Origin of the sequence: Pantoea sp. Fr+CA_20 (genome assembly GCF_024520835.1) — a bacterium.
Lineage (GTDB): Bacteria > Pseudomonadota > Gammaproteobacteria > Enterobacterales > Enterobacteriaceae > Pantoea > Pantoea allii.
Genome location: NZ_JALNPN010000002.1, coordinates 150678 through 266020 on the forward strand (window position 1 = coordinate 150678; position 115343 = coordinate 266020).

The 115343-nt window shown below is 51.8% G+C and carries 101 protein-coding genes, 1 tRNA gene, 1 other RNA gene and 3 pseudogenes (1 of these 106 only partly in view); 53 read left to right on the forward strand and 53 right to left on the reverse strand.

Features of this window, described 5'->3' with window-relative positions; all coding sequences use genetic code 11:
- Positions 1 to 90 precede the first annotated feature (90 nt).
- Positions 91 to 215, forward strand: a non-coding RNA gene (locus NR177_RS03175) — RtT sRNA.
- Positions 216 to 578: 363 nt separating this feature from the next.
- Positions 579 to 1418, forward strand: a complete 840-nt coding sequence (locus tag NR177_RS03180; protein ID WP_256852280.1) for a class I SAM-dependent methyltransferase — start codon at positions 579 to 581, stop codon at positions 1416 to 1418.
- A 228-nt stretch (positions 1419 to 1646) separates the two neighbouring features.
- Here the strand turns inward: NR177_RS03180 and NR177_RS03185 are convergent, their stop codons facing one another.
- Together NR177_RS03185 and NR177_RS03190 are read right to left on the reverse strand one after the other, a co-directional pair.
- Positions 1647 to 2594 carry a sulfonate ABC transporter substrate-binding protein gene (locus tag NR177_RS03185; protein WP_256852281.1) on the reverse strand — a complete coding sequence of 316 codons (948 nt, stop codon included), beginning with the start codon at positions 2592 to 2594 and terminating at the stop codon, positions 1647 to 1649.
- A gap of 94 nt (positions 2595 to 2688) precedes the next feature.
- Positions 2689 to 4575, reverse strand: a complete 1887-nt coding sequence (locus NR177_RS03190) for an aliphatic sulfonate ABC transporter substrate-binding protein (RefSeq protein WP_256852282.1) — start codon at positions 4573 to 4575, stop codon at positions 2689 to 2691.
- A gap of 274 nt (positions 4576 to 4849) precedes the next feature.
- On the opposite strand from NR177_RS03190, the gene ssuD reads away from it, so the two are divergent.
- The 5 genes from ssuD to NR177_RS03215 all read left to right on the forward strand — a co-directional run bounded on the left by ssuD (position 4850) and on the right by NR177_RS03215 (position 11834).
- Positions 4850 to 6022, forward strand: a complete 1173-nt coding sequence (gene ssuD / locus NR177_RS03195; protein WP_256852283.1) for an FMNH2-dependent alkanesulfonate monooxygenase — start codon at positions 4850 to 4852, stop codon at positions 6020 to 6022.
- A 15-nt stretch (positions 6023 to 6037) separates the two neighbouring features.
- Entirely contained in the window at positions 6038 to 7450 is a 1413-nt protein-coding gene (locus NR177_RS03200) for an FAD/NAD(P)-binding protein (RefSeq protein ID WP_256852284.1), read from the forward strand.
- A gap of 71 nt (positions 7451 to 7521) precedes the next feature.
- Positions 7522 to 8931, forward strand: coding sequence for an LLM class flavin-dependent oxidoreductase (locus tag NR177_RS03205; RefSeq protein WP_256852285.1), 1410 nt, complete (start codon positions 7522 to 7524; stop codon positions 8929 to 8931).
- A gap of 244 nt (positions 8932 to 9175) precedes the next feature.
- Positions 9176 to 10639, forward strand: a complete 1464-nt coding sequence (locus tag NR177_RS03210) for an MFS transporter (protein WP_256852286.1) — start codon at positions 9176 to 9178, stop codon at positions 10637 to 10639.
- Complete coding sequence (locus NR177_RS03215; protein WP_256852287.1) at positions 10632 to 11834, forward strand: acyl-CoA dehydrogenase family protein; 1203 nt, start codon at positions 10632 to 10634, stop codon at positions 11832 to 11834. The genes NR177_RS03210 and NR177_RS03215 overlap by 8 nt, the downstream gene beginning before the upstream one ends.
- Positions 11835 to 11901: 67 nt before the next feature.
- Here NR177_RS03215 and phoH read toward each other — a convergent pair whose 3' ends face one another.
- From phoH to putP, 5 genes are all read right to left on the reverse strand, one after another.
- A complete protein-coding gene (gene phoH, locus NR177_RS03220) occupies positions 11902 to 12690 on the reverse strand; it encodes a phosphate starvation-inducible protein PhoH (protein ID WP_013026125.1) in 789 nt (262 codons plus the stop codon).
- A 578-nt stretch (positions 12691 to 13268) separates the two neighbouring features.
- The gene (gene efeB / locus NR177_RS03225; RefSeq protein WP_256852288.1) at positions 13269 to 14555 is read right to left on the reverse strand and encodes an iron uptake transporter deferrochelatase/peroxidase subunit; all 1287 of its coding nucleotides are present in this window, start codon (positions 14553 to 14555) and stop codon (positions 13269 to 13271) included.
- Positions 14556 to 14557: 2 nt separating this feature from the next.
- Positions 14558 to 15679 (reverse strand): iron uptake system protein EfeO, encoded by a 1122-nt coding sequence (efeO, locus tag NR177_RS03230; protein WP_256852289.1) that lies wholly within the window; start codon positions 15677 to 15679, stop codon positions 14558 to 14560.
- Between the two features lie 49 nt (positions 15680 to 15728).
- Complete coding sequence (efeU, locus tag NR177_RS03235) at positions 15729 to 16556, reverse strand: iron uptake transporter permease EfeU (RefSeq protein ID WP_063879941.1); 828 nt, start codon at positions 16554 to 16556, stop codon at positions 15729 to 15731.
- Positions 16557 to 16748: 192 nt separating this feature from the next.
- On the reverse strand, positions 16749 to 18233 hold the full coding sequence (gene putP, locus NR177_RS03240) for a sodium/proline symporter PutP (RefSeq protein ID WP_256852290.1): 1485 nt from the start codon (positions 18231 to 18233) through the stop codon (positions 16749 to 16751).
- A gap of 442 nt (positions 18234 to 18675) precedes the next feature.
- Here putP and putA point away from each other — a divergent pair, with 442 nt between their 5' ends.
- The 7 genes from putA (at position 18676) to narI (ending at position 31308) form a co-directional block, all read left to right on the forward strand.
- Complete coding sequence (gene putA, locus NR177_RS03245; RefSeq protein WP_256852291.1) at positions 18676 to 22620, forward strand: trifunctional transcriptional regulator/proline dehydrogenase/L-glutamate gamma-semialdehyde dehydrogenase; 3945 nt, start codon at positions 18676 to 18678, stop codon at positions 22618 to 22620.
- A gap of 43 nt (positions 22621 to 22663) precedes the next feature.
- Positions 22664 to 22963, forward strand: coding sequence for a hypothetical protein (locus tag NR177_RS03250; protein WP_256852292.1), 300 nt, complete (start codon positions 22664 to 22666; stop codon positions 22961 to 22963).
- Between the two features lie 269 nt (positions 22964 to 23232).
- Positions 23233 to 24594: a NarK family nitrate/nitrite MFS transporter gene (locus NR177_RS03255; protein ID WP_244181341.1), complete on the forward strand. Its 1362-nt coding sequence runs from the start codon at positions 23233 to 23235 to the stop codon at positions 24592 to 24594.
- 78 nt (positions 24595 to 24672) lie between these two features.
- A complete protein-coding gene (locus NR177_RS03260) occupies positions 24673 to 28410 on the forward strand; it encodes a nitrate reductase subunit alpha (RefSeq protein ID WP_256852293.1) in 3738 nt (1245 codons plus the stop codon).
- Entirely contained in the window at positions 28407 to 29942 is a 1536-nt protein-coding gene (narH, locus tag NR177_RS03265; RefSeq protein WP_145393874.1) for a nitrate reductase subunit beta, read from the forward strand. The genes NR177_RS03260 and narH overlap by 4 nt, the downstream gene beginning before the upstream one ends.
- Positions 29942 to 30631: a nitrate reductase molybdenum cofactor assembly chaperone gene (gene narJ, locus NR177_RS03270; protein WP_218994642.1), complete on the forward strand. Its 690-nt coding sequence runs from the start codon at positions 29942 to 29944 to the stop codon at positions 30629 to 30631. The genes narH and narJ overlap by 1 nt, the downstream gene beginning before the upstream one ends.
- Positions 30631 to 31308 (forward strand): respiratory nitrate reductase subunit gamma, encoded by a 678-nt coding sequence (gene narI, locus NR177_RS03275; protein WP_256852294.1) that lies wholly within the window; start codon positions 30631 to 30633, stop codon positions 31306 to 31308. Before narJ ends, narI begins: the two co-directional genes overlap by 1 nt.
- A gap of 102 nt (positions 31309 to 31410) precedes the next feature.
- On the opposite strand, the gene NR177_RS03280 is transcribed toward narI, so the two are convergent.
- The gene (locus NR177_RS03280; RefSeq protein WP_109716508.1) at positions 31411 to 32490 is read right to left on the reverse strand and encodes an acyltransferase family protein; all 1080 of its coding nucleotides are present in this window, start codon (positions 32488 to 32490) and stop codon (positions 31411 to 31413) included.
- 702 nt (positions 32491 to 33192) lie between these two features.
- Here NR177_RS03280 and NR177_RS03285 point away from each other — a divergent pair.
- Positions 33193 to 33801, forward strand: a complete 609-nt coding sequence (locus NR177_RS03285) for an NUDIX domain-containing protein (protein ID WP_063879950.1) — start codon at positions 33193 to 33195, stop codon at positions 33799 to 33801.
- A 38-nt stretch (positions 33802 to 33839) separates the two neighbouring features.
- On the opposite strand, the gene NR177_RS03290 is transcribed toward NR177_RS03285, so the two are convergent.
- The 8 genes from NR177_RS03290 to NR177_RS03325 form a co-directional block, all read right to left on the reverse strand.
- Positions 33840 to 34925 carry an acyltransferase family protein gene (locus tag NR177_RS03290; RefSeq protein ID WP_109716509.1) on the reverse strand — a complete coding sequence of 362 codons (1086 nt, stop codon included), beginning with the start codon at positions 34923 to 34925 and terminating at the stop codon, positions 33840 to 33842.
- A 236-nt stretch (positions 34926 to 35161) separates the two neighbouring features.
- Positions 35162 to 35914, reverse strand: coding sequence for an L-cystine ABC transporter ATP-binding protein TcyN (gene tcyN, locus NR177_RS03295; RefSeq protein ID WP_063879952.1), 753 nt, complete (start codon positions 35912 to 35914; stop codon positions 35162 to 35164).
- Positions 35911 to 36579 carry a cystine ABC transporter permease gene (gene tcyL, locus NR177_RS03300; RefSeq protein WP_063879953.1) on the reverse strand — a complete coding sequence of 223 codons (669 nt, stop codon included), beginning with the start codon at positions 36577 to 36579 and terminating at the stop codon, positions 35911 to 35913. Before tcyL ends, tcyN begins: the two co-directional genes overlap by 4 nt.
- Positions 36579 to 37379 (reverse strand): cystine ABC transporter substrate-binding protein, encoded by an 801-nt coding sequence (tcyJ, locus tag NR177_RS03305; RefSeq protein ID WP_063879954.1) that lies wholly within the window; start codon positions 37377 to 37379, stop codon positions 36579 to 36581. The genes tcyL and tcyJ overlap by 1 nt, the downstream gene beginning before the upstream one ends.
- A gap of 133 nt (positions 37380 to 37512) precedes the next feature.
- Positions 37513 to 38499: a D-cysteine desulfhydrase gene (locus tag NR177_RS03310; protein WP_063879955.1), complete on the reverse strand. Its 987-nt coding sequence runs from the start codon at positions 38497 to 38499 to the stop codon at positions 37513 to 37515.
- A 221-nt stretch (positions 38500 to 38720) separates the two neighbouring features.
- The gene (gene fliZ, locus NR177_RS03315; RefSeq protein ID WP_063879956.1) at positions 38721 to 39224 is read right to left on the reverse strand and encodes a flagella biosynthesis regulatory protein FliZ; all 504 of its coding nucleotides are present in this window, start codon (positions 39222 to 39224) and stop codon (positions 38721 to 38723) included.
- A 51-nt stretch (positions 39225 to 39275) separates the two neighbouring features.
- On the reverse strand, positions 39276 to 39998 hold the full coding sequence (locus NR177_RS03320; protein WP_063879957.1) for an RNA polymerase sigma factor FliA: 723 nt from the start codon (positions 39996 to 39998) through the stop codon (positions 39276 to 39278).
- Between the two features lie 143 nt (positions 39999 to 40141).
- A complete protein-coding gene (locus NR177_RS03325) occupies positions 40142 to 41107 on the reverse strand; it encodes an HNH endonuclease signature motif containing protein (RefSeq protein ID WP_063879958.1) in 966 nt (321 codons plus the stop codon).
- 585 nt (positions 41108 to 41692) lie between these two features.
- Between NR177_RS03325 and rfbD the strand changes: the two genes are divergently transcribed.
- On the forward strand, positions 41693 to 42541 hold the full coding sequence (gene rfbD, locus NR177_RS03330; RefSeq protein WP_096010996.1) for a dTDP-4-dehydrorhamnose reductase: 849 nt from the start codon (positions 41693 to 41695) through the stop codon (positions 42539 to 42541).
- 503 nt (positions 42542 to 43044) lie between these two features.
- On the opposite strand, the gene NR177_RS03335 is transcribed toward rfbD, so the two are convergent.
- The 6 genes from NR177_RS03335 to NR177_RS03360 all read right to left on the reverse strand — a co-directional run bounded on the left by NR177_RS03335 (position 43045) and on the right by NR177_RS03360 (position 52924).
- Positions 43045 to 43827: a dTDP-4-amino-4,6-dideoxyglucose formyltransferase gene (locus NR177_RS03335; protein ID WP_256852295.1), complete on the reverse strand. Its 783-nt coding sequence runs from the start codon at positions 43825 to 43827 to the stop codon at positions 43045 to 43047.
- A 194-nt stretch (positions 43828 to 44021) separates the two neighbouring features.
- Positions 44022 to 47573: a glycosyltransferase gene (locus NR177_RS03340; RefSeq protein WP_256852296.1), complete on the reverse strand. Its 3552-nt coding sequence runs from the start codon at positions 47571 to 47573 to the stop codon at positions 44022 to 44024.
- A gap of 43 nt (positions 47574 to 47616) precedes the next feature.
- Positions 47617 to 48744, reverse strand: coding sequence for a DegT/DnrJ/EryC1/StrS aminotransferase family protein (locus NR177_RS03345; protein ID WP_096010993.1), 1128 nt, complete (start codon positions 48742 to 48744; stop codon positions 47617 to 47619).
- Positions 48745 to 48926: 182 nt separating this feature from the next.
- Complete coding sequence (locus NR177_RS03350) at positions 48927 to 49832, reverse strand: flagellin (RefSeq protein WP_096010992.1); 906 nt, start codon at positions 49830 to 49832, stop codon at positions 48927 to 48929.
- Positions 49833 to 50694: 862 nt separating this feature from the next.
- A complete protein-coding gene (locus NR177_RS03355) occupies positions 50695 to 51630 on the reverse strand; it encodes a flagellin (protein ID WP_096010991.1) in 936 nt (311 codons plus the stop codon).
- A 355-nt stretch (positions 51631 to 51985) separates the two neighbouring features.
- Complete coding sequence (locus tag NR177_RS03360; protein WP_128604159.1) at positions 51986 to 52924, reverse strand: flagellin; 939 nt, start codon at positions 52922 to 52924, stop codon at positions 51986 to 51988.
- A 253-nt stretch (positions 52925 to 53177) separates the two neighbouring features.
- Between NR177_RS03360 and fliD the strand changes: the two genes are divergently transcribed.
- From fliD to NR177_RS03385, 5 genes are all read left to right on the forward strand, one after another.
- Positions 53178 to 54575, forward strand: coding sequence for a flagellar filament capping protein FliD (gene fliD / locus NR177_RS03365; RefSeq protein WP_172897261.1), 1398 nt, complete (start codon positions 53178 to 53180; stop codon positions 54573 to 54575).
- 14 nt (positions 54576 to 54589) lie between these two features.
- Positions 54590 to 55000 (forward strand): flagellar export chaperone FliS, encoded by a 411-nt coding sequence (fliS, locus tag NR177_RS03370; RefSeq protein WP_096010454.1) that lies wholly within the window; start codon positions 54590 to 54592, stop codon positions 54998 to 55000.
- Positions 55000 to 55359, forward strand: coding sequence for a flagellar protein FliT (gene fliT / locus NR177_RS03375; protein WP_063879966.1), 360 nt, complete (start codon positions 55000 to 55002; stop codon positions 55357 to 55359). The genes fliS and fliT overlap by 1 nt, the downstream gene beginning before the upstream one ends.
- Positions 55360 to 55464: 105 nt before the next feature.
- Entirely contained in the window at positions 55465 to 56946 is a 1482-nt protein-coding gene (amyA, locus tag NR177_RS03380) for an alpha-amylase (protein WP_256852297.1), read from the forward strand.
- Positions 56947 to 57127: 181 nt separating this feature from the next.
- Entirely contained in the window at positions 57128 to 57802 is a 675-nt protein-coding gene (locus NR177_RS03385) for a class I SAM-dependent methyltransferase (protein WP_256852298.1), read from the forward strand.
- A gap of 52 nt (positions 57803 to 57854) precedes the next feature.
- Here NR177_RS03385 and yedD read toward each other — a convergent pair whose 3' ends face one another.
- A complete protein-coding gene (gene yedD, locus NR177_RS03390) occupies positions 57855 to 58313 on the reverse strand; it encodes a lipoprotein YedD (protein WP_256852299.1) in 459 nt (152 codons plus the stop codon).
- A gap of 242 nt (positions 58314 to 58555) precedes the next feature.
- Here yedD and NR177_RS03395 point away from each other — a divergent pair, with 242 nt between their 5' ends.
- The gene (locus NR177_RS03395; RefSeq protein WP_063879969.1) at positions 58556 to 58879 is read left to right on the forward strand and encodes a DUF6388 family protein; all 324 of its coding nucleotides are present in this window, start codon (positions 58556 to 58558) and stop codon (positions 58877 to 58879) included.
- 137 nt (positions 58880 to 59016) lie between these two features.
- On the opposite strand, the gene iraP is transcribed toward NR177_RS03395, so the two are convergent.
- Positions 59017 to 59313 (reverse strand): anti-adapter protein IraP, encoded by a 297-nt coding sequence (gene iraP, locus NR177_RS03400; protein WP_063879970.1) that lies wholly within the window; start codon positions 59311 to 59313, stop codon positions 59017 to 59019.
- Positions 59314 to 59488: 175 nt separating this feature from the next.
- Here iraP and NR177_RS03405 point away from each other — a divergent pair, with 175 nt between their 5' ends.
- The gene (locus tag NR177_RS03405) at positions 59489 to 59728 is read left to right on the forward strand and encodes a DinI-like family protein (RefSeq protein ID WP_063879971.1); all 240 of its coding nucleotides are present in this window, start codon (positions 59489 to 59491) and stop codon (positions 59726 to 59728) included.
- A gap of 38 nt (positions 59729 to 59766) precedes the next feature.
- On the opposite strand, the gene NR177_RS03410 is transcribed toward NR177_RS03405, so the two are convergent.
- Positions 59767 to 60033, reverse strand: coding sequence for a hypothetical protein (locus NR177_RS03410; RefSeq protein WP_063879972.1), 267 nt, complete (start codon positions 60031 to 60033; stop codon positions 59767 to 59769).
- 282 nt (positions 60034 to 60315) lie between these two features.
- Between NR177_RS03410 and NR177_RS03415 the strand changes: the two genes are divergently transcribed.
- From NR177_RS03415 to NR177_RS23950, 5 genes and pseudogenes are all read left to right on the forward strand, one after another.
- A complete protein-coding gene (locus NR177_RS03415) occupies positions 60316 to 60516 on the forward strand; it encodes a hypothetical protein (protein WP_063879973.1) in 201 nt (66 codons plus the stop codon).
- A gap of 345 nt (positions 60517 to 60861) precedes the next feature.
- Positions 60862 to 62151 carry a DUF6056 family protein gene (locus NR177_RS03420; protein ID WP_256852300.1) on the forward strand — a complete coding sequence of 430 codons (1290 nt, stop codon included), beginning with the start codon at positions 60862 to 60864 and terminating at the stop codon, positions 62149 to 62151.
- A 411-nt stretch (positions 62152 to 62562) separates the two neighbouring features.
- Positions 62563 to 63681, forward strand: a pseudogene (locus NR177_RS03425) (IS3 family transposase).
- 212 nt (positions 63682 to 63893) lie between these two features.
- On the forward strand, positions 63894 to 64142 hold the full coding sequence (locus NR177_RS23945; protein ID WP_372340329.1) for a tyrosine-type recombinase/integrase: 249 nt from the start codon (positions 63894 to 63896) through the stop codon (positions 64140 to 64142).
- Between the two features lie 58 nt (positions 64143 to 64200).
- Positions 64201 to 64503: pseudogene (locus tag NR177_RS23950) on the forward strand (tyrosine-type recombinase/integrase); the annotation flags it as partial.
- A gap of 28 nt (positions 64504 to 64531) precedes the next feature.
- On the opposite strand, the gene fliE reads toward NR177_RS23950, so the two are convergent.
- Complete coding sequence (fliE, locus tag NR177_RS03430; protein WP_063879975.1) at positions 64532 to 64843, reverse strand: flagellar hook-basal body complex protein FliE; 312 nt, start codon at positions 64841 to 64843, stop codon at positions 64532 to 64534.
- A 234-nt stretch (positions 64844 to 65077) separates the two neighbouring features.
- Here fliE and fliF point away from each other — a divergent pair, with 234 nt between their 5' ends.
- From fliF to NR177_RS03505, 15 genes are all read left to right on the forward strand, one after another.
- The gene (gene fliF / locus NR177_RS03435; protein WP_096010448.1) at positions 65078 to 66811 is read left to right on the forward strand and encodes a flagellar basal-body MS-ring/collar protein FliF; all 1734 of its coding nucleotides are present in this window, start codon (positions 65078 to 65080) and stop codon (positions 66809 to 66811) included.
- On the forward strand, positions 66808 to 67800 hold the full coding sequence (fliG, locus tag NR177_RS03440) for a flagellar motor switch protein FliG (RefSeq protein WP_063879977.1): 993 nt from the start codon (positions 66808 to 66810) through the stop codon (positions 67798 to 67800). The genes fliF and fliG overlap by 4 nt, the downstream gene beginning before the upstream one ends.
- Positions 67793 to 68491 carry a flagellar assembly protein FliH gene (gene fliH / locus NR177_RS03445; protein ID WP_063879978.1) on the forward strand — a complete coding sequence of 233 codons (699 nt, stop codon included), beginning with the start codon at positions 67793 to 67795 and terminating at the stop codon, positions 68489 to 68491. Before fliG ends, fliH begins: the two co-directional genes overlap by 8 nt.
- Positions 68491 to 69852 (forward strand): flagellar protein export ATPase FliI, encoded by a 1362-nt coding sequence (gene fliI, locus NR177_RS03450; protein ID WP_063879979.1) that lies wholly within the window; start codon positions 68491 to 68493, stop codon positions 69850 to 69852. Before fliH ends, fliI begins: the two co-directional genes overlap by 1 nt.
- 28 nt (positions 69853 to 69880) lie before the next feature.
- Positions 69881 to 70324, forward strand: a complete 444-nt coding sequence (gene fliJ, locus NR177_RS03455) for a flagellar export protein FliJ (RefSeq protein WP_256852301.1) — start codon at positions 69881 to 69883, stop codon at positions 70322 to 70324.
- Positions 70321 to 71595, forward strand: coding sequence for a flagellar hook-length control protein FliK (locus tag NR177_RS03460; protein ID WP_256852302.1), 1275 nt, complete (start codon positions 70321 to 70323; stop codon positions 71593 to 71595). Before fliJ ends, NR177_RS03460 begins: the two co-directional genes overlap by 4 nt.
- Positions 71596 to 71724: 129 nt before the next feature.
- Complete coding sequence (fliL, locus tag NR177_RS03465; RefSeq protein ID WP_063879982.1) at positions 71725 to 72210, forward strand: flagellar basal body-associated protein FliL; 486 nt, start codon at positions 71725 to 71727, stop codon at positions 72208 to 72210.
- Between the two features lie 4 nt (positions 72211 to 72214).
- The gene (gene fliM / locus NR177_RS03470; RefSeq protein ID WP_063879983.1) at positions 72215 to 73222 is read left to right on the forward strand and encodes a flagellar motor switch protein FliM; all 1008 of its coding nucleotides are present in this window, start codon (positions 72215 to 72217) and stop codon (positions 73220 to 73222) included.
- Positions 73215 to 73628 carry a flagellar motor switch protein FliN gene (fliN, locus tag NR177_RS03475; RefSeq protein WP_063879984.1) on the forward strand — a complete coding sequence of 138 codons (414 nt, stop codon included), beginning with the start codon at positions 73215 to 73217 and terminating at the stop codon, positions 73626 to 73628. Before fliM ends, fliN begins: the two co-directional genes overlap by 8 nt.
- A gap of 1 nt (position 73629) precedes the next feature.
- Positions 73630 to 74028, forward strand: a complete 399-nt coding sequence (fliO, locus tag NR177_RS03480) for a flagellar biosynthetic protein FliO (protein ID WP_063879985.1) — start codon at positions 73630 to 73632, stop codon at positions 74026 to 74028.
- Positions 74028 to 74759, forward strand: coding sequence for a flagellar type III secretion system pore protein FliP (fliP, locus tag NR177_RS03485; protein WP_063881197.1), 732 nt, complete (start codon positions 74028 to 74030; stop codon positions 74757 to 74759). Before fliO ends, fliP begins: the two co-directional genes overlap by 1 nt.
- 26 nt (positions 74760 to 74785) lie before the next feature.
- Entirely contained in the window at positions 74786 to 75055 is a 270-nt protein-coding gene (fliQ, locus tag NR177_RS03490) for a flagellar biosynthesis protein FliQ (protein WP_063879986.1), read from the forward strand.
- On the forward strand, positions 75055 to 75840 hold the full coding sequence (gene fliR, locus NR177_RS03495) for a flagellar biosynthetic protein FliR (RefSeq protein ID WP_063879987.1): 786 nt from the start codon (positions 75055 to 75057) through the stop codon (positions 75838 to 75840). Before fliQ ends, fliR begins: the two co-directional genes overlap by 1 nt.
- A gap of 627 nt (positions 75841 to 76467) precedes the next feature.
- Complete coding sequence (rcsA, locus tag NR177_RS03500; RefSeq protein ID WP_014593952.1) at positions 76468 to 77103, forward strand: transcriptional regulator RcsA; 636 nt, start codon at positions 76468 to 76470, stop codon at positions 77101 to 77103.
- Between the two features lie 140 nt (positions 77104 to 77243).
- Positions 77244 to 78950 (forward strand): methyl-accepting chemotaxis protein, encoded by a 1707-nt coding sequence (locus NR177_RS03505; protein ID WP_109718337.1) that lies wholly within the window; start codon positions 77244 to 77246, stop codon positions 78948 to 78950.
- 126 nt (positions 78951 to 79076) lie between these two features.
- Here the strand turns inward: NR177_RS03505 and dsrB are convergent, their stop codons facing one another.
- Both dsrB and NR177_RS03515 read right to left on the reverse strand, forming a co-directional pair.
- Positions 79077 to 79271: a protein DsrB gene (gene dsrB / locus NR177_RS03510; protein WP_096010443.1), complete on the reverse strand. Its 195-nt coding sequence runs from the start codon at positions 79269 to 79271 to the stop codon at positions 79077 to 79079.
- A 63-nt stretch (positions 79272 to 79334) separates the two neighbouring features.
- On the reverse strand, positions 79335 to 79493 hold the full coding sequence (locus NR177_RS03515; protein WP_074181025.1) for a YqaE/Pmp3 family membrane protein: 159 nt from the start codon (positions 79491 to 79493) through the stop codon (positions 79335 to 79337).
- Between the two features lie 308 nt (positions 79494 to 79801).
- Here NR177_RS03515 and NR177_RS03520 point away from each other — a divergent pair, with 308 nt between their 5' ends.
- The 3 genes from NR177_RS03520 (at position 79802) to NR177_RS03530 (ending at position 82452) form a co-directional block, all read left to right on the forward strand.
- Positions 79802 to 80026 carry a DUF2525 domain-containing protein gene (locus NR177_RS03520; protein WP_063879990.1) on the forward strand — a complete coding sequence of 75 codons (225 nt, stop codon included), beginning with the start codon at positions 79802 to 79804 and terminating at the stop codon, positions 80024 to 80026.
- Between the two features lie 376 nt (positions 80027 to 80402).
- Positions 80403 to 81191 (forward strand): mannosyl-3-phosphoglycerate phosphatase-related protein, encoded by a 789-nt coding sequence (locus tag NR177_RS03525; protein WP_256852303.1) that lies wholly within the window; start codon positions 80403 to 80405, stop codon positions 81189 to 81191.
- 40 nt (positions 81192 to 81231) lie between these two features.
- Positions 81232 to 82452, forward strand: a complete 1221-nt coding sequence (locus tag NR177_RS03530) for a hypothetical protein (protein ID WP_063879992.1) — start codon at positions 81232 to 81234, stop codon at positions 82450 to 82452.
- Positions 82453 to 82542: 90 nt separating this feature from the next.
- Here the strand turns inward: NR177_RS03530 and NR177_RS03535 are convergent, their stop codons facing one another.
- The 5 genes from NR177_RS03535 to NR177_RS03555 form a co-directional block, all read right to left on the reverse strand.
- The gene (locus NR177_RS03535) at positions 82543 to 82725 is read right to left on the reverse strand and encodes a YodC family protein (protein ID WP_063879993.1); all 183 of its coding nucleotides are present in this window, start codon (positions 82723 to 82725) and stop codon (positions 82543 to 82545) included.
- Between the two features lie 172 nt (positions 82726 to 82897).
- Positions 82898 to 83029: a hypothetical protein gene (locus NR177_RS03540; RefSeq protein WP_255474456.1), complete on the reverse strand. Its 132-nt coding sequence runs from the start codon at positions 83027 to 83029 to the stop codon at positions 82898 to 82900.
- A 35-nt stretch (positions 83030 to 83064) separates the two neighbouring features.
- Positions 83065 to 83976, reverse strand: coding sequence for a DUF808 domain-containing protein (locus NR177_RS03545; RefSeq protein WP_063879994.1), 912 nt, complete (start codon positions 83974 to 83976; stop codon positions 83065 to 83067).
- 90 nt (positions 83977 to 84066) lie between these two features.
- Positions 84067 to 84354 (reverse strand): hypothetical protein, encoded by a 288-nt coding sequence (locus tag NR177_RS03550; RefSeq protein ID WP_063879995.1) that lies wholly within the window; start codon positions 84352 to 84354, stop codon positions 84067 to 84069.
- 65 nt (positions 84355 to 84419) lie between these two features.
- Positions 84420 to 84899, reverse strand: a complete 480-nt coding sequence (locus NR177_RS03555) for a very short patch repair endonuclease (RefSeq protein ID WP_096010441.1) — start codon at positions 84897 to 84899, stop codon at positions 84420 to 84422.
- Between the two features lie 239 nt (positions 84900 to 85138).
- On the opposite strand from NR177_RS03555, the gene dcm reads away from it, so the two are divergent.
- Positions 85139 to 86518 (forward strand): DNA (cytosine-5-)-methyltransferase, encoded by a 1380-nt coding sequence (gene dcm / locus NR177_RS03560; RefSeq protein ID WP_096010440.1) that lies wholly within the window; start codon positions 85139 to 85141, stop codon positions 86516 to 86518.
- 111 nt (positions 86519 to 86629) lie between these two features.
- On the forward strand, positions 86630 to 88246 hold the full coding sequence (locus tag NR177_RS03565; RefSeq protein ID WP_256852304.1) for a methyl-accepting chemotaxis protein: 1617 nt from the start codon (positions 86630 to 86632) through the stop codon (positions 88244 to 88246).
- An 85-nt stretch (positions 88247 to 88331) separates the two neighbouring features.
- Here NR177_RS03565 and NR177_RS03570 read toward each other — a convergent pair whose 3' ends face one another.
- Positions 88332 to 88583, reverse strand: a complete 252-nt coding sequence (locus tag NR177_RS03570; RefSeq protein WP_241567586.1) for an Arc family DNA-binding protein — start codon at positions 88581 to 88583, stop codon at positions 88332 to 88334.
- A 72-nt stretch (positions 88584 to 88655) separates the two neighbouring features.
- Positions 88656 to 89360, reverse strand: a complete 705-nt coding sequence (locus tag NR177_RS03575; RefSeq protein ID WP_241567587.1) for a phosphohydrolase — start codon at positions 89358 to 89360, stop codon at positions 88656 to 88658.
- A 612-nt stretch (positions 89361 to 89972) separates the two neighbouring features.
- Between NR177_RS03575 and NR177_RS03580 the strand changes: the two genes are divergently transcribed.
- The 4 genes and pseudogenes from NR177_RS03580 to NR177_RS03595 form a co-directional block, all read left to right on the forward strand.
- On the forward strand, positions 89973 to 90650 hold the full coding sequence (locus tag NR177_RS03580; protein ID WP_063880001.1) for a hypothetical protein: 678 nt from the start codon (positions 89973 to 89975) through the stop codon (positions 90648 to 90650).
- Positions 90651 to 90821: 171 nt separating this feature from the next.
- Positions 90822 to 91589, forward strand: a complete 768-nt coding sequence (gene mtfA, locus NR177_RS03585; RefSeq protein WP_172823902.1) for a DgsA anti-repressor MtfA — start codon at positions 90822 to 90824, stop codon at positions 91587 to 91589.
- Between the two features lie 112 nt (positions 91590 to 91701).
- A tRNA-Asn gene (locus NR177_RS03590) sits at positions 91702 to 91777 on the forward strand.
- 167 nt (positions 91778 to 91944) lie between these two features.
- Positions 91945 to 92100: pseudogene (locus NR177_RS03595) on the forward strand (integrase); the annotation flags it as partial.
- Between the two features lie 142 nt (positions 92101 to 92242).
- Here the strand turns inward: NR177_RS03595 and NR177_RS03600 are convergent.
- From NR177_RS03600 to hemH, 6 genes are all read right to left on the reverse strand, one after another.
- Positions 92243 to 92461: a hypothetical protein gene (locus tag NR177_RS03600; RefSeq protein ID WP_256852305.1), complete on the reverse strand. Its 219-nt coding sequence runs from the start codon at positions 92459 to 92461 to the stop codon at positions 92243 to 92245.
- A gap of 87 nt (positions 92462 to 92548) precedes the next feature.
- The gene (locus tag NR177_RS03605; RefSeq protein ID WP_256852306.1) at positions 92549 to 93544 is read right to left on the reverse strand and encodes a phosphoglycerate dehydrogenase; all 996 of its coding nucleotides are present in this window, start codon (positions 93542 to 93544) and stop codon (positions 92549 to 92551) included.
- A complete protein-coding gene (locus NR177_RS03610; RefSeq protein WP_063880005.1) occupies positions 93525 to 94856 on the reverse strand; it encodes an MFS transporter in 1332 nt (443 codons plus the stop codon). Before NR177_RS03610 ends, NR177_RS03605 begins: the two co-directional genes overlap by 20 nt.
- A 67-nt stretch (positions 94857 to 94923) precedes the next feature.
- Positions 94924 to 95844, reverse strand: a complete 921-nt coding sequence (locus NR177_RS03615) for a dihydrodipicolinate synthase family protein (protein ID WP_096010436.1) — start codon at positions 95842 to 95844, stop codon at positions 94924 to 94926.
- A 37-nt stretch (positions 95845 to 95881) separates the two neighbouring features.
- Positions 95882 to 97087 (reverse strand): ribokinase, encoded by a 1206-nt coding sequence (rbsK, locus tag NR177_RS03620; protein WP_256852307.1) that lies wholly within the window; start codon positions 97085 to 97087, stop codon positions 95882 to 95884.
- 458 nt (positions 97088 to 97545) lie between these two features.
- Entirely contained in the window at positions 97546 to 98508 is a 963-nt protein-coding gene (hemH, locus tag NR177_RS03625; RefSeq protein ID WP_063880008.1) for a ferrochelatase, read from the reverse strand.
- Positions 98509 to 99266: 758 nt separating this feature from the next.
- Here hemH and NR177_RS03630 point away from each other — a divergent pair.
- Positions 99267 to 100505: an MFS transporter gene (locus tag NR177_RS03630; RefSeq protein ID WP_256852308.1), complete on the forward strand. Its 1239-nt coding sequence runs from the start codon at positions 99267 to 99269 to the stop codon at positions 100503 to 100505.
- A 454-nt stretch (positions 100506 to 100959) separates the two neighbouring features.
- Here the strand turns inward: NR177_RS03630 and NR177_RS03635 are convergent, their stop codons facing one another.
- From NR177_RS03635 to NR177_RS03690, 12 genes are all read right to left on the reverse strand, one after another.
- Positions 100960 to 101379, reverse strand: coding sequence for a hypothetical protein (locus tag NR177_RS03635; protein WP_241567593.1), 420 nt, complete (start codon positions 101377 to 101379; stop codon positions 100960 to 100962).
- Positions 101380 to 101381: 2 nt separating this feature from the next.
- Positions 101382 to 105482, reverse strand: a complete 4101-nt coding sequence (locus NR177_RS03640) for an RHS repeat-associated core domain-containing protein (protein WP_256852309.1) — start codon at positions 105480 to 105482, stop codon at positions 101382 to 101384.
- A gap of 10 nt (positions 105483 to 105492) precedes the next feature.
- Complete coding sequence (locus NR177_RS03645; RefSeq protein WP_096010432.1) at positions 105493 to 105621, reverse strand: hypothetical protein; 129 nt, start codon at positions 105619 to 105621, stop codon at positions 105493 to 105495.
- Positions 105618 to 107168, reverse strand: coding sequence for a hypothetical protein (locus NR177_RS03650; RefSeq protein WP_145393845.1), 1551 nt, complete (start codon positions 107166 to 107168; stop codon positions 105618 to 105620). The genes NR177_RS03645 and NR177_RS03650 overlap by 4 nt, the downstream gene beginning before the upstream one ends.
- A gap of 12 nt (positions 107169 to 107180) precedes the next feature.
- Positions 107181 to 109394 carry a type VI secretion system Vgr family protein gene (locus NR177_RS03655; protein WP_256852310.1) on the reverse strand — a complete coding sequence of 738 codons (2214 nt, stop codon included), beginning with the start codon at positions 109392 to 109394 and terminating at the stop codon, positions 107181 to 107183.
- A 320-nt stretch (positions 109395 to 109714) separates the two neighbouring features.
- Positions 109715 to 110692 carry an iron ABC transporter permease gene (locus tag NR177_RS03660; protein ID WP_172897288.1) on the reverse strand — a complete coding sequence of 326 codons (978 nt, stop codon included), beginning with the start codon at positions 110690 to 110692 and terminating at the stop codon, positions 109715 to 109717.
- Positions 110693 to 110721: 29 nt separating this feature from the next.
- Entirely contained in the window at positions 110722 to 111654 is a 933-nt protein-coding gene (locus NR177_RS03665; RefSeq protein WP_256852394.1) for an ABC transporter substrate-binding protein, read from the reverse strand.
- A gap of 31 nt (positions 111655 to 111685) precedes the next feature.
- On the reverse strand, positions 111686 to 112486 hold the full coding sequence (locus tag NR177_RS03670; RefSeq protein WP_256852311.1) for an ABC transporter ATP-binding protein: 801 nt from the start codon (positions 112484 to 112486) through the stop codon (positions 111686 to 111688).
- A 257-nt stretch (positions 112487 to 112743) separates the two neighbouring features.
- Positions 112744 to 113040 (reverse strand): hypothetical protein, encoded by a 297-nt coding sequence (locus NR177_RS03675; protein ID WP_013026217.1) that lies wholly within the window; start codon positions 113038 to 113040, stop codon positions 112744 to 112746.
- 79 nt (positions 113041 to 113119) lie between these two features.
- Positions 113120 to 113608 carry an Hsp20 family protein gene (locus tag NR177_RS03680; protein ID WP_063880016.1) on the reverse strand — a complete coding sequence of 163 codons (489 nt, stop codon included), beginning with the start codon at positions 113606 to 113608 and terminating at the stop codon, positions 113120 to 113122.
- A 219-nt stretch (positions 113609 to 113827) separates the two neighbouring features.
- The gene (locus tag NR177_RS03685; RefSeq protein ID WP_218994414.1) at positions 113828 to 115000 is read right to left on the reverse strand and encodes a carbohydrate porin; all 1173 of its coding nucleotides are present in this window, start codon (positions 114998 to 115000) and stop codon (positions 113828 to 113830) included.
- Between the two features lie 42 nt (positions 115001 to 115042).
- Positions 115043 to 115343 carry the 3' end of a PTS sugar transporter subunit IIA gene (locus tag NR177_RS03690; RefSeq protein WP_256852312.1) on the reverse strand. The gene runs 1607 nt beyond the window's last position, so the window shows 301 of its 1908 coding nt (coding positions 1608–1908); its start codon lies beyond the right edge, outside the window; its stop codon occupies positions 115043 to 115045.

Here is a 115343-nt window from a genome sequence, read left to right on the forward strand (position 1 = left end):
AGGCCACCCGCAGGGCGAGCGCAGCGAGTGAATCCCCCTCTCACCGCCATCTTCAAAGAAGAGCCTGAACTCACGTTCAGGCTTTTTTTTACCTATTCTCCGCTGAGGGGGATGAGAAGCCCCGACCGGGGTTCGACAAAACGGCCCGCCGTTTTGCATGGCCGCAAGGCCACCCGCAGGGCGAGCGCAGCGAGTGAATCCCCCTCTCACCGCCACATTTAAAGAAGTGTCCAGACTAACCTCTGGACTTTTTTTTTGCATATTCTGCGCTGAGGGCGATGAGAAGCCCCGACCGGGGTTCGACAAAGCGGCCACGCCGTTTTGCATGGGCGCAGGCCACCCGCAGGGCGAGCGCAGCGAGTGAATCCCCCTCTCACCGCCCAGAGATAAGAGGGTGATCTGCTCTTCAGTGAGTCATGACTTTTTCATTGGAACCCTGTCCGTTCGGCGCAGTCATTATCACGCCGGAATTTTATTTATGAATGGTTCAGGATTTCAGTTCAGGGCCACTCGCTTCAGTTTGCCGTGCCAATATGAAATGTTACACTTTTAGAATTACATTCACTTAAGGAGGGTTTATGCGTTGGCACGTCAGAAGGAAAATAAAAAAGCTGCAAGAATTAGATTGGTCTTCATTGAGCGATATCGAACAGGCTTGGCTCTTTAGGGCCATGATTCAGTCAGGTAAAAATCTTCAATCTGTACAGGGTGTAGTAGGCGATATTAAGTATCTTGTTACGTCCAATGGATACTGTCATTGCTGTCGCAGACAGGTTACGTTTTCTTCGGACGAGGTTTGGCTTCGCGATCATCTTTCATGTTCTGAATGTAATTCAACGCCAAGACAGAGAAATCTTATAAGGGCCCTTGATGAGCTAATACCGGCATGGCAGGAAAAAGATATCCATGAAACATCTCCGGGTAGTGAATACTTTAAGGCTCTGACAGGTTACTCATACTCACAATACATCCCTCAAGTTGCATTTGGCTCATCATTGCCTGATGGAGGTACGAACCAAAATATAGAATCAATGACTTTTGAAAGTAACTCTTTCGATATTTTTATTTCACAGGACGTACTTGAACACGTTTTTGACCCAGAGAAAGCTTGCCGAGAAATTTTACGCGTACTTAAGCCTGGAGGCTGGCATATTTTCACTACGCCTCGCCATATGGATATTGGAAAAAGTATAAAAAGGGCAAAGTTAGTGGGTGACACCATTAAGTATCTTAAAGAGCCTGAATACCATGCAAATCCCGTTGGGGATGGAAAGGCGCTTGTAACCTATGATTGGGGAAAAGATTTTGAAAAGCTTCTTGAAAAGTGGTCTGGCTGCAAGGTATTGACCTTAAATAAGCCAGACATGACAAGAGGGATTGCGGGATCTATGTTTGAAGTTTTTGCCATACAAAAATGATATTTCTACTAAGTCTGCAAGGAGTATTGTGTTGGGTTTATAAGCATAAAACGAGCCATATAATTCAACTTAATCTACAGGATTTTTAACGATACTTTTGAGCCTTTTCGTTTATGCTCTTCATCCACTTAAACTGACAGGTCAATGAGGACAATGCAATTTTGTCCTCTTGACGTTGCACTTGCTGCGCAGTTTCGCTATTAAAATACAGAACGGCACATCCATCCCTTATTTTTTATCCAGCGACCATGTCGCACTGCTGACATCCACCTTCACCGGCAATAATCCAATCTGGGTAAATTTATCCGCCAGTGCCTGCTGCTCTTTAAAGACATCCGGCGTCATTCGCTCGGCCCCTAAAGGCATTCTTGCCAGCGCGCGCTGCCAGACAGGTTGGGGCAGGCCCGTCGAGCCAGACAGAATTTTAGCGGCCTCGCCCTGATTTTTATTGGCCCAGCTGCTCAGCTTTTCAAGTTCTGAAAGAACCTGTTTTGCGGTGTCGGGATGACCGTCAGCAAATTTGCGACTGGCCAGATAAAAAGTGTAGTGCGGCACCAGGCCTTCGGCATTTTTGAGCAGCCGCGCTCCCGCGTTGGTTTCCACTTCCGCCAGGTAAGGGTCCCAGATGACCCATGCATCCACGGCGCCACGCTGAAATGCCGCTCGCGCATCAGCCGGAGGAAGATAAACCGGCGTGATGTCTTTGTAGCTCAGCCCCGCCTGCTCCAGGGCTGATACCAGCAAATAGTTCACATCCGATCCCTTGTTCAGGGCGACGCGCTTGCCTTTTAAATCCTTGACACTTTTTATCGTCGAATCCGCGGGCACCACAATAGCTTCGGTTTGTGGATTCGCCGGTGAGTGACCCAGATAAACCAGGTCAGCCTGTGCGGCCTGCGCAAAGGTTGGCGGCGCATCACCGGTTGCGGCCAGATCGATACTGCCAATGTTAAGCCCTTCCAGCATTTGCGGGCCTGCCGGAAACTCCACCCAGTGCACCGCAATCCCCTGCTTTTTGAATTCGCTGTCCAGCGTGCCACGGTATTTGAGTAAGGCAAAAATATTGGCCTTCTGAAAACCGATATTCACCACGTTGAGCTTTTCTTCTGCCTGTGCCGTCACGATAGTGCCAATGTGCGCGACCGCAAGCAGCGCGCTAAATAAGATTTTTTTCATGTCTCTTTCCTGAGTGGTGTTGTCATCAGCGCAACATAACAAATCAGACGCAAACGGCTTAATGCGTAAAACATCTATCTTTAGTCATAAAACGTCATTGCGGCCATACCCTGTCACGCACGTTAATCGCTCGGGGAAACAGGCCGAGCGCATAAAAGCGATCGGCGATTCTCTGCTGCTCACGAATGATCGCCAGGTTCATTGACTGTGTTTGATGGCTTCGACGGGCTAAGGCACGACGCAGCGCGCTATCGGACATGCCCAGCTCTCCGGCCAGCAGCCCGGCGGCCTCTTGCGGGTACGCATCAATGTAGCGTCCTGTCTGCTCCAGGGCGGTCATCAGTATCTGCAGCAGGTCTGGCGAATGGTTCGCGAAGTGATGGTCCGCAAGGTAGAACTGATGGTTATTCACTCGCCCGACACCGTCGGCAATGACCCGAAGCTGATCCCCGCTTTCCGCCTCGCTCAGCAAAGGGTCCCACATCATCCATGCATCAACGGCATTCAGATCGCTGGGCGTTAACGGATATTTAGGCGGTGCATAAACAATCCGCACTTCCTCCGGCGTCAACCCTGCCTCATCCAGGATTTGCAGTAGCAGAAAATGGACGTTGGAACCTTTATTCACCGCAATACGTCTGCCCTTTAAATCGGCAATCTGGTTTATTGGGCTGTGCTTTGCCACCAGCAGCGCCACGCTTTGCGGCGCGGGCGGTTCCCAGGCAACATAAACCAGTGCGCAGTGACTGGCCTGGGCAAACAAAGGTGGCACTTCACCCGTGGTGCCAAAATCTATTTCCCGGTGGCTCAGCGCGTGTAACAACTGAGGCCCGGCGGGAAACTCGCTCCACAGGACACTAACGTTTTGCCCGGCCAGCTGCTGTTCAAGTTGCTGGCGCGCTTTGAGGATGCCAAGGTTGCCGAACTTTTGATAACCGATGCGCAACTCGCGCTCCTGCGCGACGGCCATTGAAGCGGTGCGGGGGCTTGACGTCAGGCTACGGCGCGGCTTGATGATGCCGAAATGGCCAAGGTGGGTACGCAGGCTGTTACGGCTGATTCCCAGCAGCGCTGCGGCCTGTAACTGGTTGCCCTGGCTCAGTTCATAGGCATTTCTGACCAGCGCCTCAATGACGCGGGGATAAAGTGGCGACTCGCTGCACTGGATCTGCTGGCGAATAAACGCATCAAGCGCATCCTGCTTTTGTACCTGTCCCGCGCCCGTCACCGTGCCCAGCCGCAGCTGCTGGGGTTCTATCTGCGGTGTTTCGCAGAGCAACACCGCGTTGTGCAATGTATTTTCCAGCTCCCGTATGTTCCCCGGCCAGGAATAGGCTTTGAGCGTTTCCATCGCCTCGTCGCTCAGACGCAACTGCGGTCGCCCCAGTCGGCGCGCATACCGTTGCAGAAAATAGTCTGCCAGAACCGGGATATCCTCAGACCGCTGGCGCAGCGGGGGCAAGGCAACGCTGGCGACGTTAAGCCGGTAGTAGAGATCTTCGCGAAACCGCCGCTCGGCTATCGCCGTTGTCAGATCGCGGTTCGTCGCGGCAATAACCCGGACATCAACCTTCACCGCCTGAGAAGAGCCCACGCGGGTAATTTCCCTTTCCTGTAGCACGCGAAGCAGCTTGACCTGAAGGGGCAGACTGAGTTCGCCGATTTCATCCAGCAGTAACGTTCCGCCCTGTGCGGCCTCAAACCAGCCACGATGGCGATCGGTCGCCCCGGTAAACGCCCCCTTTTCATGACCAAAGAGTTCAGACTCGGCCAGGCTCTCCGTCAGTGCACCGCAGTTAACCGCCATAAAGGGCGCATGCCGACGCTGGCTGTGATGATGCAGATAGCGCGCCATCACCTCTTTGCCGGTACCCGTTTCACCGATGATCAAGACGGTGGCGTCCGTGGGTGCCAGCTGATCCAGAATATGCCTGAACGCCAGGGAAGCGGGGTCAATTAAATCGGGGCCAGCGTGCTGCATAGCGCATTCCTGCAGAGTGAGTGAACGCTAAACATATCCCTTGTTGCGGTCAGAAACGAGCCGCTGCCGGTCGTGAATTGCTGCAAACGCAACAACAGCTGTCACACATTGCTGCATTTGCAGCAGTCATTACCACACCGATGAAAATCCATTTCATTGATATTAATAGATAAAAAACAAAACACCGGTTGGCACGCATTCTGCTTAAGGCTATATAACCGAAAATGAATTTTCTAATTATCAATTTCAAATATCGTTATAAAGGAATCTGCTAATGCGTGATGCCGCTGAAAAAAACATTAATCTTTTTTGGTTCTTACCAACCCATGGCGACGGGCGTTATCTGGGGACTACCCAGGGCGGCAGAGCGGTAGATCTGCCCTATCTGCAACAGGTTGCCCTTGCCGCCGATAATCTGGGATTTTACGGCGTACTGATTCCGACCGGTAAAAGCTGTGAGGACGCCTGGCTGGTTGCCTCGGCGCTGGCTCCGATAACCAAACAGCTTCGTTATCTGGTGGCCGTCCGACCGGGTTTACAACCACCGAGCCTGGCCGCGCGCATGGCTGCAACGCTGGATCGTCTGTCTGAAGGACGTTTACTTATTAATGTGGTGACGGGCGGTGACCCGGTTGAAAACAAAGGCGACGGCATTTTTCTCAGCCACGCCGAACGTTATCAGGTCACTCGTGAGTTTCTTGATGTCTATTCTCGCCTGCTTAAAGGGGAAAAGGTGGATTATCACGGGGAACATATTCACGTTGAAGGCGCTGAGATCCTCTTTCCCCCGGTTCAGGCCGAAGGCCCGCCCCTTTATTTTGGCGGCTCCTCGGATGAAGCCGTTGAGGTTGCAGCCAGCCAGGTTGATACCTATTTGACATGGGGCGAGCCGGTAGACCAGGTTGCCGCTAAACTGGAAGTTGTGCGCAAGCGTGCCGAGGAACGTGGCCGGACGCTCTCCTACGGCATTCGTCTGCACGTGATCGTGCGGGAAACCGAGGAAGAGGCCTGGGCCGCAGCCGATAAGTTGATCGCGCATCTGGATGAAGAAACCATTGCCGCAGCACAGAAAATCTTTGCCCGCATGGACTCGACCGGTCAGGCCCGCATGAGCGCCCTGCACGGCGGTTCACGTGATGGACTGCGCATCGGGCCCAACTTATGGGCTGGCGTCGGCCTGGTGCGGGGCGGCGCAGGCACTGCGCTGGTGGGTAATCCGCAACAGGTGGCGGAACGGATACGGGAATATCAGGCGCTGGGCATTGATAACTTTATTCTGTCCGGTTATCCGCATCTTGAAGAAGCACATCGGGTTGCCGATTTACTGATGCCGCTGTTGCCGCTTTCCACCCATGCCGATAAAAAGCAGCGCAGTGTGAATACCGGTCCTTTCGGCGAAACCATCGGGGGCGATCGTCGTCCCGAAAAACAGGCCAGTGCGAGCTAATCAGAGAGGCAGTGTATGTCCGAGCAGCATATTGTCATCGTTGGCGGCGGATTCAGTGGAACGGCGCTGGCCGTTCATTTGGGTCGTCTCGGCAGTTCAGGATTGCGCGTGACGGTTATCGAACCCCGGGCGCAGCTGGCTCAGGGCGTTGCCTACTCGACAACCGATCCGGCCCATCGCATTAATGTGCCCGCCTCGCGTATGCAATTAGCCGGTGATGAAGAAGGCAGTTTTGACCGCTGGTTCCGTGCTTCCAGTGCGTTTATCCGTGATTCGGCTGCCCACTGGCATGACGGCAATGTCTATCCTCAACGCAGGCAGTTTGCACACTGGGTGAATCAGCAGTTTGAGGCGGTAAAGGCGCATTCCCCGGTCGGGCTGGTACATGTGCAGGACCGCGCCGTAGCCTTGCGGCAAGGCACGGTCAGCACCGCATCCGGCAAGCGTATTCAGGCGGATATCGTGGTGCTGGCGATCAGTCATCCCGCGCCCCAGCTTCCCGCAGCCTTAACACCGCTGGCAAATCATCCAGGGCTTATCGCCAATCCCTGGCGGCATCAAGCCCTGTCACAGATTGCGCCTGAAGACCGTGTCGCGATTGTCGGGTCGGGCTTAACCATGTCCGACATGGTTGCTACGCTTGAACGGCAGGGACATCGTGGCCCTGTCACCGTCTTTTCCCGGCGCGGGCAGCTTCCCCGGCCCAATCTGAGCGAGGCGAACCTCAGTTGGCAGTTTGATGGTGATCTTACCGTCCCCTTGAGCACCCGCGCCTGGCTGCGGCGAATAAGGCAGGACATCCGCCAGGCCGAAGCAAAATCGATTCCCTGGCAGGTGGTGTTTGATGAGGTCAGGCGCAAGGGCCAGGCGATTTGGCAGCGCCTGCCGTTGAGTGAACAACGCCGCTTTCTGCGGCATCTGCGGCCATGGTGGGACGTACACCGCTATCGCATCGCGCCTCAGGTCGGACAGGTCTTAGAGGACAGACAACGCCGTGGTGAATTATGTGTGCTCGCCGCGCGGCTGACAGTAGCTGAAGCCCTACCGTCCGCCATTCAGCTTACTCTGCAACCCCGTTCTGGCAATGCAGTGATGCTGGAGGTGGAGCGGGTCATCGTGACCACTGGCCCTGCACATGGTGCTTTAACAGAGCGCGATGCACTGTTAAAACAGCTTTCCGACGACGGCGTTATTCAGCCCGATCCGCTGGCGCTGGGAATACATGTCAACGCGCAGTCACAGACGCTCAACCTTCAGGGCCAGCCTAACCCCCATCTTTATGTGGTCGGCCCCGCGGCGCGCGGGCGTTTTGGCGAACTGATGGGCCTGCCCCAGGTTGCCACACATGCTGAATCCGTCGCCCGCCAGTTGCTGAACCTCACCGCCGAAACGCTAAATGAGCGATGTCCCCTTTCGCTGACTGACTAACTCACCCCTTTTCTTCACCATCCCAATAACGTGGGCGGCCTGACAGTGCCGCATCCGCTCAGGAGTTTGCTATGCCTAAACAACGTGAAATTCGCTTAAATGCGTTTGATATGAACTGTGTTGGTCATCAGTCCCCTGGCCTGTGGGCGCATCCCCGCGACCGCTCATGGCAATACAAAGATCTGGAGTACTGGACGGACTTAGCGGCGCTGCTGGAACGCGGTAAATTCGATGGCCTGTTTATCGCCGACGTACTGGGTATTTATGATGTGTTCAACGGCAATAATGATGCGGCCATTCGCAGTGCGGCCCAGGTGCCGGTGAATGATCCCCTGGCCCTGATTACGCCAATGGCGATGGTCACAAAACACCTCGGTTTTGGCCTGACCGCATCGCTCTCTTTTGAGCACCCCTATCCGTTTGCCCGGCGCATGTCGACGCTGGACCATCTGACCAAAGGTCGGGTCGGCTGGAATATCGTCACCTCCTACCTGGAAAGCGGCGCCCGCAATCTGGGTCAGGCCACGCAAACCAGCCACGATGCCCGCTATGACTACGCCGACGAATATCTGCAGGTGGTTTACAAACTGCTGGAAGGCAGTTGGGAGGATGATGCCGTCATACGCGATCGCCAGCGCCATATTTTCAGCGATCCCAGTAAGGTGCATCCCATCAATCACCAGGGAACCTTTTTCCAGGTGCCTGGCATTCATCTGTGTGAACCTTCGCCGCAGCGCACGCCAGTGCTTTATCAGGCGGGTGCATCCAGCCGCGGTAAAGCCTTCGCCGCGCAGCACGCCGAATGCGTGTTTGTCGCCGCGCCGTCTAAAGTGCTGTTAAAGAAAACGGTGGCCGATATTCGACGTCGCGCAGAGGAAGCCGGTCGCGATCCACGCAGTATTTTGATTTTCAATATGCAAACGGTGATTGTGGGGGAAACCGACAACGTCGCCCGGGCTAAATGGCAGGATTACAAACGCTATGTCAGCCATGAGGGAGCACTGGCGCTGATCTCCGGCTGGACCGGCATCGATTTCAGTCAGTACCAACCCGATCAGGTGTTTAAGCATCTGCATACCGATGCGATTCAGTCCGTTGTGGAGAGCTTTTCCACTGCCGATCCGCAACGGGAATGGACCGTACAAAATATGGCCGAATGGGTCGGCATCGGCGGCTTTGGGCCTCTGCTGGTCGGCAGCACTGAAACCGTTGCCGATGAATTACAAAGCTGGGTAGAGGAAACCGATGTTGATGGCTTTAATCTGGCCTATGCCGTCACGCATGAAACCTTTGCTGATGTCGTCGATTTGCTGGTGCCGGAACTGCAAAAACGGGGCGTTTATAAACAGGATTATCAACCCGGTACGTTGAGAGAGAAGCTCTTTGGCCAGGGCGCGCGCCTTGAGCATCCGCACCCGGGCGCTGGCTATCGACGCACCACGTCGGAATCGGGTCTGATTGTCCCGGCGGAGGCATCATGATGAGGTTTGTCCCGCCGCCTGAGGTCTGTCCATCTGGCCTGTCAGCCTCTGGTCAGGCCTGAATTATTCCCTCTGACGCTCTCTTTTCACCGGATGCGCGATAACGCTTCCGGTGTTTCTCATGCCAAAAATAAATTAAATAACTTATTGAATTTAAAATAATAGTTATGACTTTTTGTTGTTTGTTTACGGCTCAATTCCTTCATATAAAGGCATTACCTGTACAGACAATAACGAGGACAACATGAGCACACTGAATATTGATGAGGATGCGGCGATCCCCGCCTCGCCTCACTCCACGCCTATTCGCTCCGTCAGTGATGTCGCGAAACTGATTAATACCCAAAGTGAGAAAAACAGCTATGCGCGCTGGATAGTGTTTCTGGCGCTGGGCGGTGTATTTCTGGATGCCTACGATCTGACGACCCTGTCTTACGGCATTGATGATGTGGTGAAAGCGTTTAGCTTAACGCCCACGTTAACCGGATTAGTCACGTCATCCATTATGATTGGCACGATTTTGGGCAATCTGATCGGTGGATGGCTGACCGATAAATATGGTCGCTATTCCGTGTTTATGGCTGACATGCTTTTCTTTGTGGTGTCCGCCATTGCAGCCGGTCTGGCACCTAACGTCTGGGTACTGATTGGCGCGCGCTTTCTGATGGGCATTGGTGTGGGCATTGATTTGCCTGTGGCGATGGCTTATCTGGCTGAATTCTCGAAATTCTCCGGCAAAGGCAATAAAGCGTCCCGTCTGGCAGCCTGGTGCCCGATGTGGTACGCCGCCTCCTCGGTATGCTTTCTGATTATCTTCGCCCTTTATTTTCTGTTACCGGCGCAGCACCTTGACTGGTTATGGCGTGCCTCGCTGCTGTTTGGTGCCGTGCCTGCTCTGCTTATCATTGCCGTGCGCAGTAAGTTTATGAACGAATCCCCACTGTGGGCGGCAAACCAGGGTGATTTAAGCGGTGCAGTGCGTATCCTGCGCGATTCGTACGGCATCCGCGCGCATGAAGACACCAGTATTCCTGCGGCAACAAAACCAGCCGCACCGGCGGTCAGTTTTCGCGTGTTATTCCAGAAACCTTATCGGGAGCGCACCGTGGTGGCAGCGGTGATGAACGCCTGTATTTCGTTTGAATACACCGCGATTGCCTTTTTTCTGCCCTCTATTCTGGCACAGTTTCTGGGGGCGGGCATCTTCGAAACCATTTCCGCCTCGCTGGGACTCAACGCGCTGTTTGCCTTTACCGGCGGCCTGCTTGGCATGCGTTTGGCCTGGAAATTTCCGTCACGCCATGTCGCCATTGCCGGATTTGCCCTGCAGTTTATTGCCCTCACCTCACTGGCCTTGATTGGCCATCCCGATGCGACAACCGGCGTGGTGTTTGCCATTTTGATGCTGGGACTGTGGTTGTTTGCTGAGGGCTTTGGACCGGGCGCGCAGTTAATGATCTATCCCGCACTCTCCTATCCCACACATATTCGTGCCACTGGCGTCGGTTTTAGTCGTTCCATCTCGGGCATCGGAAGCGCCCTGGCGCTGTTCATCCTGCCCATCCTGCAGGCGGCTTATGGCACCAACATGTTCTGGATTGTTTCACTGGCCGCCATTATTCCCATCATTTTCTTGTTAGTGGTCCGTTTTGAGCCGACTCGCCACGATATTGATGACCCGTCAACACACGGAGAACACCATGTCTGAACCTGATTACACCTTACTGGCCGCGCGTTTTCGCCCTCTTTTTGCCCGTATCGCCGAAGGCGCCGTCGAGCGTGAACGTGACCGTACGCTGCTGCATGAGCCTTTGCGCTGGCTGAAGGCGGCGGGCTTTGGCACGCTGCGTATTCCTCAGGCACACGGCGGTTTTGGCGCGTCCCTGCCTCAGTTGTTCCGCTTACTGACCGAACTGGCCGAGGCCGATTCCAACCTGCCGCAGGCGCTGCGTGCCCATATGGCCTTTGTCGAGGATCGCCTTAATCAACCCGACAGTGACGATCGCCAACGCTGGTTTCGTCGTTTTATCGACGGCGATATCGTTGGCAGCGGCTGGAGTGAAACAGGCAGCGTCAAATTGGGAGACGTTAACACCTGCGTGTCTCCTACCGACAAAGGCTGGCAGCTCAATGGTGAGAAGTTTTACAGCACCGGCTCGTTGTATGCTGACTGGATCGATGTTTACGCTAAGCGCACTGACAATCAGCGTGATGTGATTGCGGTAGTCAGTACACATCAGGATGCGGTGACGCGGGACGATGACTGGGACGGATTTGGCCAACGCCTGACGGGTAGCGGTACGACCCGCTTTCGCGAGGCCTGGGTTGAGCCTGCGCACGTCTATGATTTCAGTGAGCGCTTTCGCTATCAAACCGCCTTCTATCAGCATGTTTTACTGGCGACGCTGGCCGGTATTGGGCGGGCCATTGTTCGCGATGTGTCACAGGGCGTGGCAAGCAGAAAGCGAATCTACAGCCACGGTAATGCCCGACAGGTTAGCCAGGATGTGCAGGTTTTACAGGTCGTGGGGCAGATAAGCAGTTGGGTGTGGGCAACTGATGCCGCCGTGCAGCAGGCAACGCATGCGCTACAGCTGGCTTTTGATGCGCACATTCAGGGACGGGACGAAAAACAGATTCATGCGACCAACGTGCAGGCCGAAGTGGAGGCGGCTAAGGCTCAGGTGGTGGCTGTTGACTGGATTACGCGCGCAGCAAGCGAGCTGTTTAACGCCCTTGGCGCATCAGATACGCGCGTCAGTAAAGCCCTGGATCGGCACTGGCGCAATGCCCGTACTATTGGTTCGCATAATCCGGTGATCTACAAGAGCCGCAACGTGGGTGACTGGGAGGTAAACCAACGTGATCCGACCTTTATCTGGCAGATTGGTGGCGGCGAATAACGCGCCGGGCGAATATAAAAAACCCGGCCGAAGCCGGGTTTTGGTCGCTACATGGCTCAATCGAACGCTAGCTGTAAGCATGCAAAGTGCGCTGACACAGCGCGGAACGCACGCAATCCTCTTTGCCGAAACGGACAATGCCCACCATCTCGTCCTCTTCGAAACGCGCCAGCGCGTCTGCGAGACCAGAAGGCACCCCAGCGGGCAAATCGCACTGGGTTATATCGCCGTTAACAATCACCGTGACATTTTCGCCAAGGCGGGTCAGAAACATTTTCATCTGCGCAGCTGTCACGTTCTGCGCTTCATCCAGAATCACTACCGCATTTTCAAAAGTACGACCACGCATATAAGCAAAGGGAGCGATTTCGACTTTGCCGATTTCGGGCCGCAGACAATATTGCATAAAGGATGCGCCAAGACGTTTAACCAGAATGTCGTAAACCGGGCGGAAATAAGGGGCGAACTTTTCTGAGATATCCCCGGGAAGGAATCCCAGATCTTCATCCGCCTGCAGCACCGGGCGCGTAACGATAATCCTGTCGATATCCTTATGAATCAGGGCCTCTGCCGCTTTCGCAGCACTAATCCAGGTTTTGCCGCAGCCCGCTTCACCGGTGGCGAAGATAAGCTGTTTTGATTCTATGGCGTTAAGATAGTGCGCCTGAGCTTCATTTCGGGCTTCAATCGGTGCCCGGTCACGCACATCGCGCGCCATGCCAATCGAGTCCAACCCACCCATTTGCACCAGCGAAGTGACCGATTCTTCTTCACGCTGACGATGACTGCGGGAGTCATTACGAAGCACTCGTCTTGCTTCTCGACGCGCTTTGATCACTGCTTTCTGTCTTCCCATAGTGGCACCTTACAGTTGGTTTCATTTCCCGCTCAGGCAACAAGCCCGATGCGATTACGTGAACGCTTTAGAGGTTTCAGTTGGCTTCCTTTAGAGCCGTGACAGGCCATGACGATTGATATCCGGCAGCAAAACAGCCTTGCCGTTTACCGGTAAAAAAGGAATGAGGTTGAAGAGAGAAAACACGTTGAGGTGTAAAAGCGATTGAGGAAGAAACGTCCTCACGGGAAAGTGCGATATTGTTTACTGCTGTACGGCTGTAAAAACATCTATCCATGCGCGAACTCCAGTGTGAGACATCAACACGCCCGATTACGCTTTCATAGTAAAGTGAACCATCTTATTGGTATTTTGCAACAGTATTTTCACTTTAATGAAAAATAAATATTCAACCGACCGTTAACACTGACCTTACTTAAATTAAATTACGCTTGTATTACAGCGTGTTAGTTTATTTGTCGTCAGGTGAACAAACGTTAAAAACGGAGCGCTAAAAAAACAGGCTGGAGAGAAAAACGGACGGGCGGGGAGAGGGCATCCTGTGCTGTCACACACAACATGCCGTGACTAAAATTTAATCAACTCTCGAGTAAGGACTGGCCTAAATAATGTTTTTCACTGATAACGCCAGGTAATACAAAAAAGTACCCTCCGCCAAACGGACGTATATACTCTTCCAGCGCCTCACCGTTCAGACGATTTTGTACGGTAAGAAAGCCTAATTCTAAATCATGCTGATAACAAACAAACAGCAATCCCATTTCCAACTGGCCCGACGCTGAAATACCCGCTGAATAACTGTATCCACGGCGCAGCATCAAACTGCTTTCGGTTGCTGCGGTGCGCGGGTTCGCCAGACGAATATGCGCATCCAGCGCAATAATGTCGCCATCAGGGTCCTTGCGATAATCCGGCACGTCGTGCTCGTTCTGCATGCCCAGCGGTGCGCCACTCAGTTTCTCTCGGCCAAAAATCGTTTGTTGCTCACCTAACGGCGTGCGATCCCACATTTCAACATGGAAGCGGATCAACCTTACGGCCTGATAACTGCCGTGACGCGCCCACTCAGGTTCGGCCTGTTCTTCCGTTACCCACAGCAGCTTATCCATTAACGCCGTGTTATGCGTGTCCGGGTTAGCCGTGCCGTCTTTGAAGCCCAGCAGATTGATCGGCGTTTCTTTGCCCGCGCTGCGTGCGGCGTGATCGGAAATAAACCCCTCCCGACGCCAGCGAATGCCTAACAGATCGGGCGTGTGTTTGACCACATCACGCAGCGCATGAATCACCGTGTCCTGGGTGTTCGCACAGATTTGCAGCAGCAGATCGCCGTGGCACTGATTTGCATCCAACGCGTCATTAGGAAAACGCGTCATTGTCTGCAGTTTCACCGGTTTCAGCGCCGACAGGCCAAACCGCGCATCAAACAGCGAGTGGCCGACCGAAACGGTCATGGTCAGATTATCCGGGGCAATCTCTGCCCCGAGAATGCCTGAGTCGAGCGGCGGCAACTGCGGGTTGGTCACTGCGGGTGCCATGCCGCCCCGGGTCAGAAAGGCGATGCGCTGCGTCAGCAACCGGAACAAACGCTGCAGTTCCTGCTTGTCGCTGGTCAGTACATCGAACGCCACCAGCATCATCGACGCCTGTTGCGGCGTCGTAATGCCAGCCTGGTGCACGCCATAAAACGGCTGCGTCTGCTGGCGCGCGTTCGGCGTCACTGTGCCCGGCGAAAAGCTGTCGGGATTGTCGGCGGCCCCGGCATGAAACGGGCATCCGGCACTGACGGCCGCCGCGCCACCGAGCATCCCCAGGCCTTTCAAGAGACGGCGACGCGATGGCTGGGTCAACTCCTGATCCTTATCCATGATTAATCCAGGCCTAAGGTGCCACGCAGCAGGGAAAGATCTTCAGCCAGGGCGGTGATCGGGCCCTTCAATGCGGTGCGGTCGGCAGGCGTCAGTTTTTCGTAAGATTCATACCCCTGACCGCTGCGGTATTTATCCAGGATCGCGTCAACTTTAGCGAAATTCGCATCCACTTTCGCCAGAAGCTGTGGATTCGCCTGCTTCAGAACAGGACGCAACAGCTCGACAATTTTTTGCGCGCCATCGACGTTAGCCCGGAAATCCCACAAGTCGGTGCGGCTGTACCGATCTTCCTCTCCAGAGATTTTGCTGGAGGCCACTTCTTCGATAAGCCCCGCCGCGCCACCGACCACTTTTGCCGGTGGGAAGGCCAGCTCGCTGACGCGTTTTTGCAGATCGTGCACATCGTTGTTCAACTGTTCGGCATAGCCCGCCATATCTTTGGTGCTGTTATCAGCAAACAGGGCTTTTTCCAGACGGTGGAAACCGGTGAATTTCGGATCTTGCGCTTTTTTCTCATAATCATCTTCACGGGCGTCGATGCGACCATCCAGATCGGAGAATAACTCAGCGATGGGTTCTATACGTTCATAGTGCTGTCGCGTCGGCGCAAACAACGCTTTGGCTTTTTCTACATCGCCGGCTTTCACCGCGTCAGTAAAGGCCTGGGTGCCCGTCACCAGCTGATTCACTTCATCAGTCACATAGGCTTTATAAGCGTTGATCGGGCCGGCCAGTTGCATCAGTTCGCTCTTCCCTTTCTGCGCACTTTTGCCGCCGCTGCCCTGCACAATCAACTTACCTTTCGGGTTGGTCAGCAGGCCACAGGTCATTTCATATTCGCCAGCTTCGAGATTGGCGGTCAGTTTTTGACTGAAACCCGGTGCAATATTTTCGCGCTCCTCAACCACCATCACACCTTTGAGGATTTCCCATTCCAGCGCTTTTTGACTGTTATTTTTGATTAAAAACTGAGTCTTACCCGCCTGAACCGTCAGCGACATAGGCTCGCACTGCTTGTCAGTGACACTCACGCTAACCTGTGGGATCGCGGCGGCCAGCGTAGAACCTGAAACCGCCAGCAGCGAAGCCAGCACCGCATTACGGCGAAAACGCATCATCATATTTTTCCCTATAAAGTCAGAGGCGCGGCTAACGCGCCTGGTAAACGCGTTAGCGCGCAGCGGCTGAGGGTTCAGCGCGTGCAGGCATAACAAACAGTAATAACGCGGGAATCAAATAAAGCAGCCAGACGGCCACCTCACTGATGCTGGGGGCTTCCTGATAGCCCAGAATGCCCTCCAGCAGCGTGCCAAACAGCGAGTGCGTCGATAAGGTATTACTCATATCGAACGCCACCTGCTGAAAATGGTTCCACAGACCAGCCTCATGAAAGGCGCGGATAGCGCCTGCCGCCAGCCCTGCAGCAACGAACAGAATGAAAATACTGGTCCAACGGAAAAAGTGCGCCATGTTGAGGCGCACGCCGCCCCAGTAGATCGCCATGCCCAGCAACACGGCGGTGGCTAACCCAAGCAGAGCACCCAGCGGCGGTGCGTAACCCACATCCTGCGTGAAGGCGGCCAGCAAAAAGAACACCGATTCCAGCCCTTCTCGCGCCACGGCCAGGAAGACCATCAGGACCAGCGCCAGACCGCCCCCGGCGGATTTCTGCAAGGCCTGATCAACCGCCTGCTCCAGTTCCCGTTTGATATTGCGCGCTACCCGGCGCATCCAGAACACCATAGAGGTCAGGATGACGACCGCAACCACCGCCACAATACCTTCAAACAGCTCTTGCTGTTTCTGGGGAAACTCGCCCGTGGTCTGGTTAATAAAGATGCCCAACGCCAGGCAAAGCGCGGCGGCAATAAACACGCCCGCCCACATGGCCGGAAACCATTGTGTGCGCTGCGTCCGTTTCAGGTAGCTGGCGATGAGGCTGACGATAAGTGCCGCCTCCAGACCTTCACGCAGCATGATGAGAAAAGGAACAAACATCGCCAACCTCTTAAATGTTAAGCAGCGTCAATAAGACGTAAATTTACGTAAAAACGAACGATACCGATTATCATTACCACTCAGAAAAAAACAAGTTCCTTGGTGAAATAATTTCGTAACTGTCTGTGCCAAATGCCAGGCAAAAAAAAGCCCGCCCTCAATAAGGCAGGCTTTTTCAACACGTAACGCGTTTTATTTGGTCAGGAATTCAGCCTCGGCAGCCTCAAAGCGTTCGACGGCCTGCGCTGAGGGTTCTCGACTCACCAGGCTAAAGATCACGATGGCGATACTCGCAAAGATAAAGCCCGGAATGATTTCATACAGTCCCAGCCAGCCATACTGTTTCCACACCAGCACCGTTACCGCCCCCACAATCATGCCCGCCAGCGCACCGTTGCGGTTCATGCGTTTCCAGCAGACGCCAAACAGGACCACCGGTCCGAATGCCGCGCCAAATCCGGCCCATGCATAGCTGACCAGGCCTAAAACCCGGTTCTCCGGGTTAGACGCCAGTGCGATTGCAATTAACGCCACCAACAGCACCATCAGACGGCCGACCCATACCAGCTCTTTCTGACTCGCATTTTTGCGTAAAAAGCCTTTGTAGAGATCTTCCGTCAGCGCACTGGAACAGACCAGCAGCTGACAGCTGAGCGTGGACATGACCGCCGCCAGAATCGCAGAAAGTAAGATGCCCGCAATCCAGGGATTAAACAGGATGCGCGCCAGCTCAATAAAGACACGTTCGCCATTCTGCGAAACGCCTGCGGCCTGAGAAGGGTTGTTCTGGAAATAGGCGATACCGAAGAAACCGACGGCTACCGCACCTGCCAGACAGAGAATCATCCAGGTCATACCGATACGGCGCGCGGTGCGAATAGATCGATGTGAGTCCGCCGCCATAAAACGCGCCAGAATATGGGGCTGACCAAAATAGCCCAGGCCCCAGCCCAATAACGACAGCACGGCAACCACATTCAGTCCTTTAAACATATCCAGGTTTTCAGCGCCTTTGGCCTGAATAACCGCCACGGAATCGCTCCAGCCACCCACGGCAATCACCACGAAAACAGGCGTCAGAATCAGCGCGAAAATCATCAGGCTGGCCTGGACCGTATCCGTCCAACTCACGGCCAGGAATCCGCCCACCAGGGTATAGAGAATCGTGGCGGCCGCACCGGCCCACAAAGCCGTGGCGTAATCCATCCCGAAGGTACTTTCAAACAGGCGAGCGCCCGCAACCACACCTGACGCGCAGTAGATGGTGAAAAACACCAGGATCACCACCGCAGAAATCACCCGCAAAATTTTGCTGCGATCTTCAAAGCGGCTGGTAAAGAAGTCTGGCAGCGTCAGGGCGTTATCATGGTGCTCTGTCTGGACACGTAACCGCCCCGCCACGATTTTCCAGTTAAACCATGCCCCGATAATCAGGCCAATGGCGATCCAGCTTTCAGAGATACCGGAAAGAAAAATGGCACCGGGCAATCCCATCAGCAACCATCCACTCATATCAGAGGCACCGGCTGACAGCGCGGTTACGACACTACCCAGACTGCGGCCACCCAATATATAGTCGTCGAAGTTTTTGGTTGAGCGCCAGGCGATAAAACCGATGAGCACCATCCCGAGGATATAAATTAAAAAGGTCACCAACATTGGCGTACTTACTGTCATTTGTTTCTCCGTTATTATCCGATCTCTTAAGAGAAATCTTTTTCCTGAACCATCGGAACGTGACGGCGTCAGGGTAGTACCGCATCAAGAGAAAGCGATTTCCCTTAAGGCGCGGTATCCTGCCGTAAAGGCACGGCGCACACAATGCATTTAACACATCCGTCACATTGGTTTCACCTCCCAAGACTTTTTAAATGTTCACAGGTTGCGCCCGCTCACAGTTAAGTTGCACCTTTGCATCCCTTTCAGCCTTTATCTTGAATGGGGTTGCAACATTGGCGAGTTTCTTGCAGCAAGATTTGTGCCGCTTTTAAATGTTAATAATGAAAGGGGTTTCAAAGTGTGCAACTGAGGTCACATTTAACACGGTTGCACAAAGTTGCAACATGGGTAATAGTGCAGCCCATGCTCTGGTCAAAACCGTTTTAAGGAAGAGAAAATCATGGGAACAACCACCATGGGGGTGAAGCTGGATGAAGCCACCCGCAGCCGCATTAAACTGGCGGCACAGAAAATTGATCGCACGCCGCACTGGCTGATTAAACAGGCGATCTTTAATTATCTGACCCAGTTAGAAGCGGGTGAGACGGTGGAAGAGATTCCATTGCAGCTGAGCGATGCGGCCGCCGATGAGCTTGCCCCGGAAGAGATGGTTCAGCCCTTCCTTGAATTCGCAGAAAACATTCTGCCTCAGTCGGTTGCCCGCTCGGCGGTGACCGCCGCGTGGCGTCGTCCAGAGACCGATGCCGTTCCCATGTTGCTTGAGCAAGCCCGTCTTCCGGCCGCGCTGGCAGAAAAAACCCATCAACTGGCGTACGCGCTGGCCGACAAACTGAGGCACCAAAAAGGGGCAACCGGCCGCGCCGGCATGGTGCAGAGCCTGCTGCAGGAGTTCTCCCTCTCCTCTCAGGAAGGCGTAGCGTTAATGTGCCTGGCCGAAGCCTTGTTACGTATTCCCGACAAACCGACCCGCGATGCGCTTATCCGTGACAAAATCAGCAACGGCAACTGGCAGTCGCACCTTGGCCGCAGCCCGTCACTGTTTGTGAATGCCGCCACGTGGGGATTACTCTTTACGGGGCGTTTGGTCTCAACCCACAATGAAGCCAACCTGTCGCGCTCGCTCAACCGGATTATCGGTAAGAGCGGCGAGCCGCTGATCCGTAAAGGCGTGGATATGGCGATGCGCCTGATGGGCGAGCAGTTCGTGACCGGTGAAACCATTGCCGAAGCCCTGGCGAATGCCCGCAAGCTTGAAGAGAAAGGCTTCCGCTATTCCTACGACATGCTGGGTGAAGCCGCCCTGACCGCCAGCGATGCCAAAGCCTATCTGGTTTCCTATCAGCAGGCGATTCACGCCATTGGCAAGGCCTCGAACGGCCGTGGAATCTATGAAGGCCCGGGCATTTCGATCAAGCTGTCTGCGCTGCATCCGCGCTACAGCCGCGCCCAGTACGACCGGGTGATGGACGAGCTGTATCCGATTCTTAAGTCTCTGACCCTGCTGGCCCGCTCTTACGATATCGGTATCAACATTGATGCTGAAGAGGCCGACCGCTTAGAGCTTTCTCTTGATATGCTGGAAAGGCTCTGTTTTGAACCTGAGCTGGAAGGCTGGAACGGCATTGGTTTTGTCATTCAGGCTTATATGAAGCGTTGTCCGTTTGTCATTGATGAACTGACGGACCTTGCCCAGCGCAGCCGCCGCCGCTTGATGATCCGTCTGGTAAAAGGGGCCTACTGGGACAGCGAAATCAAACGCGCCCAGATGGAAGGGCTGGAAGGCTATCCGGTTTATACCCGCAAGGTGTACACCGATATTTCGTATCTGGCCTGCGCCCGCAAACTGCTGGCGGTGCCGAACCTGATCTACCCGCAATTTGCCACGCACAATGCGCACACGCTGGCGGCCATCTATCAGTTAGCGGGAAATAACTACTACCCAGGACAGTACGAGTTCCAGTGTCTGCATGGTATGGGCGAACCGCTTTATGACCAGGTCGTGGGCAAAGTGGCAGAGGGTAAACTCAATCGTCCCTGCCGTATTTATGCACCGGTTGGCACGCATGAAACCTTGCTGGCTTATCTGGTGCGTCGCTTACTGGAAAACGGCGCAAATACCTCGTTTGTTAACCGTATCGCTGATACGACGATGCCGATTGACGAGCTGGTGGCCGATCCGGTGGCCCAGGTCGAAAAAATGGGCATCAGTGAAGGCACGCTGGGCCTGCCGCATCCAAAAATTCCACTTCCACGTGACTTATACGGCAGCGATCGGGTGAACTCTGCGGGTCTCGATATGGCCAATGAACATCGCCTGGCTTCGCTGTCCAGCGCCCTGTTGAGCGGTGCCAGTGAGCCTTACACCGCACAACCGCTTATCGACGCACCGCTGAGCAGCGGGGAAAGCCAGAATGTCGTCAACCCGGCCGCACCGTCGGACGTGGTAGGTACGGTCCGCAACGCCTCAGAACAGGAGGTTTCGCAGGCCATTGAGGCGGCGGTGAATGCCGGCCCTATCTGGTTTGCTACGCCACCGCAGGAGCGTGCGGCGATCCTTGAACGTGCCGCGCAGCTGATGGAAGGTCAACTGCAGCAATTGCTGGGCATTCTGGTGCGTGAAGCCGGTAAAACCTACAGCAATGCCATTGCTGAAGTGCGTGAGGCTGTCGATTTCCTCTATTACTATGCTGGCATCGTGCGCCATGATTTTGACAACGAAACGCACCGCCCGCTAGGCCCGGTGGTCTGTATCAGCCCGTGGAACTTCCCGCTGGCCATTTTTACCGGTCAGGTCGCGGCCGCACTGGCTGCGGGGAACAGCGTACTGGCGAAACCTGCCGAGCAAACACCGCTGATCGCCGCCCAGGCCGTGGAGATTTTACTGAGCGCCGGTGTCCCGGCTGGCGTACTGCAACTGCTGCCGGGCCTGGGTGAAACCGTGGGTGCGCAACTGACCGGAGATGAACGCATTCGCGGTGTGATGTTTACCGGCTCCACGGCTGTCGCCACGCTGCTGCAGCGAAACCTTGCCGGCAGGCTGGACCCGCAAGGCCGTCCTACCCCGCTGATTGCCGAAACCGGCGGCATGAATGCTATGATTGTCGACTCCTCTGCCCTGACCGAACAGGTGGTTATCGATATCGTCGCCTCGGCCTTTGACAGTGCAGGTCAACGCTGCTCTGCCCTGCGTCTGCTGTGCGTGCAGGAAGACGTGGCGGATCATACGTTGAAAATGCTGCGTGGCGCGATGGCGGAATGTCGTATGGGCAACCCGGAACGCCTGTCTACCGACATCGGCCCGGTGATCGATGAAGAAGCGAAAGCCAATATTGAGCGCCATATTCAGGCGATGCGTAATAACGGCTTTAAGGTGTACCAAACGGCGCAGGATAATCCGCAGGACAGCAAAGAGTGGGCAACGGGCACCTTTGTTAAACCCACGCTGATTGAACTGGATAAAGTCAGTGATCTGACCCAGGAAGTGTTTGGCCCTGTGCTGCACGTGGTGCGTTTTACCCGCAGCAGCCTGCCGCAGCTGATTGAACAGATTAATGCGTCGGGTTACGGTCTGACGTTAGGCGTGCACACACGCATTGACGAAACCATCCTGCAGGTAACGGCGGGGGCTAAAGTCGGCAACCTGTACGTCAACCGCAATATGGTCGGTGCGGTCGTTGGGGTACAACCGTTCGGCGGGGAAGGTTTATCCGGTACCGGCCCGAAAGCGGGTGGTCCGCTTTATCTGTATCGCCTGCTGGCGAACCGTCCGGATGACGCACTGAGCATTACCCTCGCCCGTCAGGATGCTGAGCGTCCGGCCGATAATGCGCAGCGTCAACTCCTGCTGGCTCCGCATCAGGCATTGACCGACTGGGCAACAGATAAACCTCAGCTGTCTTCACTGTGCCAGCACTATGCCGCGCTGGCCCAGGCGGGAACCGTGCGTCTGCTGCCAGGCCCGACCGGTGAGCGCAATACCTTCCTGTTGTTGCCGCGTGAGCAGGTGCTGTGTCTGGCGGACAACGAGCAAGATGCACTGATTCAACTGGCGGCGGTGACCAGCGTCGGTAGCCAGGCACTGTGGCCGGACGATGAATTGCACCGCAAAGTGCTCGCCACCTTGCCGACGGCGGTGAAAGCCCGTATCACGTTGGCGAAAGATCCGTTGGCTGGGCATTTTGACGCCGTGATCTACCATGGTGATGCCGACCAGCTCCGTAGCCTGTGCGAACAGGTCGCGGCGCGCGAAGGAGCCATTGTGTCGGTGCAGGGCTTTGCCCGTGGAGAAACCAATCTGCTGCTGGAACGCCTGCTGATTGAACGATCGCTGAGCGTGAATACCGCGGCGGCAGGTGGAAATGCCAGTCTGATGACCATCGGCTAACGTTCTTCAGACTTTCTCTCTGATCGCTAATGAATAAAGGTTCATGCCCGGCATGAACCTTTTTTTTCGCCTCACGCATGGCGTAATTTATTTCTGGCATCCGTCATCGTTAAATAAAAACAGCGTTAAAAACGAATATTTCCCCAGAAAGAAAAAAAACCTTATTGCAGCGACCAATGCTGTCAAAAGCGTTGACAGAAAGCGTCAGGTTGATAACGAAAACGCACGCCCTCAGCGCTATTCTCAGCCCTTTTCTGCTGATGACTGGCGCACGACAATGCGACAGAAACTTATTAGTGGCACTAACACCTTATTCCGTCCTGTCAAAACAAGCCCAATCTAATAACCTGATTTAAAGGCAGTAATTTTATTTAAAATTTCAATATCCCATTATAAATACAATTTTGTTAATCCTTATTTTAGCCAGCCTTCTACCCCTTTAGGCGTATTTGGGGATGTTCTTGATATTTATCAAAATCCACAACCGAAACTTAATCATAATTTAACCAGCAAAATTTACGTTAATTGACATTTCATCATCTTTGCCCTCAATGCAGGCAGATGCCTTCACGCCTGCCTGCACGTAACGTTTATCCTGACCCGGAGTACATTGTGAATAAAAAAGAAAGGCTATTACGGGAATGGCATCCTGAAGATTCTGATTTCTGGCAACGGCGCGGGCAGCATATTGCTCGTCGAAATTTATGGATTTCGGTTTCAGCGTTGCTGCTGGCATTTTGTGTGTGGATGTTGTTCAGCGCCGTTTCGGTTTATCTGAATCAGGTGGGTTTTCATTTCACCATTGAACAGCTCTTTTTATTAACCGCACTTCCGGCACTGTCGGGTGCGCTTTTCCGCATCCCCTACTCCTTTATCGTGCCCATTTTAGGCGGCCGTGTCTGGACCACGTTCAGTACCGCTATCCTGATCGTCCCCTGTGTCTGGCTTGGGTTCGCTGTGCAAAACCCGCAAACGCCCTATGCGGTCTTCATCATTATTGCGCTGCTGTGCGGACTGGCGGGGGCGAACTTCGCGTCCAGCATGGGTAATATCAGCCTGTTCTTCCCTAAACGTCAGCAGGGTTCGGCGCTGGGCATCAATGGCGGCTTGGGTAACTTAGGCGTCAGCGTGATGCAACTCGTTGCCCCTTTTATCATTTTTGTTCCGTTTTTATCCCACGGCGTTCCCCACGGCGAAGGATCAGCCATCTGGCTGGCAAACGCGGCCTGGATTTGGGTGCCGCTACTGGCGCTGACCGCTATTGCCGCCTGGTTTGGCATGAATGACATTGCCGGAATGCGCTCCTCACTTCGTGACCAGTTGCCGGTGTTGAAAAATGCCCACGTCTGGATCATGGGCATGCTTTATCTTGCCACCTTTGGCTCGTTTATTGGTTTTTCCGCGGGCTTTGCCGTGTTAGCGAAAACCCAGTTTCCAGCGGTGGATATCACGCATTTCGCCTTTTTTGGCCCGCTGCTTGGCGCACTGGCCCGGTCGGGGGGCGGGATGATCTCCGATAAGCTCGGCGGCGTAAAAGTGACCATCATTAATTTTATGCTGATGGTGATGTTTTCCGCCCTGCTGTTCCTCACCTTACCCGGCAGCGGCAGCGGCTCGTTCCTGGGTTTCTACCTGGTGTTTATGGGGCTGTTCCTGACCGCCGGGCTGGGCAGTGGCTCCACCTATCAAATGATAGCGGTGATTTTCCGCCAGCTAACGCAAAGCAAAATGCTGGCACAAGGCCACAGTCTGGATGCCGCACAGCATGCCGCCGTGACCGATACGGCGGCGGCGCTGGGTTTTATCTCGGCACTGGGCGCCATCGGCGGTTTCTTTATCCCCAAAGCCTTTGGCAGTTCGCTGGCCATTACAGGTACGCCCGCCGCCGCCATGATTGTGTTTTTGCTTTTCTACATCGTCTGCCTGCTCGTGGCCTGGCTTTTATATGGTCGTGGTAAGAAAACCAGCGATTAATTCACCCGATTATTATTCACACATCAGCTCATGATTGAGTTGAATTCAACGGGTCGTTGACCCGACTGGAGAAGTGTTATGAGTAAACTTCTTGACCGTTTTCGCTATTTCAAACAAAAAGGTGAAAGTTTCGCCGATGGCCATGGGCAGGTTTATCACAACAACCGTGACTGGGAAGACGGTTATCGTCAGCGCTGGCAGTACGACAAAATTGTCCGTTCAACCCATGGCGTGAACTGTACCGGCTCCTGTAGCTGGAAAATCTATGTTAAAAACGGTCTCGTCACCTGGGAAACCCAGCAAACGGATTACCCTCGCACTCGCCCAGATCTGCCTAACCATGAGCCTCGCGGCTGTCCGCGTGGTGCCAGCTATTCATGGTATCTCTACAGCGCCAACCGCCTGAAATATCCCCTGGTGCGAAAAGCCCTGCTTGAGCTGTGGCGTGAAGCACTGCGTGAGAACCGCGATCCGGTTGCGGCATGGGATGCGTTGATGTCTGACGCGGAAAAATCGCGTCAGTACAAATCGCAGCGCGGCCATGGCGGCTTCGTGCGGGCCAACTGGCAGGAGATGAATCAGCTGATTGCGGCAGCCAACATCTGGACCATTAAACGCTATGGCCCTGACCGCGTTGCTGGCTTCTCGCCTATCCCGGCGATGTCGATGGTGTCCTATGCGGCAGGTACGCGCTATCTGTCGTTAATCGGCGGCACCTGTCTGAGCTTTTACGACTGGTACTGTGACCTGCCCCCGGCCTCGCCCATGACCTGGGGCGAACAGACGGATGTGCCGGAATCCGCTGACTGGTACAACGCGGGCTACATCATTGCCTGGGGTTCAAACGTACCGCAAACGCGTACGCCCGATGCGCACTTCTTTACCGAAGTGCGCTACAAAGGAACGAAAACCGTCGCCATCACACCGGACTACGCCGAGGTCGCAAAACTGAGCGATCAATGGCTGGCCCCGAAACAGGGCACCGACAGCGCCCTGGCCATGGCGATGGGGCATGTGATCCTCAATGAATTCCACCTGAAAAATCCCAGTGATTACTTCCTGAACTATGCCCGTCAGTACACCGACATGCCGATGCTGGTCGTGCTTGAAGCCCGTGAAGACGGCAGTTATGCGCCGGGCCGCCAGCTCCGTGCCGCTGACCTGATGGACAATCTGGGTGAAGAAAACAATCCACAATGGAAAACCGTGGCCTGCAATGCCGATGGCGAACTGGTGGTGCCTAACGGCTCGATAGGTTTCCGTTGGGGTGAAAAAGGGAAATGGAACCTGGAGCAAAAAGCGAATGGCTCCGCCACCCAACTGGCACTCAGCCTCATCGATCAGAACGATGCGCTGGTGGACGTGGCGTTCCCTTACTTCGGTGGACTGGAAAACCCACAGTTCCGCCATGTTAAGCAGGACGACATCCTGCTGCATAAACTGCCGGTGAAAATGCTGACGCTGGCCGACGGCAGCCGGGTGCCCGTTGCATCGGTTTATGACCTGACCCTGGCGAACTATGGCATCGATCGTCAGCTGGATGACAGCAACTGCGCACAGGATTACAGCGATATTCGTGCCTATTCGCCAGCCTGGGCGGAACAGATCTGTGGCGTGCCACGCAGCCAGATCGAAAAGATCGCCCGGGAATTCGCCGAGACTGCCCATAAAACCCACGGCCGTTCCATGATCATTCTCGGTGCCGGTATTAATCACTGGTATCACATGGATATGAGCTATCGGGCGATGATCAACATGCTGGTGTTCTGCGGTTGTGTTGGTCAGAGCGGCGGCGGATGGGCGCACTATGTCGGTCAGGAAAAATTACGTCCTCAGACAGGCTGGGCCCCGCTGGCGTTTGCGCTGGACTGGAATCGCCCTCCTCGCCATATGAACAGCACCTCGTTTTTCTACAATCATGCCAGCCAGTGGCGATTTGAGAAATTGCAGGTGAAATCCATTCTGTCACCGCTGGCCAATCCACACGATTACACCGGTCACCTGCTGGACTTTAACGTTCGGGCAGAACGCATGGGCTGGCTGCCTTCCTCGCCACAGCTTAACGTCAACCCACTGGAGATCAGCGCCCAGGCCCGCCAGGCCAACATGACGCCAGAAGCCTGGACCGCTCAGGCGTTGAAAGCCGGTACCGTTCGTATGGCCAGTGAGCAACCCGACAGCGGCACCAACCATCCACGCAATATGTTTATCTGGCGATCCAACCTGCTTGGCTCATCCGGCAAAGGTCATGAGTACATGCTGCGCTATTTACTGGGCACCGATAGCGGTATTCAGGGCCAGCCAGTGGATGATCCGGCGCTGATGCCAGAGGACGTGGAGTGGCAGACCGAGGCGCTGGAGGGCAAGCTCGACCTGCTGGTGACCCTCGACTTCAGGATGTCCAGCACCTGCCTGTTCTCGGATATTGTGCTGCCCACGGCGACCTGGTATGAAAAAGATGACATGAACACCTCTGACATGCATCCCTTCATCCATCCGCTTTCTGCGGCCGTCGACCCGGCCTGGGAATCAAAAAGCGACTGGGATATTTATAAAGGCCTCGCTAAAACCTTCTCGGCACTCTGTCAGGGCCACCTGGGTGAGGAAACCGATGTGGTGCTCCAGCCTGTTCAGCATGACTCGCCCGCCGAACTGGCGCAGACCGGCGATATCTGTGACTGGAAAAAAGGCCAGTGCGACCTGATTCCGGGTAAAACCGCGCCGCACATCGTGACCGTTAAGCGGGATTACCCGGCCACCTATGAGCGCTTCACCTCTGTCGGGCCGCTGCTGGAAAAACTGGGCAATGGGGGGAAAGGCATCAGTTGGAATACCGATAAAGAGGTCGAACTGCTGCGCAAACTCAATTATGTGAAAGCGGACGGTCCGGCCAAAGGACAGCCGCAGATCAACAGCGCCATTGACGCTGCTGAGATGATTTTAACGCTGGCCCCGGAAACCAATGGTCAGGTCGCGGTCAAAGCCTGGAATGCGCTGAGCGAATTCACCGGCCGGGAACATGCCCATCTGGCCCGCAACAAAGAAGAGGAAAAAATCCGCTTCCGTGATATTCAGGCGCAACCGCGCAAGATTATTTCCAGCCCCACCTGGTCCGGGCTTGAAGATGAGCATGTCTCTTATAACGCCGGTTATACCAACGTCCATGAGCTGATTCCCTGGCGCACCCTGAGCGGTCGTCAGCAGCTCTATCAGGATCACCCCTGGATGCGGGCGTTCGGTGAAAGCCTGGTGGTTTATCGTCCGCCGGTTGATACCCGCAGTCTGGAAGGATTGAAACATATCCCGTCCAACGGCTTTCCGGAAAAAGCCCTTAACTTCCTGACGCCGCACCAGAAATGGGGCATTCACTCGACTTACAGTGACAACCTGCTGATGCTGACCCTGTCCCGTGGCGGGCCGATTGTGTGGATGAGCGAAGCCGATGCGCAGGAACTGGGCATCGAAGATAACGACTGGATTGAAGTGTTCAACGCCAATGGTGCCTTAACCGCCCGTGCCGTTGTCAGCCAGCGCGTACCTGCCGGCATGACCATGATGTATCACGCCCAGGAGCGACTGATGAACATTCCTGGTTCTGAAGTAACAGGCATGCGCGGCGGTATCCATAACTCGGTGACCCGCGCCTGTCCTAAACCGACTCACATGATCGGTGGATATGCCCAGCTGGCCTATGGCTTCAACTACTACGGCACGGTCGGTTCCAACCGGGATGAGTTCATCCTGGTGCGCAAAATGAAACAGGTTAACTGGCTGGATGATGAAGGCCGGGATCAGATTCAGGAGGCAGCAAAATGAAGATTCGCTCACAGGTCGGAATGGTTCTGAATCTGGATAAATGTATTGGCTGCCACACCTGTTCGGTGACCTGTAAAAACGTCTGGACCGGGCGTGAAGGTATGGAATATGCCTGGTTTAACAATGTCGAGACCAAACCCGGCATAGGTTATCCCCAGGCCTGGGAAGACCAGGAGAAATGGAAAGGCGGTTGGATACGCAAAATCAACGGCCAACTGACGCCACGTCTGGGGAGCCGCAGCGCCGTGCTGACTAAAATCTTCGCCAATCCCGTGGTGCCGGGCATTGATGATTATTACGAGCCCTTTACCTATGACTACCAACACCTGCATACCGCTAAAGCAGGTAAAAGTCAGCCGACCGCCCGTCCACGTTCGCTGATCAGCGGCGAACGGATGGATAAAATCGTCGGCGGCCCTAACTGGGAAGAGCTGCTGGGTGGGGAGTTCAGCAAACGCAGTGCCGATAAAAACTTCGACGCCATGCAGAAAGAGATGTATGGCCAGTTTGAAAACACGTTCATGATGTATCTGCCGCGCCTGTGCGAACACTGCCTGAACCCAGGCTGTGCAGCCACCTGCCCCAGTGGCGCGATCTATAAGCGTGAAGAAGACGGCATTGTGTTGATCGATCAGGATAAATGCCGGGGCTGGCGTTTATGCATTAGCGGCTGTCCCTACAAAAAGATCTATTTCAACTGGAAGAGCGGCAAGTCAGAGAAGTGTATTTTCTGCTATCCCCGCATTGAGTCAGGCATGCCGACCGTCTGCTCTGAAACCTGCGTGGGCCGCATTCGTTATCTGGGCGTGCTGCTCTACGACGCCGATAAGATTGCCGACGCCGCCAGCACGGAAAATGAGCACGACCTGTACCAGCGCCAGTGCGACATCTTCCTTGACCCGAACGATCCCGCCGTGATTGAGGAAGCCTTACGTCAGGACATTCCGCAAAGCGTGATCGACGCCGCCCAGGCTTCACCAGTCTGGAAAATGGCAATGGACTGGAAGCTGGCCCTGCCGCTTCACCCGGAATACCGCACCTTGCCGATGGTCTGGTATGTGCCGCCGTTGTCACCCGTTCAGTCGGTGGCTGATGCCGGTCTGCTCGAAGCGGACGCCAGCGTTTTACCCGATGTGGAAAGCCTGCGGATACCTGTGCAATACCTCGCTAACCTGCTGACGGCGGGCGATACCGCGCCAGTATTACGCGCGCTGAAACGGATGATCGCAATGCGCCATTACAAACGCTCGCAGACGGTTGACGGCGTGACGGACACGCGCGCGCTTGAAGAAGTGGGCCTGAGTATGCAGCAGGCAGAAGAGATGTACCGTTATCTGGCCATTGCCAACTATGAAGACCGCTTTGTCATTCCTTCCAGTCATCGTGAACTGGCCCGGGATGCCTTTCCGGAACGCAACGGCTGCGGCTTCAGTTTTGGTGACGGTTGCCACGGCAGTGATACTCAGTTCAATTTGTTTAACAGCCGCCGCATTGATGCCATTGATATCGGTAATAAAGCGGGAGGGGAATGATGGATATCCTGAAACTTATTGGCATGTTGCTTGAATACCCGGATGAATCACTGTGGCAGCACCAGGATGAGGTGCATGCACTGATCGCGCAGCACTATCCTGCACTTTCGTCCTTTACCCAGCATTATCTGGCGGCAGCACCGCTGGATAAGCAGAGCGACTGGTGCGCCCTGTTTGAACGCGGGCGGGCAACATCACTCCTGCTGTTCGAACATGTTCATGCTGAATCGCGCGATCGCGGTCAGGCGATGGTGGATCTGCTGGCTCAGTATGAGCAGGCCGGTCTGGAACTCCACTGCCGGGAGTTGCCCGATCATCTGCCGCTCTATCTGGAGTACCTGAGTCAACAGGATGAGAAAGCGGCGCGTCAGGGTCTGAAGGATATCGCGCCAATTCTGGCCCTGCTGGGCGGACGACTGAAAGCGCGCGGCAGTGAGTTTAGCCAGCTGTTTGACGCCCTTCTCAACCTCGCGCGTAGCCCGCTGCACAGTGAGAGCGTTGCCCGGCAGGTTGCCACCGAGCCGCGCGATGACACGCGCGAAGCGATAGATGCGGTATGGGAAGAAGAACAAATTAAGTTCATCGATGATAAAGCCTGCGATCGTTCCGAACGGCAACAGCATCAACGCCGTTTCAGTCAGGACAGCCGTCCGCAGTATCTTGAACTGACCTCTGGAGGCGCACGATAATGCACTACCTGGACGTGTTATTTTTTGATATCTATCCCTACCTGTGCGGAACGGTTTTCCTGGTAGGCAGTTGGCTGCGCTATGACTACGGACAGTATACCTGGCGCGCCTCATCCAGCCAGATGCTGGACAAAAAGGGCATGCGCTTTGCGTCCAACGTCTTTCACATCGGCATTATTGGGATCTTATTCGGGCATCTGTTCGGCCTGCTGACGCCGCACTGGATGTACGAACCTTTTCTGTCGATTGCCACCAAGCAGAAACTCGCGATGATGGCCGGTGGCGTCTTTGGCTTAATGACGCTGGTTGGCGGCTTTCTGTTGCTGAAAAGACGGCTGCTCAATCCACGCATCCGGGCGACCTCGACGCGCGCCGACATTGTGATTATGGGTATCCTTGTGGTGCAGGTTTCCCTGGGGATGATTTCCATCATCTTTTCGCTGCAGCACATGGACGGCCTTGGCATGATGAAACTGGTCGGCTGGGCGCAGGCGGTGGTGACATTCCAGGGCAATGCTGCCCAGTGGCTTGACGGCGTTGAGTGGATTTATCGTGTTCACTTGATTCTGGGCATGACGATTTTTCTGGTCTTTCCGTTTACCCGTCTTGTGCACGTCTGGAGCGCGCCAGTTGAGTATCTCACGCGTCGCTATCAGGTGGTACGCGCACGTAAATAAGACGGCCCGTGAACCCGACCACCTCATCGCTGGCCGGGTTCATTTCTCTTTTTCAAACCGCTGATAGCTCGCCCGGCCAGACGTTATGACCCAAACGCGTGGTCAGGTGCCAGGGTAAACTGGCCGTTTTATCAGGGTTGGAAAGATAAACAGCGCGCGCCCTGCTCCCCGATTCGTCAGCGACCAGACGGCAATGGAACAGAGTGAGCAGAGGGCCACAATCACCAGCGGATACAGGCAGGCCCACAGCCAGGAAAACCACGCTAATTCAAACAGCTGATGACGCTGTGCCAATAAAATGGCCGTCATACCGAAATACTCAATAAAGATACGATGGAGAACGTAAATGGGTAAAGTATGACGCCCCATCCAGTTGAGCCAGGCCATGCTGCTGATCTGATTTAACCAACGGCAGGCGGCAATACTGATGAGGATGGCAAGGACAGATACGAAAAGGCGCTTATCCACACCGAACAGGCCGTGCAGACCTGCCACCAGCGCCAGCAACAACCACGGCAAGCCATTTTCCCGTCGCCACTCGCTCAAACGCAGCATCTGCGTACACCAGAACGCCCCCAGTATGAAGAACACAAAATACTGCGCCAGACTCTGTGGCCCCCAGAAGGGAATCACCTTTTCTACAGCCAGGTAATTGAGCAGCGTTGCCGCGACCAGCAATGGCACCTTATAACGCTGAAAAAGTTTGGCGCACAGGAAGTAGATCGCTAAGCCATATAAGTACCATGAGGTACTCATCGCCAGAAATGTCAGCGTAAGAAACTCCGCCAGCGATCCCGCATAGGCCGCATTAAGATTTTGTGAAATACGCTGTCCGGTGATTTCTGTTGAAATCCCCACGATTGACCACCACTGAATGGCTCCCCATACAAGGTACAGGTAAAACAAATTAGTGATTCGGCTGGTCGTGATGTGCTTCCAGGGGCGATTAACAATGGCATTGCTGGCCAACAAACCTGAAACAAAGAAAAAGGCAGGCATACGCAGTGGGGATAATAACCTATTGAACAGTACCCACATCTCTGCGGGAAACACGCCCGCGCTCAGGTCTTTTAGCGTATTTTCAAAGCCGGGCAACACCGTATGGTACAGCACAACAAGCAGGATACAGATGCCTTTGAGCGTATTAATCCATGCAATGTGTTCTTTTTCATTGTGCTTCATCAGGGAATTTCCGCCGTGGTGTCATTCCAGAAAAAACGAACTCGCGCTGCTCATATGATCGTTATGTGGAAAGTATTCCGTATGTCCTGTCACCTGAATGTAGCGAAAGTCTTAAAGTTATCTGTCGGAAACGGTTTAGAACCCAGCTTTACAATAAAGGGTATTCTTTGACATTTATGCCGGCTTTAATTTGACGTCGGTAACATCCATTGAGCGTCAGAGTAAATCAGGATCGCCCGTCCACAACGGAATATGACTTTACTATGAATTTTCTCTGTCGGTACTTGCTTAACGCTATATTTGCCATTACGTTAACTGTACTTTAAGACAGGCCACTCAACGTAAGTGCAGGTGAGCGTTATCCGACAATCGCGAGTGAGTCAGTTCTCCAGGTAAAAGAGTTTGCCGGAAAAACATTTTTCCCTACGTCGAAACGTATTAATCATGTTGCCCCTTCTTATGCCGCCTTTAGGGTAATTTCAGGTCCGGATATCACCTGAATAACAGAGAGGGCGCACGGGTCGTGTGGATAAATGCCGTTAATAGCTTATTCGTCTTTTTTATTTATGCCCTGCGGAATAACGCAGACAGGCTAAAAAGGCCATTTGGCTTTTACGGATTCAGAGTTAATTTTTCATTTTTCCATTCGGCACGCGCTGTCTGAATGGTTGTTCCTGATTTACTCACAAATGGAATGTCATCATGAAGCAGACGCGTTTTACGCCCGTTGCCACTACCGCTACCGTTAACGACCAGCAGATACTGGCAAACGACTGGGGCACCCTGACCAAATACGATATGACCTATGTGCGCACCGATGGCACAGAACAGCGCTTTACCCGTGAAGCTTATGATCGCGGTCACGGTGCGACCATCCTGCTCTACAACCGCGACGACAGGACGGTCATCCTGACCAGCCAGTTTCGCATGCCTGCTTTTTTGATCGGTCATCACTTTGAGCTGATTGAAGCCTGTGCCGGTTTGTTGGACGCACGTGACCCCATTCAGGCCATCAGAAGCGAAGCGGAAGAAGAAACGGGATACAAGCTGAATGACGTCACTAAGATTGGCGAGATATTCATGAGCCCCGGTTCCGTTACCGAGCGTCTGCACTTTTTTATCGCCCCTTTTACCCGTGAGATGCGAATAAACGCGGGCGGGGGTATTGCCGCCGAAGGCGAAGATATCAAGGTGATTGAGGTGCCGATTAAAGAGGCGCTTGCCATGATTGATGCGGGGACCATCATTGACGCGAAAACCATTATTCTGATTCAGCATCTGGTCATCAAAGGCATCTGCACGCCAGATTAACGTAGACAAAAAACGGGCCAGTAAGCTGGCCCGTGAATTCAGGATGATGAGGTTTGCGTTTCCGCCTGATGCTTACTGAGTAAACGCGGGTGGATAAACAGTATCCGTCCGGGTCCACGGTTCAACAGCGTCCAGACCAACAGCGAAAGCAACGTACACACCGCCACGCCGGTTAACGGCATCAACAGCGCCCAACCCCAGCTAAAGCCCGCATTGCCGAACCAGCCATAATGTAGCGCCAGGGAAATGGCGCTCAGCCCCACTAACTCGATAAAAATACGGTGTAAGACATAAATCTGCAGCGTATTGCGGCCGATGTAATTCAACCAGGCCATATTGAAATGCGCGTTAAGAAAACGGCACAGCACAATGCCAAAGACGATGGTCAACAGGCTGTAAAACGGATTTTTATAAATACCGCCCGCATGATGAAGGATACCGATCAGCGCTATTGCGCCCAGCCACAGCCAGTGACGACCTTTCAGACCGCTGAGTTCAATTAATGCCGCGCTGAAAAAGACGCCCAGTAAGAAATAGAGATAGTTTTGCGCGACGCTGGCCGGTCCCCATCCGGGAATAAGGCTAAACTGCGCCGCATAGTTCGCCGCAATCGCGAATACGACCAGCACTATTTTCTGTCGATGAAAAAGCTTGGTCACCAGGAAGAATCCGGCCAGCGCATACAAGTACCACAGGCTGGTCATCGACAGCATTAACAGCTTGATAAACTCCAGCGGGGAATCAGCATAGGCGGCATTCTTACTGCTCGACAGCCGCTCGCCCAGATGGGTTGAAATGTAGTGGATACTCAGCCATTGAATCACGCCCCACAGCAGGTAGAGGTAGACAATATTGCTGAACTTCTTGGTAAAGACCGCTTTCCAGCTTTTCTTCACGACCGAATTGGCGGCCAGCAGCCCGGACACAAAGAAAAATGCAGGCATCCGCAGGGGCGAAAGCCAGGTATTAAATGCTACCCACCAGTGAGCCGGGAACAGACCGGCAGTCAGATGAGGGAGCGAAGGTGCGAACGTGGTGATGATGGAGTGATGCAATACCACAAGTAAGATGCATCCTCCTTTGAGGGTATTAATCCAGAGGATTTCCTTTCTGTCCTGACTCATTATTTCGTCCTGATCGTGCGATGAATTTGTGAAGGATTATTTATATTTTCACGCAGGTCTCAATCAGGCGGCTCTTAAAAGTTACAGCCTGTTACTCGCGCAGAAGCTAATCCGGTATAAAACCATAAAAATCAAACCATTAAAATAATACTAAATGTAAATTTTCAGAAGAAACTGAGAGAATAAAAGCAGAGGGCACGGCAAGAAACGCCGCCTGTTTCCGGCGGCGTTGGCGTTTATTGATTAAGAAATTTATCGAGAAATTGTCGAGTCCGCGCTTGCTGCGGATCGCTAAACAGCGCTTTAGCCGGTCCATGTTCTACGATACGTCCCTGATCCATGAAGATGGCGCGGTCGGCGACGTCGCGGGCAAAACTCATCTCATGCGTGACAATCACCATAGTGCGCTTTTCCTGCGCCAGCGCGCGGATAGTGTTTAGCACCTCGCCCACCAGCTCCGGGTCCAGCGCAGACGTCGGCTCATCAAACAAAATCACTTCGGGTCGCATTGCCAGCGCACGGGCAATCGCAACACGCTGCTGTTGACCGCCGGACAGACGCCTTGGGTAGCTGTCTTCTTTACCGTGAAGCCCGACTTTTTCAAGCAGGCTCCGCGCGCGGGCAATTGCGTCCGCCTTTGCTTCACCTTTTACAATCACCGGCCCTTCAATGATATTTTCCAGCACCGAGCGATGGGGAAACAGGTTGAAGTTTTGAAAGACAAAGCCCACCTGCTGGCGCAACAGGCGTACCTGCTCTTTCTGCTTGTGGATGCCCTGACTGGCATCAATGGTGATATCCCCCACTTTAATGCGACCGGCGTCAGGCACTTCAAGCAGGTTAATACTGCGCAACAGCGTAGTTTTGCCCGAGCCGCTGGGGCCGATGATGGCGACGATTTCACCGGGCGCGACGTCAAGGTCAATGCCGTGCAGTACCGTTTGTCCGTTAAACTTTTTCACCAACTGGCGAACGTCGATTGCACTCATTTCGCCTCCTGATCCTGACGGTTAACGTGGGCTTCCAGACGGTTTTGCAATGCTGACAGCACGGTGGCCATCACCCAGTAGATCAGCGAAGCCGCCAGGTACATGGTGAACACTTCCAGGGTACGCGAGGTAATCAATTGCGCCTGGCGAAACAGTTCAGGAACCTGAATGGTGGCGGCCAGTGACGTATCTTTCACCAGGCTGATAAAGCTGTTTCCCAGGGGCGGCAACGCGGTGCGGGCAGCCTGTGGCAGAATAACCCGACGCAGGGTTTGCCACGGCGTCATGCCGATACTGGCAGCCGCTTCCCACTGACCGCGCTCGATCGCTGCAATTGCGCCACGCAGCGACTCCGATGCATAGGCCGCCATATTTAGCGATAACCCAATCATCGCCGATGGAATGGGGTCCAGCTCAATGCCAAACTGCGGCAGACCGTAATAGATCATAAACAGCTGCGCGATGAGCGGCGTGCCGCGAAAGATGGACACATAGATACGCGCCAGCCAGTTTACCGGCCAGAAGCGCGATAAACGCATCAGGGCCAGCAAAAAGCCCAGTATCAACCCAAAGAACATCCCGCCGATACTGAGCTGTAGCGTGAACAACGCGCCTTTAAGTAAAAAAGGTGCTGAATCCAGCACCAGTTGTAAACTTTCCTGCATTATTTCGTTACGTCCGCGCCAAACCATTTCTCTGACAGCTTTTTAAGTGAGCCGTCTTTCTGCATGTCCGCAATGGCCTGATCGATCGCTTTCAGCAAGTCTTCATTGCCTTTGCGCATTGCCACGCCCGCTTCCAGACGGGAGAATGCCGGACCGGCTACCGCCATGGTATCACCGGTTTTCTTCACCAGATCCAGGGCTGCCAGACGATCGACCAGAATCGCATCAACGCGACCAGAACGCAGATCCTGATACTTGGTTGGGTCATCATCGTAAGTACGGATATCCACGCCTTTGACGTTGGCACGTAACCACTGTTCGTAGTTCGTCCCCAGGCCCACACCGACTTTCTTACCGGCCAGATCCTCTGGTTTGGTAATGCTGCCCGCGTTTTTCTTCAGCGTCAGCGCCTGCACACCTGAAATGGTATAGGGCGTAGAGAAGTCATACTTCTTTTTACGCTCATCGGAGATCGTGACCTGATTGATCACCACATCGATACGTTTGGAATCTAACGCGGCTAACATACCATCCCACTTGGTCGGTTTAAGCTCGGCTTTCACCCCCATGTGTTTCGCCAGTTCCTGGGCGAACTCCACTTCAAAACCCGTCAGCTTGCCCTTTTCATCCTGAAAACTGAAAGGGGGATAGGTGCCTTCCAGGCCCACACGCAGCTCGCCTTTGCTTTTAACCTGCGCCAGTAAATTCTCCGCCGCAAAAGTTTTAACGCTGACGCCTGCAACCAGCGCAACAGCCATCATTCCCGTCACCAGCTGGCGACGAATCTGTGAAAAAGCCATGTTTACCCCATTTATCATTTATCAGTGTGGTGTTAAGCGGCTAAACACGGTTTGCCGCTCTGTCATTATGGGCGTTATTTCGCATAAGACGTCAAAATAACGCCTGAATTATAACCCTTTTTTGCGCTGCGTCTCAGACCGAAGGGTGATAAGCAAATAACGCCGGTGCACCGCCTGTATGCACAAACAACAACGGGCCTTCACGGCGAAAACGATTCTGGTTAATCCCATCAATAAGACCGGCCATCGCTTTACCGGTATAAACGGGATCAAGAAAAATGCCTTCAAGACGGGCCAGCATTTTCACCGCCGCCATGCCCTCTTCATTCGGCTCGCCATAGCGCGGAGAAAAATACTCATCCCACAGCGTTATGGGTGCCTGCGCCTGCACGGCTAACTGCGCCGCCAGCGCCTGACGCAGTTCTTCAACCTTAGGCAATTGCTCACTGACTTTACGCGACACGGTTACGCCAACCAACTCGGTCTCTGGCAGGAGCTGCTCCAGTCCTATGGCCAGGCCCGCATGGGTCCCGGCGCTGCCTGACGCCACGACCACCGCCGCGAAATCCACTACGCCTTCACTTTGGTGCGCAATCTCCTGGGCACATTCCACGTAACCTAGCGCACCCAGTGCATTTGAGCCGCCCACAGGTAGCACGTAAGGCCGAAAACCCTGCGCCTCCAGACGTTCCGCCTGTTCCGCCAGCTGCGCAGCGGGATGGGTCAGGGCATCCACCATCACCACGTCAACATCCATCAGGTCCAGCATCAGGCGATTACCATTGGTCAGGTAGTTTTCACTCTGAGTCGCAATCGGATTTTCCAGTAACGCTACGCATTTCAGGCCCAGTTTCGCGGCGACCGCCGCCGTCTGCCGCACATGGTTTGACTGAATGGCACCCGCAGTCAGCAACACATCTGCGCCTTCACGCAGGGCATCTGCGGCCAGAAACTCCAGCTTACGCAGCTTGTTGCCGCCCATCGCCAGCGGCGTCACGTCATCACGTTTGATAAAGATGTCGCGGCCAAGATGGTCCGATAATCGCGGCAGGTATTCTAACGGCGTCGGTGCGCCCAGAAGTTCGATACGGGGAAACTGATGAATAAGATGTAAAGACAATGCGGCCTCCAGTTGGGCACAGAGCAGTGATCTTTACAGTGTTACAGAAGATGCAGAAAGGATCATCCTGAATTCAAACTCAGGTGATGAACGGAGAAGCGGTCGGGCAAGTATCCACCGGCTGTTACACAACTTCCCCATTTTCCCCCTGTGGACAGGGGAAAATGGGGTGGGAGACAGAATGTCAGAGGAAAACCTGCCTGACACTTTTACCCGATCCCTTAACGTTGCTGCCAGCCCAAAAACTGGTCGTACTTACGAAGCGCAATACGATAATTGTTATTACCTGCATCGGGTAAGTCTTCTTCCAGGCATTGATGCCAGCTATTGCCTGTGAGTTTTTCAGCCGGAAAATTTCTGGCCTTCAACATATCGTCAAGCCGACGTAAGCGAACCACATATTCACGAATGGTGCTTGGGCTCATTTCAGTCTGTTCAAACAGATATTGTTTGAAGGCCATGATGTCAAAATAATTAGGATGCGTATTACAAAAAATATCGCTGCAAAAACGACAAAGTGCCGTTAATTCTGGCTGCAGTTTTAGCCAAAGCGGCTCATCAATCATTTGGTCCATCCGTGCGATGGCCTCTTTATTGATGATCTGGCCACGAAAGACCAGCGCCATACGGTCTAATACTTTGCCACAGTGTGAACAATTGTTTTGGCTGTGTTTGTAGTCTTTAAGATAACGACTTAAAGGTCTGGCTTTGGTTTTGGCTCCCACTGTTGAGTCCCCGATTTCTTATTATTTATAGATCGCCAGGAACTGAGCCTTCTAGCGCGCTCCCGTAAGTCGGGCACGCAAGCGTTTTATCGCCTGACTGTGCAGTTGGCTGACTCGGGATTCCCCCACGTCAAGTACCGCGCCAATCTCTTTCAGATTCAGTTCTTCCTGGTAGTACAGTGTCAGCACCATCTTCTCGCGCTCGGGCAACGCCTCGATCGCTTCAATGACGCGTTCACGCAGACTCCCTTCCATTAACTGATGAAGTGGATTGGCCTCTTCGTGCCCTTCCGTCACCAGTTCCGCACTGTCACCGTGTTCTTCTCGATACTCATCGTACGAAAAGAGCTGGCTGTTGTTGGTATCCAACAGAATCTGCCGGTACTCTTCTATCGAAACATTCAACTGTTGCGCGACTTCCTGTTCAGAAGCGGCCCGACCCAGCATCTGTTCGACCTGATGCATAGCCCCGGCTACCTCACGAGCATTTCGTCTGACGCTACGCGGCGCCCAGTCCCGGCTGCGAAGCTCATCAAGCATGGCCCCACGAATGCGCTGTACTGCATACGTGGTAAAGGCGGTACCCTGAAGCGCGTCATAGCGCTCCACCGCATTCAACAGACCAATGCCCCCGGCTTGAAGCAGGTCGTCAAGTTCAACACTGGCTGGCAGGCGGACCTGTAAGCGCAGTGCTTCATGACGTACCAGTGGGACGTAGCGCTGCCAGAGCGAATGTTTGTCCATCACGCCATCGGCGGTATAGAGATCGTTCACGTTGACTACCCTGCGTTAATGAAGTTATCGGCATGATTATGCAATTCTGTAGGGCTTTTGATTGGCTGAATAGGCGGGATAAACCAAGGTTATTTCAAATTTGTGATGTTTCAGAGCGGAAGGTTCCGCTCTGTACAGACAGACTAACGTAATGACAGTAAACGCTGGCGGGTTGCGGATGGCACGTTTTCCCACAGTGCACAAACCTGCCCTTCCATCTCCTGATAAAACGGACCAATGCTTTCACGCGTTTTTTCATCCGCATGAAAACGCACCTGCCCGGAATCACCATCAATGCTTATCATTTTGTTGACAAAAAGCCGCTGTAAATCGCTACGCAGGAACAACCCGTTATCCACACTGTTGTCTGCCAGAAAACCTTCATCGTTTTCTCGTGTGTCGATATGGCAGGCCTCAACCCACGGCCACAGATGCGGGTCGAGAAGGCTGGTTCCGGTAATAATACAGGCACCGTAGCGCGCTTTTACCGCCGCCATAAATTCTGACTGGCTGGCTTTCTGCAACACTTTGGCTTTGACACGCCGCCCCACTTCAGTACCAGGCATAACTGCAGCCGGAATCTTGTGTTCGGGCGTACTCAGTACCACAATAAACTGGATGCGACGAGACTGCGGGAAACAGGGGTTAGACTGCACGTTGAACAGCTGCCACCAGGCATCTTCTTCATCTTCACGCATCAAAACCAGTTTATAACCCCGGCTGTTGATCAGGTTTTGCGCCTGCGCAGAATGGGGATCGACCATGGCATAGACATAGCTTTTCCCTATCACCTTCCAGCGATTATCCTCATCCTCTTTTCCACGGCGAAAATAGTGAAAAGGCTGCTGCTGTTTAAGGTAGTACTCAAAACGGCGCAAATAGTTTTTCCGTTCATTGTCGTTAGCAATGAACAACAGGTCTTCCAGAGGACTGTTACTCTCTTCCTGAGCAAAGACAGCACGAATTTTTAACGTCCGATAGCTGGTTGAAGGACTCAGCAGCGCACGCGCCGTCAGTTCTTTCTCATCAGGGTATTGCTGTGCATAACGCCGGGCGATCTCTTCAAAAGAAAGGCGTTCGCCCGGAAGCAGGTCATAGTTAAAGCGCATAACCACCCCAGAACATGAAAAGTTATATCAAAATGAGAGTCATTCTGAAGGGGATTATCGGCATAGTTGTAATGAACTGTAACGCTGCGATGACTTTTTTATTATTTCCCCGTCCGGATTAAAATCCTGCCGTTTAAGTACGTCACATTTGCCTTATTACACGAGAAAACAGGTATTTTCGTCGCGGATGACCGGGTGTCTTTTCCGCTTGTGCGCTGTGTCTGTTGCTTATCCTTTACTTTACCTGCTTTTTTATCGGTTATTCTTGCCATTAGTTTCACTTGCAAGCTCGTATTCTTTCATCATCACTCTGCAAGCGTAGACCGGTTCTAGAGGAAGTGAATAGCGGGGACGTCATACACGCCCATCGTAAATGGGTTGATTGCAGAACGGGTGACAATTTCCAGAGAGTTAAGGGGCATGGCCTGAGATCAGGGCTTCCAGGAAACCTTGCTGAAACAATTACCTAAAGGACCACACCTGCCAAATGAGGAATAACCGCAAAGTGACTTTTCTATCGCCAGTACTGCTGTTGATACTGTGTGCAAATGATCAGCAAGGAACATTACCGCAGGAGTCGCTCTGATGCGCGTTTTACTAACAGGTGCTTATGGTCAACTGGGCCGCTGCATACTGGATCGCTTTCCCACAGACTGGATTACCCTGGCGTGTGGTTCGGCAGAGCTGGATATTACCGACCGTTCAGCAGTCATGCGTATTGTTAAAAAATTCAAGCCTGATGTCATCATGAATACGGCTGCGTACACGGCAGTCGACAAGGCAGAAACTGACCGTACACGCGCACTCAAAGTTAATGCCATCGGCCCAGAGAATCTGGCTCAGGCGGCCAAACTGGTCAGTGCTCGTCTGATTCATATTTCTACTGACTACGTTTTTGATGGCATTAAAAAAACCGCTTACACCGAAAGCGATCAACCCTGCCCGATTAATTTTTATGGTCTGAGCAAGTGGGAAGGTGAAAAACGCGTAATAGATATCTTACCTGAAGCCATAATCATCCGTACCTCTTGGGTTTTTAGTGAATATGGAAGTAACTTTGTCGACACGATGCTCCATTTAGCGGAAACGCGTCATGAGATAAAGGTGGTGAATGATCAGTACGGTTGCCCTACCTACGCAGGCGATCTGGCCCAGGCAATGATTCTTCTTGCTGTACAGCCTGAAGCGCGGGGGATTTATCATTACTGTGGTGATGAGCCCGTAAGTTGGTGTGAGTTTGCACAAGCGCTTTTTATCGCAGTAAAAAAAGATATTTCAGTATTCGGCATTCGCAGCACCGATTATCCAACCGCTGCGGTTCGACCGTTAAATTCACAATTATGTTGTGATAAAATCAAAAAAATGAATATAAAAACCTCAGACTGGCAAAGTTATCTGCTAACTATTTATAAAAACTATAAAATAGCCTCTTAGCCGAGGTTGTCATAATGGGGTAATGTTTACACGACAAAGATGTACCAGCCAGTTATAAAGCAATCTAACTGGCTGATACATAAGAATTTCATATCAAGGCTATCGCCTCATTATTGAAGTATAGTGTAATCAAAATCTCCCTCTTGCCTGCCTGCTAGCAAATGTAACCCATTTGCCTCTGTTCATTTCTCAGCTTATTTTTTCAATCTAAAACGTTATCTTTTTTGAATATGGTTATTTGAGCAATGCGAGTGTAATGATGCAGGATAGAGAAAAGTGCTTACTACATCAGAAAGCATTAAGCATCACGACTAAGCACGAGAAAAGCGTAATAACAGTAAGCAAAACCACAAATAAAATCGTATTATTTCCCTAAAAACGATAAAAATCCATAAATAAAAAACCCGTGCGTCTTTGCATGGCAATCTTATCGGAGATAGAGATCACTCTGAGGAGGTGCGTACATTACTCACTCCGAACGGAACGCGATAAGAGGTGATCTTTTAAAAATCTTCATCGATGATTATCCTTACAAAATACTTTTTACCATTCTCATCACGAAAAAACGCATTTTTAAAGTCACCATGCGTTGTCGCACGCAATATTTTCAAATGTTCATCAAGCGTAGCGACAGAGTTCAAATCTAATTCACACAGCGCGTTATAGTCCTTAATTCCGTTGTAATTCCCTTCTGCCTGTGGTTTCTTTGTCGTATATGAACCGGAGATGATAGTAAAAATATTTTTACTTATGAGATACTTTTCTGTTGCGATGACGTTTCTGTAAACTGTCAAAGAAGTATCTGAAACTTTCACTTTAACTACCTGCTGATCGATAATTTCGCCATGGTCAACTTCGGCGTCCATTAAATGAATTGTCGCGCCCACAGGCAAGCCATTGATAATTGAAAAAGCCTGGGGATACCATCCACGATTAAAAGGATTGAGACCGGGATGAAAGTTAATACAGCATAGGTTATCAGTAAGGGCGGCAGGGAAAATTTGTTTACAATGCAAACTGAAAACCAAATCATACTCCTGAATGATCCTTTCAACTGTGGACTCATCTTTGACATTAATCCGGGTCGCTCCAATAGCCATCATTAGTTGCGGATTCGTGTTAAATGACGTGTAGCAAAAGTCCGCGTTGAATGGTAGCTCAAAGGGCTGTTTTTCAAGTTCCTCTTTAAGATAAAGCGACAGCTCCTGGTTATCGGACACCACCAGTAAACGCTGAGCCTGCGTACTCAGTCGTACACCTGTTGCCTCTGTATAAACTTGAGTCATCGTCTTAATCCTTTATAAATACGAAATAACCGAAACGGGTTGTAAAGTGTACGAGGAGAATGTGTTTATCTTATATCGACAGTTTACACTGATTCTTACTGGGGTTTGGGACTCCACGAAGATAGTGTTTAAAGGATTAAGAGGGCTTACCCGCGGCAAGCCCTCTTTTTACCTTTACTGCATGTCAAAACGTATTAATCAGGCAACCACATATTCATCCAGTGGCGGAGAGGCTCTCCAGTAAGCATCCAGTCTTTGTGGATGGCATTTCGCAATGCCTCGCCCGAACGTCGTGAGGCTTCCGGATCATCAAGATGCATCTCGATTGCCTCCACCCAGTCTTTATAACGGTTTTTGACGCGCGTGACAGGTAAGTCATAATGATAACACTCCACATCACTGCAAATGACGGGGTATCCGCATGCGCCGTATTCCAGTAGTCTTAGATTGCTTTTACAGCGGTTAAACAAATTATCCTCAACCGGTGCCAGTGCTAAATCGAGATTCAGTGAAGCCAGTTTTTCAGGGTATTTCTTTATCTCTACACCGCTGTAGTATTCATGAATATACGGACGAAGTTTTGGCGGGCACATTCCAAAAAAGACCCATTCAACCCGATCTGCAAAGGCACGAACAACATCCGCAATCATTTCCAGATCGCCCCTATGGCTCGACCCGCCTGCCCAACCAACCCGAGGTTTCTTACCCTGGTTTCGTAAGCTGGTAAGATGTGCCCACGTTTCAACAGGCAAGCGATTTTCAGCTACGCGGATGTCATGATGGTTACCGTCGAATGCATTAGCCAGAGCGGGCGTGGAGACAACAAAACGATCAGCCAGGCTCAATGCTTTGCGAAGCGATTTCAAGATATCTTTCGGCATATTGGCGCGATGAATACTTTTCATTGGCAGATTAGGTAAGTAATCATCCAGTTCAAAGATTTTAAAGGTATTTTTTAATACCCCCAGCCGACGCTGCCATTCCAGTGATTCCGGAGTAATTTGTCTTTGTAAGACGATGCTGTCAGGAGCATACCGGGCAAGTTCAGCCGTGTGATGCATGTAATCCGAAAGACGCCCTTGTACCAGCCCTTCCGCCTTCATTGCTTTTAATGGTTGAATAATTCGGTACTGGCCGCAACCGGTGAAGTCCGCCATCATGGCAATAATAGTCGGCAACGGTTTCCATGACAGTGGTTTCCAGGTCATGTCTAAAGCCTGTTCCAGCTCAAAACCAGTGCCGTTGAGTGACAAGTTAGCGTTATAAGAAGGATCGTTAGCAATTAGCGGCAGCCATTTTTTATAAAAGCTGTCCTGCTCGTCTGTAAATCGTTTGATCTTCTTCTCTTGAGTAGACTTATCCACTTTTTTCTGGCTGACACTCCCTTCGTGCATCACGACGGCGTGCGGTGTCCATACGGTCAGATAGCCTTGTTCACGAACCTTAAGGCAGAGGTCGACATCGTTGTAGGAAACTTTAAAATTCTCTTCGTCCAGTCCGCCAACCGATTCATAAACGGATTTACGGATCATGAGGCAGGCCGCTGTAACCGCAGTGTAGTTTTGATCGACCATCAGGCGGCGCATGTAGCCTTTTGCATCTGCCGGCTCACCAATAAAGGGATGTTCTGCAGGTCCTCTCAGACCTAACAAAACGCCCGCGTGCTGTACTGTATTGTTAGGGAAAAGAAGTTTGGCACCCACCACACCCACTTCGGGCCGCTGTGCATGATTGAGAAGCTCATCAAGCCAGGCACCATCAATAATGGCGGTATCGTTATTTAACAGTACCATGTACTCACCCCGCGCTTCGCGCGAGGCCAGATTATTCATAGCAGAATAGTTAAACGGATAAGGGAAACGCAGAACTTTTATGCGCGCAGGGTCAACAGTTTCTAATCCCGATAACCACTGTTTCGCTTCCGCTGTTTCACTATTGTTATCGACGATGAGGAGCTCATAATTTTTATAAGCCGTTTTTTCCAGCAATGATGTCACACACGTTATCAGTACGGGTAACTGGTCTTTAGTCGGAATAATAATTGACACAAGAGGCTTTTCTGCGTGCTCATATCGAAGATTATACAATCCCGGCCAGGTATTTTTGACCCAACCATTCGAATAACCCCGTTGACGTAGATGTGTGCTCAGGATATCCAGGTACTCTGGATTGGTATTAAGTGAAAAAGTATGAGAAATCACCAGTGGTTCAGGCAGATGCCCAATACTGTTTGTACCATATTGTTCGATAAGTTTAACGATGCCTGCAAACTCCCATGCATTCACATAGCGCGTATCGAAAAAGCCTGAGTTAACGATACACTCACGGCTAAAGAGCCAATGGCGCGCCATTTCAGCAGGATGACTTAACAGTAAATCCAGATTAAAATCAGGACGGAAAGAGGTTCCCGTAATCTCGCCAGCTTGCTGATACATTTCATCCGCATAGACAGCGCTGCAGCCCGCCGCAGAAGGTAATGACAGCGCAAGTTGCAGCAAGCCACTTTCTGTAAGCACACTTCCCGCATTAATGATCAGAATCCATTGTTCCTGACGTTGCTCGATAAGTGAATTGATTGCTTCCGCATCATTTCTTCCAGATATGGTTTCAGCATTGCAGGATAATTGTCCGTTATGGTTTACAATAACGGGTACCAACGTCAGGCCTGAAATATGTTTTTTATTAATATCATTTACGGACTGTTCAATAAATAACGGTTCGGCACCACTCGATAAGATATAAACCGCAATCTGTGTGCTAAACATCTGGCTGCTGATGTAATCATCGATCTTTGCTGAATCACGATCGGTGACTGTACGTAATGCCAGCCACTCTTTTAAGCTCTTGTTCGCGCGGTTACCGTCCGACAAGTGTAATGCACTGCTCATCGCAGCAAGAAGATTACAATTGATATAATTTTGGGGATGACTAAGCGCCGTAACCCGCACAGACTGATTCTCATTAGGATCGCCTTTGTACAATCCTAACTGCTCAATCATTAACGGAAACTGTTGATAAGTATCAGAGACAATATCCGCCTGAGATGAAGCCTGATGGCTGACCTGACTTTCAGATACCCTAAATTGCGAAAGCGGCTCACTGATAAAAGCCAAATTACCTTTAACTAAAAGGTTAACATAAATGCAGAGGTCATAAAGATAGGGCAGGACCTGGCCGTTCAGGTAAACCGGATTATGATTTAATTCCGTTAAGGCTTCGCGGCGGCATAGTACGCAGGAAGGCTCACCAATAAAATTAATGATGTAATCACAAAGGAATGAAATAACATCCCGCCCTTCTAAAATAACATCGCCACGGAAAGGATAAGCAGTTGCCATGATATCAGCCAGCACATAACCAGACTCGTCAATACGCTGCCGACGTGAGGAAGCAAGAATGATATCAGGTGAAGCATTGAGTGCTTTGACTAAGCGGCTTACACAATCAGAGCGCAGAATATCGTCGTCATATAAAAATTTAACGTATTCGCCCTGGGCAAAGGATAAGCACCGCTCTATGTTACCCAGTTCCAGTAGCCGTGTTTCGTTTTTATAATAGTGAACTGGATGCGGGCTCCCCTGACTCACTCGCTCAACGACACGAGCGAGCTCATCGCTGCTACTGTCATCACAGATGATAATTTCAATTTCAGGGTAATCCTGCTGCATAGCACTTTTTAGTGCATCCTCGATATAATCACTTTTATATGCAGGGATCAGGATAGACACCAGATTACTTTTTGACATACTAAGCCTCAATGACGATGTGGGAACATCGCAAAATTGTTATTTACGCTGCTCTGACGTGACCGGCTGTCAGGATGACGTGAATAATCTCATTCTGACTCTCTTCACTTAAGGTCGGATAGATGGGTAAGCAAAGAACTTGCTTAGACAGTAAGGACGCCTCAGGGAGATTATCAGGAGATGAAGACGAATAGCCTTTATACATTGGGAATTCTGAAATCAATGGATAAAAATAGCGGCGTACATAAATATTTTTTTCTTTAAAGAGCATATACATCGCATCGCGAGAAAGTGGGAACAGGCTTTCATCGATAAAAATTGCACAGTAGGCATAATTCCAGTCCACACCGGCTGGGACAAAACTAAAAGAAATGCCCTTAAGATGGCTCAACGCCGCAACATATCTCTCAAAAATTTTTCTGCGACAATCCAGCGCGTAGTCAATATGTTTTAATTGCAATAAGCCAAATGCAGCCTGAATCTCGTTCATTTTTCCATTAATGCCCGGGGCAACAACGGTGGTTTCATCTGCAAAGCCAAAGTTTTTCAAATAATCGATGCGACGCTTGATTTTTTCATTTGGGCAAATGATCGCGCCGCCTTCAAAGGTATTAAATACTTTGGTCGCGTGGAAACTTAATACTGACAGATCGCCATGATTCAGTATGCTTTCGCCGTCCTGCTTCACCGAAAAAGCATGGGCTGCGTCGTAAATCACTTTAAGGCCATACCGATCGGCAATTTCCTGAATAGCGTCCATATTACAGGGAATGCCATAGCAATGGACCGGCAATATGGCGGTTGTCTGAGGCGTGATCGCCGCCTCGATTTTAGCCGGATCGAGATTGCACGTTACCGGATCGATATCGACGAAGACAGGTTTTATGTCATTCCAGAGTAAAGAGTGAGAGGTGGCAACAAAGGAAAAAGGCGTCGTGATGACTTCACCAGAGATACGCAAGGCCTGCAATGCGGTCACCAGTGCCAGCGTACCATTTGCGAACAGGCAAAGATGTTTTACATCCAGATACTCAGCCAATGCCTGTTCAAGCTGTTGATGAAAAGGGCCGCCATTAGTCAATTGCTTGCTCTGCCAGATCTCTTCAAGATAAGGCATAAACTCTTCCAGAGGCGGAAGCAACGGACTGGTCACCATTATATTGTTATTCATACCCTCTCCTGCTGACCATATGTCATCAAAATAAACCAGATTGATTTATTCTACTCAGGTCAAGGGAGAGTCAATCGGCGCAAAAACACTATAAAAGCGCAGTATTCTTGCTTATCAATAGCAACAGAACAGATAAAAAAAACCCTGCCAAAAGGCAGGGTTCGAATGCGTTGTAAAGAGGATTAACGCAGCAGAGAAAGCATAGTCTGTGGCACCTGGTTGGCCTGGGCCAGCACCGAAGAACCTGCCTGCTGCAGGATCTGCGCGCGGGACATGTTAGACACTTCGGTCGCGTAGTCGGCATCCTGAATACGGCTGCGGGCTGCGGTCAGGTTGGTCACGGTGTTGTTCAGGTTGCTGATGGTGGACTCGAAACGGTTCTGAGATGCACCCAGCAGGCTGCGCTGGTTGTCAACAGATTTGATTGCCGCATCGATATCAGTCAGTGGGCTGCCATCTGTAGCGCCACCAGAAGTAACGGTACCTTTCAGTACGTCAAAGCCTTCAGCGACGGTTGAACGTGCGTTACCGTTGATTGTCTGACCCGAAGTCTGACCTGATGCACTTGCAGTATTGAACAGGTTGAAGCCGTTACTTGAACTGATAGTGATACCGATAGTTTCGCCATCTTTCGCGCCAACCTGGAAGTTATAGGTCGTGCTGCCAGAACCGGTGTTCAGGACTTTAATGCCGTTGAAATCGGTCTGCTGAGTAACACGGTTGATCTCTTCCATACGCTGGTTAACTTCAGACTGAATGGAGTCGATGTCAGACGCTGAGTTAGAGCTGTTCTGCGCCTGTACGGTCAGGTCACGTACACGCTGCAGGTTGTTGTTGACTTCGGTCAGTGCGCCTTCAGCGGTCTGTGACAGAGAGATACCGTCGTTGGCGTTACGTGCCGCAACGGTCAGACCGTTGATGTTAGAGCTGAAGCGGTTAGCAATTGCCTGACCCGCTGCGTCATCTTTGGCGCTGTTGATACGCAGGCCAGAAGACAGGCGCTCAATAGCAGTACCTAACGAAGACTGAGATTTTGTCAGGTTATTCTGGGTAACCAGTGACAGGGTATTGGTATTAATAACTGCCATGATAAGTATCCTTCATAAAGAGATTTAGGTTTGGTTTTTGGCCTGCGGCTTAATTGCCTTCAATAATGTTATCGCCCGCTATGCGCAAAACTTTAAGCCTTACTGGTATTTTTTATCTTAATAAAGGAAAAACAGGTTTGCGAAAAATTAATTGACCGAGTTTTAAAATCGTCCTTACTGGCTGTCAGCACCACCTCCCTGAAGACTCATAACCTTATGTTTTTTAAGTTATCATTAAAAATATACATGGCCAAATCACAGTATCTGACCAGTATGTAGATCTCTAACACTACCGCATTTCTGTTGAAGAGAAAGATGCTAAGCCATTGAATTAGTGTAAAACCATAATAGTGTAATAGTATTAGTAATGTAACGGACGCAATAATACTTTATCGCGCAATTGAAACCCTCACCGCCCTATTCCGTATACGTATCACCTTTTTTATGCATGTTATAATCACGGCAGGTTAATAAATGCGGTTTTGCCAGTTAATTAAAACAAGCTATCTTTACGAAATTATAAAAAGAATCAACGATAGTAACGCACAGGATGACAGTAGCAGACTATCCGCTGAAAAATCTTTGCCGCGGTAACATATCCACGGATGGGAATATGAGATAACTGCGTGAGGTTTCAGGCGCCAGAAGACGGAGCTAACGTTTTGCAGCTTCCTACGCGCAGGACGCTATCTAAAAGCCACTTAGCATAGCCAGTAAGGGTGAAAGCCTTAAAACAGTACTGCTTCACTTCAGCTAATATCAGGCCGTCGTAAAACTGTGATTGGCCTGGTATATGCTTGTATAAAATAAAAAAACGCCCTCATTACTGAGGGCGTTTTTATTAATGCGTGCTTTGCGGCAATTAACGCAGCAGAGACAGCATAGTCTGAGGCACCTGGTTGGCCTGCGCCAGCACCGAAGAACCTGCCTGCTGCAGGATCTGCGAGCGAGACATGTTAGATACTTCGGTCGCGTAGTCCGCATCCTGAATACGGCTACGGGCCGCGGTCAGGTTAGTCACGGTGTTGTTCAGGTTGCTGATGGTGGACTCAAAACGGTTCTGAGACGCACCCAGCAGGCTGCGCTGGTTATCAACCGCTTTAATCGCTTTATCGATGTCAGCCAGCGGCGTAGTACCCGTTGCAGTACCACCGCTACCACCCGTTACAGCACCTTTCAGCACGTCGAAGCCGACTGCTGAAGTGGTACGCGCGTTACCGTTAACGATATCTGTGCCTGAAGCCATAGCACGGGTGTTCTGAACACTACCCGACTGACCCGCTGCGGCCAGGTCAAAACCGTCGCTTGAGCTGATCGCGATGCCGATGGTTTCGCCGTCTTTCGCGCCAACCTGGAAGTTATAGGTGGTGCTGCCTGAGCCGGTGTTCAGGACTTTAATGCCGTTGAAATCGGTCTGCTTGGTGACGCGGTCGATTTCCTGCATACGCTGGTTAACTTCAGCCTGAATCGAGTCGATGTCAGACGCTGAGTTAGAGCTGTTCTGCGCCTGTACGGTCAGATCACGTACACGCTGCAGGTTGTTGTTGACTTCTGACAGGGCGCCTTCAGCAGTCTGCGACAGAGAGATACCGTCGTTGGCGTTACGTGCCGCAACAGTCAGGCCGTTGATGTTAGAGCTGAAGCGGTTGGCGATAGCCTGACCCGCTGCATCATCTTTGGCGCTGTTGATACGCAGGCCGGAAGACAGGCGCTCAATCGCAGTGCCCAGGGATGACTGAGATTTGCTCAGGTTGTTCTGAGTAACCAGAGACAGGGTATTGGTATTAATGACTGCCATGATGAATATCCTTTAATAAGAAATACTGGGTCAGGTATTTGGCCTGCGGCTTTATCGCCTTCAATATTGTTATCGTCCGGGCTAAGCAAAACTTTATGCAAGAGGCATATTTTTTATATCGTCTAACGGAAAACAGGTTCATCCAGGTCTTCAGTCATACCTGAAAAACATCAGCAGAGCTCGAAAGGCCGCAACGCCGTTTCACTTTCGCCGCTGAATTTCCGATAGCGTAAAAACCGTGGTTAGGATGGAAAGCCAAACGAAAGAAGCGTGGTCGAGGATAATATTGACAGGCCATAAATGAAAAACGCCTTCATCACTGAAGGCGTTTTTATTAATGCATGCTTTGCGGCAATTAACGCAGCAGAGACAGCATCGTCTGAGGCACCTGGTTGGCCTGCGCCAGCACCGAAGAACCTGCCTGCTGCAGGATCTGCGCGCGGGACATGTTAGATACTTCGGTCGCATAGTCGGCATCCTGAATACGGCTGCGGGCTGCGGTCAGGTTGGTTACGGTGTTGTTCAGGTTGCTGATGGTGGACTCAAAACGGTTCTGAGACGCACCCAGCAGGCTGCGCTGGTTATCAACCGCTTTAATCGCTTTATCGATGTCAGCCAGCGGCGTAGTACCGGATGCGGCACCAGTAGCACCACCGGTGACAGCACCTTTCAGTACGTCGAAACCGATTGCTGAGGTAGTACGCGCGTTGCCGTTAACGGTATCGCCAGTGCCCATAGCACGTGTGTTCTGAGTGGTACCGGTAGAGGCGTTACCTGCTGCTGCCAGGTCAAAGCTGTCACTTGAGCTGATCGCAATACCGATAGTCTCGCCGTCTTTTGAACCAACCTGGAAGTTATAAGTTGTGCTCGCAGCACCGGTGTTCAGGACTTTAATGCCGTTGAAATCGGTCTGCTTGGTGACGCGGTCGATTTCCTGCATACGCTGGTTAACTTCAGCCTGAATCGAGTCGATATCAGACGCTGAGTTAGAGCTGTTCTGCGCCTGAACGGTCAGGTCACGTACACGCTGCAGGTTGTTGTTCACTTCTGACAGGGCGCCTTCAGCGGTCTGTGACAGAGAGATACCGTCGTTGGCGTTACGTGCCGCAACGGTCAGACCGTTGATGTTAGAGGTGAAGCGGTTAGCAATGGCTTCGCCAGCGGCATCGTCTTTAGCGCTGTTGATACGCAGGCCGGAAGACAGGCGCTCAATCGCAGTTCCCAGGGATGACTGAGATTTGCTCAGGTTGTTCTGAGTAACCAGAGACAGGGTGTTAGTGTTAATCACTGCCATGATGTTTTTCCTTTAAAAAATTGAGCCAGATTAAGGCGTCTGAATTCGGTTTGCTCACCGATAACCTGATTATCGTCAGCACCTACTCAACCTTTAGAAAAAAAACACAGTAATTTTGAGATGGGCAAACCCAAGAAGACAATTAAAGAAGCACTGCTTATCCAGCCATCGATTTTCTAAAGAACAGGCTAATCTTTTACCACTCGCTGCCGATACTCATTCTACTTAGCGTAAACCTCGTAAAGGATAAACTATGGCAAGTGTAAGTTCACTCGGTGCTGGTACGAATCTCGACCTCAATACTCTGTACACGAGTCTGGAAACAGCTGAACAGACTAAACTGACGCCAATTACTCAACAGCAGTCGTCTTATAACGCTCAGCTTACCGCCTGGGGCGTGGTAAAAACCGGTCTTGCGAAAGTGCAAACCGCTGCTGCGGCCTTACAGAATGCGTCCGCTATCGCGGCAACCAAAGTGACCAGTACCAATACGGCATTTACCGCCACGCTTGCCAGTAAAGCCTCTGCCGGTAACTACTCGATTGAAGTAAGTCAGTTGGCCTCTTCTCAGTCACTGCTGTCTAAATCAGCAACCAGTAAAGATACCGATCTGGGTGACCAGAGCATGGCATCCCGCACCATTACTATCTCTCAGTCTGGTCAGAAAACGCCGCTTAGCGTGACGTTGACGAAAGACCAGACCAGCCTGTCTGATATCCGCGATGCGATCAACAAACAACAAGGTAGCGTTAACGCGAGTATTATTAAAGCTGATGACAATACCTATTATCTGTCCCTGACCGCACGTGATAGTGGAACGGCGAATGCGATGACGGTCAGTACCAATGACAGTACCCTGTCTCAGTACATTAACTACAGCCAGGGCGGTAGCAGCAATGCCATGACCGAACAGGTTGCCGCGAAGGATGCTCAGTTAAAGATTAACGGTGTGTCCATCACCCGTAGCAGCAATACCATTACTGATGCTCCTGAAGGCGTGACGCTTAATCTCAGTAAAACAACTGCGACGGGATCACCTGAAACCCTCACTGTTGCCACCGATAATCAACCGATGACGGCAGCGATACAGGCTTATGTCGATGCTTATAATTCGCTTCAGACTACCATTGGTAATCAGACGAAATATACTGCTGTCAAAGCTGGCACAGCTCAGGACTCCGGTAATGGTGATTTATTAGGTGATAACACGTTGCGCAATATTCAGACCAGTTTGCGTAGCCAACTTTCATCGCCTCAGTCCAGCGGAAACCTCACAACACTGGCTCAGCTCGGTATTACGCAGGATGTGAATGGCAAACTGACCGTCGACAGCACTAAATTGAGTAATGCGTTAACGAATCAGCCTTCCGATGTGTTGAGCTTCTTGACAGGCGACGGTAAAACGACAGGTTTTGCAACGCAGGCTAACAACACTCTGACGCAGATGCTCTCAAGTAGTGGTCAGGTACAAAATGCCACTAACGGGATTAATACCTCCCTGAAGCAGCTTTCAGACCGTTACACTGAAGTGAATGATCAGATCACCGCTACGATGGCAAGGTACAAAACTCAGTTTACCAATCTGAGCACCCTGGTTTCTTCCATGACGCAGACGGGTAACTATCTGACCCAGCAGTTCGCCAAATTATAACAGGAGTGGTAAGCATGTACGCTAAGTCCGGTATTCAGGCCTATGCGCAAGTCGGTGTGGAAAGCGCGGTATTAAGCGCCAGCCCACACCAACTGGTCGTGATGCTATTTGATGGTGCCCTAAGCGCCATGAAAAAAGCCGCTATTTTAATTGAACAAGGCGATATCCCGGGTAAAGGAAACGCCTTATCAAAAGCCATTAATATCATTACCAATGGTTTGCGCGCAGGTCTGAATCATGAGGTGGGCGGTGAAATTTCTGCCAACCTCGATAACCTGTATGAGTATATGACTCGCCGTCTGTTACAGGCTAATCTCAATAATGATGTTGAGGCGATTACCGAAGTCGAAGGTTTACTGAATAACATCGCGGATGCCTGGAAACAGATTGGACCTAACTATCAGCCACAGCAGGATACGTTTTAATGAGTAATCCACTCGAGCTGCTAAAAGGGTATCAGCAATTGCTCACGCTCAGTAATGCTATGCTGGAGCACGCCAGACAAGGGCAATGGGATGAGTTGTTGAGTTGCGAATCAACTTATATTAGCAGCGTCGAGCGTGTAGCGCGTGATAACGATGCCGACATTCTTTCCGCACTACAGCGGGCACAAATTCGCCCGGTACTTGAGCAAATTCTGCGTAACGAAACCACGCTGAAAACCTTGTTGGGCGAGCGGATGCATGAATTGCGCTCGCTGGTGACGACCTCAACGCAACAACAAAATGTCATGACCTCTTACGGCAATATGGCGGGCAATATTCTTTACCCAAAAAGCCAATAAAAAGCCGACTTTCGCGGGTGGAAACTATATTTTTAGTTCACCCGCGTAATTTCTTCACTCTTATCCCATACTTCCAGTTCTCTCTCCTTTGACTGGAAGCACGTCATGCAGAACCCAACCTTATTGCAGTTTTTCCACTGGTACTATCCCGATGGCAGCAAGCTGTGGCCGGAAGTAGCCGATAAAGCTGCCCTGCTTAACGACATGGGCATCAACATGGTATGGCTCCCTCCTTGTTATAAAGGCGAATCAGGTGGCTATTCGGTGGGTTATGACAGCTATGATCTGTTTGATTTAGGCGAGTTCGATCAAAAAGGCAGTCAAGCCACGAAATATGGTGATAAACAGCAATTGCTGGATGCGGTTAACGCGTTACGCAGTCACGATATTGGTGTGTTACTTGATGTCGTGCTTAACCATAAAATGGGGGCAGATGAGAAAGAACAGATTCGGGTCAATCGTGTTAATCCCGATAATCGTGATGAAATCTATCCAGAAGTCGTGGAGTGCGAAGCCTGGACACGCTTTAATTTTCCGGTACGAGCAGGACAATACTCAAAATTTGTCTGGGACTACAAGTGTTTCAGCGGCGTAGATCATATCGAAAACCCGGATGAAAACGGCGTATTTAAAATCATCAATGATTACACCGCAGAAGGCTGGAACGATCAGGTAGATAATGAGTTAGGTAATTTCGATTACCTGATGGGTGCCAATATCGATTTTCGCAATAATGCCGTCAGAGAAGAACTTAAATACTGGGCGCGCTGGGTTATGGAGCAGGTGCCCTGCACCGGATTCCGGCTGGATGCGGTGAAGCATATTCCGGCGTGGTTTTATAAAGAGTGGATCGATCATATTCAGGACGTCGCCAGCGATCCATTGTTTATCGTGGCGGAATACTGGTCTTTTGAAACCGATAAACTGCAGGAATATATTCACCAGGTTGACGGCAAAACCATGCTGTTTGATGCTCCCTTACATATGAATTTCCATGAGGCATCTAAAGCCGGCAGCGCCTATGACATGAGCAAAATCTTTGATAATTCGCTGGTTCTGGCCGATCCCTGGCATGCCGTGACTATCGTTGCTAACCACGATACGCAACCCTTACAGTCTCTTGAAGCCCCAGTCGAGTCCTGGTTTAAACCGCTCGCTTACGCGCTCATTCTGTTACGGGAGCAAGGGGTGCCAACCGTCTTTTATCCCGACCTGTTCGGTGCCAGCTATCAGGATGAAGGCGGTGACGGCGAAGTCCATCAGGTTGATATGCCGGTTATTCCTGAGCTGGAAAATCTTATTCGTGCCCGTCAGCTATTCGGCTGGGGAGCACAGACCGATTATTTTGATCATCCAAACTGTGTGGCATTTAGCCGCAGTGGCACGGCTGAAAACCCTGGCTGCGTCGTCATCATGTCCAATGGTGACGCGGGAGAAAAACATATTTCGATGGGTGAAGGCTATGCAGGGAAAGTCTGGCGTGATTATCTGGGACACAAGTCAGAAACCCTTACCGCTGATGACAACGGCAGTGCGTTGTTTAGCTGTAACGGTGGCAGCGTGAGCGTGTGGGTAGTTAGCGAGTAGCTCTGTTTTCGACGGTCTTCCTGACCGTCGAATTTTACTGAATAGTTACTAAGCCCAAATTTAGATAGCAAAACATGACATGTTTACAGGCTAGATATGACTAATCTATGGCAAATTTAGGGCAGGATAATAGTCAGTCAGCGTGGCTGTTCATTGTGATAATTTGCAGAAAGGTAATAAAATGCTTGAGCTTGCAGACTTAAAGGTTTTTTTTGAAGAACCCGAAATCAAGAATCTGATCGACCATACCTGGGACAGAGTTGGCGAATCGCTCGCTCAGGCACAATCACAGTTGCCTGCCGAATTAGCAATGCCACGTAAGGAACTCTCCTTTCATACCCAGGTAAAATGTCTCGGGTACCTTTGCTGGTTGTTGCAACATAATAATGTGGAAGGCGATATTATTGAAATTGGCGTCTGGAAAGGAAAATCCACGTCTTTTATGAACGAGATTTGCCAGCACAAGCGCAGAATAATTAGCATTGACCCGATGGAATTGACAAATCAGGAAAATGAGCTGCGTTTTTATCATCAACGTCTTTTCCCGGAGGTCACGTTGGTTCGTGGCTATTCTGAGGTCAGTATTGAACGAGTGCGGGCATTAAATCCAAGAACGGTACTGCTTCATATTGATGGAGGTCATGAAGGCCGCCATGTTTTACTCGATTTCCTGCTTTATTCTCCCACCGTGATTAAAGGCGGGTTTGTTGTATTTGACGACTACCGCGATCATCAGTATTCACCGCAGGTCGGGCCGGCGGTTGATCTGCTGCGGGCTGGCGGCTATTTTAATGATTTTGATGTCATTGGCAGTCTGCCAGGATTTGAAAATAGCTATCTATTGCAAAAGCGCTAATCACGCTATTGATACGTCTCATTAAAAACGGCCCACAGGGCCGTTTTTACCATCATTTCGCCAGATGAGGACGCATGCTCTCAGGCTCGATATTCTGGATAACCGCAACGCCGGGCTGCTTTGCCACTTCAGCAATAGCGTTTTGACAATCAAGAGTCGGTCGCTCGACCTTACGCATTGTGAGGCCGTCGTATTCCAGCTCCCCATTATCTACATCCAGAGTCATCACCCGCATCTGACGCGTAACGTTGACGTAATCCCCGTTCAGCAGTGTCAGTTTACCTGGTTTCGCAATTACCCGCTGCCACTGGCGACAATCCAGCGTACTGCCATCGGCATGGATAATGAGGCTGGCCATTGCCTTGTCACTGATCAGATCGCTTTGTGGCCCTACCGTCTGCCAGTTACCTTGTAAATTTGCCGGAGCAGGCGTTTGCACCGCACTCTCATAACTATTGATTTGCGCGCAACCACTCAGCGCCAGTGTGGCAATCAGCATCCAGTTTTTCATCTTTGATCCCTACAATCCGGTTGGTGGCGGCTACGTTATAATTTTTACGGTAAGGTGCGCAAGCTATCTGAATACGGTCCTCGAGATAAAGCGGCATTTTCCTGGGTATCAGGCGCTGGCGAACGGGGTTTATCCACGCAATCTGCATAACGGACCCCGTCTTGCCCTGCCCCGGCTATGCCTGACAAGCCTGATGTAACAGGCTACACTGTGCCGCTGCAATAGATATCAGGAAACCTGCAATGAAAACTCCAGAAGCGTATTACGCTCAGGCGCGAACCCTGTTCTTCACTGCCCATGCTGACTTCCAGGCGGCATTAGACGAGCTGACGGAAAGCGATGCACGCGCCGCCAACATGTCGTTGCGAGAATTACGCGAATGGCATGCTGAGCGCATCTACGCCGCTTTTTTGCGTCAAAAGAATCTCGATGGCATTATTTTCTCAATCCAGCTCGCGGAACCAGATAAAGCCGTTGCCGCCGAGGCGATAGAGGCGTACCTCAGATCGCATGCGGAATCACTGGGAATGAGCTGGGAAGAGTTCTGTATTAAGAATGAACTGTAGTGACTCAGCCCTTTGCAGGCGAGAGGGCAAGACGCGTGATGCGGACGACAGAGTAACAAAGTGAGCACGCGCTTGCCGATCATCATGTTGACCGGCTTCGCTGGCGACAGACCACAGACTTATCGCCAGCGAAGCCGTTACTCTTCCTCTGCCATTTTACCTCTTACTTCAACATATTTGGCGACGGCCAGCAGCCGGTTGATGTGAGTCAGTAGCAAATCGATGTCCGACTGCATGAACTCAGAGGATGAACGTGAAGCCGTTACTATCGCATCCTGAACCGTTTCTGAAATGGTTAACGCGTTGTCTTGTTTCGCCTGGACTAATAAAGCTGCAACCAACAACGACTGCGCTTCGATCTGCGCAGTCAGTTCCTTTGCGTCGACATCCATTTTTGCTAGTTTGAGCAGAATATCTATAACCAATTGTCGCATTGCACTTCTCCTGGTGAGTGAGCGCACATATTGTTGTGAACGCCATCAGAGTAAACCAGATGAAAGTGCTTTTCTACGCAGCTCAGAAAAAACGAATTAACCCGAACATCAGCTTGATACTGTTTTTATTTACAGTAAAATGGCAAAGCGATTTTGCCCTTAAGGGATTGTTAACATGTTTGTAGAGTTAATTTACGATAAACGTAATGTTGCGGGCTTACCAGGCGCGCGTGAAATGATCTTAGAAGAGTTAGAAAAACGCGTACATCGTGTTTTTCCTGATATCGAGGTTAAGGTCAAACCCATGGAACGTAATGCGATTGAAACCGATCTCAGCAAAAACGAGAAGGCGACGATAGCGCGTCTGGTGGAAGAGATGTTTGATGAGGCAGAGTTTTGGTTGGTGGCTGATTAATCCCTTAATCGCCACCACATCAGTTAGCGGGAGATAACTTAACTCTCCTGCTCACTGTGGTTAATTTCAATTTCGATATCCTGAATCGCCTTCTCCAGATCTTCCAGCAACGTACCCTGCTTGTTGAGCAGCGCATCAATGCGGGCTGCATTGCCCTCATCTTTGTATTCACCGGCATCAAAAGCTAACCAATGGGCGGAAAGTGTCTCGGTATTGGTCTGTGCATAGTGACGCATTTCTTTCAGCTGTGATGCCACGTCACGCAGGTAATCTGTTTTGCTTTTGGTTTCGATTGAATCAGTCATGCTGTCTTTCCTTTTGGTGATTTATCCAATGAAAATATCGCCTGGAGATTTAAATATAGGACAATATAGCGATATTGCATTAGGAATAATCGGAAGTGGCTGCAGAGCCTGGTGAGCGAAGACTGAGTAAGCTGGTCAAACGCTTAGCCTCAGCGTTTAAGCGTAGTCGCAACAGCGCAACAATGCTGGCTAATGCACAGCAGCATTCATCCGTGTCACGGCGGTTTCTCACGAAATTGTTTTGCTGGTCTACACTAAACAGAGTGAAGAAAGGAGCAAACAATGCATAAACATCAGAGTAACGAACAACGTAAACATGAAGGTGATGTCAGCAAAGGATTACCCGAAGCTGCGCCGAATGCGGGTAATGCGTACGAGGAAGATGATCATCCTGCTACCGATGCGCCGAAAGATCATGGCGAAGTCCCAAGAAAAAATGATGACAGCCAGGATGATAAAAAAGATCCGTTTAAGGCTTCCTGATTTTCCTGATCTTAAGCATGCCCCAATTCTGAGGGCATGCTCTGCTTAAGAATAAAGAATGCTGTATATAATTACAGAATTCAAGTCGTAGATGATGATCGAGCCTCTTAGATAGTGAGCCGGAATGATGGCAAAATCTTGCTAATAGCAACGACAGATGACAGAATCATCCGCAAAGTTTAAGGGATGGTTTGCGGGTAAATTTTCTCTCCGAATCACTCTTCTCAGGATAGGTGAACGCAGGGATGAATTAAACTGAAAATACATAGCGCGCAAGTTACACGATAAATTTAGCAACAGTAAAATCGAGAATGATTTAAGATTCTAAATTAGGTATTTTATATAATGAATGATATTTTAAAGTTCTACAAGTGGCCTATATTGATAGCTTCCTTGTCACTGGTTATATTTTCCATCATCGTTTATATTGCCCCTATGGCTGGTGAAGACTATGGACTGACTAAATTCTTCCAAAATGAAACAATATTACAGCGCTTAGCTTACGCAATCGAAAAGTCACATCATCAGATAACGTGGTGGAATGCAAGGCTTGGTGAGCAGTTAGCGATATTTGAACTAAGCATGCCTAGATGGATTTCGATTCCTTTTTATATCCTTTCTTTCCCTGTATTCTGCCTGTGCATTGGATTTATTTCCGGAGCTAAAAAAAAGCAGGATATAATTGTTATATCTACGATTTGTGCTGGAACTATGTTTTTAATCTGGCCTGGAATGGAGGTATTTTTCTGGAAGACCGCAAATTCAGGTTATTTGCAGCCAATGATTCTGACAATGCTTGTCATGTCCGCTTATTCAGATAGGATTTTTATTGAAAAAATATATAACAAAAAATTTGTATATTTAATTTTCATAGCTGGTTGCTTCCTGTCTGGTTTGAGTTTTGAAAATGTTCCAGTGGCTGTAATAGTTTCGATGCTTTCTCTTTGTCTTTGGGAACGAAGGAGAGGAATGCATTACTTTATGCCTATTATTTCAATAGCGGCGGGCTGGGTGACACTGATAACAGCAAAGTCAACAGGAATAAGAAGGGATTATTATGCCAGGGCTATCCCATCTAATGATGATTTTCTATCTCATTATTACAATAGGTTCTTAGATGTTGTTAACTGTTTTTTTGACACTTCAAGCATTATTTTTTCGGTTTCGGCAATATCTCTTGTTTACCTTGTCATAAACGGTGCCGTACGAAAATATCATTATTGTCTTATTTTTTGTTCAATATTGGTTGTCGGTTCAATGGTCGCATCTCCTTATTCTGAACCGCGAGGGTTTCTTCTGGCTTGGTGTGTAATGTTTTCTTTTTCTTGTTATGCATTGTACCACTTCACCTGCAATAGCGGTCGCTCAAGCATTTTGATTTTACTCATGTCTATATCATTTGCATTTGGAATTTATACGTATAAAATTTATTCTTCTTATTCACATCTACTCATCAGCAGGGAACGTGGAATTATAAATGCCTTAGGAAGCGAAAAATGCAAAGATGGATATGAAATAGGGATAATAAACGATGATCATGGATATAGATACATTAATAACAGGGATGAGTGGTATTTTTATAACATGATAGAAAAAAAAGACTACTATGGATGTATGATTACAAACGTAAAATAAGTATGATTTTATAATTTTAAATATTTAGATTAAATTTTAGATGTGGTTGGGCGGCGCGAAATTTCAGCGCCGCTACGGGGAGGTTATTTAAAGGTACTACAGCCATTCAAGGTCACGGTTCATGAACTCTTTGTTGCCATCTGTTATTTTTATTCATCTGAGGGATAGGTAGCTCCATACTCGCATTATCTTCAGCTGTGTTTCAGGATTTTTTCAACTTCTGCCTGCATACGCTCCAGTCAGATGAAGGCCTTTACTCTCTGAGAAATAACTCATCAGTACCGTGTCCGGATCACGTAGGGCATTAAATGCTTTATCTTTAAGGGCAATCCAGTCTGGTTGACCTGCTCCCCGTTGATTAATACACCGCGATATTAGTAATGTCTTCATAAGCCACATGAGGACATCCCCATGAAGAAGCGTTTTTCCGACGAACAGATCATCAGTATCCTCCGTGAGGCTGAAGCCGGAGTTCTGCCCGTGAGCTCTGCCGTAAGCACGCCGTTTCCGACGCCACCTTTTACACCTGGCGTAAGAAGTATGGCGGTATGGAGGTGCCCGAGGTTAAGCGCCTGAAGTCGCTTGGGGAAGAGAACGCCAGGCTCAAGAAGCTGCTTGCCGAAGCTATGCTGGATAAGGAGGCGCTTCAGGTGGCTCTGGGGCGAAAGTACTGACGACAGGCCAGAAGTGGGAAGCCGTGGTGTTGATGTGTGATGCGACCGGTCTGTCGCAACGTCGTGCCTGCCGGCTTACAGGTTTGTCCCTGTCGACCTGCCGTTATGATGCTCAGCGTCCGGCTGCTGATGCACATTTATCAGGGCGTATTATTGAGCTGGCGTTTGAACGCAGACGTTTTGGTTATCGTCGCATCTGGCAGTTGCTGCGTAGGGAGGGCCTTCAAAATAATCACAAGCGGGTATACCGTATTTACCACCTTAATGGACTAAGCGTAAAACGCAGACGACGCCGCAAAGGGCTGGCGACCGAACGGTTTCCGCTTCTGCGCCCGGATGCACCGAACCTTACATGATCGATGGGTTTCGTTATGGACGCACGGGCCAACGGTCGCAGGATCAAGTGCCTGACCTGTGTGGATGATTTCACGAAGGTGTGTCTGACGATCACCGCTGCTTTCGGTATTTCAGGCGTTCAGGTCACGCGTATTCTGGACAGCATCGCGTTGTTTCGGGGCTATCTTAGACAATAAGAACCGATCAGGGCCCGGAATTTACCTGCCGCGCACTCGATCAATAGGCCTTTGAGCATGGTGTGGAACTACGGCTTATCCAGCTAGGTAAGCCAACGCAGAACGGATTTATTGAGAGTTTTAACGGACGCTTTCGCGATGAATGTCTGAATAAGCATGGGTTCAGCGATATTCTTCATGCCCGGAAAACGATTAATGACTGGCGGCAGGATTATAACGAGTGCCGTCCCCATTCATTGCTGGATTACCAGACACCAGCTGAATTCGCAACGGACTGGCGAAACAGGAAATATGAACAAAAACCAACCGACATTACTAACTGAAGGTTGTATCTAAACCCGGGGGCAGGTCAGGATGACACTGGATATCATCGGAAACTTCAGGGATACCCGCAGCATATGACAACGGTTATATACCAGCATATGCGATGACAGGGATTAAACCACTCAAGAAATCCAACAAGCGACCAGACCCCATCACACGTGAGGAATTTCCACGACTGATAGCTGGCTGCAATAACCAGCAGAGTGCCAATATGTGGTCACTGGCGATCATGACAGGATTACGACACGGCGAGTTGTGCGCACTGGCCTGGGAGGATATTGACCTGAAGGCGGGAACACTTACCGTCTCCAGGAGCCTTACACCTCAGGGAATATTTACTCCACCAAAGACCGAGGCGGGAAACCGGACTATCTGCCTGATAGATGCGGCGAGAGAAATACTCAGCAACCAACGGCAGCTGACAAGGATTTACCCTCAGGCATCATTCATCGTATGGTGAGCGCACTGAAGATCAGAAGACCTTTGTCTTCAATCCTTCAGTTAATTCAGTAAATGGGAAATCCGGACCTTACTACTCAACTGAGTCGCTTGGTCAGATATGGACGGCAGCACTGAAAAGAGCCGGACTAAGGCACCGTAAGGCGTATCAGTCCCGGCATACATTTGCCTGCTGGTCACTTTCTGCCGGTGCAAATCCAAACTACGTCGCGTCGCAAATGGGTCACTCAGATGCGCAGATGTTTTACCGGGTTTATGGCGCATGGATGGCCGAGAATAACTCAGATCAGCTATCCCTAATCAACATGAAAATGAACGATCTTGTGCTACATACGTGCTTCAGCAAAGCAGCATCAACATAATTCCTTTCAGAATCAGCAAGTAACCACGTTAAACCTGCATATTCATAATGTCGGTATAAGCCGACACCAGCTTGTTCCTGACCTGAATGCCCATCTGCATAGAAATTGATGATTTTTGCAGATCGACCATCACATCATTGAGCGCGATACCTGGCTTACCCATTTCAAAATCCTGGGCCTGGGTACGTGCTGTCGTCTGGGTTTCACTGATTTTGTCGAGTGCGGCCTTCATGGTCGCGCCAAAGTCGATATGGCTGGTGACGTCGTTGCTTTTGTTGTTGGCCTGAAGCGACGTCATCTGTAGCTGCTGTAAAACACCGTCGATTGCCTGAATTGACATAGCTGTTACCTCATTGAAAAGAGATGAAGATTTTTGATGAGGAGAGAAGTTAACACATTGTCAATAAGACAAAGCCCCTAAATGACACTAAAAACCGTGGCTTATTCACCCATCGAATTTTGCGTTTCATCAAATAATGCCAGGCATTGAAGTGGAAATTTTATTTAAGCAGGTCAGGGAGTCTGTTTTGCCAACACAACTAACCCGGTCAATTACGTCAGGCAGGAATCGGTCATGAATGCGAGTGCAGCCGCCACACAAGATCAAGATAAGAAAGGCTTCGGTGACCTTCTCGCTCGCCTGCGTGCTAATCCACGTATACCTTTAATCGTTGCCGCCGCCGCTGCCATTGCAGTGGTGTTTGCGTTAGTCCTCTGGGCCAAGACACCTAACTACAGCGTGTTATTCAGCAATCTCTCTAATGAGGATGGCGGTGCCATTGTCACGCAGTTGACGCAGATGAATGTACCTTATCGCTTTGCCGATAACGGTGGCGCATTGATGGTCCCTGATGACAAGGTGCATGAACTGCGTCTGCGTCTGGCACAGCAAGGTCTGCCGCAGGGTGGCAACGTTGGCTTTGAACTGCTGGATAAAGAGAAGTTCGGTATCAGCCAGTTCAGCGAGCAGGTGAACTATCAGCGCGCACTGGAAGGTGAGCTGGCGCGTACCATCGAATCACTGGGCCCGGTTAAAAGCGCTCGCGTGCACCTCGCGATGCCTAAACCTACCCTGTTCGTGCGTGAGCAAAAAGCCCCTTCTGCTTCGGTAACCTTAATGTTGCAGCCGGGTCGCGCCCTGGATGAAGGCCAGATTCAGGCCATTACCCACATGGTTTCCAGCAGCGTGGCCGGTTTACCACCGGGCAACGTCACCGTGGTGGATCAAAGTGGTCACCTGTTAACGCGTTCTGATGCAGTTGGCCGTGACCTGAATGATGCACAACTTAAATATGCTGCCGAAGTTGAAACCCGTTATCAGCAACGTATCGAAGCGATCCTGAATCCGATTCTGGGCCAGGGCAACGTGCATGCACAGGTCACCGCGCAGATTAACTTTGATACCCGCGAACAGACTGACGAGAAATATCAGCCAAATGGCGATCCGAAAAACGCGTCTATCCGCTCACAGCAGACCAGTACCAGCGATCAGTCTGGCAGCCCATATCCTGGCGGCGTGCCTGGCGCGCTGTCGAATCAGCCAGCGCCAGCCAACACCGCGCCGGTGAATGCACCTAATACCAACGCGGCTAACGGTCAGAATGCGAATGGCCAGAATGCAAATGGTCAGAATACGAACGCGAATGGTCAACGGACCAGCACTGCGGCCGCCAGCAGCGTGCCCACCAACTCTCGCCGCGATGACACAGTGAACTATGAGCTGGACCGCACCATTCGCCATACCAAGATGAATGTGGGCGATGTGCAGCGCCTGTCCGTCGCCGTGGTAGTGAACTATCGCGAAGACGATAAAGGCAAAGCGCTGGCACTGAATGATCAGCAGCTGAAGCAGATTGAAGACCTGACACGTGAAGCCATGGGTTATTCACAACAACGTGGCGACAGCGTCAATGTTGTGAACTCGCAGTTCAACACCACCGAACCAACGGTCAGTGAACTGCCCTTCTGGCAACAGCAGACGTTCTTTGACCAGTTGATGAACGCAGGTAAATGGCTGTTGGTTGCGCTGATTGCCTTCATCCTGTATCGCAAAATGGTGCGTCCACACGTACTGCGTAAGAAAGAAGCTGAGAAAGTGGCAGCAGAAGCGCTGGCCGCACGTGCCACACAGCAGAACGATCAGGAAGCGTACAGTGTCCAGCTCAGCAAAGATGAAATGGACCAGGAACGGAAAACTAATAACCGCATGAGCGCTGAAGTCATGAGCCAGCGTATCCGCGACATGTCTGAAAACGATCCGCGCGTTGTAGCGCTGGTTATTCGCGAATGGATGAGTAACGAACTATGAGTCTGACCGGTACTGAAAAAAGCGCCATTCTGATGATGACCATTGGCGAAGAACGCGCTGCGGAAGTGTTTAAGCATCTGAACCAACGTGAGGTTCAGCACCTGAGTGCGGCCATGGCCAGCATGCGTCAGGTGTCGCACAAGCAACTAACAGAAGTGCTGCGTGAGTTCGAATCTGATGCCGAGCAGTTCGCGGCGCTGAGCCTGAACTCTAACGATTACCTGCGTTCAGTTCTGACCCGAGCGCTGGGTGAAGAGCGTGCATCCAGCCTGCTGGAAGATATCCTTGAAACCCGCGATACCACCAGTGGGATGGAAACGCTTAACTTCATGGAACCGCAGGCGGCTGCCGATCTTATCCGCGACGAACATCCGCAGATTATCGCCACCATTCTGGTGCACCTCAAACGTGGCCAGGCGGCAGATATCCTGGCGCTGTTTGATGAGCGCCTGCGTCACGATGTCATGCTGCGTATTGCGACCTTCGGTGGCGTACAGCCAGCCGCGCTGGCAGAACTGACCGAAGTCCTGAACAGCCTGCTCGATGGTACCAACCTCAAGCGTGCGAAGATGGGCGGCGTAAGAACAGCGGCCGAAATTATCAACCTGATGAAAACCCAGCAGGAAGAAGCGGTCATCGAAGCGGTACGCGACTTCGACGGCGAGCTGGCACAGAAAATTATCGACGAGATGTTCCTGTTCGAAAACCTGGTGGAAGTGGACGATCGCAGCATCCAGCGCCTGTTGCAGGAAGTGGAGTCCGAGCAGTTGTTGATCGCACTGAAAGGTGCCGAGCAGCCACTGCGCGAGAAGTTCCTCAAAAACATGTCAGCACGTGCGGCAGATATCCTGCGCGACGATCTCGCCAACCGTGGTCCGGTGCGTATGTCTGCGGTCGAGAACGAACAGAAAGCAATCCTGTTGGTGGTTCGCCGCCTGGCAGAGTCCGGCGAGATGGTAATCGGTGGTGGCGAGGAAACCTATGTCTGATGCATTTTCCGCCCGTCCATGGCAGCTGTGGCAGCCGGTAGAGCTGGGTCGTACTGAAGAACCTGCCATGGTGACGGCTGAGCCAACAGACGTTGAGGTCTTCGAATCTGAAGAAGATGAGCAACAACAACAGTTTGAACATATGCAGCAGCAGCTGCGTAAAGAAGCCCATGGACAAGGCTATAGCGAAGGCCACCTGCAGGGATTTGCTGAAGGGCAGAAGACCGGTTACGACGCAGGCTTTCAGCAAGGTCTGGCCGATGCACAGCAGCAGCAGGCGCCGTTGCAGGCCCGTATGCAGCAGTTGGTGACTGAGTTTCAGAACACGCTGGAATCACTGGACAGCGTGATTGCAGCCCGCCTGATGCAACTGGCGCTTGAAGCCGCCCGTTCGGTGATCGGTCAGGCGACGACGGTGGATGGTAGTGCCCTGCTTCGTCAGATTCAGGGCCTGCTTCAGCAGGAACCCATGTTCAGCGGTAAACCTCAGCTGCGCGTGCATCCGGATGATTTACTGAGAATTGAGCAGACGTTAGGGCCCACGCTTGATCTGCACGGCTGGCGTTTACTGGCGGATAATACGTTGCATCCCGGCGGCTGTAAGCTCAGCGCCGAAGATGGCGATCTTGACGCCAGCGTAGCCACTCGCTGGCAGGAACTGTGCCGCCTTGCTGCACCGGGAGAGTTTTAATGACCACACGTCTGAACCGCTGGCTTGGCTCGCTTGATGCTTTTGAGAGTCGTATTGCGCAGGTCCAACCCATTCGTCGTTATGGACGTCTGACCCGTGCCACCGGCCTGGTGCTGGAGGCAACCGGCCTGCAGTTGCCCCTCGGTTCGACCTGTGTGATTGAACGTAACGACGGTAAAACCATTAGCGAAATTGAAAGTGAAGTGGTCGGCTTTAACGGTCAGAAGCTGCTGATGATGCCGCTGGAAGAAGTGGACGGCATTCTGCCTGGCGCTCGCGTTTATGCCCGCGCCACGGGTGAACACCCACAGGCAGGCAAACAGCTTCTGCTTGGCCCACAACTGCTGGGCCGCGTACTTGACGGCAGCGGACGTCCTCTTGATGGCCTGCCGTCACCGGAAACGGGCTACCGCGCGGCATTAAATACGCCGCCGTTTAACCCCCTACAGCGTACGCCCATCACTGACGTCCTGGATACCGGCGTGCGTGCTATCAATGCCCTGCTTACCGTCGGCCGTGGTCAACGTATGGGGCTGTTTGCGGGTTCAGGCGTCGGTAAGAGCGTGCTGCTTGGCATGATGGCGCGCTATACCCAGGCCGACGTGATTGTCGTGGGATTAATCGGTGAACGTGGTCGTGAAGTTAAAGACTTTATCGAAAATATTTTAGGTGCCGAAGGCCGCGCCCGTTCCGTGGTGATTGCCGCGCCGGCCGATGTGTCGCCGCTGTTACGTCTTCAGGGTGCCGCCTATGCCACACGAATTGCAGAAGACTTTCGCGATCGCGGTAAACATGTCCTGTTGATCATGGACTCCCTGACGCGCTATGCGATGGCGCAGCGTGAGATTGCCCTGGCGATCGGTGAGCCACCGGCCACCAAAGGCTATCCACCGTCCGTGTTTGCCAAACTCCCGGCACTGGTTGAGCGCGCCGGTAACGGCATTGATGGCGGCGGTTCCATTACCGCCTTTTACACCGTACTGACCGAAGGCGATGACCAGCAGGACCCGATTGCCGACTCTGCTCGCGCGATACTCGACGGGCACATCGTGTTGTCACGCCGTCTCGCTGAAGCCGGGCACTATCCGGCCATTGATATTGAAGCGTCAATCAGCCGTGCCATGACATCACTGATTGATGAGAACCACTATGCACGCGTACGCCAGTTCAAGCAGTTGCTCTCGAGTTTCCAGCGCAACCGTGACCTGGTCAGCGTCGGCGCCTATGCCGCAGGCAGCGATCCCATGCTGGATAAAGCCATTCAGCTTTACCCGCAGATGGAAGCCTTCCTGCAACAAGGCATTTTTGAACGCAGCGAGTACGACGATGCCTGCCTGCACCTGCACGCCTTGTTCGGCTAAGCCGCGCGTTTAATACGAGGACATCCTAATGAAAACAGCTAATGCGATTGACACACTGCGTGACCTGGCGGAACAGGACCTGGAACGCGCTGCCGTTTTGTTAGGCGATATGCGCCGTGGTCAGCAGGCGGCTAACGAGCAGCTCACCATGCTGCTTGATTATCAGGATGAATACCGAAACAAGCTGAACAACGACATGTCCAGCGGTATTGCCAGCAATCGCTGGACCAACTATCACCAGTTTATCCAGACGCTGGAAAAAGCGATTGACCAACATCGCAGTCAGTTACAGCACTGGAATCAACGACTGGAGCAGGCGCTGGTTAACTGGCGTGAAAAACAGCAGCGCCTGAATGCCTACCAAACGCTGATTACCCGAGCAGAGGAAAATGCATTACGACAAGAAAACCGTCTCGATCAGAAACGGATGGATGAATTTGCCCAACGGGCTTCACAGAGGAAAGGCGAATGATTACGTTGCCAAACACCGCGTTGACGACCAAAGCCATCGGCACCGCTGAAACATCAGGTACTACAGATTTGCTCGCCAGCGGTGGAGAGGCTCTGCCACAGGACTTTATTACCGCCCTGGGAAACCAGTTGCTTTCCCTCGCTAAACTGCACGGTAAAACCCCGCTGGCTACCGATAAAAATGTTACCGCTGACACTGAGGGTAAAACGGCCACGTCATTGAATGCCCTGCTCTCTTCGCTTGAAACACCCGCGGCGCTCAGTGCCTTGTTTAAACCGGAAAATATTAAAGCCGGTACAAAATCAGCCGATGATAAGGATGAGTTAACTGGCGCTGTCCTTAATAACAGCGACATGCAGAATATTCAGGCGCTGTTTGCCATGTTACCGGCAACGGGTCTGCAGCAGGCGGTCAAAGAGAGCGTGGCAAGCCGTGACGCCGACAGCCTTCGGGAAGCTCCACGCTCAGCATTGTCAGCACTGACCCAGGCTGTTAATACGGCACTGACCGGTGATGACAAAGAAACGAAGAACACTAAGGTGCAGGACGGAAACCTGGCGAGCAAAGTCAGCCAGACCAATCTGCCCGCTAGCGGCATAGCCTCCGCGGCAAGTAATAACCCCGCGGCTGCGCCTGCGACACTGACCACTGACGGCAGCTTTCAGCAAATACTCAGCAGCGTTACGAAGCAGGATGACCGCCCGTTAACGGCAACGGCCAGTGATAATCAGGCCATTATTAGTGCGCCCCTGAGCAGCGCCAGCAGTTTGCTGCAGTCACCTGGCGCAGCAGCGCCAATGAACTCACCGTCGACCCCGATGCTCAATGCGCATCTGGGCAGTAATGAATGGCAGCAGGCGCTGAGTCAGCAAATTGTGATGTTTAGTCGCAACGGTCAGCAGAACGCAGAGCTGCGTTTGCATCCTGAAGATTTGGGTGCGATTCAGATCAGCCTGAAACTGAATAACGATCAGGCACAGTTAAGTATGGTTTCCAGTCATAGCCATGTCAGAGCCGCGCTGGAAGCCGCGCTTCCCCAGTTGCGTAGTGCGCTGGCTGAAAGCGGTATTAACCTGGGTGAGAGTCAGGTAAGCAGTGAGAGTTTTTCGCAGGGACAAGGCTTCCAGCAGCAGCAGGAGGCGCGTCGCGACGGACAGCACGGCAGCTTCTCCCTTACTCAGGACAGTGATAACGACATCACGCCCATTGCCGTACCGCAGTCTCTTCAGGCCCGGTTAACCGGCAAGGGCGCAGTCGACACATTTGCCTGACAGCGACAAACGCTGAAGGTAAGCGTAAAACCCGTGTCTTTTCTTGCCATTGTTTGACTTAAGACACGCGATAATCTGTTCAGGCGAGCCGAGAGGCTTGCCCATAATTCACAGGAAGTTACTGCAAAAATGTCTGATAACGCGAAAGCCAAAGGCCGCAAACGAAAACTCTTAATACCAGTGTTACTGATCGTAACGCTGGCCGCTTGCAGCGTGGCAGGCTATGCAGTCTGGCGAATAATGAATAAACACGAGGGTGATAAGCCGGAGGTCGCGAAAGTTGAACCGCCTCCCGCCCCGGTCTTTTTTGCACTTGATACATTTACGGTTAACCTGGTCAATCCCGACAACGATCCAGACCGCGTTCTGTACGTAGGCTTTACGCTGCGTCTGCCGGATGAAGAAACACGTCGTCGGATGAGTGACTACCTGCCTGAGGTTCGCAGTCGTCTGTTACTGCTGCTGTCTCGTCAGAGCGCAGCTGCGCTGGCGACGGAGCAAGGAAAGCAAGCGCTTGTTGAGCAAATCAAACAGGCGCTGGCACCACCACTGGTAAAAGGTCAACCTCCGCAGGCTGTAGACGACGTACTGTTTACCGCCTTCATTTTGAGGTGAATCAATGGGCGACAGCATTCTCTCCCAGGCTGAAATTGACGCGCTACTTAACGGCGACAGCGGCAGTGCGGAAGAAGAAAAGAAACAAAATGGACCTGAGGGCGATATTCGTCCTTATGATCCGAATACCCAGCGTCGCGTGGTGCGCGAGCGTCTGCAGGCGCTGGAAATTATTAACGAGCGTTTTGCCCGTAGTTTCCGTATGGCGCTGTTTAACCTGCTACGCCGTAGCCCGGATATCAGCGTAGGCGCGATTAAGATTCAGCCTTACCACGAGTTTGCCCGCAATCTGCCGGTGCCAACCAACCTGAATCTGATCCACCTTAAACCGTTACGCGGTACGGCACTGGTGGTGTTTTCGCCGAGCCTGGTCTTTATTGCAGTTGATAACCTTTTTGGCGGTGATGGCCGTTTTCCTACAAAAGTAGAAGGACGTGAGTTTACCCATACTGAGCAACGTGTCATCCGCCGCATGCTGAAGCTGGCGCTGGACGGCTACAGCGATGCGTGGAAAGCCATTTACCCACTGGATGTCGAGTACGTGCGTTCGGAAATGCAGGTGAAATTCACCAACATCACCACATCGCCTAACGATATCGTCGTAAATACGCCTTTCCAGGTCGAAATCGGCAACCTTGTCGGTGAGTTCAACATCTGTATTCCGTTTTCGATGATTGAACCTCTGCGTGAGTTGCTGGTGAATCCGCCACTGGAAAACTCGCGCTCAGAAGACACACACTGGCGCGACAATCTGGTGAAGCAGGTTCAGCACTCCGAACTGGAATTGATTGCCCATTTTGCTGAAACATCATTGCGTCTGTCGCGCGTTTTACAGCTAAAGCCTGGTGATGTTCTGCCGATTGAAAAGCCAGAGCGCATTATTGCCCATGTGGACGGTGTGCCTGTTTTAACCAGCCAGTATGGCACGCTCAACGGCCAGTACGCCCTGCGTGTTGAACATTTGATTAACCCGATTTTGAATTCGCTTAACGAGGAACAGCCCCATGACTGACAGCAAGAAACCGTCCGATGACACCATCTCTGCGGACGATCTGTGGGCTGAAGCAATGAATGAGCAGGTTGGCTCTGGTGCCAGCGCTTCACAGAGTGACGACGTATTCAAAACGTTTGAAAGCAGTAATGCATCAGGTTCGTTGCAGGACATTGACCTGATCATGGATATCCCGGTGAAGCTCACCGTCGAGCTTGGCCGCACAAAAATGACGATTAAAGAACTCCTGCGTCTGACTCAGGGTTCCGTTGTCTCACTGGATGGTCTTGCAGGTGAACCTCTGGACATCCTGATTAATGGCTATTTGATTGCTCAGGGCGAAGTCGTCGTCGTGAACGATAAATATGGCGTGCGCATCACGGATATTATTACGCCGTCAGAGCGTATGCGTCGCCTGAGCCGTTAAGATGAATAACCAGAATCACACGCTACAACCTGCTACGCCTCCGGCGCAGCCGATTTCGGCAGGTTCAGTGCTGACTCAAGTCAGTGGCGTATTAGTCGTCATTATATTGTTGATTCTGGCCTGTGCCTGGCTGGCTCGCCGCATGGGGTTTGCGCCTAAAAAAGTGGGCAGCCGTGAGCTTAATCTTACGGCCAGTGTGCAGGTTGGTCAGCGCGAGCGCGTCGTGATTGTGGATACACCTGATGCGCGCCTGGTGCTTGGCGTCACTGCTCAGCAGATTACTCACCTGCATACGTTGCCACCGGCCTCACCCGACATGAACACACCGGAAAAGCCAGCACCGCAGGATTTCCGTCAGCTGTTACAAAATCTGGTTAAACGTCCCGGAAAAAATCCATGATGCGTCGACTGCTTCCTCTTCTGCCGCTGCTGTTGCTGGCACCGGTCGCCCATGCCCAACTGCCGGGCCTGGTTAGTCAGCCATTGGCCAATGGTGGCCAGAGTTGGTCACTGCCGGTGCAAACGCTGGTTTTTATTACCTCGTTAACGTTTCTTCCGGCCATTCTGTTAATGATGACAAGCTTTACCCGCATCATTATCGTTTTCGGCCTGCTGCGTAGTGCCCTGGGGACGCCTTCCGCACCACCTAACCAGGTATTACTTGGCCTGACGCTCTTTTTAACTTTTTTTATTATGGCCCCGACGTTCGATAAAATTTATCAGGATGCCTACCTGCCTTTTAGTCAGGATAAAATCAATATGGATGTGGCGATTGAAAAAGGGTCGCAGCCGCTGCGTGAGTTTATGCTGCGTCAAACCCGTGAGGCCGACTTAGCATTATTTGCCCGCCTCGCTAATACGGCTCCCATCGCGGGACCCGAAGCCGTGCCGATGCGTATTTTGCTGCCTGCGTATGTCACCAGCGAATTAAAAACGGCTTTCCAAATTGGTTTTACGGTATTTATTCCTTTCTTAATTATCGACCTGGTCGTTGCCAGTGTATTAATGGCGTTAGGTATGATGATGGTTCCCCCGGCAACCATTGCTCTGCCTTTTAAATTAATGTTGTTTGTTCTGGTGGACGGCTGGCAATTGCTGGTGGGATCGCTGGCACAAAGTTTCTATTCCTGATCTCATCCGTTGCACGGGAGAAATACATGACACCTGAATCGGTAATGGCTATGGGACAGGAAGCGATGCGCGTTGCGCTGCTGCTGGCTGCCCCCATGCTTCTGGCCGCGCTGGTTAGCGGTTTACTGGTGAGCCTGCTGCAAGCGGCTACCCAGATCAACGAACAAACGCTGTCTTTTATTCCAAAAATTATTGCAGTGGCAACCACTGGCATCATTGCCGGCCCGTGGATGTTAAACGTGTTGCTGGATTACATCCGCACCGTCTTTTCTAACCTGCCTTATATCATCGGCTGATGATTACTCTCGATAGTAGCCAACTTGTTCACTGGGTCAGTCAGTTTTTCTGGCCGCTGGTGCGCATTTTGGCCCTACTGTCGACCGCCCCTGTGCTCAGTGAACGATCGGTGAGCAAACGGGTAAGAATTGGTCTTGCGGCCATGATTACCTGGATACTGATCCCCAATTTGCCCCCGGTAAACGTTACCCTGTTTTCACCGGCTGGCTTCATGTTGCTGATTCAGCAGATGCTCATTGGTATTGCCATTGGTTTTACCATGCAGTTTGCCTTTGCTGCCGTTCGTACCGCCGGTGAGTTGATTGGCTTGCAGATGGGCCTGTCGTTTGCCACCTTCTTCGATCCCGCCAGCCGACTGAACATGCCCGTCCTTGCTCGCTTCCTCGACATGCTGGCGATGCTTTTATTTTTGACGTTCAATGGTCACCTGTGGCTTATTTCGCTGCTGTCGGACAGTTTTCATACGTTGCCCATTGGCGGCGAACCGCTGCACGCTAATGCTTTTATGGCACTGGCAAAATCGGCCAGCATGATTTTCCTTAACGGCATGATGTTAGCGCTACCCTTGATCGTTTTACTCCTCACGCTAAACATGGTCCTGGGTTTGTTAAACCGCCTTTCACCACAGTTATCAATCTTCGCGATTGGCTTCCCGATTACCTTATCAGTGGGCATCCTGACCATCAGCCTGCTAATGCCTCTCCTTGCGCCCTTCTGTGAGCACCTGTTCGGCGAAATATTTGATCTGCTGGCCCTGTTCCTGACAGAACTGTCCCCCGCCTGAACATTAAGTATCTAACTATTTATCACTTTTGATACTTAAGAAACCCATAACTATCAGAGCATTTTTCAAACCACATTTTTCAGAAATCAACTAAGGATAATCTGATAAGCGTGCGGAAAGTCTTAAAATTATTCTTATTAAACCGCGCTTCGCGTATTTTAGTCAGGCGGTTAACAGAGTCATCGACAGGGTTGTTTTGGTGATAAATTCGGCAATACATTGAATTTATTCAAGAAAAATTTTTATGTGATTTTTCTTGTCAGAAAATGTTTTTTCCGGCATTGTCAAATCGCTTATCGACATCACACTTTCGTGAAATAAATGTTTTTAAGACTTGTCCTATCAGAAAACTCTGGGTTTTCGGCGATAGTGACAGCGCTCCCAAAAAACGGTATTTCGCTCAGTGCGGCTTTATATCAACAAATCAGGTTGATACAGGCTCATGTGTGAGGTCAGAGCAATACAAAATTTTTGCAGAACGGGTCAGGGAAGAAGAATTTTATGGGCCATTGCCTGTTGCCTCGCTGCATCAGCACAATAAAAAAAAGCGCTTTGAAATCTTCTCGTACCGCAACGCGTAATTCATCGTTGATTTAAACGGATAACAAATTGGTGAGGGTCGCTAACATGCCAACGATTATTATGGATTCCTGCAACTACACACGCCTGGGATTATCAGATTATATGTCGTCGAAAGGAGTGAAGAAGAAAAATATCACTTCTGTCTCCGACATTGAGCAATTACAGCAAAGATGTGAGCAGTTAAAACCTGGTGTTGTTTTTATTAATGAAGATTGCTTCATTCATGAAACTGACTCCAGCGAACGTATTCGCAGTGTTATTAATCAGCATCCTGAGACACTGTTTTTTATATTTATGGCCATCAGTAATATTCATTTTGAAGAATATTTGTATGTCCGTAAAAATTTAATTATCACCTCAAAAGCCATCAAGCCTTCGACGCTGGATTCACTTTTGAGCACCTATTTGCAAAAGAAACTCAATATGTCACCGCGTATTTCTTCGGGTCTCGATGTTCACCCGCTTACGCTAAGTCAGACGGAGTCCAATATGCTGAAAATGTGGATGTCAGGTCATGACACCATCCAGATATCAGATAAAATGCAAATTAAAGCGAAAACCGTTTCGTCCCATAAAGGCAATATCAAGCGGAAAATTAAAACGCATAACAAACAGGTGATTTATCACGTGGTGCGTTTAACCGATAACGTGACGTCCGGCATCTATGTCAACGTAAGGTAGTACCTCCCGTCTTCAGGAACTGGCCCACAAGGCCGGTTTTTTTTTGGATTAGCGATCCAGATCTCATTTTCAAGCGTAAACCTTTCCGTTCTTTTGCCGATGTTTTGTTCAACAGAACAACCTCCTAAGAGAGCAAGGAAATGAACACGACGCTGGTTAATGAAGGACATCACAAACTCAGTATTTGGCAAAATATCCGCCTGGTTCCTCTGTTTAGTTTGATATTTGGCGGTATCTTGTTTCTGTTCGCGCTCTGTATCGCGATATCAAGCTATTTCCTTATCCTTAGTAATCAATCACTAAAAGACGCAACCGACGAAATTCAGGTACGTAATGGGCTGGTCGACAGTTCCTCTCATATGCGTTCTGCGCGGTTAAATATTATCCAGGCCGGTGCCGCAGCACGTATTGGCGAAATGGATGAGTTCAACGCCAACCTGGCGGCAACCGCCGATCGTATCAAACAGGCTTCAGAAGGTCTTAAAATCTATCTGAATCGTAAAAGTAAAACCCCTGAAGGCATCAAGGTGGACGAGCAGTTACAGGCTCTGTTCAAAGAGTATGTGACTAAGGGCCTGATGCCGATGATCGACGCCGGAAAACAGGGCAGTTTTGAAAGTATCATTGCTCAGGAAACCGATACGACGCGCAAACTGGATAACGCTTATAAAGCCGTGTTGATGCAAGCGATTAAACTTCGTGATGCGCGCTCCACGCAGATCAACGATCAGGCCGCCGAGCAGTCTCGTATTGGCTTTATCGCTATGGGTTCCGCATTTATTGCTGCCCTTGTACTGGTGTTGCTCACCTTCGTGTTTTTACGTCGGGTGGTCATTAATCCACTGCGCAGTTCAGTGGCGCATATAGAACGTATCGCGCAAGGGGATTTAACGGCACCTTCCGTCCCGCATGGTCGTAACGAGATTGGTTTGTTGCTGGACAACCTGCAACACATGCAGCAGTCGTTAATCAAAACGGTAGGCACGGTTCGTGAAGGTGCGATTGCGATTTATCAGGGCTCAAGTGAAATTACGGCTGGCAACACCGACCTTTCCTCTCGTACAGAGCAACAGGCTGCCGCACTCGAACAAACCGCAGCCAGCATGGAACAGCTAACGGCCACGGTAAAACAGAATGCTGATAATGCGCACCATGCAAGCCAGCTGGCCGCTGATGCATCAGGCAAGGCACGTAGTGGTGGTGATATGGTGAACGGCGTGGTGAAAACCATGAACGACATCTCCGGCAGTTCGAAGAAAATTGCCGAGATCACCAACGTGATCAACAGCATTGCCTTCCAGACCAATATTCTGGCGCTTAACGCCGCGGTTGAGGCTGCGCGTGCAGGTGAACAGGGACGCGGGTTTGCGGTCGTCGCCAGTGAAGTACGCAACCTTGCCCAGCGCAGTGCGCAGGCTGCAAAAGAAATCGAATCGTTAATCGCAGAATCCGTGAAATTGGTCAGCAGTGGTTCACAGCAGGTGGGTGAAGCCGGCAGCACCATGGGCGAGATCGTAGAAGCGGTCCGTCGGGTGACCGATATTATGTCGGAAATTGCCGCGGCCTCCGATGAACAAAGCCGGGGTATTCAGCAGGTCAGCCAGGCCGTGACTGAGATGGATAACGTCACACAGCAAAACGCCTCGCTGGTTGAAGAAGCCTCTGCAGCAGCGTCCTCACTGGAAGATCAAGCGGGTAAGTTAACGAAAGCGGTCGCCGCGTTCCGTTTACAGGATACGCCGGTAGCGAAGTCAACTTATCAACCTGATACAGCCCCAAAAGCTTCCGCGCCAACGTTACGTCCAGCCGCTGTCACTCACGGCAACGAGAACTGGGAAACGTTTTAAAAAACGCTTAGGCTTAAGCCGCGCCGCCAGACATTATCTGACCGGCAGGCAGGCAGGTAAGAAAAAAATCGCCCTCTGCGTATCACTATGCAGAGGGCAATTTTTTTTACCGGTTACGCGCAGGCGTCAGGCGGAAGGATAGGGTTCGACGAAAACGCCATCCTGATGGCTGCTCTCGTTAAAAAACCAGATACCCTGCGGGTAATCTTCCAACGCGACCAGAAACATTGTGCCTTCACTAAAAGGCTCTACGGCAAGGATTGTGCCGGTTCGCCGTGGCCCACCATCCGTTTTAACACTGACGCGATCGTCTACCTTCATTTACGACTCTCCTGATATTTTCCTGCTGAACAGTTTAATCGAAGAGCGCCCGTAATGCAGGCGTTAGCGACGTGCGATAACCCAGACAGCGTGAATGATACCCGGGATGTATCCGCACAGCGTCAGTAAGATATTGAGCCAGAACGCGCCTGCAAAACCCACCTGCATAAAAACACCGAGTGGGGGAAGTAAGATCGCGATAAGAATTCGAAGTAAGTCCATAACCATTCCTTTAGGTATTGATAAAAAACCGTTTTGTTATCAAATATAGCCCCTTTTTGCCAGGTTACAGCAAAAGTCAGGTAAATCTGAGTAATGCGTTTTTTCATTTTCCTGACATTTCCCTGCGAGACGTTTAACAGGCAGAACAGATAAGCTTCATTTCGTTGCTTTCCTCCCCAGGAAATACAACACCCAAAGTAACAAGGATTATTTGCCCGCGCAGCGCGGGCTTTTTTTTAACTTCCCTGCCCCCGCATTTTCCGCTAAGTTGTATATTTATTGCTCACACTGACCGCTGGAGGCATGCCATGACGCTTCCCCACTTACCCGATCAGAACGACAGAGACAGAGAAATGGACGCGCTGCTTAAGGCGATACAGCCTGAAAGCACTGGCGATCTTCAGGATTACTTTTCTCAACAAAAGCATTCATCCTCGCTCGCGGATGATCATCGTGCCGGGCTGTGCCGTGAACCCGCCGAGCAATGTGAGATGGATATTCAGGATTGCCGTTATGGCGAGATAAGCCGATAGACGACAAGCCGCGCGCCTGTCGCCATAGCGCACACAAAAAAATACCCGGCGCGAGCCAGGTAAGTAGTCAATTCGTTACATCAGGGAAGTCATAGTGCTCTTCGAGACTACGCTTCCCATAAGCCATAACAAGCCTTTTCCATGCGTGTTTTACTCACCTCATTGCCGCCCGCGCGGTCAAACCCACTCCTCTGTCTTGTTAATTCAGCAATAATCGATGCACGATATGACGGAACCGGCTTTTCCCCTCTTCCGGTTTTAGGAATCCTCCTGGTTATAAAGCTTCCACTGCGCAAATCAAAGCCTGCTGTAGACTCAACTACACTAAAACGTAATGACTACGCTGTAGTGTCAAACCAGAGTGAAGGAAATCAGGATGCCCAATTTGAATGAATCGCTGATGATAGTGACCGACCTCGATGGATCGCTGCTTGACCACCACGATTACAACTGGGATGCCGCCGCAGAGTGGCTCGACAGGCTGAGGCAGCACGCTGTCCCCTTAATTATTTGCTCCAGTAAAACGGCGGCTGAAATCCTGCCCCTGCAACGCAAACTCGGCGTTGTGGGCGCGCCTTTTATTGCTGAGAACGGTGCGGTGCTCTACCTCGACGACAGCAAAAGCGTTCGTATCCCGGACGATAAAATGAACTATAAGTCGATTTGTCGGGTTCTGGCCACGTTACGGCAGCAGTTCCGCTTTACCGGCTTTCATGACTTTAGCGATGTCGATGTGTCATCCATGACCGGCCTGAGTGAGGCGGATGCCGCCCTCGCCCGCCAACGTGACGCATCCGAGGTGATCGTCTGGCGGGATACCGATGAGGCGTTCAATCGTTTTCGCGCAGCACTTGCTGACTATCATCTTTCCCTGACCCAGGGCGGTCGTTTCTGGCATGTGATGCCCGCCAGAAGCGGCAAAGGAGAAGCCTTACGCTGGTTGCTGTCGCACCAGACAGACCAGCCGTATATCACTGTCGGCCTGGGCGATGGGCCAAATGATGCCCCGATGCTGGATGCGGTCGATTATGCCGTGGTGATAAAGGGCTACAGCAAGACGCCCGTCACTCTGCAGCGCGCGGATGATGACCGGGTTTTCCATACGACACATCATGGCCCGGAAGGCTGGCGTGAAGGTATGGACCATTTTTTGACTCAGCCATGAAAAGCTGTTGTTCCTCTGGCAACCCCATAAGGATGATGCAATGAGTGATTTTTTTCAGAATGGCGTAATTACTAACTTTCACAATCTTACGCACCGCAGCGTTGAGTCACTGGAAAAGGAAATGGTGCGCTTTGCCCGTAAGCGCAAAATGGGATTGATCCTGCCATCGCTGTTTTCCGAACTGGAAGGCCCGGCATTGACGAAAATCGTGGATGAGCTGGCTAAGGTGCCCTATCTCGATGAAATTGTCATCGGGCTGGACAGGGCTGACCGCGATCAGTTTCTTCATGCCCGCGAGTTTTTTTCCCGACTGCCACAGCGTCACCGCATCCTGTGGAATGATGGCCCGAGGCTCAAAGCCATTGACGCGGAACTCGACAAAGAGGGCTTATCGCCCACCAATCCGGGCAAGGGCCGTAACGTATGGTTTTGTACCGGCTATACGCTGGCGTCGGACCGCACCAGCTGTGTCGCACTGCACGACTGCGATATCGTCACCTACGAACGCGGCATGCTGGCGCGCCTGCTCTACCCGCTGGCGAACCCGGCTTTCCAGTATGAGTTCTGTAAAGGGTTTTACGCACGGGTTGCCGATGGCAAGCTGAACGGCCGCGTAGGTCGCCTGTTGGTGGGCCCGCTGCTGCGCTCATTGCAAAAAGTCTACGGTCACTCCGAATACCTTGATTATCTGTCCAGCTTTCGCTACCCGCTCTCCGGCGAATTTGCGATGCGGACACACGTGCTTAATGGCATCAAAATTCCGGGTGACTGGGGACTGGAAATCGGCGTGCTCTCGGAAATTTACCGTAACTACACCACACGCCAGTCGTGCCAGGTGGAGATTGCGGATAACTATGACCACAAACATCAGCCGCTGGCGGAAGATGATGGCACCGGCGGCCTGAAGCGCATGAGCAACGATATTGTTCAGTCACTGCTGCGCAAGCTGGCGACCATGGGCGTGCCATTAACCAGTGACTCCTTCCGGGTGCTTAAAGCGACCTATTACCGTAATGCGCTGGATATGATGGAAATCTATAATCACGAAGCGGCCATGAACGGTTTGAAATTCGATCAGCACGTTGAGGAAGCCGCCGTCGAAATGTTTACGCAGTCGATTCTTGACGCCGGACAGTCATTTATTGAGCGCCCAAATGATAAACCCTTTATCCCCAGTTGGAGTCGGGTCCAGTCGGCTTTTCCGGATATTCTGCAGCGTATTTATAAAGCGGTAGAAGAGGATAACGACGGCAACGTCTGATGCTGCGCGCGCCTTGTGATAACGGCGTGTAAGGTAAGTAGCATAAAATCGGCCAGGCCAGTGAGCAATCACAGGCCTGGACGGCAGAAATCAGGACGTAAACTGGGGCTGCGATTCGCTGGAATGACTAAGCTCATCACTACGAAAAGCTTCATTCCTGACCGCATAACCATCATACCATCGACATTCCACCATGCCGCTGGCATGTCCGGTCACCACCATCGTTTGCCCGCCTTCCTTATGCTGTACTTCATCACTGATTGCAAAAACCATGTTGCGCCCTCTTTGAGAATTGGCTGTCATTGAAACCATTTCTTTATAGCACGGTAAAAGAGTTGCTGCTGTTAAGACGCGCATAAAATTGGCTAATTCAGAATAACGTAGAAGGATATAGCGGAAATAAATAAAGCGGATAAGGCATTATCCGCTTCGGGGGTTGAGTAGATTAGATTTTGCAGCCTTCGCAATCGGCGTCGTCAATCAGGTCTTCTGGCACTTCTGCCGCCTTTTTTTCTGCCTTCGCTTCGGCCTGCTCTAACTGAGCATCAATATCAAATTCAAACATGTCGTCGCTCATAGTTTTCTCCCCAGAACGCGTTAAAGAATGCGCTTTTATACCGATGACTCACGCAGTTTGGCAATAAGGTTAACCACTAACAGCACGATTGACCCAATGATAAAACCAATCACTAAGTTTGCGCCGTTACTGAGCAGGCTTGAAACCAGCGCACTGAACGGTGCAATCGCATTTTCAATCAGATGATGTAATGGGGTCAGGCCATGGACAATAATGCCGCCACCGACCAGGAACATCGCCAGCGTGCCGACCACGGTCAGAATCTTCATCAACCAGGGGGCAGCGGCCAGTAATACCGCACCCAGCGCCTGCGCCACGCGTGAGGATTTTTCACGCAGCCAGAACCCCAAATCATCAATTTTAACAATGCCGGCCACAATGCCGTAGACGCCAATCGTGACCAGAATCGCGATACCTGCCAGGATCACGACCTGATTCAGTAACGGGGCTTCGGAGACGATGCCTAAGGTGATGGCGACGATTTCGGCTGACAGAATAAAATCGGTTCGCACAGCGCCTTTGATCTTTTTCTTTTCGAAATCGCGCGGATCTTGTTTGGACAACTTATCCAGACGTGCCTGACGCGCCTCTGGCGAGTTTTCTTGTTTATCATGCTGCAGGCTGTGCAGCACTTTCTCCACGCCTTCATAACAGAGGTACGCCCCGCCAATCATCAACAGTGGCGTAATCAGCCAGGGCGCAAACGCGGAGATAATTAGCGCCAATGGCACCAATATCAGTTTGTTCAGGAAGGAGCCTTTGGCAACGCCCCACACGACCGGCAGTTCGCGATTGGCTTTCACACCGCTCACCTGCTGTGCATTCAGTGACAGATCGTCACCGAGCACCCCTGCCGTTTTCTTTGCAGCGACTTTTCCCATTACCGAGATATCATCCAGCAGCGTGGCGATATCATCAAGTAGCGTTAATAAACTGGTTCCTGCCAAAATATTTCCCTTATTCGGTCATCAGCAACGGTTTCTGCCTGCATCAGCCGCAACACATCATCCTCGACGATGTGCAAGGCGATGCGGTGTTCACCGTGGTGCCTGTTCCGGTTCGTTATGTTGACAACACGGGCATCGTTCAATTTCTGTCACGGTCATATCAGCGATGCCCTCACAATCCCATTCGACACGCACTGCTTGTCCGGACGGACCCGCCATATGCAGATATTTACTGACCGGGCTTTCCGTCATCCCGGTAATCTCTTCCGTGGCCACCAGCGTTTCCCCAGCATAGATTCTGGCGGTGGCTTTGGTGTTCACCATGCGCTCATCACGAATCTGATAAAGGCGTTTAACCGTCAGTTTTATGCTGCTCATTTTGGGCTCCCGGTCACGGAAAAGCGTCTATCTAACCTTTTACGCGACGGATTAGCAAGGCTGACTCATTCACTCTCGCGGTAATGATGAATGCCCTGGTGATCAATCTCGGCGCTGTCACTCATCGCCAGCAGCCACTCTTCCAGGCGTTCAAGCAGCGCCTCATCGTCCAGTTTGACTTTACCGCGTAGTGCACATTCCCAGATGATCAGTACCTTCCAGCCATTTTCCCGTAACTGCCGGACGTAACGCTGGTCGCGCTCCACATTGCTGTTAATTTTGCCCGTCCAGAATTCGGTGCGCGTGGCGGGCACTTTAAACAAATAACAGTGATGGCGATGCCAGAAGCAGCCATGAACAAAGATAATGGCCTGATGCGACGTCACGACAAAATCGGGCCGGCCCGGTAGATTTTTGTCCTGTACCCGGTAGGTGAATCCACGATCTTTGAGCAACAAGGCTATCCGCTGCTCGATGGCTGTGTCCTGCTGACGAATGGCGCGCATATTTTTACTGCGCGTTTCGCTGGAGTGAACGTCGACCATAGCACCTCCTTAATAGCGACTTATTCAACTTTAGTCGCCGTCCTGAAAAGTGAAAGCCAGCACCATGAAAGTGGGGCAAATATTTAGCTTGATGTCCACGCGTTCCGTGACGACGCGGGCAACAATTGTCTCTTTTTTGAAGCCCGCGCACACGGAAACACCGTCTAACCCCGTGCCTGCGGATTTCCTCATTGGGCAAGGAGTGTTAGCATAGGCGCTTCACTGTTAAGGATATTTGCATGCACGCCGTCGCACCCGCTGAACCTCTTCTCCCCGCTGCTCTGCATTCCGATGAACTGAACATGTTACACCAGGTGCTGTCGATCTATTCGGTCCGGGATGTGGTCGAACGTTTGCATCAGGCAGGCTTTTCGCACTGGACGCCGCCGCTGCTGAACAGTATTCGTCAGGGCAAGCGCGCGTTGCCCTCTCTGGCCTCTGCGGAACGATCACTGTTACAGGCGTTATTGCCTTCACGGCCGGCGCATTATGATTCACCCGATTTCCGCTTTATCGATCTGTTTGCCGGCATCGGCGGCATTCGACGTGGGTTTGAACGTATCGGCGGTAAATGCGTATTTACCAGTGAATGGAATAAAGAGGCGATTCGTACTTATCGGGCCAATCACTACAGCGATCCGCAGGAACACCATTTTAATACGGATATACGCCAGGTGACGCAGCCCGCCGGGCTCACGGACGAACAGGCGATTTATCAGTCAATTGATGCGGCAATTCCCGATCATCAGGTTCTGTTGGCCGGCTTTCCTTGTCAGCCTTTTTCCCTGGCCGGGGTCAGCAAGAAAAATGCACTGGGCCGGGCGCATGGGTTTGAATGTCAGGCTCAGGGCACGCTGTTTTTTGATGTTGCACGCATTCTGGCGGCGAAGAAGCCGCCGTTCTTCGTCCTGGAGAACGTGAAGAATCTCAAGAGCCATGATAAAGGCCGGACCTTTGCGATCATTATGGAAACGCTGAATGAGCTGGGATACGACGTGGCGGATGCAGATGCCACGTCCCCCGATCCTAAAGTGATTGATGCACGCTATTTTCTGCCACAGCACCGTGAACGTATCGTTCTGGTCGGCATCCGGCGGGATATTGCCGGTTCAGAACAGTTTACGCTGCGCGATATCCGTAAATTTTTTCCTGCACAGGTCCCCAGCTTACAAAGTTTGCTGGAGCCTCAGCCTGACGAAAAATACATTTTGTCGCCTGTATTATGGCGTTATCTCTATGACTACGCCAAAAAGCACAAGGCACTGGGGAACGGCTTCGGCTTTGGCCTCAACGATCCGCAAAATCAACAGTGCTGTGTGCGAACCCTGTCAGCCCGCTACTATAAAGATGGCTCGGAAATTTTAATCGATCGCGGTTGGGATCGGGAAAAAGGCGAAGCCGACTTTCTTGATGCCCGTAATATGGCACGACGTCCGCGTCGTTTAACGCCACGGGAATGCGCGCGATTAATGGGGTTTGATACCGCAGACAGTCAACCGTTCCGTATACCGGTGTCCGACACCCAGGCCTACAAACAATTTGGTAACTCCGTAGTGGTGCCGGTATTTGCCGCCGTCGCACAGCTACTTTCACCGTATATCCGCGATTTAAAAGCCTGACTCACACTGAAAGTTGCGCTTAGGCGCAACGATTCCTCTCTTTTCCTGCTACCCGGTGGGATTGTCACAACATCGTCACGCAAGCCCAGAATACTGCTGCTTTTTCACTTGATGGGTAGAATGATGTCACCTCTCACTTTATTGTCGCTGCGCGTTCTGAAGCAACGCCCCAGGTTTATACTTCCCGCCATCCCCACCTGGCTGACCAGCCTGCGCGGGAATTTTATGCTCTTTGTGGTGCTGTTCTGTTTATTGCAGTCCATCGGTATTGTTCTGCTTACCGCTCAGGTCAGCCATACCCAAGTCAACCTGACCCAGGCCAGCGCCATGCGTGACCGGCTGGCTTTGCTGGATCGTGCGCGCGTTGAGCTGCTGACAGCCAGCGATAACAGCCATCGCGCCGGCCTTTATCTGATGGAAGATCAGAAAAGCGGTTCCGTTGATAGCTGGAAAAGCCTGGCGGAGACCGCTAAATCGTCTTTGCTGCATGCGGAACAGCTTTTTGCCAACTATCACGCGGCGCCTGGCGGCGAACTTCAGCAGGGATTTGTGTTGCTGACCCAGGGATTAGAAGAGCAGTTGAAAGGTCTGGAGGCGAACAACATCGATGCCTTTTTTATGGTACCGATGCAGGCCTATCAGCAGCAGTTTAATAGCGCATGGTTTAACGAAATCACCCAGACCAATAAGCAACTCACTGCCGTAAACAGCCTGACGCTGCAAACGCTGACTGAAAGCCGCAACCTGTCGCTGATGGTAACCGCGCTGCTGTTTACGCTGCTGCTCACCGGCGGCGTACTGTTGCTGCGAGGTGTGATCATTCCATTACGCCTGGCCAGCCGTCAGTTACAGGATATCGCAACCGGGGACTTAATTAGCTGCCCGGTCCCGCCCCGTTTGCAGTCGCTGGAAACCGCTAAACTGTTCAATGCGGTGGCGGAGATGCGCCAGGGGCTGCGCGCCATTGTGGTAGAAATCAATACCATTGCAGCAAGTGTGGCAGACGGAACGCGTGAAATGCAGCACACCAATGAACAGGTGAGTGAGCAATATACAGCGCAAAACAGCAGCTTTAGCCATATTTCACAGCGTTTACACCGCGTGTCTGAAGAAGTTGAAAACAGTACCCTGTTTTCACAGCAGGCCTCCGAGCAGGCCCATTTCGCCGATGATCTGATGCAGCAGTGCACGCTTCAGGTGGATGAAATGGAGATTCAGATGCGCCACATCGTGGATTCCTCAGGGGAAATTGCCGGTATCGTTGAGATGCTGGATGGTCTGTCGTTGCAAACGCGTTTGCTGGCGCTCAACGCCGCGATTGAATCCGCCCATGCGGGGGTTTATGGACGCAGTTTTGGCGTGGTCGCGAAAGAGATGGGAAATCTGTCCAATAAGAGTGGCGAATCTGCTCAACAAATTAATGGCCTGGTAAATAATACGCAGCTGCACATTTCAGAGGGCTTCAATAAGGTGAAATCGCTGGAAGCGCTGTTTAACCAGATCAGCGCATCAGTCAGCGCCGTCGTGGCGCAGCTGAAAGAGCTACAGGAAAACGCCACGGCACAAAGTCGACGCGTCACCGGCATTGCCGCAGAGGTGGTGGCGCTGGATAAACAACTTCAGACGAATGAAGGGCTAAGCGCCCGACAGGGCCGCACGGTTGATACCTTACAGCAGCAGGCTGCACGCCTGGCCGAAAGCGTCCAGCAGTTCCGTATCACGCTGTAGCCGTAAAGCTTGAGCCGTAAAAAAGCCGCCTGTACTAAAGGCGGCTTTTATTTATTGTCTTAACGGCATTCACGTCGGATTTTTGTTATTTCTTTTTCTTGCTCTGCTTCTTAAGCAGCGTACGGAGCTGCTTAATTTCGCTTGAGTTTAATGCATCCGAGGCTTCTTCCTCTGTGTTCTGGCTGTCAATGACGGGCTGAGAAGGCGCATTCAGGCTCGCCTGAAGCCGTTGCACGATTTCCTGGCTCATTGACACCTGATTTTCGAGCGCCAGCTGTTTGATTTGTTCTTTCAATGCAGGATCAATTTTAATCGTTAAATTAACAGTTTCGGTCATTTCATCACTCCTTTTTGTTATTACTCCCACGCTACCGGATGACTGTATCGATTCCTATACTGTCATAAAAATTTAATATTCAGCGTGTAAGGGACTAAAATCGCGAAGCACCGACTCATCCAGGCCCACTAAATTACCTTGCAGCTCCGCACACAGCTTGGCCATATAGCCTACCAGGAAGTCAGCATTGTGTTCTGCCAGCATGCGCCCCGCTTCGGTTTGCATGGTTTCTGGCAACCGCAGTAACTTGGTCTGGAAGTGATCCAGCGTCCACTTTACATCATTGAGTTCCCGATCTTTACCAAGCGGGTCTGCACTGTTAAATAAGGGGCGATTCATCGTACCTGCCGTGTAAAACACCCGCGCAAGACCGATTGCACCAAGCGATTCCAGCCTGTCGGCATCCTGCACAATTTTCGCCTCCAGGGTTTTTGGCGTAATACCCGCGCTGAAGCTGTGTGCCTGAACGGCATGCATTACCTGCTCGATCAGTTCCTCAGGAAAATCGATAAAGTCCTGCTGTAAAATGCGCTGTGTTTCACTGGCGGCATAGGTGGATGCCTTATGACGCTCAGGATGATTTTTCGGTAAATTCACCACATCGTGGAAATAACACGCGGTCAGGACCACCAGCGGATCGGCCTGGGTGCCGGTCATAATGCGCTGAGCGCTCATCCACACGCGGCGTAAATGTGCGATATCATGCGCGCCATCATCATGAATCCAGTTGTTTTCAAACCAGGTTTCATAGCGAGCCTGCCAAAGAGTGAGTGACATAGTCTCTTTCCTGTCGGGGTTGAAGTGCGTCCTGATTGACGACGATTTAAGCGCTTACGGCCTACCATCATAGCGAATAGCTAATGACATTTTCTTTACACATCGGACGTTAATCACCTTTTGAACCTTTAAATTCTTAAAGAAAATGAGACGCTGATCATTTTTATAGCATTTTGACGTAATTAAAACGGCCATTTGCCGCTTTTTCAGCCTTGACTGATTTAATTGCAGGCAGGTTAATTAGTTTAATAAATGTAATGATTCCTGAAAGGCATTTTATCGAAGAGGCACAAAAAACATGACATAACCCGATCGCACTTATCAATAAAATCGGCGAAAGTGACAGACAGATTAATCTGAAAAGGTTCCTATTTTTGCCGATATAACGTACTGTATTCTCACTATCAGATGTCCCGGAACGCGCATTAACACCCGCGTTGTTGATTTTTTATCCGCTCCCCTTTTTCGGGGCAAAAATCACCAATGCTCAGATGGCTATAAGACAGCAAATTGTTAAGGGTAATGATTTATAGTTTTTATGATATTGCCACCATTTAGATGCCCTTGTTGTTTTAGCAGTAACCGGGTTCTACTAATAAAAAGAGGTAATCCATGAAAGAGCGGCCGATTCTTTTTTCCGAACAGCGGGTTCGTGCCCTGTTAGTTGGCCAACAAACGCAAACCCGGCGCATAATGAAAACGCAGGCTTTTGGTCCGGGGCAGGATCACCATGAAGGGGTTCATGCTTTTGATGTTCAGGCGAACCACCTGCATGGCGATAAAATGATGACAATGAACGACATTCGTTATCACTGTCCTTATGGCATGCCGGGCGACCTACTCTGGGTGCGCGAAACCTGGCGTGGCCCGATTGTGCCAGAAAGTGCGCTGGCGGATTATGAACGCGATCCCGTGCCTTTCCGTTCGCCAGAATTTTGCCAGTACCGGGCGGACAGCAATGAACTGGGGCAGCATACCTTGGGTGGACCGGACGCCGAGCAGTTCGGCTGGCAAACGGCGATACATATGCCGCGCTGGGCCAGCCGTATAAATCTGCTCATCACGGATGTGCGTGCGGAGCAAATCCAGGACATCAGCGAAGATGACATCATGGCGGAAGGCGTTCAAACCGATTCGCACTTTCTGAATAATTTTTTCACCATGAACGTCAATTCAGAAATGCCAAAAGAAGCCTATCGCAAGGCCTGGCAAAAGCAGTACGGCGCAACCAGCTGGCAGGTAAACCCGTGGGTGTGGGTGATCGAGTTTCAGCGCGCCGAACGTGAGTAAACTTAGCCTGCGCTTTGCGGGCTGAATCACAGACAATTTTCTTGCTAACAGGTTGAATATAACGTCTTCATTCCTGAAGCCCGACAATGCCAGCATGAGGTTCTGATGCTGGCATTTTCCTGTCCGGTCTCTCAGGATTCTGCGACAGCTGGATTCAGTGCGGGACTTACGATGTTCAAATGGCCATGGAAAACACATAGCGACACTGCCGTGATCGAATTGCCCTGGCAGGCCGGTCTGGCACAGCCGATTTTTACCCTACTCCGCCCCGATGAACAGCAATGGTTGATTGAACTGGGGCAACGCTTTCTGCAGCAAAAAAAACTGGTTCCGCTTGAAGGCTGTCAGCTTGATGCGCACCGCACCGTCCGTATCGCTCTGCTGTTCTGCCTGCCGGTGCTGAAACTGGGGCTTGACTGGCTGGATGGCTTCCATGAAGTGCTCATCTATCCTGAACCCTTTAATGTGGAAGATCAGTGGCAGGATGAAACGGGTCTTGTCCATCATGCGCCTGCTGTCCATGCCGGGCAGAGCTGGACCCAGGGCCCTGTTATCCTTAACTGGCTCGATATTCAGGATTCCTTCGACCTGTCAGGCTATAACCTGGTCATTCATGAAGTGGCACACAAGCTGGATGCCCGCGGAAGCGGCTACACCAGCGGTGTCCCGTTGATCCCGCTCCGTGACGTCGCCCAGTGGGAAAAAGACTTGCGTGAGGCGATGGCGGACATCGAAAATGAGGTTGATTTAGTCGGTGAACAGGCGGCCAGTATCGATCCTTATGCCGCCAGCGATCCCGCAGAATGTTTCGCAGTGCTCTCCGAGTATTTCTTTACCGCCCCTGCCCTGTTAACGGAACGTTTTCCGGCGATGTATGCACATCTTCAGCAATTTTATCAGCAGGACCCGCTAAGCAGAATGCAGGCCGGGGAAGGCTGATCTGCTTACTTCGCGAACGCTTTGCATTAAAGCTAGCCAGTTGAATGCTAACCGCTTTTTTGCTGTTGACACACCAGAGCGACCTCGCTAATATGCGCCTCGTTCACACGATTCCTCTGTAGTTCAGTCGGTAGAACGGCGGACTGTTAATCCGTATGTCACTGGTTCGAGTCCAGTCAGAGGAGCCACATTCTTGTTTTCATGCGTCTTCACGAATCTTTATACGATTTAGATTCAACAAGTTAGCGTGAAAATCCTTCCCGATGCATTTTCATTTCCCCCTCCGCATCGGGCAAGATGGGTGGTCTTATTGGGTGTCATTTCAGTACGATTATAGCGTGACCACTCTACGTCTCTGAACGGCACGACCATCCGCAGCCTAAACTCATCCGCAAAACCTTTCAAAGTATCCGATTCTCATGGCCTGTCCCTTTTAATCAATCCAGGCAGTTCACTTATCCGGTATCTCAAATATCGGATCAATGTGGCGAATCCCGGCCTGGCTCAGGGGCTATCATCAGCGCCACCACCACGCCCTGATTACAGGCTTCCTGGCTCGCCCCATGCAACGCGTTGGATTAGGCCGCATCAATCGCTAGCGCTTTCCCGCCTTAAAAGATCAGGTTTTGCAGCTGGCCTGCTGCTGCGCGGTGTTATCGGCGTTGACCCGGTTGGTTTGCCACTAATCCCTGCCTGATGCCGTCTTCCGCTGCCGGGTTCCAGACAGTCATTATCTGCTGGCACCAGGTATTTCCGGCAAACGAGCGGCTGAGAGCGATCGTGGTATCCACCGGACTGGTACCCGCAAAGGCTGAAGCAGAGAGAGCCGAAAACAGTGATAACGCGGCGATATAACGGTTTTTAGGACTCATTAGATGAACATTTTTAATGTTATATCGGGTACGCGTTCACGGGTGCAGGCATAGCCCACACCGGTTTTCACCGGTGCGGTATGCCCGTTACTTCAGGGTTTCTGGGTTGATAACGTAAGGTTTCAGGGCGTCTTTCTCCCCTTTCAGATAATTAAGGATGTTGTTGATGCAACGCTCGGTGACCAGCCTTTCAGCCATGCGGTCCATACCGGAAACGTGTGGTGAAAGCAGAACATTGTCGAACTGGCGTAGCGGTGAGCTGGCCGGTAACGGTTCCACTTCGTAGACGTCCAGCCCCACGCCGCCCAAATGGCCGCTTTTCAGGGCCTCAACCAGTGCTTCTTCATTAATCAGCGGGCCGCGAGAGGTATTCACCAGGATCGCGCCGGGTTTCATCATCGCCAGGGTATCGGCGTTGATGGTATGGCGACTTTCCGGGGTGGACGGCGCATGCACCGAGACCAGATCTGCGTTACGCAGCAGGGTTTCCAAATCGACCCGCTCGGCGTTCAGACTGGCCAGCAGTTCGTCGCTGGCCCACGGATCGCACACCAGGATGCGCATCTCCGCTGCATGGCAGCGGCGCGCCATGGCATAGCCGATGCGGCCCAGGCCGATCACGCCCGCGGTACGCCCCCAAAGACCGGGGTGGAAGCCGTCAAAGAACCACTCGCCGCCCTTGACCATTGCATCACGCTGCGGCAGACGACAGGCCAGAGTCAGCGCCATCGCATAGGCGAATTCAGCCACGCTTTCGTGGTTAGCACCAAACGCCATCGCAATCGGCACGCCGGCAGCGGTAGCCGCTGGGACGTTTACCTTGTCGTAGCCAACCCCCCAGCGGGCAACGATTTTCAGATTAGGGGCCTGAGCGAAGACGTTTTCGGTATAGGGTTCGCCCCCGGCAATGGTCGCCACCACGTTCTGCTGAAGTTTGCTAATCAGTTCCTGCTCATTGGGCAACCTGAAGGTTTCATTTACCTCAACGTCATAGCCAGCCTGTCGCAGCGGATCGAAGACAGGATCGCTGTTTTTAAACTGCTCGGTGAATACTACGATTTTTTCAGGTGTTGTTGCGTTCATAATTCTTTCCTTTGATTTCTGATGTTTTTTTCTCTTCCGAAGGCAGTAAAACGAACAGGGCGACGGCAATCACGGCGGCAATTGCCAGCGCGTAAAGGCCAGCAGCCGGTGTCTGGAAGTAGATTTCAGCCCAGGTACGCAGGTTCGGTGCAACGAAGCCCCCTACCGCGCCGCAGCTGTTGATCAGGGCGAAACTTGCCGCCGCCGCCGCACCACCATAGTAGCGGGTAGGCCAGGTCCAGAAGATGGGCTGGGCGGTCATAATCCCCATCGTGACGAAGCTGAGTGCGACAATGGCTAACAGCGGGGAAGCATGGGCGGAGACGATCAGACCAAACGCAATGCAGCACAGCGAAATGGCCCCAAACAGGCGGGCACGGCCCAGACGGGCGGCCAGCCCCGGCCAGGTGGCTCCGGCAACCAATGCGCATAACCAAGGAATCGCGGTCACCAGGCCGACCATCAGACCAATCTTTACGCCCAGCAGCGCGGCAACCTGGGTAGGCAGATAAAATGCGACGCCCAATCCGGTAATTTGGATCAGGAAGTAGATGGCGGCAAAGTGCAGCAGTACCGGGCTTTTAATCGCGTCGATGAAGCGGGTATGTCCGGCGCGAGCCTTGTCGGCTTTCTCTTCGTCGAGCGCGGCAGTCAGCACCTGTTTCTCTTCCGCAGTCAGCCAACTCACCTCCTTCGGTGAATTACGCAGGAAGAACCACAGAACCACGCCCAACACACTCGCTGCCAGGCCTTCTACCGCAAACATAATCTGCCAGCCTTCCCAGCCGCCAAAGCCGTGCAGATCCAGCAACAGACCGGAAATCGGACCGCCAATAATCAGCGCAATCGGAGAACCAAAATAGAAGATCCCCATGATGTGGGCCCTAAAACGCGAAGGGAACCACTGGGCGATAAAATAGATCGCCGTAGGGAAGAATCCGGCTTCAACAATACCCAGCAGCACGCGCAGAAAATAAAAGGTCTGCTCGTTCCAGGCAAAGGATACTGCCGCGGAAACCAGTCCCCAGGTGACCATAATCCTTACCAGCCAGGCGCGGGGGCCAACGCGGTGCATCAGCAGGTTGCTGGGTAATTCAAACAGCGCGTAGGAGAGGAAGAAGATCCCGGCACCAAAGGCAAAGGCCGCATCGGAAATACCGGTAGACGCCTGATAGGCCGATTTGGCAAAGCTGACGTTCACCCGGTCAAGGTATGACATCAGATACATCACTATCAGGCAGGGAATAATCCGCCATTTTGCTTTATTTACCGCACGGACTAATACGCTATCGTTTATGGCTTGCTTACGCATTGAATGCACCTTCATTTTGGGCGCCAGAGAGAGGCATAGCCTCTGGTGCTGGTACAGGGTGGATAAATCAGCTGATTTTATTGTTATAGAATTCTGTTCCGCTGCGGATCTGGTCGAGAATCACTCCCAGCCCCCAAAATTTTTCCAGCACATTTTCTTTGTTTACCCGGCAGGCTTCGCTTTCGAAGGTGCCCAGGCGCTGATGGTAGATTTTGGCATTCTTCGGATAGCCCAGCGTTTCCGACACGGCAGCAAGAGACAGGAATGTCGCCAGCTCATTGGCCAGAACCGGATCTTTCGCGTGGTGGTGATAAAGCCAGACGTACAGCTCTGGATGGAAATTGGTAAATACCCCGCTGAAACCTTTTGAACCGGCCTGCATGGCGGGCCAGGCAATAGCGGCGTTGGCGTTAATGATATTCAGCCGCGTACCTTCGGCCAGCGCCACGCGGCGTTTTACCGTGTCCAGATCGCAGCTTACGTCCTTCAGCACCGTGAAACGTCCGCTGCGGGCGCACCATGAGAACTCATCATCCGTCAGAAGGCGGCGATAAGGTGCCGGGCACTCGTAGAGCCCCAGCGGCAGGCTCTCCGGAAGCGCGTCCAGCAGGGTTTGCAGAGTGGCGTAGAACACCTCGCTGCCCTGGTTCTTCGGATCGAGATGGTTGGTTACCAGCACTAACGCATCGGCACCGGTAGAGGCCATCGCCAGCAGCTCTTTGCGCTGATCGTCGATATCATCACTGATATGCCCGGAAACAATCACCGGCACGCGGCCTGCGGTTTTCTCCACAACGAAGCGGCCCAGCTTTACGCGCTCTTCCAGCGTTAAAAATTGCATTTCGCTGGACTGACATACTGCGAACAACGCATCAACGCCCTTCTGCAGGTACCACTCAATCAGGCGCTCCAGACCAGGCCAGTCGATTTCGTTCTGCGCGTTAAATGGGGTCAACATGACGGGTACAACACCGTTAATCTCTTTCATTTTTTTTCCTTATAGCCACAGTGTGGTCAGAAAACAATTAAACTTTGCTTTTCAGTCTGTTAAGCGCCTGCTGGCGCTCTGGCATATTTGATGCGCCTTCGCGCTCAACGGCCAGCGAGGCAAAGGCAGAGGCAAAGGTTGCCGCCTGCATCAGCGGCTGACCGTCGGCAATTGAAGCAGCCAGCGCGCCGTTAAAGGCATCTCCTGCACCTGTGGTATCAATACTCACGGCGGGGAAAGCGGGAATGTGCTGGAACTGCTGATTCTCATACAGCAGCGCGCCGCGGGACCCCATCGTGATAATGATGCAACGAGCCCCCAGTTCGGCGATGGCAGTAGCAGCACGACGGGCGCTCTCCAGATTGGTGACCTCAATTCCGGAAAGCAGCGACGCTTCCGTTTCATTAGGCGTAATAACATCCATATATTCCAGCGCTGGAATAATATCGGAGGAATAAGGTGCAGGGTTCATAATGACTTTTACGCCCAGCGCTTTTGCCAGCTTCATGGCATTTAGTGTGGCGAAAAAATTATTTTCCAGTTGTAGCAACAGAACGCTGGCATCTTCCAGCTCTTCTTTCAGTTCCGCGATTACTTTTTCACTGATTGTTTTATTTGCACCGGAATAGATAGCGATCATGTTTTCGCCATTCTCCTGTGAAACATAAATAATTGCACTGCCCGTTGGTTCTTCTTCTGACTGATAAAGTTTAAAAGAATAAATTTCAGAGGAAGAGAGATGCTCCATAGCAAACTGGCTGAACTGATCTTTCCCTACTTTAGAAACAAAATGCACTTTCGCCCCGGCACGGCTGGCTGCCTGCGCCTGGTTCGCGCCCTTCCCGCCCGGCCCAAGCGAGCTACCCAGCGCCATCAGCGACTCTCCGCCTTTCGGAAATCGAGCCACTTTCGCCACGATATCGACGTTAAAAGAGCCGAGAATACAGACTTTATTTTTCATATTATCCACTGAACCTTTCTCATATTTCCTCTGCTTGATATTTTTCAATAAAACTTCAAAATCATTATCAGTTTCGGAAATTAATTTTGATTGCAGGCTTTTACGAATAATAATAGCGCCACCATGACAGCGTTGAATATATCCCTGCTGTGCCAGCATTCGCAGATCACTGCGTATGGTTTCTTTCGTTACGCTAAAATACTGAGCCAGATGCTTTACCGTTGCACTATTATGTTTATCCAGAAAATTAAGGACATTGATCCTCCTCTCGTCCATAAACATATTCACCCCCCGTTGCTGACTGAAGCATAGGGTAGGCGCATTGGCTAAAAAGTGATGAACATCCTGGAACAATCAAAAAAACAAAAACAAACAAAAACCAAACAATAAAGAAACAATGTAACCCTCGGTTAGTTATAGCGTTAATCCTGATTCGCGGCGCGGCATGTGAGAACGCGCTAAGGGAAGTCAGTCCCGATTGTGTGGTCTGACAAGGCTCTTTCCGTTCGGAGTTACGCGTTGTTCTGGCAGGCGGGTGCAGAGAGATGACGGGTTTATCAGAACAGACTGTCGCGTGATCCCACGCTTTTTATCTGCTCAATAAACAGCACGCGGAATAGGTTGGCGTGGTCAGAATAACATCGCCTGACCACGTTACGGAAAGAACGGCGACATCGGGCATCACCGTGAATCATGCCATAGCCGCCAGCTGACCGGCATCTGGACATCTTGCCTGATGTTTACTTCGCGCCGTCAACCAGTTGTCGCAACATCTCAATATGAACGGGTTTATCATTGAGCGCCGGTATGTAAGTAAACGACGTTCCCCCCGCATGCATGAAGATTTCCCTGTTCTGCTCATCCAGTTCTTCCAGCGTTTCTAAACAGTCTGCTGCAAAACCCGGGCTGATTACATGCAGGCTTTTGATGCCTTCATTCGGCAGATTTTTAATCGTCTCATCGGTAAAAGGCGTTAACCACGGCTCTCGGCCGAATCGGGACTGGAACGTCATAATGATCTTCAGCGATGGCATATTGAGGGCGTCAGTGAGTAACTGGGTCGTTAACTCACAGCGTTGCTGGTATTTATCACCCTCACTGGAAAACCTGACCGGTATTCCGTGATACGAAACCAACAATGCATCCGGCACACCGTTCGCCTCAAAAGACTCAAGCACCGAGGTTTTTAATCCCTCAATGTAGGCCGGATGATCGGCATAGTCATTGACGAAATTGATGGCTGGTGTGTAGCGGTTCTTCATTTTTTGCAGGTGACGGCTCACGCTATCCCAGACAGATGAAACCGTTGAAGATGAAAACTGCGGGTACATAGGGATAACAATGATTTTCTCGACGCCTTTTGCAAGAAGTCGGTCAATTGCCCCCCCGATACTCGGTTCACCATAACTCATCCCCAGCTCGACGGGCATCCCCGTCGCCTCTTGAAGCAGGCGGGCCTGACGGACGCTGTAAACCATCAAGGGCGAGCCCTCATCCATCCAGATAGAGGCGTACAGTTTCGCCACTCGCTTTGCACGCAATGGGATAATCACACCATGCAGGATCGGGCACCAAATGATTCTGGGTAAATCAACCACCCTGTAGTCGTGCAAAAATTTCGATAAAAATGTTTTAACCGCAGCAGGCGTGGGTTCTTTTGGTGTTCCAAGGTTAACAATTAAAACACCCTGTTTATTCGTCATTAGCTGGGACCTCTGAAAACCCATGGAAAAAAAGTGCCTGAATAATGTAACACACTCAAGGACATCATCACCTCCGTCTGCACCGCTTGCGCGCATTGACGCAAAACGGAGGTTTATATATTTACGCATCCCGGTTGATGGGCAACGGTCGTTCAACCCTGAGTTGACTGACTACGCGCTTTGTTGTCGTCGCGTTGACCGGCGTTCAGCACAGGCCGCCAAAAAACGTCTCCGCCAGCACCTGGCGTAGGCTGTCCGGTCTTAAAAAAGGCCAGTCTGCCAGTGACTCGTTGAGGCGCCAGTGTGACGTTAAAACCGTCATGCGCAGCGACAGACCCTTTGCTGATTGTTGACCGGGTTTTACTTACTCAGTCAAAACATCAGGTTGTATCTTATCATCGCCCTGTCGACAAAAGACCAATAGCTCTGATAAGTCACCTTTCATTTCACGCCTGCTCGCTTTTTGTCCCCCTGCCTGACGAAAAGACAGCCGATCAATCATCACATTCATACCGGGTTTGATATCACATCTTGTCAACATTTCGATTTATCAAAGTGAATATTGAGCGTGCTAATATTTAGGAATCTATGTTAACCGTGCTCTGGCAGGCGCATCTCCAGCCACATCTGGCGACCGCTTCACGCCATTCAGCGGAATTCACCTGCCGGAGCCTGGATAAAGTAAAACCAGATCGCAGTCATGAATCAGGCTGGTACCACCACTTTCGCCATCAGGCGTTTTCGGGACGGAAATAATTATGCGTACAGGGGTTTCTTCAGGCGAAGCATCGTTGCTGCAACACCGGTCATTTGTGGCGTTCTGGCTGGCCCGAACCTGTTCTTCATTTGGTTTTCAGATGTTTTCCGTGGCCGTCAGTTGGCAAATCTATGCGATTACCCACAGCGCCATGGCGTTAGGCATGATTGGCCTGATGCAGTTTCTGCCTTCGGTACTTTTGGCTTTGCCTGCAGGTCATTTGGCCGATCAATTTGACCGTCGTCGTATCGTCGTCATTGGGCAACTGATTGAGTGGGCCGCGCTGCTCGGCCTGGTGGCACTAACGTTACTGCACTGGGCAGATCAAATTGAAATTTGGGGGTTAGTCTTCCTGATCTCCCTTGCTAAAGCGCTGGAATGGCCTGCCATTACCTCTATGCTGCCTGCGTTGGTCCCGCCGCCGATTCTGGCGCGCGCGATGGCGGCCAGTTCCGTCGGCAGTCAGGCCGCGGTGATTGTCGGACCGACACTGGGCGGACTGCTTTATGTGGCGGGGCCCGAAGTCGTTTACGGGGTTTCCGCCCTCTTCTATTTGTTGTCGCTGATCTTAATAAGCCGCTTACGTTACGAACGCCCTCCTCAGGTGCGCGTGCCGATGAATCTGTCAAACATGTTTATGGGCGTGCGCTTTATCCGCGAACGTAAAGATGTGCTCGGCGTGATATCACTCGACCTGTTCGCTGTGCTACTGGGCGGCGCAACGGCACTGCTCCCTATCTTCGCCCAGGATATTCTGCACACCGGGCCATGGGGCCTTGGTCTGTTGCGCGTTGCGCCGTCGGTAGGTGCGCTGTTGGTCGGCGTCTGGCTGAGTCGCCACAAACTGGAAAAGCATGTCGGCATGATTATGTTCGGCTCCGTTGCCGGCTTTGGCCTGGCAACGCTGCTGTTTGCCCTTTCGACTCAACTGTGGCTCTCACTGCTGGCGCTGGCGGCGCTGGGCGGTTTTGATATGGTAAGCATGGTGATTCGCGGCGCGCTGGTTCAACTGGATACACCCGATACGATGCGCGGTCGCGTCAATGCGGTTAACGCCATCTTTATCAATACCTCAAACCAGTTGGGTGAGTTTGAGTCGGGGCTGTTAGCGGCATGGATGGGCGCGGTGCCTGCCGCCGTCATTGGCGGCGTCGGGACGCTGGTGGTGGTCGGGCTATGGATGACGCTGTTTCCGAATCTGCGGAAAAGGCAGAAGCTTGAGAATGAAACGGTGGAGTGATTGGGGCAATCTCCAGGTTGAACTGATACGAAGGTTCCGCTTCGATTTTCACCTCGTCGTGCGCAGCACTATTTAAACGATAGGCTATATTGCAACTAGAGCACTTTTAAGTCATCAAAGTTAGTCAATTCTATTGGCTCAGGAAAAGATAAATAAGCATTGAATGCCTCTGTGATGTGTTGCTCGATTTAGTCATATTGCTAAGTTTGGTAGATGAGGATATAAGAGCCTATCATTTAAAAAAGTGAAGGGATTACTGAAGTGGGCACTAAATCATAGCATTTTACAGCCATAAGATTAAATACCACCTCTTATTTTACATATCAATAAAACCATTAACTTTCGGAATTAATGTTTAGAAATCTCTTTCAAAGAAAAATACTAACCCTTCCAAAAAGATAAGCATCACGGAAGTGTGATGCTTATAAAAAGAAAATCAATCTAACCTTACCATTTAGGCATCTTCAATTATATCCAATGCCAATTGAGCAGCTTCTATAATATCATCGTTATTTGATTTCAATGATAACTCAAGGCCTTTTTTAAGTGAGTCATCAGGAAATGCAGCAGCTAATTGCGTTACCCAGTATCTAACACTCTCACTTGTTGAAGAGTCCTCAAGGATATTTCGTATTTGTGGAATAACATCTTCAGATTCAAACTGATAAAAGAAATCTTCAACAACTTGATATACGCCCAACCCATCTCCATTCCCATACGAATTAAGAAAAAGAGGTATAGCCTGTTTTTCAGGATGAGCAATAAAGTATTTTCTAACTTCATCATACTTATCTATCAATTCTTGAGTCAAATCTTCATCATCGGGCATAGGCTGATGAGCTATTAAAAAAGATAGTGCTTCATTTTTATTCATATTCATTCTCCCGTCATTTTCCAAAGCTCTCGATTTTGTCTTATCAGTTCAGACAACTGACGATTAATTACACTTCTTTTATAACCCGCATCTTTCAGTATTGTTCTCAAATCTTTAACGTCTCGTTCAAGATACTGTTCTTTCGTCAACCCTTTAACTAAAGGTCTTCTATAAGTCCATGTTTTTTCGTGCAAATCTTTACGTATGTTTATTGTTATTCCACGACCATGTGTGGTCGGGCTTACAGCATTCTGAATAGCGTGATGGGGGGTGTGAGTTGGATTAAGTCCACTCAATAAATTAGCTCTACGGACCTGGCTATAGGTACCAACAAATAAATCCTCTCCTGCTTTAGCGAGTTTACAACGAGCCAAACCTAAAGGATCTGCAGCAGTGAAAGGGTCTGGTACATAACTGTAGGTATTCGTGCCCCCCGCTAGCCCTATCGGGTCCTGACTAATATACCCTGCAATCTCCGGATCATAGTACCGATAGCGGTTATAGTGCAAACCCGTCTCGGCATCAAAATACTGCCCCTGAAAACGCAGTGGGTTTTCAATCCTGTCAGCAAATACCTGGCCTTTTTCACCCCAGGCACCGGTTTTTTCTGCCCAGACAATCTCGCCACTCACCGACGTCAACCTGACAGGTGCGCCATTGGGATCGCAGTGATAGTGCCAGCTTTGCCTGCTGTCGCCCTGCTGCGTCAGCAAAGCCAACGGACGAAACGTGCCGGGATAATACACATACTCCCGCATCGTACCGAACAGCGCCGCCTGAGCTTTTTGTCGCTTAAGGCGACTGCCGGTATCGAAGATACTCAGCGCCGCTAAGGATGCGTGTGTGCGGGTGACCGTCTCGCCCGCCAGCGCATCATCCTGCCAGTAGAACCAGCGGGTTTCGCTGTCGGTTTGTTTGAACACCCGGCGGCCAAGCCCGTCGTAGCCATAGCGTACCTGGCTGCTGCCTTTACGTACCGCGATCAGTTGTCGATTTTCATCCCAGAGAAAATCTTCTTTTTCGTCCTGTTCGCTCGTCGTCTCTGTCATTCGACGGCGCTGGCGCAGCTCGCCCGCGCGGTCAAAGACATAACGTACGCCCTGATGCACGCCTTCACGAAACCAGCCTTCCGCGCTGTCGTTGACCTCACGGGTTTGCGTTTGCAACGGGTTACCCGTTGCATCCTGCACAAACTTTCGCAGTGCGCCGTCCGGGGCGATATGGGCCGTCAGCCTGCCAACAGGATCGTAACGGTAGCGATCACTGCCCCACTGGCTGTCCTCGCGCGCGGTGATATTCCCGCTTTTGTCATAGACAACGCCGCTGGCGAACAGCGGTAAATCGTTTTGCAGCACCTGTTGTGAGGTGAGCCGTCCCTGATGGTCGTAACGCAGGGTGCGCGTAAGCGCCTCAGACAGCTTTTCATGGATACAGCGCCCCGCGGCATCGTAGTCAAACGTGATCGGCGTATCGCCATTCAGTTGCACCGTGCGTATACGTGCGTACGCATCGTACCCGTAAACCACCCGGTGGCCGCTGTCGCTTTCACGCACGCTCAGACGTCCCTGTGAGTCGTACTGATAGCGCAACTGAAAGCCGTCCTGATCGTCTGTCAGTAACCGTCCCGCGTCATCGTAGCGCCAGCTGAGTCGTCGCCAGGGGTTCTGGCAGAGCACCAGCCGCCCGCAGGGATCGTAATGAAAGGTCGCCTGCAAGGTATCACCGCTGCGCCGTTCACTCAGTCGTCCGGCCTTATCGTAGCCATAGTGCACTTCACGTCCAAGCGGATCGCGACGTGCGATCAGGCGGCTGCCCTTATCCCAGCGGTACTGCGTTTTCTGTCCCCAATAATCCTGCTCTGCGATCACGCGTCCGAGCCCATCGCGTTCCATCTGCCAGCGTTGACCAGATTGATTGATCACGGCCAGCAAGCGGTCCTCAGGATCGTATTCATAACCCAGTCGTGCGCCATCAGAGGTTTCACAGGCGGTAAGCATGCCGGTACCGTTATAGTGGAAACGCGTGGTCTGTCCCACTTCATCGGTAAAGGCGACCGGTTCATCTTCACGGTCATAGTCTATCCGGACATCGCCGCCCGTCGGGTCGACCGTAGCGATGAGGCGATCTTTGGCATCCCAGTAAAAGCGGGTCACGCTGTGACCGGCATCGGTCCGTTCGAGGAGATTGCCGCGCACGTTGTGCCTGAAATGCGTGGTGCCCGCTCCCGCCACGCTGACCGCCAGCAGGAAGCCAAAGCGGTCATAGCGATAATCGGTTTGCAGTGAGCCTGGCTCATTGGCCTGGGTAAGTTGCCCCAGACGATCGAACTGATACGTTGCCGTTATGCCACCCGGATCGACACTGGCAATCAGATTGCCGCTACTGTCGTAGTCGGCGTGCCAGACCGCGCCTTTCTGGTCGGTCATCGTCAGCGGCAGGCCGTCATCGTTGTAAACGGCCTGCACCATACTGCCATCGGGTAAATGCTCGGCCACCATGCGCCCCTGCGCATCGTAATCCCACCGGTGAACGCTGCCGTCTGGTTCAATCACTTCCACCGTTCGGCCAACGTCGTCGTAACGAAACACCGTATTGCCGCCACAGGGATCGATTTCAGCGATCGGCAGGCCATTATCATCAAAGGTGATACGTGAGAGATGGCCTAGTGAATCGGTTACCTCAACCTCATTGAGCAGCGGTTCGTAAGCAAAGTGATAATCCCAAACGCCGCCGTCGCCCCAGGCATGAATAACGCGCCAGTCTTCATTGTACTGGTAGTGAAACCCCTGACCGTTCCGATCAAAGTGGCTGACAAGATAATGGTGTTGATAGTCAAAACGTCGGGGATGCGACAGCGCATCAATTTCGGCACTCAGTTGGCCATTCGCGTGGTATTCATAGCGCGTGAGTGGTGTGATTTCACCGTTCAGCGCATTGTGCAGGCGCAGCGTACTCAGGCGGCCTTTATCGTGGGTGACAAGAATTTCTCGTCCGGTCAGCCCTTCAATACTGAATTCGCGGAGCAGCGTCAGTGCTCCCTTGTGCCAGTCGAAGGCCCAGCCATTGCCGTGACGGTCGGATAACTGCTGTATCGGCAGCTCTCCATCGGCACCGGTGAAATGCCACAGACTGCCCCCTTCCTGTTCGACGCACCAGGTCATCCTGCCCTGGGCGCTGTCCCGCCACAGGCGGCTGCCATCCGGCAAGCCCATTACCGCATGTTCACGCCCGTCCGCCTGCGGCAGCGTGGCAAACAGTGTCATCCCATCTGGCTGGGTAAAAAACGCGACACCTTCTTTAGTCAGGATTTCAAGCCGCGTGTCGGCAGGCGTCAACCAGCCATAACCGCAAAGCCCTGCCGTATCAACATCGGCCGAGGAATAGGTCCGGTTCCAGGCCAGCGGCAAGCGGCCTGACAACACAAAATCCTGCTGTTCGAGGCTGACGCTGCCATCGCGGATATCAACGGGTTCGGCACGCAGTACACGGCATTTGAGAAAACCGGGTTCCATGTTGCGAAACAATTTGCGCCTGTGCTGGGCAAAGCGCTTCATGAAATTTTGCCACTTCACCGACTTCCTGAACGTCTTGAGCCCTTTACCCAGACCGCTTAATCCGGCGCGCATCAATAACGCCATCAGGTTGATGGTCGGCGGGCCCCCCACGATCACGTTGTTAGGAATGGCAAGATTAAAGGTCAGCGGCAATGTCAGGGAAAGCGGCTTTGGCTTGGTGGCGCGTTTGAGGCGGAACGGCGGGATCATGCCGATGATGTTACAGCTCAGCACCGGCATACCGATGCGTGAAAAGGGTTCGCCGTCGACTGAGACGGTTTTACTGCCCATGAACAGCTCGTCTTCAATCTGCGGACCGCCCGGCATACGCAGTGGCGGCACCCAGGCGCCGCCAACCGGAATATGTACCGACATTCCGCCCGTTCCGGCGCTGGCGCGTTTGATGCTGTTGACATGTACCGTGGTGCCAATCAATGGCAGATAGTCGAACACATCAAACACGATGCCAATATGTGGCGTCGGTAACGGCCAGGGATAGGTATGAATATCCAGCCCTAGCTGCGGATCAAAGTGCGCGCCGGAATGCATGGGTTATGCCTCAGAAGATGGCACGCAGCAGCGCGCGTAAAAAGGTTCGGACCTCGGTCGCCAGACCGCTGTCGGAAAGGCTCAGGAACAGCAGTGCGAGTACCGTTACGACGACGATAAGAATGATGCGATTTTTCATACTGCGTTGCTCCCTGCATTTTCAGGTGATGATGGATTTGCACTTCCCCACGCTGGCAGGCTTTGCCATTCGCCTGGAGGTGCATCAAAAGGATGGGCGATATCCGGCAGGCCGTTCCACTGGGGATGCAACTGCTCCCGTGCCAGTTGGATAACGCGACGAAAACTGTCGTCACCGTTACGAATAAGCGTTTCTCTTTCCTCGCGGATCAACAGGAAGGTGGCCTCAAGCTGCAGTTGCAGACGGCTTTCTGTTTTCCTCACCGATTCGGTGTTGGGTGGGCAAAGTAAGCCCGCCTCTGCCTGCTGGATCAGCCGCTGTTTATCATTCTGCCAGCGCGTGGCACAGGCTTCGATGGCCTCAGTACGGCGCTTATCGTGCATGCGCAACAAATCCTGGAAAACCAGCGGCAGTGTGGTTTCACCGCGCTCCGCCAGCGGGATGCCGCCTGCCGCCTGCACGGCTTTGCCGTACGCTTCCATCGCGGCGGCATGATGACCTGACAGCCACAGACAAAACCCCGACATGCGCCAGCCTTCAAGGGAAAAAACCGGATGCGGAATCGCCTGGGCTTCCAGCGCGGCCTGGCGATAGGCTTTTGCGGCCTGCAAATAGGCTTTGTTGGCGAACCATGCTCCGGCTTCACCAAAGGTACTTTGGGTACGAAGCTGGCCTTTTACAGCGGGATCGTCGATGGCGCTGGAGACGTTTTGTGCCTCACGGTAATGTCCGACCGCTTTGCTGTGGTCTTTGCTTTTAAGCCAGCCGCCTGCAATCAGGTTGTGCAACATCGCCTGCTGATCGTGCCAGCCGCGCCGCTGCGCGACGGCCAGAGCCAGGTTGCCCCGGGCGGCCACCTGGTCGGCGCTGCCTTTCTCCAGTAGCAACATGGCATCCGCCAGGTAACGACGCAGCAGTAAACGATCGGAATCGGTATCACTTTGCTGCTGGGCGGTCTGATGCATCACCTTCATGCCGTCGACATCATCGACAATCAGTTGTACGTGTTCAGGATGGGCCTCGTACAGCGGCTGCCACAGGGGCTGCTCGGTCGTATCGATCAGCAGCAAACGCGGTGCGGGCTCGGCGTCCTGCCGCCAGCTTTCGAGCCAGCGCATCAGGGCGCGCTCGTCGCTCACAGCGGCGGGTTTTAGCACCAGCATCAGATAACGTAAATCGTCGGGAAAATGACGGGCGAAGTCCTGCAACAACAGCCGTAACTGCGCCGCGGAATAGCAGGGTTGTAGCGCATCGCTGTTCCAGTCGGCCACATCGGGCGTGGCTTCGTAGTGCTCAATAAACTCCCGTGCCAGCGCCTCGCTGTAGCCATAGCCTGTTTCAAAGGCGGTCGTCAGGCTCAGAAACAGGTCAGGGACTGAACGTCCTTCGGGATGCTGTTGCAGGGCAAGAAAGGCGTCAAGAAGCGACTCGCCTGAAGCCGGTACGCGCCAGATAAACAAACGCGCGTCGCGGTTCTCACTGGCGGTGAGCCAGCTCAGCTCCAGCTCACTCATCACGCGTTCGGTTGGGTTCTTTGCAGCACTCATGTCACATCCCTGTCAGGCATTCAGCTCAATTTTTTTACCATTCACCATCACGCCTGCGGCATTAATGGTAATGGTCGATCCGCCAGCAGTGATTTGCACGCTGCCATTACTGATTAAAATCCCGCTCTCGCCCACATTAATATGGAACGTGTCTGTTGCGCTGTCCGCAACGCTGCCCTGGGTAAAGCGCGTATCACCGCCGGTAATACTCAGCGTGCGGCCTGCGCCGATCGTCACGTCTTGCTTTTGCGCAATCGTGCGCACCTCATTGCTGTTCACGGTGACGTGGCGATTGCCCGTCACGTCGAGCGTCTGATTTCCTGTGACCTGCACTGCGCGGTTTTGCTGCACGCTGACCTTTTCATTGCCCTGAACCGTGCGGGTTCGGTCCTGAATCACCGTCAGCGTTTGTTTCCCTTCCACCGTGCCGGTGTTGTTACTTTTCACCGTCGTCGTGTGATTGCCGGTAATGGTTTCATCGCGATTTTGATCCACGCTCAGGGTTTCGTTGCCCTTTACCGTTTCTGTGCGATTTTGCTGGATCGTCGTGGTTTCATTGCCGTTGATCGTTTTACTGCGATCCTGGCCGACAGTCACGGTCTCGTTGCCGTCTACCGTGCGCGTGCGGTTCTGTTTGATATGACTGGTTTCGTCTTTGCCTACAGTTTTGGTCCGGTTGCTGCCGACATCATGGGTTTCGTCGTTTTCAACTTCGGTGTCCATGTTGCGTTCGGCGTGCAGCCACAGCTGCTCCTGACCCGGTTTATCCTCAAAACGCAGCGCATTGGCATTGTCTGGCGAGCCGTCTTTAGAGCGGCTCATAAAGCCCATTTGGGTCGCCGCAGCCGGCAGCGCCCATGGCGGCATGCTGGCTTCGTTATAGACGCGCCCGGTAATAATCGGACGGTCAGGATCACCATTGATAAAGTCGACCACCACCTCATCGCCCACGCGCGGAATCTGAACGCCACCGAACCCCTGGCCCGCCCAGGCGCTTGACACGCGCACCCAGCAGGAACTCGTATCATCCCCTTTTGCCAGCCGATCCCAGTGAAACTTCACTTTGACCCGACCGTAGCGGTCGGTCCAGATGCTTTCGCCCTTCGGTCCGACCACCTTCGCCGTCTGGGGCCCGCCGGTGCGCGGCCAGGGCGTTTTCTGCTCTGGACGAAACACCACGCTTGCCGGAATCACCGAGAAGGTCGTGCGATGGATGGTTGCGCTGTCGGGGCCGCTGGCGTAGCGATTCTCTTCGAATTCGTACTCCGCACCGGTAACCAGGTACTCTCCGGCATCGCTGAAGAAGGCGGCATTGGTGAGTTGAAAGGTGCTGCCCGGCACAATGCCCATGGCGGTGGCGGTGCCCTGAGTTTGCTGATGCTCCACCTGCCAGCGCTCCTGACGGATGCGTGCATAAAACTCGCCGTGGCCGTGTTCAACAAAACGGCCCGGCCAGTCATAGACATTGATGGTGCCAGGAGAGGGTGACTGCGGGTTTTGTCGCGCCTGGAAAAGCCAGGCGTTGGGCTTACGGAAATCGTAGTCGTCCAGGCTGTACAACCCCGGCGTTACGCTGTCCGTCAATGCCCACTGGCTGATGCCCTCTTCGCTGGTTGTGCCGCCCGAGGGCGTTTGATGGTAGGGAATAAATTCGTAGCCGCTAAAGGGCTTGTATTGTGCAACGGCATCGGTGAGCACGATCGTGTGCTTGTCAGCCTCATGGCGAACGTGCCAGGCGATGCCTTCCAGCTCCATCAGGCGGCTGATGAAATCAAAACTGCTTTCCTGATACTGAACGCAGTAATCCCAGTTGCGGTAACTGCCTGTCAGGTTATTTTCCACATTAACCTGATACTCGCCGAATAACGTCTGCACAATCTGTGGAACCGTCTGTTCCTGAAAAATGCGCAGGTTGCGATCACGTTTCATCGGCCACAGGTCGGGCTCAAGCGTGAGCTGATAAACCGCATAGCGCGTACCGGATAACTCCACCGCGCTGACGGCAACCCGGGTGATCTTGCCGTTGAGATAGCGCGGGCGCGCCAGGGTTTGCGTTGGGATAATCAGGGTGGCGGATTTGCCCAGCAGCGCGCTCCGTTCGATGCGCGCATCCGTGCCCAATACCTGCAAATTCAGCGTAAAGGATTCGGACAGCGCCTCTCGTCCGGAGAGCTTCCAGAACAGCAGGCCTTCAACAGGTAACTGAACAGTAATACGATTAAGCATAAACCAGACCCTAACGTCAGACGAAAGCCATGCCGGGCTTCGTTGGTGCGTTTGTCGTTGTAGCGTAGAAATAGCCTGATGAACAGTTAAAGTAAATAAGACAATGTCCAATATGTTACTTAGATACTAAGAAGTGTGAGAGGCTATTACATTCGCGGCAGAAGCTTGCATTTCCTGGGGTAAGCGGCAAAAACCAGGCGTTTCAAAGGGAAAAAGACCGGGTGAGCGGCGCAGGAATGCGCGCGAATAGTGAAATAATACTACTTAGTGACAAGTTGTTAGCATTCGTGCTTTCTGGGCTGGGCTGGCCTCGCTCTGCATCATGCACGCGAGGCGCGGGTCAGCAGCAGAATCACAAAAACACCGCCGATGCCTGCCGTAATAATCCCGATCGGCAATTCCTGGGGTGCCAGCAGCGTACGGCTGGCGATATCGCCAGCGCACAGCAAAACCGCGCCGCCCAGGCCACACAGCGGCAACAGCAGACGGTGTTTTACCCCGGCAACAGAGCGACACAGATGCGGCACCATCAGGCCGACAAAACCGATCACCCCGGTCAGGGCCACCAGCATTGAGGTCGTCAGTGCACAGCAGAGAAAAGTTTCGATGCGCACACGACTGACGTTAATCCCCAATGATAGAGCCGTTTGCTCCCCCGCCAGCAGGCCGTCCAGAGAGCGGTGTCGTAGCAGAACGAAGCCACTCAGCAGCGCCACGCCGCTGAGCGCAACGGGCAGATTTTGCCAACTGGCCAGCCCCAGACCGCCAAGCGACCAGAACATGACCGAACTGGCCGCCCGCTGATCGCCAGAGAAAATAAAATAGCTGGTGAGCGCGCCAAACAAAAAAGAGACAGCCAGCCCACAGATGATCAGGTGCTCTGCGCTACGCCGTTTTTTAAAATGGAACAGCAACATAACCGCCGCCGCAGAACAGAGCCCGCCCGCAAAGGCCGCAACCGGCAAAGTCAGTTCCCCCAACCTGTCACCGAAACGGGTGATGACCAGCACCGCCCCTGCCGAGGCGCCGGAAGAGAGACCAAAGAGAAAGGGATCGGCCAGATCGTTGCGGGTGGTGGTTTGCAGCAGTGCCCCGACCATTGCCAGCCCGGCACCGGTTAACGCCGCCAGCAAGGTGCGCGGCAGCCGAAGGTCAATCACGATACGGTTGACCATTTCAGACGGGGGCGCAGGGAGTAGCGCCAGCGCGCCCAACACCTGCTTTAATGATAACGCGACCGTGCCTGTAGCAATGCTGATGAGCAGTAGCCCTGCCAGCAGAAGGACGCAACTGCACATGACCCAGGCATAACGGTGAGACACCGCACTCACGGCGCGGTCCCGGAATACAGGGCATGTGCCAGTTTTTCTACGGCTGTGATAGTGGCGGGCCCTGGCGTCAGCTCGGCATACTGCAACTTCAGATAACGATGATGTTCTACGGCTGGCGTGAGTTTCATCAGCGGATGATGTTCCAGGAAACGCCGCAGCGCATCTGCCCCGCCGCCGGTCTGATAATCCAACAGAATAATAAAATCAGGTTCCGTTGCAGCCACGCTTTCCCATGATGTGGTGCCCCAACTGATATCCAGACCGCCCATCGCATTGGTCGCGCCAGCGGCTGCAATAATGGCCGTTGGCATGGCATATTTTCCACTGGTAAACGGCTTATCCTCGCCAGAGTCATAAACAAACACCTTTACTGGCCGGGCCGTGCTGGGCCGTTGAGGAATCTGCCTGAGGCGTTGCTTCCAGCTCTCCACCAGGGCCTGCGCCTCGGCCTGTTTGCCGAAGATTTTACCTAACGTCAGCTCATCGTTATAAAGCAGATCCATGCTGGCCTGATGCTTGTCTTTTTGGGTAAAAACACAGCTTTCACTCAATACCAGTGTCTTAATGCCGTACTGGCTTAACGACGCAGGCGTCACGTCGCCCCCCACTTTCATGCCGTAATTCCAGCCGGCAAAAAAGAAGTCGGGATTTACCGCCAGCAGCGTTTCAAGAGACGGATACTTAGGTGCCAGCTCAGGAATGGCTCCCATCGCCTGCTTAAATTCAGGCGTCATTTTGTACCAGCCGCTGATGCCCGTCAGCCCGACGATACGATCCTGCACATGAAGCGCAAAGGCCATTTCCGACATATTGAGGTCGTTAATCACTGCCCGTTTGGGCGGTGAATTAAACGTGACCGGCTGGCCGCAGCTCTGAATAGTGACAGGAAAATCGGCGGCAAAAGCGTGCCCGACAGGAATGCTCGCCAGCCCGGCGGCAAGACAGAGCGTTAACAACGTTTCAGGCACAGTCTGGCACCTCGAAAATGCGTAAATGTTTTCCGTTAGCGGGATGCGGTACGGTAAAACTGTTTAACCCGAACACCGGCCGGAGATAACGGGATGACAAGGCTCGGGCTGGCGTATCAAAGACCACCTGCTCGCCCTGCGACAGAATCAGCACGCGGTCTGCAAAGCCGTCAATCAGTGACAGATCGTGCAACACCGCAACGGCCGTGATCCCTTTGTTTTTGATTAACGTCAGCAGCGCATGTCGTCCCAGGGGATCAAGGTGATTAGTCGGCTCATCCAGCAATATCAGCTGTGGCTTTTGGGCCAGAACGCGCGCCAGCATGGCTCTTTGCCGTTCTCCCCCCGATAGCGCATGTAACGAACGTCGCCGTAAGCCCAGCAGCCCCGTTTCCACTATCGCCTCGCTGACAATGCGCTGGTTTACAGAATGCGGACAGGTGCGGGCATGAGGAAGGCGTCCAAGTGCAACGTAATCTTCAACCGACAACCGCAGATCAGGCACGTCGTTCTGCGCCATAACGGCAACACATGTCGCTAAGTCCTGCCGGGTAAATGTTTTCAGGCAGCGCCCGTTGAGTGCAATCTCGTCCTGCTGTAGCGCCAGCTCGCGGCTTATCGCCCGCAGCAATGAGGTTTTACCACTGCCGTTCGGCCCGATAATGGCCAGGCGCTCCCCTGCCCGGAGGCTGAAGGTAATGTCATTGTGCAGGCAACTGCCATCGGGTTTGTACAGCGCCCCAATGTTCACCCGCAGTATCGACTCCGTAGGACGTAACGTCTCAGGCCGCATTATGTTAACCCATTCGTTATTTGTTATGTTATAACATAACTATTGGATTTTGAAAAAACAAGCATTCTGGCGAAATGAAAAAAGGTGCCGACTGAGCGGCACCAAAAGATGGGGATAACGAACGACAGAACAGACTATTTAAATCGGTTTTGAAACAGGCTGGCGGTAATGGCTAACATGCCAGCACCCAGAGAGCTATGTAGCATCAATGTATTCAACATAACCTATCTCCTCGATTTCACTGTAGGGACAAGCGGTTAAACCGCCTCAGCCAGCTTTTCCTCGTTGGCCTCTTTCTCAATCAAGCGCATCAGCAACGATACCCGGCGATCGGTACGCTCTGGGGTATCCGGTGGCAGGTTATAACGCAGGGTGTAGAGCTTGCCCTTCTCGTTGTAAAAATCCACCACCAGCACAGGCAGAATTCCGCCTGGCACTTTATTGTAATTCACCGACAAGCGGGTCCTGCCCAGCTGCAGTTTGGCAGCCATGACGGTCTCGCCGACCAGTTTAGGATACAGGCTACGATCTTCGGGCACGCTGATGACTCTCATAACAGCCTCCTGATTATCCGCTTGATAACATAGTGCGGAGAGCGCTGTTCACGCTCCCCGCTGTCGGGTCAAACTGCCATTAAGCCTGATGTTCAATTGCCTCGGAGGTGCGGTGTTCAATCGGAATGCGGCGAGGTTTCTCGCTTTCTGGCACCTCATGATGCAAACCGACCCGTAGCAATCCGTCCTGCAGCCGGGCAGTGGTCACTTTCATATGTTCGGGCACGCTGTAGCTCAGACGGAAGTCTGAACGACTGATGCCCCGATGCAACCAGCCGCTGTTCTGACCTTCTTTGTCCGCCTCGTTATCCGTCACCTCCTCTTTCTGGCCGGTAACCGTCAGGCGACCGCCCGCCACCTCGATCTCCAGCTCGCTTTCTTTCCAGCCGGGTACGCTGACGGTGAGCTCATAGTGCTCATTGTCAGTTTGTCTGAGGTCATAAGAGGGTGAAACCGACACGGGCGCATCACCGGTCAACTGGCTGAAAAGCCGATCTATACGGTTAAACCGGTCAGAGAACGCGGAATCCGCGACAGAAGGAAATACAGGGAAATTACGTAATGCCATAGTGATAACCTCCTGAATTAATGGTTCATTCAAAAGCTCATCTGCGTGGGGACCTTCCCCGTTGCTCAGAGAAATTTATAGGATCGTTTCGGGGAATTTCAAGAGGATGAAAAAAATTTTTTTAAGGTGACTGTCACCTGTTCTGTTACAGATGTCACGGCCAGCAGGACCGCTCTCTGTATGACGCTTAGGGCCAGTACAGAGAGCATCAGCCGGTAATCAGAAGTGATATTTGAACCTGACACGGGTGCCGTAACGATCTTTATTTCCGTTATGGTTATCGGCATGAACCTGAGACCAGTAAGCGCCCAGATAGATATCGAAATTCTGCATATTCATTACATTGCGAAAACGGTACGAGGAATGAACGGTGTGAATGTCATACTTCCCTAAAATGAAGTCGCTCAGGCTGGCTGTAGGGAGATGCTGGAGCGTAAATTCTTTAACATCGTTGCGCGCATAGATATAGCCGAGTTGAATATCACGCCATAAGCCATTCAGACCCGCACTGAAGTTTTGCTCTTTCTTCGCGTCCATGTACGCCGTGCTTAGATTGATGACTGCGCCATTATCCGGGTTGGCGCGCTGGCCATGCCAGCTTAGCGTTGCACCGTAACCGTTGCGCCTGGACTGATCCTGAAACTGACCATTTTGGTCCGTATAACCATACGCATTGCTCACCACATTGCTTTCCATGGCGACCGCCGCCGTTACATCGTTACCGTTCCAGGCGATAACCGGACGCAGATAGATCACATTCTTTTTATGCTCAAGCGTATTGCCATGGTATTCGCCATTTTGAAACAATTTGGTTCCGTCATTCGCCATGGTATTTAATTCAAAATAAAAACGCCCGATTGTTTTGCTCAGCTGGATGGCACCCGCCGATCCTCTGCCACGCGCCTCTTTCATCATGTAGATATAGCCATAGCCATCTTCATAGAGATCGTTAGCGGTATTGCCGGAATACTCGATGAGCGTGTCCTGGTTAAGCGGGAACATATCAAAGGCTTCGTAACGACCCACTTTCACCTTCCAGTCTTTTTCCTGACCGAAGAAAAAGGCGGCATCGTCTAACTCAAGCCCGCCTGACAGGTCAGCCAGCGGTTGCACGCTAAAGCCTGCAAAGGATTTATCCGCCATGCTACGGTAACCATCCAGCCCGATTAAAATTCGGCCATTGATATCCCAGCGTTCCGCCTCTCCTGCCTTCCAGTTTTTATCAGCACTGGTTTTTAATGAGGTAATCTGGCCCGTTCTGCTTGCACCGTCGAGATTGAACTCAACATCGCCATAGAGTGTAAGCGCACCTTGTTCTGTATCAAATGTCATCGCGGAAAAGGATGCTGAAGAGACAAAAACCAACCCCCAGAAATAATGACGGTATTTCATAGCCAACTCCTTATGCTAAATAACCCTGAGTGAATAAAACCTTTAAGGGAAGTATTTTTTTGAGGTCGTAATAAATTCGTTATAGTTATTACACTGACTTATGTTTTCTATAATATCGTCATGCAGAATATTAGTGAGGAAATCATATATCAACATACTGTCAATGAAGTGGTCTTCACTGATGGCCAACATGAAAACCAGTTTTACCCGTTTGCCGGTATCCCATTCAATGCCATCAGGAAAAATGGCAACGGAGACCAGGGTACTTAACGCAATGGGCGCTAAAGGATGAGGAATGGCGATTTTGTCATCCAGCAGCGTGGATGCACGCATTTCCCGATCT

Bases quoted from the DNA above. Each gene is read 5' to 3' on its own strand.
- NR177_RS03180 (WP_256852280.1), top strand. From the start codon at position 579: ATGCGTTGGCACGTCAGAAGGAAAATAAAAAAGCTGCAAGAATTAGAT.
- NR177_RS03185 (WP_256852281.1), bottom strand. From the start codon at position 2,594: ATGAAAAAAATCTTATTTAGCGCGCTGCTTGCGGTCGCGCACATTGGC.
- NR177_RS03190 (WP_256852282.1), bottom strand. From the start codon at position 4,575: ATGCAGCACGCTGGCCCCGATTTAATTGACCCCGCTTCCCTGGCGTTC.
- ssuD (WP_256852283.1), top strand. From the start codon at position 4,850: ATGCGTGATGCCGCTGAAAAAAACATTAATCTTTTTTGGTTCTTACCA.
- NR177_RS03200 (WP_256852284.1), top strand. From the start codon at position 6,038: ATGTCCGAGCAGCATATTGTCATCGTTGGCGGCGGATTCAGTGGAACG.
- NR177_RS03205 (WP_256852285.1), top strand. From the start codon at position 7,522: ATGCCTAAACAACGTGAAATTCGCTTAAATGCGTTTGATATGAACTGT.
- NR177_RS03210 (WP_256852286.1), top strand. From the start codon at position 9,176: ATGAGCACACTGAATATTGATGAGGATGCGGCGATCCCCGCCTCGCCT.
- NR177_RS03215 (WP_256852287.1), top strand. From the start codon at position 10,632: ATGTCTGAACCTGATTACACCTTACTGGCCGCGCGTTTTCGCCCTCTT.
- phoH (WP_013026125.1), bottom strand. From the start codon at position 12,690: ATGGGAAGACAGAAAGCAGTGATCAAAGCGCGTCGAGAAGCAAGACGA.
- efeB (WP_256852288.1), bottom strand. From the start codon at position 14,555: ATGGATAAGGATCAGGAGTTGACCCAGCCATCGCGTCGCCGTCTCTTG.
- efeO (WP_256852289.1), bottom strand. From the start codon at position 15,679: ATGATGATGCGTTTTCGCCGTAATGCGGTGCTGGCTTCGCTGCTGGCG.
- efeU (WP_063879941.1), bottom strand. From the start codon at position 16,556: ATGTTTGTTCCTTTTCTCATCATGCTGCGTGAAGGTCTGGAGGCGGCA.
- putP (WP_256852290.1), bottom strand. From the start codon at position 18,233: ATGACAGTAAGTACGCCAATGTTGGTGACCTTTTTAATTTATATCCTC.
- putA (WP_256852291.1), top strand. From the start codon at position 18,676: ATGGGAACAACCACCATGGGGGTGAAGCTGGATGAAGCCACCCGCAGC.
- NR177_RS03250 (WP_256852292.1), top strand. From the start codon at position 22,664: ATGCCCGGCATGAACCTTTTTTTTCGCCTCACGCATGGCGTAATTTAT.
- NR177_RS03260 (WP_256852293.1), top strand. From the start codon at position 24,673: ATGAGTAAACTTCTTGACCGTTTTCGCTATTTCAAACAAAAAGGTGAA.
- narH (WP_145393874.1), top strand. From the start codon at position 28,407: ATGAAGATTCGCTCACAGGTCGGAATGGTTCTGAATCTGGATAAATGT.
- narJ (WP_218994642.1), top strand. From the start codon at position 29,942: ATGGATATCCTGAAACTTATTGGCATGTTGCTTGAATACCCGGATGAA.
- narI (WP_256852294.1), top strand. From the start codon at position 30,631: ATGCACTACCTGGACGTGTTATTTTTTGATATCTATCCCTACCTGTGC.
- NR177_RS03280 (WP_109716508.1), bottom strand. From the start codon at position 32,490: ATGAAGCACAATGAAAAAGAACACATTGCATGGATTAATACGCTCAAA.
- NR177_RS03285 (WP_063879950.1), top strand. From the start codon at position 33,193: ATGAAGCAGACGCGTTTTACGCCCGTTGCCACTACCGCTACCGTTAAC.
- NR177_RS03290 (WP_109716509.1), bottom strand. From the start codon at position 34,925: ATGAGTCAGGACAGAAAGGAAATCCTCTGGATTAATACCCTCAAAGGA.
- tcyN (WP_063879952.1), bottom strand. From the start codon at position 35,914: ATGAGTGCAATCGACGTTCGCCAGTTGGTGAAAAAGTTTAACGGACAA.
- tcyL (WP_063879953.1), bottom strand. From the start codon at position 36,579: ATGCAGGAAAGTTTACAACTGGTGCTGGATTCAGCACCTTTTTTACTT.
- tcyJ (WP_063879954.1), bottom strand. From the start codon at position 37,379: ATGGCTTTTTCACAGATTCGTCGCCAGCTGGTGACGGGAATGATGGCT.
- NR177_RS03325 (WP_063879958.1), bottom strand. From the start codon at position 41,107: ATGCGCTTTAACTATGACCTGCTTCCGGGCGAACGCCTTTCTTTTGAA.
- rfbD (WP_096010996.1), top strand. From the start codon at position 41,693: ATGCGCGTTTTACTAACAGGTGCTTATGGTCAACTGGGCCGCTGCATA.
- NR177_RS03335 (WP_256852295.1), bottom strand. From the start codon at position 43,827: ATGACTCAAGTTTATACAGAGGCAACAGGTGTACGACTGAGTACGCAG.
- NR177_RS03340 (WP_256852296.1), bottom strand. From the start codon at position 47,573: ATGTCAAAAAGTAATCTGGTGTCTATCCTGATCCCTGCATATAAAAGT.
- NR177_RS03345 (WP_096010993.1), bottom strand. From the start codon at position 48,744: ATGAATAACAATATAATGGTGACCAGTCCGTTGCTTCCGCCTCTGGAA.
- NR177_RS03350 (WP_096010992.1), bottom strand. From the start codon at position 49,832: ATGGCAGTTATTAATACCAATACCCTGTCACTGGTTACCCAGAATAAC.
- NR177_RS03355 (WP_096010991.1), bottom strand. From the start codon at position 51,630: ATGGCAGTCATTAATACCAATACCCTGTCTCTGGTTACTCAGAACAAC.
- NR177_RS03360 (WP_128604159.1), bottom strand. From the start codon at position 52,924: ATGGCAGTGATTAACACTAACACCCTGTCTCTGGTTACTCAGAACAAC.
- fliD (WP_172897261.1), top strand. From the start codon at position 53,178: ATGGCAAGTGTAAGTTCACTCGGTGCTGGTACGAATCTCGACCTCAAT.
- fliS (WP_096010454.1), top strand. From the start codon at position 54,590: ATGTACGCTAAGTCCGGTATTCAGGCCTATGCGCAAGTCGGTGTGGAA.
- fliT (WP_063879966.1), top strand. From the start codon at position 55,000: ATGAGTAATCCACTCGAGCTGCTAAAAGGGTATCAGCAATTGCTCACG.
- amyA (WP_256852297.1), top strand. From the start codon at position 55,465: ATGCAGAACCCAACCTTATTGCAGTTTTTCCACTGGTACTATCCCGAT.
- NR177_RS03385 (WP_256852298.1), top strand. From the start codon at position 57,128: ATGCTTGAGCTTGCAGACTTAAAGGTTTTTTTTGAAGAACCCGAAATC.
- yedD (WP_256852299.1), bottom strand. From the start codon at position 58,313: ATGAAAAACTGGATGCTGATTGCCACACTGGCGCTGAGTGGTTGCGCG.
- NR177_RS03395 (WP_063879969.1), top strand. From the start codon at position 58,556: ATGAAAACTCCAGAAGCGTATTACGCTCAGGCGCGAACCCTGTTCTTC.
- iraP (WP_063879970.1), bottom strand. From the start codon at position 59,313: ATGCGACAATTGGTTATAGATATTCTGCTCAAACTAGCAAAAATGGAT.
- NR177_RS03405 (WP_063879971.1), top strand. From the start codon at position 59,489: ATGTTTGTAGAGTTAATTTACGATAAACGTAATGTTGCGGGCTTACCA.
- NR177_RS03410 (WP_063879972.1), bottom strand. From the start codon at position 60,033: ATGACTGATTCAATCGAAACCAAAAGCAAAACAGATTACCTGCGTGAC.
- NR177_RS03415 (WP_063879973.1), top strand. From the start codon at position 60,316: ATGCATAAACATCAGAGTAACGAACAACGTAAACATGAAGGTGATGTC.
- NR177_RS03420 (WP_256852300.1), top strand. From the start codon at position 60,862: ATGAATGATATTTTAAAGTTCTACAAGTGGCCTATATTGATAGCTTCC.
- NR177_RS23945 (WP_372340329.1), top strand. From the start codon at position 63,894: ATGTGGTCACTGGCGATCATGACAGGATTACGACACGGCGAGTTGTGC.
- fliE (WP_063879975.1), bottom strand. From the start codon at position 64,843: ATGTCAATTCAGGCAATCGACGGTGTTTTACAGCAGCTACAGATGACG.
- fliF (WP_096010448.1), top strand. From the start codon at position 65,078: ATGAATGCGAGTGCAGCCGCCACACAAGATCAAGATAAGAAAGGCTTC.
- fliG (WP_063879977.1), top strand. From the start codon at position 66,808: ATGAGTCTGACCGGTACTGAAAAAAGCGCCATTCTGATGATGACCATT.
- fliH (WP_063879978.1), top strand. From the start codon at position 67,793: ATGTCTGATGCATTTTCCGCCCGTCCATGGCAGCTGTGGCAGCCGGTA.
- fliI (WP_063879979.1), top strand. From the start codon at position 68,491: ATGACCACACGTCTGAACCGCTGGCTTGGCTCGCTTGATGCTTTTGAG.
- fliJ (WP_256852301.1), top strand. From the start codon at position 69,881: ATGAAAACAGCTAATGCGATTGACACACTGCGTGACCTGGCGGAACAG.
- NR177_RS03460 (WP_256852302.1), top strand. From the start codon at position 70,321: ATGATTACGTTGCCAAACACCGCGTTGACGACCAAAGCCATCGGCACC.
- fliL (WP_063879982.1), top strand. From the start codon at position 71,725: ATGTCTGATAACGCGAAAGCCAAAGGCCGCAAACGAAAACTCTTAATA.
- fliM (WP_063879983.1), top strand. From the start codon at position 72,215: ATGGGCGACAGCATTCTCTCCCAGGCTGAAATTGACGCGCTACTTAAC.
- fliN (WP_063879984.1), top strand. From the start codon at position 73,215: ATGACTGACAGCAAGAAACCGTCCGATGACACCATCTCTGCGGACGAT.
- fliO (WP_063879985.1), top strand. From the start codon at position 73,630: ATGAATAACCAGAATCACACGCTACAACCTGCTACGCCTCCGGCGCAG.
- fliP (WP_063881197.1), top strand. From the start codon at position 74,028: ATGCGTCGACTGCTTCCTCTTCTGCCGCTGCTGTTGCTGGCACCGGTC.
- fliQ (WP_063879986.1), top strand. From the start codon at position 74,786: ATGACACCTGAATCGGTAATGGCTATGGGACAGGAAGCGATGCGCGTT.
- fliR (WP_063879987.1), top strand. From the start codon at position 75,055: ATGATTACTCTCGATAGTAGCCAACTTGTTCACTGGGTCAGTCAGTTT.
- rcsA (WP_014593952.1), top strand. From the start codon at position 76,468: ATGCCAACGATTATTATGGATTCCTGCAACTACACACGCCTGGGATTA.
- NR177_RS03505 (WP_109718337.1), top strand. From the start codon at position 77,244: ATGAACACGACGCTGGTTAATGAAGGACATCACAAACTCAGTATTTGG.
- dsrB (WP_096010443.1), bottom strand. From the start codon at position 79,271: ATGAAGGTAGACGATCGCGTCAGTGTTAAAACGGATGGTGGGCCACGG.
- NR177_RS03515 (WP_074181025.1), bottom strand. From the start codon at position 79,493: ATGGACTTACTTCGAATTCTTATCGCGATCTTACTTCCCCCACTCGGT.
- NR177_RS03520 (WP_063879990.1), top strand. From the start codon at position 79,802: ATGACGCTTCCCCACTTACCCGATCAGAACGACAGAGACAGAGAAATG.
- NR177_RS03525 (WP_256852303.1), top strand. From the start codon at position 80,403: ATGCCCAATTTGAATGAATCGCTGATGATAGTGACCGACCTCGATGGA.
- NR177_RS03530 (WP_063879992.1), top strand. From the start codon at position 81,232: ATGAGTGATTTTTTTCAGAATGGCGTAATTACTAACTTTCACAATCTT.
- NR177_RS03535 (WP_063879993.1), bottom strand. From the start codon at position 82,725: ATGGTTTTTGCAATCAGTGATGAAGTACAGCATAAGGAAGGCGGGCAA.
- NR177_RS03540 (WP_255474456.1), bottom strand. From the start codon at position 83,029: ATGAGCGACGACATGTTTGAATTTGATATTGATGCTCAGTTAGAGCAG.
- NR177_RS03550 (WP_063879995.1), bottom strand. From the start codon at position 84,354: ATGAGCAGCATAAAACTGACGGTTAAACGCCTTTATCAGATTCGTGAT.
- NR177_RS03555 (WP_096010441.1), bottom strand. From the start codon at position 84,899: ATGGTCGACGTTCACTCCAGCGAAACGCGCAGTAAAAATATGCGCGCC.
- dcm (WP_096010440.1), top strand. From the start codon at position 85,139: ATGCACGCCGTCGCACCCGCTGAACCTCTTCTCCCCGCTGCTCTGCAT.
- NR177_RS03565 (WP_256852304.1), top strand. From the start codon at position 86,630: ATGGGTAGAATGATGTCACCTCTCACTTTATTGTCGCTGCGCGTTCTG.
- NR177_RS03570 (WP_241567586.1), bottom strand. From the start codon at position 88,583: ATGACCGAAACTGTTAATTTAACGATTAAAATTGATCCTGCATTGAAA.
- NR177_RS03575 (WP_241567587.1), bottom strand. From the start codon at position 89,360: ATGTCACTCACTCTTTGGCAGGCTCGCTATGAAACCTGGTTTGAAAAC.
- NR177_RS03580 (WP_063880001.1), top strand. From the start codon at position 89,973: ATGAAAGAGCGGCCGATTCTTTTTTCCGAACAGCGGGTTCGTGCCCTG.
- mtfA (WP_172823902.1), top strand. From the start codon at position 90,822: ATGTTCAAATGGCCATGGAAAACACATAGCGACACTGCCGTGATCGAA.
- NR177_RS03600 (WP_256852305.1), bottom strand. From the start codon at position 92,461: ATGAGTCCTAAAAACCGTTATATCGCCGCGTTATCACTGTTTTCGGCT.
- NR177_RS03605 (WP_256852306.1), bottom strand. From the start codon at position 93,544: ATGAACGCAACAACACCTGAAAAAATCGTAGTATTCACCGAGCAGTTT.
- NR177_RS03610 (WP_063880005.1), bottom strand. From the start codon at position 94,856: ATGCGTAAGCAAGCCATAAACGATAGCGTATTAGTCCGTGCGGTAAAT.
- NR177_RS03615 (WP_096010436.1), bottom strand. From the start codon at position 95,844: ATGAAAGAGATTAACGGTGTTGTACCCGTCATGTTGACCCCATTTAAC.
- rbsK (WP_256852307.1), bottom strand. From the start codon at position 97,087: ATGTTTATGGACGAGAGGAGGATCAATGTCCTTAATTTTCTGGATAAA.
- hemH (WP_063880008.1), bottom strand. From the start codon at position 98,508: ATGACGAATAAACAGGGTGTTTTAATTGTTAACCTTGGAACACCAAAA.
- NR177_RS03630 (WP_256852308.1), top strand. From the start codon at position 99,267: ATGCGTACAGGGGTTTCTTCAGGCGAAGCATCGTTGCTGCAACACCGG.
- NR177_RS03635 (WP_241567593.1), bottom strand. From the start codon at position 101,379: ATGAATAAAAATGAAGCACTATCTTTTTTAATAGCTCATCAGCCTATG.
- NR177_RS03640 (WP_256852309.1), bottom strand. From the start codon at position 105,482: ATGCATTCCGGCGCGCACTTTGATCCGCAGCTAGGGCTGGATATTCAT.
- NR177_RS03645 (WP_096010432.1), bottom strand. From the start codon at position 105,621: ATGAAAAATCGCATCATTCTTATCGTCGTCGTAACGGTACTCGCACTG.
- NR177_RS03650 (WP_145393845.1), bottom strand. From the start codon at position 107,168: ATGAGTGCTGCAAAGAACCCAACCGAACGCGTGATGAGTGAGCTGGAG.
- NR177_RS03655 (WP_256852310.1), bottom strand. From the start codon at position 109,394: ATGCTTAATCGTATTACTGTTCAGTTACCTGTTGAAGGCCTGCTGTTC.
- NR177_RS03660 (WP_172897288.1), bottom strand. From the start codon at position 110,692: ATGTGCAGTTGCGTCCTTCTGCTGGCAGGGCTACTGCTCATCAGCATT.
- NR177_RS03670 (WP_256852311.1), bottom strand. From the start codon at position 112,486: ATGCGGCCTGAGACGTTACGTCCTACGGAGTCGATACTGCGGGTGAAC.
- NR177_RS03675 (WP_013026217.1), bottom strand. From the start codon at position 113,040: ATGAGAGTCATCAGCGTGCCCGAAGATCGTAGCCTGTATCCTAAACTG.
- NR177_RS03680 (WP_063880016.1), bottom strand. From the start codon at position 113,608: ATGGCATTACGTAATTTCCCTGTATTTCCTTCTGTCGCGGATTCCGCG.
- NR177_RS03685 (WP_218994414.1), bottom strand. From the start codon at position 115,000: ATGAAATACCGTCATTATTTCTGGGGGTTGGTTTTTGTCTCTTCAGCA.